This is a genomic window from Scopulibacillus darangshiensis (assembly GCF_004341035.1).
Lineage (GTDB): Bacteria > Bacillota > Bacilli > Bacillales > Sporolactobacillaceae > Scopulibacillus > Scopulibacillus darangshiensis.
In genome coordinates, this window is sequence record NZ_SLXK01000014.1 from 1 (window position 1) to 91,531 (window position 91,531).

Consider the following 91,531-nt stretch of genomic DNA (forward strand, 5'->3'; position numbering starts at 1 on the left):
TGAGTTTTTTGGTATAACCATTTGTTTCCCACCTGCATAGCAGGTGGTTTATTGTTTCGCACGCTATCGCGTGCTCAACGGACTAAAGTCGTAATGATAGGGGTCTGACCCCTCGGGGTCAGACCCCCTTTTTTTTAATCTCTCAACATATAACGATACAAGCAATATCTAGTATTCATAAAATATCCTATCAACTAAAGATAGGAGATGTTAATAGTGTTCGGATTTTCAGTGATCCAGCTTGCGAGAAAAATGGGGCATAAACTTGATCGGGAATTGCGGCGGGAACTTGTCCATCTTTATCATCCCTTTCGGCAAGTTCCCTGCTTTTTGCATCGGCCGCTCGATAATATAGCAAAGCGGACGAAAAAACTCCCAGTGATTATCGAATTTGAAAAAAGCGATGATGCCTTTGTCTGCGGTTTGGCCGACATTAAGAAGCTTGAAAGCAAAATAGTACATGAATTTCAATCTATCTCTTGTTGCGCTGCCAAACTATCAATTAAAAAGCTTGAAACGCTTCTTGGAAACTGTAAACACATTAAAAAGATCTATTATGACCGAGAGATGAGTGTTTTGCTTGATGCAGCAAGCCCCTCAATCCATGCGAAAGCGGTGAATGACACAGGTTTGACCGGTAAGGATGTGACGATTGCGGTCGTTGACACAGGCATTTATCCCCACAAAGATCTTGAAGGCAGAATTGTAGCATTCCAGGACTTTGTGAATAAAAAGAAAGACCCTTATGATGACAATGGCCACGGCACACATTGTGCTGGGGACGCGGCAGGAAGCGGCACCGCATCCAAAGGGAAATATAAAGGCCCCGCGCCAGAAGCTAACCTAGTTGGTGTCAAGGTGTTAAGTAAAGTGGGTTCCGGCTCTCTTTCCACTGTCATCGCAGGGGTAAACTGGTGTATAGAAAATAAGGAAAAGCACAGCATTGACATCGTTTCCATGTCGCTCGGAAGCCAAGCATCCCAGTCGGCTGAAGAAGATCCTGTGGTTAAAATTGTTGAAAAGGCATGGGATAACGGCATTGTTGTCTGTGTTGCCGCCGGCAACAGCGGCCCTGATCCCAAAACAATCGGCAGCCCGGGTACTAGTCCCAAAGTTATTACCGTTGGAGCGATAAATGATCAGGACACAACCGACCGGGCGGACGATGCTATTGCCGATTTCTCAAGCCGCGGACCAACCATTGACGGCATAGTGAAACCCGACATCTTAACGCCTGGCGTAAATATCATTTCCCTCCGCTCACCAGGTTCCCTTTTGGATAAAACCAATAAATCGAGCCGTGTCGGCAAAGATTACTTTTCCTTATCAGGCACCTCAATGGCAACACCAATCTGTGCAGGAGCTACAGCATTAATCATTCAAAACAACCCCGACTTATCGCCGGATCAAATCAAAGAGCAGCTTTTGTCAGGAGCCGAGGATCTTGGATTACCGCCTAATACCCAGGGAAAAGGGTATTTGAATATAGAGAAGGCTTTGAAACAATAAGGGAATGTTTCCCTGGGAGATACGGGGTCTGACCCTTTGGGGTCAGACCCCTATTAACGTGGAGCCCAAAGCATTACTGACACACCGATCAAACAAATACCCGCTCCAATCCAGTCATACATATCAGGTATCTCTTTATCAATTACCCAACCCCATAATACGGACAGAACGATAAATACACCACCATACGCGGCATAAACTCTGCCGAATGACGGAAATGATTGAAAGGTTGCAATAACCCCATATAAAGCTAACACGACACCACCAATTATCCCCAAATAAAATGGTTTGCCTTCTCTTAAGCAAAGCCAAATAAGATAACCACCGCCTATTTCTGCTAACCCCGCAACAACAAATAGTAAAATCACTTTAATAACCTTCACCCTCTCCCTTCCCGGAGTCAGATGATCCAGACAATATCATTCCTTGACTTAAGTCAAATTTAAGTATTTCACTTAAATTATAAAGCATAAAGGGGGATGATGTTAAACATAGGATTATCTCTCGCTTGTCATTTCGCAGTGTTAAATCTATACCAACAATCCATTGGCTAACAATCACAGCAAATAAATCAAAAAAAGGTGATGCGATTTGGACTCTATTACTAATTGGAAAAAGTACACACTGTAATTATGCCTATGCAAACCTTAAATTCTATGATACTATACTTTGGTTGATAACGGCCCGACTTTTGTGAGAGTCAAAAGTCAATATAAATAGAAAAATAGAGGTGATGGTTTTTTGAGCTTTATGACAATTAAACACGACTGGCTTTCAAATGTAAGAGCCGACTTTTTATCAGGATTAACGGTTGCCTTTGCACTTATCCCAGAAGCAATCGGTTTCTCCATTATTGCTGGTGTTGACCCTATGGTTGGGCTATATGCTTCTGTTTGTATTGCCATTGTCATTGCTTTTGCGGGAGGACGTCCGGCAATGATTTCGGCGGCAACAGGTTCAACAGCAGTCCTTATGGTTTCCCTGGTCCATGATCATGGCGTAGAGTATTTATTTGCGGCCACGATCTTAACGGGAATGATTCAATTTTTGTTTGGGATCTTGAAAATTGGACGCCTGCTATCTTTCCTTCCCCAAACTGTTTTGACAGGCTTTGTAAATGCATTAGCCATTGTCATTTTTATGGCGCAACTCCCTCAGTTTGTTAATGCTAATTGGATCATGTATGCGATGGTGGCAGGTACGTTAGTGATGATTTACTTATTTCCTTTTATTACTAAAACTGTTCCGTCCGCTTTAGTTGCTATTATTATTATGACCATTATTAGCTTTACCCTTCACTTGGATTTGAAAACCGTAGGAGATATGGGCCATATTAGCGATTCCCTCCCTATTTTTCACATCCCGTCGGTTCCTTTATCATTAGATACCTTCTTAATTGTTTTTCCTACGGCACTTGCCATTTCAATTGTTGGTCTAACCGAGTCATTAGTTACAGCAACAATTGTTGATGAATTTACAGGATCAACATCCAATAAAAATCGAGAGGCAAGAGGGCAAGGGATTGCAAATATTGTCTCCGGGTTATTTGGAGGAATGGCGGGTTGCGGTATGATTGGACAATCTGTTATTAACGTCCAGTCTGGGGGAAGAAAACGGCTCTCCACACTTACGGCAGGTGTTTTCCTATTAGTCCTTATTATTCTATTAGGTAATGTTGTGAAACAAGTGCCAATGGCGGCTTTGGTTGGCGTGATGATTACAGTTTCTATCGGCACTTTTGACTGGCATTCTGTTCGCCATTTAAAAAAGTATCCGTTATCTGAAGCGGTTATCATGATATTAACTGTTGTAGTCGTTGTCTATACAAAGAATTTAGCCATTGGAGTCGTTTTAGGAGTCGCTTTAAGTGCCATTGTATTTGGGTGGAAGATGGCCCATATTAAAACCACATCAAGAATAGAGGGAAACAAGAAAATTTATGTGATTTCAGGGCAAATGTTTTTTGGGACAACAAGCCACTTTATATCAGAATTTGATTATGAAAAAGACCCTGAAAAAATAGAGATTGATTTCACACATTCCCATATCTGGGATCATTCCAGTGTCACGGCAATTGCGAAGGTCATCCAAAAATATGAAAGTTACAATAAAAAAGTGAGTCTTATAGGAATTAATGACGAGAGTACAAAAATTGTTAATCGAATCGGTCTGGATTCAGCAAGTGGTCATTAAGTGAGTATAATCAGTGATAAAAGGAAATCTAAATTGGGGAAATCCAACTTTAGATTTCCTTTTGTTTTAAAGCTTACCAAGTGTTCTTTGCCTTATCTAATTCTTGAAAGTTGATAGGCATTTTTTGAAGCGATGGAGGACATAGAGTGTTGTATTTTTTAATCTTCTCATTGATTGCTTTAATATTCTCTTCGTCTTCTGCAGAATGGATCAAAGAAGATATCTCTTTTTGCAATTTTAGCCATGGGGGCAGAAAGCCCGCATCCTTTGCCTTCTCCATGAAATTTTGCAACAAATCCTTTTCCATATAGCTTTTGGGCAATGGCTTGCCCTTACCTTTGCCGTTATAATTATCTTTTTCACCAGCTGCTTCCAAAATTTCGCCAATCAAATCATTGTATTTTCTATCTCCCACTAATATTCTCTCCCCTTTATTTTAAAGTGGATAAAAAAACGGTCGAGTCGAGTTGGCTTTTTGCTGCGATATTCTTCTTTTAATTCTTTTAATACGTCTTCTCTCTGTTGGGATAATCGTGCATATGCTTTACGACGGTACTTATATTCCATCATCATATTCAGCTCCCTCGGAGTAATTGAAAACGCTTCCAATTTAAAAATAACACAATCTAAACAAATATAAAATAGGAGTCAGACCCCTTTTTTTAGATAAAAACTCGCTCCGTCTACAGCTTCAATCGCATTTAGTGATTTTAGATCTTTCATAAGCTGAAATAAGGCTTGATCCTTTTTCTTAGCCTCGATCATGCAATCAATTTGCGGTACTGAGCTGTTGATGCCTTTCAAAAAGTCTAAAAACATACTAGGATCAACAAAATCAGCATGGCTGCGATATTGTTTGTCACTTTTCGGACTTGAGATATGCATTTTAATTGGCAGTTTAGAAACTTCCCAAGTTCCAACAACTCTATTCCAATGGCTTTTCCAGTCGGGATCTGAATGGTTGGCTAAATGGTGATGATAATCGAATACAAATGGCAGTCCCAATTTATTGCAAAGGTAAAGGCAGTCCATCATATCAAACGACTTATCATCATTTTCTATCATAATCATGTCTTGGATCGACCGTGGGACAATGGCCCAATTTAAAACAAATTGTTCAAGCGCTTTTGCTTTATTTTGATAAGCGCCGCCGACATGCAAGACTGCCCTATGTTTTGGTTCAATGCCGATCCCTTTTAATAAATGATAATGATATGTCAAAACTTTAAGGGCGTTTAACAGCACCTCTTTTTTTGGTGAATTTACAACCACAAAGTGATCGGGGTGAAAATCAATACGCATCCCCTTTTTCTTAGCGATACCCCCAAGTTCCAAGAGTGGTTCTGAAATTGATTCAAGATAGCGCCAACCTGCCAGATCCTCGTGTGTGGCTAGGGGGACGAGGCGGGAGCTTAATCGAAAAAACGATATATCGTTTGCTGCGTTATGTTTTAATAGCCTGATACAATTATGGATATTGGACTCTGCAATTCGCTCTAACTTTGTTATCGCCGCTTCCCTATCATCAATTTGTTTAAATCTTGTATATGTCATGGTCTGTGACGGCGAACTGTTTGGCACATTAACACTCATTGCGACATACCCAAGCCTTACCAATGTCCTCATAAGCCTTTTCACCTCATAAGGCAGTTTTCCCTATGAGAACAAAACTAGCCATTAATTATCGTTTAAGAATTAAACCATATACTCTTCATCATAATACATGCCATCCACTTTTAGAGCCATGTGGCTTAAATCCCATGCTGAGATATAAATTCCGGGCCAGTACATTCGTTGTGACAACGCAAAGATTCACCTGTTCCAGTCCTGATAAATCCCGTGCATGCTCCAAAACGTGCTCAAGCAGCTTTCGGCCAATGCCTTTTCCAGCTTGATCCTGAACGACATACATCCCCCAAATTGAGCCTTTATGAATCATTTTGTTATGACCATCACGCATAAATCCGGCCATTACAAGGAGAGGACGTATAATAGTTTGACACTTTTAAAAATTCATTGATTTCTAGACACCATTGTTTTATAATCTCATTAATTGCAATAGTAAGTTAAAACTGTGAATATAACTAACAAAAGAAGGCAAATTCGATTTAAGTCAACACTATGTAGGGTTTGGTGTGATTTAGTCTTTACAAACTTATGGAGGGTGATGTATGGAGAAGTCGTTGTCAGGATTAAAAGCCGCCGTTCTATTAATGATTTCGTTTTTCATTGTTCTTTTCGGAATTATTTTAACCAAGGCTCCGACTCCCATTGTATTGATGGCGGCCGGGGCGGTAGTGATTGCGCTGTCACTAATATGGGGAGTCAAGTGGGAAGATATAGAGAAGGATCTTTTGGATAGCCTTCGATCCATGTTTATCCCGATTTTAATTTTATTGTCAGTCGGGATGTTAATCGGAGCCTGGATGATATCCGGAACCATTCCTGTTATGATTTATTACGGTTTACTTATATTAAAGCCTTCATTTTTCCTTATTGTAACGGCTATTGTTTGTTCCATAATGTCAGTTATGGCGGGCACGTCTTGGGGTACGATCGGAACGTTGGGGGTAGCATTTATGGCTGTTTCGGCGGGATTAGGCATTCCGCCTGCATACACGGCCGGGGCCATTGTTGTGGGGGCTATGTTCGGTGACAAAATGTCGCCACTTTCTGACACGACCGTGATGGCCTCTGGTGTGATAAATGTCAAGATCGTCGATCATATCAAACATATGCTTTACACAACGATACCCGGCTACCTTATTTCTTTGCTTCTTTACAGTGTTCTTGGTTTCCAGTTTGGCAGTCAAACCCTTAATACTGAAAAAGTCGCTGTAATTTTATCCACATTGGGGCAAACATTTAATTTGAACCCTGTTATCATGTTGCCGCCTATCGTCGTGTTGTTCTTAATATTTAGAAGAAAACCAGTCCTTCCGGTATTTGGTGTCGGTATTTTTATGGGGTGTTTATTGGCTCTATTATTCCAGGACCGCAGCATGTTGCAGATTGCGGAAGCTTTAAACAGCGGGTATACGGATTCGACTAACATTCCGATGGTAGATGATATGCTGCATCAAGGCGGTCTATCGGGCATGCTCGATACAATGGTTTTGTTGATTGCCGCTGCCATTTTCGGTTCCCCTCTTCGGACAGCCGGAGTCTTTCAGACCATCGTGGAAACGGTGACAAGGTTCGCTAGACAGGCTAAAACAATGATGACCTCGGCTCTTTCCTTGCACGCCATCTTTTTCATGGTCACTGGAAGCTATTATGTGACGTTTGCCGTTTTGGGGCCGATCCTGGCTCCGTTATATGACAGACATAAATTGGACAGGAAAAATTTATCGCGAACCATGGAGGACACTGGCACCACTTTTGCCCCCATAATCCCTTGGGGTGTTACTGGTGCGTATATTGCCGGAACCCTTAATACGCCAACGGTTGATTACATTCTCTTTGCCCCGATGACGTACCTGGGAATCGTATTTGCTGTCATCTATATTTTTACAGGAATCGGGATAGCTAAAACAGAAACGACGAGTAAAGCGGCAATAAAGAAAAGCGAAACGACCACTGGTGTTTAACAAAAGCATGGAAGGAGATTAATATGTTACAATTTGACGCATTATATCAACCCTATACAGCGAAAAGACGATCTACATATGCACGGAATGGCATGGTTGCTACATCCCAGCCCCTTGCGGCTCAAGCGGGACTGGACATTATGAAAACAGGCGGTAACGCGATTGATGCCGCGATTGCCACGGCAGCATGCTTAACGGTTGTAGAGCCGACTTCAAATGGCATCGGCGGAGATGCTTTTGCCCTTATATGGGCGGAGGGAGAATTGCATGGGTTAAACGCAAGCGGCCCTGCTCCGAGGAACATCTCGATCGACCAATTAAAAAAAGCGGGGTATGAAACCATGCCAAAGTACGGTTGGCCGACAGTGACCGTACCAGGCGCCCCTTCCGGATGGGCAGCGCTCTCAAAGCGCTTCGGGCGATTGCCGCTGACTGAAGTACTGAAGCCAGCGATTGATTATGCTGAAAAAGGCTTCCCGATTTCACCGATTCTCGGCAAGTATTGGAAACATGAATATAACACGTTTCGAACATTAAAAGGTTCGGAATTTGATAGCTGGTTTAAAACATTTGCGCCGCACGGCCGGGCACCGGAAGTCGGAGAGGTATGGACGTCCCCTGATCATGCCGCTACACTCAGATCCATAGCCGAAACAAACGGAGAATCGTTTTATCGTGGAGAATTGGCCGATAAAATTGCCCGATTTTCTCAACAATATGGCGGTTATTTAACGGGGGATGATCTTGCGAGCTATCAACCGGAGTGGGTGGATCCAATCAGCGTCAATTACCGTGGCTATGATGTATGGGAAATCCCTCCGAACGGACAGGGACTGGTAGCTTTGCAAGCTTTAAATGTCTTGAAAGACTTTGATTTTCCAGCCAAAGATGCCGTTGAAACGTACCATAAGCAAATTGAGGCCATAAAACTTGCCTTTGCTGACGGGAACAAGTATATTACTGACCTTAAATATATGAGTGTGAAAGTGGATGACCTGCTATCGGAAAGTTATGCCCGTCACCGGAGACATTTGATCGGCGAGAAAGCGATGATACCGTCAGCAGGGAAACCGCCGAATGGCGGAACCGTATATTTAGCCACTGCCGACGGCGAAGGAAACATGGTGTCATTTATCCAAAGTAATTACGAGGGGTTCGGCTCTGGGCTCGTCGTTCCTGAAACAGGGATTAGTCTCCACAACCGCGGGTACGATTTTTCGTTGGACCCCTCACATGATAATGCTTTAGAGCCTGGGAAACGGCCGTTCCATACAATCATCCCCGGATTTTTAACAAAGGAAGATGAGGCCATCGGCCCATTTAGTGTGATGGGGGGCGGCATGCAGCCGCAAGGACACCTTCAGCTCATAATGAATACGATTGATTTCCATTTAAACCCGCAGGCGGCTTTAGATGCCCCTAGATGGAGATGGATGGAAAATAAAAAAGTTAAGGTGGAACACAACTTCCCTCACCATCTCGTTGAGGCACTTATTAATTTGGGACATGACATTGAAATTGGTTTGGATCCTGCCCGTTTTGGCCGGGGCCAAATCATTTGGCGCGACCCCGCATCAGGAGTCCTTGTCGGCGGAACGGAGGCGCGTACCGATGGTTCCGTGGCTGCATGGTAAATTATTTAGCAGTGTATCGTTTTTTTTGAAGAAAGACAAACAGAGGCAGCCCTATGACAAAGGCTGCCTTAAATGGGGTTAAGGGACCGGGCTAGTCCTGGTCCTTTAAAATTCCCCGTCCCCCTTACCTTCTTCATATTTTCCACAAACTTTTTTCGTTATATCTCTCGAACTCCAATAATAAACTAAAGTCAAACCAAAAAGTATACAAGTTAGGGTGATTCCATGGAATATAAGGTTATTGTGCCTTTAATCATTATATTAATTATTCCGATCTGCATTTCAATAAAGGTACTTACTCAACGAAAAGAGCTTTCCAATATGGCAGGAATGACAATTACCATGGCTCAAGGGATGAATATTGGTTTAACGACGGGTATTATTTTGGGTATTAGTCACCCAAATAGTATTTTTATTACAACCGTGATCAGCATGTTGCTTGGGCTTACTATAGGTGTGATATCCGGTTTGCCATTTAATACAATTGCAGTATTAGACGGTCTTTTATCCGGCGTTATGGGCGGCATGATGGGAGCGATGATAGGTGCGATGGTCTCCCCAGAGTATTCCGGGGCATTGCTTAGAATAATGATTGTCATTTATCTCAGCACATCGCTCACCATTTTCTTAACATTAAGGAGGCCAAAAAGACAGTCCTATCAATTCAATCGGATCATGCTTATCTGCTTGTTCGTCGCAGTCTTTTATCTATTTAATGTGTCACATATCTTTGCCAATGAATTAGTTAATACATCGAGTCAGATGAATCCAATGGGTTCAATGGATCATTCAGTTACTGTTATGAACAATAAAGAATTAATGAAAAGGAAGGAAAAAACATTAGTCATAAAAGCGGAATAATTTTCCTATCTGCCAAACAAAATTATCCTGAAAAGACAACAGGCTATTAAACTTGATTTTAAAAATATAGGGAATGTTGAACATGACCTGCAAATTGTGAATACAAATAGCGGCGCTTTTCAAATGTTAAAAATGCCAACAAAAAATCAGTTGGTTATTTTAGATAATTCATTGGATTTACTGTTCCAAGGTGCGGCGGTCTTAAAAGGAAAAAACACTAAAATGATGATTGGTCTAAGATCACTTCTTTTTAACAGCTAGTAAAATCCCCAGTAACAAAACAATAAAAATAAGGGTGTAGACCGCAAAAGGTGTCTCATATAGGGCTGTATCATAAGATATTGAACCACCCGATTTTGCAAACCATGCTGCTTCTTTAATAGCAGAAGCGACGTGGGCCAGCATTAAGACAACAGCAAGCGTCGATATTGCTCCGCCTATTAATAGTATGCTGACAAGCTTTTGATTCATTCCATATGCGAGGCTCGGTGTCAAGGGTATTGTCCATGACATGAAAATCGGACTCACCGGCAAGAGATAATGTCTTTAATGTATTGCCATTATCTTTGCTTTTAATAATGCCAACGGGATTTTGCAAGTCGGAACCTTCTCCCGGATGCCCGCTTGAATAAAATCCATCGTCTGCCATGGAAAAGCCCATGTAATCGTTTGGTTCGCTCTTCGCAACCTCCCAGTGTGTGTCTTCAAATACCCTCAATCCGTCGTGGGAAGGGACAAATAATTGTTTTCCATTAGAGGAAAAATCCAAACCGTGGATATGCATAAAGGAGACATTGGATTCTTTGTTCGCCAATGCAACCCCGCCGGCAACAATAGTGATAACCACCCATATAGCAGTACCAAATCTAGCCCCCTTCAATAAATGATTGAGCTTTGCTGCCTTTTCCCGTTCTTCCCGTTTCCGAATATTTAATGTTTTCATTTTCCCCTTTAGAATAATCCATATAAAGATAAATAAAATAAGCAATATTGCTGCACCGATCACTATATAAAGTGATATGTTGCCAAAGCCCAAATTTTTACCAGCATGGTCCGCGGAAGAACCGTGGGCAAATGCTTTTAATGGATATAAAAATAGAATAAATAAAATCGTAATAAACCCTATTTTTAAAATGGTCATTATTCAATTCCCTTCTTCTATTGACATTTAAGAAAGTAAATCCTAGCGTTGCAATTATGATAAGTAAGATAATTGCCCTTAAAACAAGCCGTCTCCTTTTGCTGCTCATCAGTCAATCCTCCCTTCGCCTATTTCCCTATCCATTGTAAGGTATGAATGTGTATTTTTTTTGAAGAACACCAAATAAGGCAGCTCGGACTCTAAGCTGCCTTATTCGGTAAAACTCATATGAAACTTTTCCGCTGCTTTCTTTTTTATTTCTCTTTATTGAAACAAGAAAATCCTTTATTCCGATTAGGTTTTTCACAAACCAAACTTTAATTTGTGCTTTCAATGACAAGAAAGAGACCGTTATAATATGATGTCACGTTATTAACATGAAACTCGGATTCTTGAACAAACTTAAGCGTATCCCTATTTAAATGGCAGCCATCGCAAAGGTGTTTCCATACAGGGGTTAATATATTTTGAAGGCTAGACAAAGTGGTATTGCCCATACGAACATGCTCAAAAAGAAGGAATTTCCCTTCTGGTTTTAAAACACGGCGAATGTCATTAAGTGCCTGGCGAGGATTGGGTATCGTACAGAAAACTAAGGTTCCGACAACAGTATCAAAAGTATTTTCCTTAAATGGAAGCACTTCCGCACTTTCCTGTCTAATATCGATCGGAACCCTTGTTTGGTTTATTTTAGGCAAGGATTCCTTTATCATGTTTGGGTTGGGTTCAATAGCTGTTATATGGGATGCATTTTTATAAAAAGGGAAATTTGCTCCCGTTCCTGAACCTATCTCGAGAACGTGCCCTTCGGCTTTCGATATTAAGCCCCTTCTGATATTCTCTAACTTTTTCTTTTCAAGTGGCGCCATCAATTTATCATATAGTTTAGGAAACCATTTGGACAATTTTTTATACCTCTTTTTTAAGATATTTCAACTTTAGAATCTGCCCCCTTATTTTTATCTCCCTCCATCGATATTATTGAACTTTTTGATTGGTCACTTTTAAAAATTTCTAGTTCTTCTCTTAGATTTTCGTTTTGTTCAGTTAAATCGGCTATCCTTATATGCAGCGCTTGCAAGTCAGGCTGGAATTGTTGATTTTGTACTTCTGATTGAGCGGGGTCGCCTTTATCTTTATTGTTTTTATGTTTGCTTAACATCACTTTCATGCAAACCATCATCATCAGCGGACAGACAAATAACAAAAGTAACGTCCATTCCATCAATCCTCCTCCTTTCTCTTCCTAAAGTATACACATTAAATGTGGTGAAAGTTTAAAGACAGAAGAATTAGTTATATTTTTTAATAGCATTAATTTAAGGGGCTCTAAATGATATTGTATAAAAAGAGCATACAAAAGGCGGGCAAAATTACCCGCCTATAGACTAAGACTTTAACTTGACACGTTGCAGACGCAGGGCATTTAGGACAACGGATACAGAGCTAAAGGCCATAGCCGCCCCGGCTAGCCAAGGTGCTAATAAGCCTATTGCCGCAATCGGAACACCGACACTGTTGTAAGCAAAGGCCCAGAACAAGTTTTGCTTAATGTTTGCAATCGTTTTTTTGCTCATCATAATAGCGTCGGCAATACTGTTCAAGTCACCGCGTATCAGCGTTATATCCGCAGCTTCCATAGCAACATCAGTTCCCGTACCAATCGCCATGCCGATGTCAGCCGTCGCAAGAGCTGGGGCATCATTAATTCCGTCACCTACCATTGCCACCTTATGACCACTTTCTTGCAGTTTTTTGACTTCTTCAGCTTTTCCTTCAGGAAGCACTTCAGCAATGGTATGTTCGATACCGGCCTGTTTTGCAATCGCTTCGGCCGTTTGTTTGTTATCACCAGTAATCATGACAACATCTAATCCCATTTCTTTCAAACGGGCAATCGCAGCTTTGGATGTTTCTTTAATCGTATCAGCCACAGCCACAAGTCCGGCAAACTGATGATCAACCGCAACAAGCATCGCTGTTTTGCCCGTCTTTTCAAATGAGACCATCTGATCTAAAGTAGTTTCAGGTACATCGATATTTTCATGGCTCATGAGGCGGCGCGTGCCGACATGCAATAGACGGCCATCAACCTTCGCCTGTACCCCGTGGCCAGGAATGGCTTCAAAGAATTCTGCAACGCCTAGTTCAATGCCTAGGTCCTGAATGCCCTCTACAATGGCTTCGGCAAGCGGATGTTCAGATTGCTTTTCAGCAGCGCCAACAAGTGTTAAAAGATCAGCTTCATTCCAATCGGTAGAGACATCAGTCAATTTCGGCGTACCGTTTGTCACTGTCCCTGTTTTATCCAAAATGATGGTGTCAAGCCTGTGTGTTTGCTCAAGGTGCTCACCGCCTTTAAACAATATCCCGAATTCCGCTGAACGTCCTGAGCCTGCCATAATGGAAGTCGGTGTGGCTAGCCCCAGGGCACATGGGCAAGCAATAACGAGAACAGCAATGAATTTTTCGAGCGCATCTGCAAAGTCACCTGGCGCGACAAGTGTATACCAAATTATGAAAGTAACAAGGGCGATCCCCACAACTATAGGAACAAATATGCCTGAAATGCTGTCGGCAAGCCGCTGGATCGGTGCCTTTGAACCTTGAGCTTCTTCAACAACCTTAATAATTTGTGCAAGCGCCGTATCTTTGCCCACTTTAGTCGCCTTTATTTTCAAAAAGCCATTTTTATTAATCGTAGAGCCGATCACACTGTCACCTACAGCCTTATCGACCGGAATGCTTTCCCCCGTCAGCATCGATTCATCAAGTGCCGACCCGCCTTCGACAATCTCGCCATCTACGGGGACTTTCTCACCCGGCTTCACTTGAACAATGTCACCTTCAAGGACTTCTGTTACCGGAATCACCATTTCTTTGCCGCCCCGGACAACCGTTGCATCTTTTGCTTGGAGACCCATCAATTTTTTGATGGCTTCGGATGAACGGCCTTTCGCCCGAACTTCGAACAATTTACCAAGCAATATAAGTGTGATTAATACGGCACTCGTCTCAAAGTATAGGTCAACCATATGGCCATTGCCGCCAAGGGACTGAATACTTAAATACAAACTGTAAAAATAGGCCGCTGATGTCCCCATGGCTACTAGGACATCCATGTTGGCGCTCTTGTTTCTAAGAGCCTTATAGGCCCCGACATAAAACTGTCCGCCAATGATAAATTGAACAGGTGTAGCAAGTAGAAGCTGGAACCACGGATTCATGAAGATGCTCGGCAGCCAAATGAACGACATGAATTCAAAGTGGCTGACCATCGACCATAACAGCGGCAAAGAAAGAATAAGTGAAGCAATAAATTTTGCTGTTTGTTTTTTGATGGCCTTCTCACGATGGTCGGCGGAACCCACCTCTTTATCAGATTTTGTCTCTAATTGATAACCAAGTTTCTTGATTGCTTCCTTCATATCGGGAATAGAAACCTCATTCGGGTCATACTCGACCGTTGCCGATTCTAACGCAAAGTTAACATTAGCTGAAGATACGCCTTCTAATTTGTTAAGCTTTTTCTCGATCTTGTTGGCACAGGCTGCACAGGTCATGCCTGTTACATTAAATTCCGTTTTATCTTTAACGACTTCATAGCCGAGCGAGTGAATTTTTTCTTCAAATGCCTTTAAGTTGGTAACACTTGGATCATAAGAAACCTTTGATTTTTCAAGTGCAAAATTGACATTTGCATCCGATACACCTTCAACCTTCTTTAGACCCTTTTCAATTCTATTAGCACACGCCGCACAAGTCATGCCTTGAATTTGCAAGTTCACTTCTTTTGGTGTTCCCATACTAGTTAACCTCCTGTTAACATACCCCACATGGGTATATACATTTGATAAAAGGAGACCGTGCTATAGGTTAGCACGATCTTCTTTCTTTTATGCCACATCATAACCTTGCTCTTCTATAACATCGGTTATTTCCTTTAAGCTCACTTTGTCTTGATCAAATCTCAGATCCACTTTGCCATTTTCCAAATGGACTTTTACTGATGCCACGCCGTCAAGCTTTCCTACATTTCCTTCTATCGAGTTGACACAATGGCCGCAAGACATGCCTTGAACATTTAACGTTTGGTCTATCATGTGAATGACCTCCTCTTTATGAATAACATTATATTACCATACCCCCCTATGGTAGTGTCAAGAGAAATAAAAAAGTATTGGGTTCTCCCCAATACCTCAGTTGCTATTTTGAATATTGCTGGATGATTTCAAGCAGCTCGTCGATCATGCTGTCATCATCGCCATTTTTTATAGAATGCGCCACACACATCTTTGTATGCCGTTCCATAACTGAGTAACCAACTTTTTTTATTGCCGATTGTATGGCTGAAAGCTGAATTAAAATATCCATGCAGTAGCGGTCGTTCTCAACCATATTTTGAATGCCCCGCACTTGTCCTTCAATTCGCTTAAGACGGTTAATGACTTGTTCCTTTTCTTTATTTGTTCTAGGTTCAAGCGGCTTTTTATCAGTGTGTTCCTTCGGTTCCATTGACAGTACCCCTTCGTACAAGTGTCTTTTATTAAGTATATAGGCTTTATATGAAATGATACAACTTTTATTAATGATTTTTTATCCTAAAGGACCTTGAAAGGGTTAGAAATTATGTTAAAATTAATTCAAAATGAATATATGATTATTTGTTCATATATTGAAGGTAGAGGTGGTAAATATGGGACATGATCACGGCCATGACCATACACATGGTGCAAACAAAAAGGCTTTAATGATTAGTTTTATTATAACAGCGGTTTATATGATAATTGAAGTGGTCGGGGGAATTATAACCAATAGTTTGGCTTTATTATCCGATGCCGGGCACATGCTGAGTGATGCTGTGTCATTAGGCGTTGGACTCGCCGCTTTTACAATTGGAGAAAAAGCTGCAAATGACAGCAAAACTTATGGGTATAAGCGCTTTGAGATTCTAGCTGCGCTTTTCAATGGTGTCACATTAATTTTAATTTCGTTATACATTCTTGTCGAGGTATATCAGCGCTTTATCGATCCGCCTAAAGTTGCTTCAACTGGGATGATGATTGTTGCCATTATAGGGCTCATCATGAACATTCTTGTGGCTTGGATATTAATGAGAGGTGACACGGAGGAAAATTTAAATTTGCGGGCTGCTTTTCTGCACGTTATCGGGGACTTATTAGGTTCTGTCGGCGCCATCATCGCTGCCCTTCTCATCATGTTCTTCGGATTTGGCTGGGCGGATCCACTCGCCAGTGTGATCGTTGCGGTATTAGTTCTAATCAGCGGCTGGAGGGTAGCCAAAGATTCGATTCATGTTCTAATGGAAGGTGTGCCGCGGAATGTTGATTTTGCTGACATTATTAAGACGGTTAAAGACATTCCCGGAATCAAAAGTATTCATGATTTACATGTATGGAGCATAACGAGCGGCAAGAATGCCCTGTCCTGCCACGCTGTCATTAAGGGCTCTTCAACATTCACAGAATGTCAGCTCATTTTAAGAGAAATTGAACACAGACTCCAGCATAAAAATATCGGACATGTGACCGTTCAGCTGGAAGATGACGGTCATCCCCATGATGATACCATAACATGTCAGAATGATGATGGGGATGCACATGGTCACCATCATCATTAAGGATAGATCTGTAAATCTCAATAAAACATCCTGAGCCAATTATGGCTCAGGATGTTTTACGTTAAAAGGAGTAAAAGACTACTTCTTTTGTTTCAATAACCTCATGCTGTTTAAAATAACGACCAACGCAGCACCGGTATCACTTAAAACAGCAATCCATAAGGTAAGAAAACCTGGGAAAATTAAAACTAGCGCAGCTAGTTTAGTAATTAAAGAAAACCAGATATTTTGTTTAATCACCTGTAACGCCTTATGACTTAGCGTCATCGTATAGGGTAATTTCTCCAAGTTATCTGCCATGAGAACGATATCGGCTGTTTCCATTGCTGTATCCGTCCCAGCACCTCCCATGGCTATGCCAAGGTCGGCCGTTGCTAGTGCAGGGGCATCATTAATGCCATCCCCAACCATAGCGACCTTTTTACCTTCATTTTGAAGTTGTTTGACAACTGTTACTTTATCTTCAGGCATTAATTCTGCAATATAGCGATCAACACCAGCATTGGCTGCTATCTTCCGTGCTGTCCCTTCATTATCGCCGGTTAGCATCACTATTTCTTCAATGCCGGTTTGTTTTAATTTGTTAATAGCATTGACCGTAATCGGTCGTATGGCATCCGCAACTGCGATGAATCCTAAGACTTTTTCCTTTGTTCCAACAAGGACGAGCGTATTCCCTTCATCCTGAAACGTTTGGATGCTCTCTTTTACATGGTCTAGAGGCACATTTAGTTCATTAAATAGCTTCGGATTTCCGGCAAAATAAGTGATGGTGCCAATCGTTGCTTGTGCCCCCCTGCCAACAATAGCTTTAAAGTCTCTGCCATTAAGAACTGGGATATCCCTCTCTAATGAATAGTCACAAATCGCCTGAGCAATTGGGTGTTTTGATTGTTCCTCAATCGTTCTTACAATCCCGAGCAATTCAGCTACAGAAACATTAGCCATTGGTATGACTTCTGAAACTTTTGGTTTTCCTTCTGTAAGGGTTCCTGTTTTATCAAAGGCAATGGCTTTAATCGCACCTGCTGTTTCTAAAAAGGTCCCACCTTTGATTAGAACACCGTTCTTTGCCGCATTACCAATTGCTGAAACAATGGCAACTGGTGTTGAAATAACCAGCGCACAAGGGCAAGCGACGACTAATAATTCAAGACCTTTATATAACCATTCACCCCATGTTCCGAATCCCATTAAAGGCGGAATAACCATAACAGCAAAGGCTAAAATGAACACAATCGGGGTGTAGACTGCCGCAAACCGATCAACAAAAGCTTGGGTAGATGCTTTCTTTTCCTGAGCTTCTTCTACTAAGTGTATAATCTTTGCGATAGTTGTATCTTCCACAAGCTTGGTTACACTAATTTCTAATGATCCATTTTCATTCACTGTACCGGCGTAAACAGCATCACCCTTTTCTTTGTCTACCGGTATGGACTCACCGGTGATAGGCGCTTGATTTACGCTTGTGGCCCCCGATAAAATCGTACCATCAAGAGGGATCTTTTCACCTGGCCTTACAACAATGGTATCGCCAATTGTTATTTCTTCTACAGGTCTAAGAATGAGCTCCTTTCCTTGTTTAACTAATGCCTCCGAAGGCGCAAGGTTCATTAAATTTCGTATGGAATCCCTTGTTTTATCGATAGAACGGTTTTGAAGCAGGTTTCCTACAGCGAAAAGGAAAACAACAAGCGCCCCCTCCATCCATTGCCCAATTGCTGCAGCACCTATTGCAGCCAGAACCATCAAAACATTCATGTCTAAGGAGCGGCTTTTTATCGCATAATAGGCGCTTTTCGCTGGTTTGGTACCTCCGATAATGATAGCCGCTGCATAAAATACAATGCTAAGCAGAGCCGAGAAATCCATGAAATGGACGGCGTAGCCTAGAACTAATAGAATACCAGAGGCAATTGTGGCTGTATTATTTGATCCTTTCGCTTGTTTCGACTGGCCGTCCTGTTTCTGACTATCGAGAAATGCCCTATAGCCGGCTTTATTCACTTCTTTTATCACTTGATCGTCCGTTATGTCATGGACAATTTGCATCTTCCCTGTCGAAAAATTTACTTTAACCGTCTGAACTTCCGGGAGTTTTTGCATATGTTTTTCAAGCGTCATGGCACAGGCAGCACAATCCATTCCTTCAATAGTGAACACTTGACCATTCTTGTTAGGCTTCGTCAATGGTTCAGCTTTAAATCCAACTTGAGCCACCCGTTTCTGAACATCTTGAATAAAGGATAGATCATTGATCACAGATTGATCCACTGTTAAGCTCATTTTTGCGGTGCTATAATTAACATTCACTTTTTGAATGTCATCACACTTACTAAGGTTCTTATTAAGTGTCTGGGCACATGAAGGGCAATCCATCCCTTCGACACGAAAGTCTAACGATGTACCTTGTTGGTCAGGACTTGCAGTTTCGATGTCAGAGCAAGAGCAATCCGAACAACCATTTTTTTGATGACTAGTCATGTACGAGGCTCCTTTCTTTTGAAGATAGACACACATCGTTCATATCACAATCTCTGACATCTGATTCAACTGTAAATAATACATCGTCAAACATTTGCAGAAGCTGTTTGACTTGAGCATTTCTTAGGCTGTAGTAGACATACTTCCCTTCTTGCCTGCCCCTAATAATACCGCAGCCTTTAAGACAGGCTAGATGCTGAGATATGTTAGATTGGTTGCCATTTATCTCTTTCACGATTTGTGAGACCGGTTTTTCTCCATTTTTCAAACAATCCAGGATTTGAATTCTCGTTTTATCGGCAAAACCTCTCAAGAATTTGGTTTTTGTTTCAATATTTATTTGGTTCATACAATCACCCCACAAATTAGTCTACACTAATATATGACTTATGATTGATATTAGCAACAACTAATATGAAGGTCAAGTTGTGAATCCCTTTAGACATCCTTATGTATTTGATGGGGTAAGATCATCGCAGATAATGTTTTCTTCATGAGGGTGAGATTGGTCCTCAATTTGGATTGTCGTATGACCTATTGTCAGATCCTTTAACTTCTCTTCCACCTTTCTTAAGATCCCTTGGCTATCCGATACTGACATGCTCCCTTCTAGTACAAGATGGCAGGATAAGGCGGTTTTTCCGCTCGTTATACTCCAGACATGAAGATCATGAACATTTTCAACACCTGATACAGATTGAATCGCATCAGTTACCTCTTCAATATTCACATTTTCAGGGGTTCCTTCCATGAGAATGCCGATTGTTTGTGTCACAATTCGCCAGGCACTAAAAGCAATTAATAAAGCGATACCCACACTTAAGATTGGATCGATATAATACCAGCCGGTAAAGTAAAGAATAATGCCGCCGACAATAACGCCTGCCGATGCAGCAGCATCACCTAATATATGGAGAACTGCACTTTTGACATTAAGGTTTTCTTCCTTTCTCATGCCTAAGCCTAAGTATAAATTAACAATCAAGCCGACACCGGCCCCAATAAACATCCATGTTGAATGAATGGGATGAGGCGTTTGAAACCGTTGATAGGCCTCCCATAAAATAACGAGGGTAATCACTATGAGTGTCACACCGTTTATAAAGGCTGCAAGAATGCCGGAACGGTGATAACCAAAGGTCCGCTTTTCATCCGCAGGCTTATCAGCTTGCTTTAATGCAAACCAGGATAAACCAATGGCCCCCAAGTCGGTCACGACGTGTCCCGCATCTGACAACAGGGCTAAACTATTGGATATGATCCCCCCTATTATTTCTGCAGCTAAAATTAATATAGTTAGTAAAAATGCCTTTTTCATTTTACCTGCTGGCGCATGTGAATGAAAAACATCGTTATGATTGTGCTTATGATCATTCCCTTTTAATTGCTCTTCTTCATTGGCATTCATGTGTTTACCCCCTTATGTATAACCCCCTGGGTAGTTCAATTATTAGTTTGCCGAAGAAAAGCAAAAACATGCATGACAAGAGTTCAACGACTCACCACCTATAACAGCTTGCTGGGGCCAAACAAGCAAAAAAGCGCCGCCAAGACGCTTTTTAGATAACTCAATATAAAGATGTTGTATTTACCTTTTCTAGGCGGATGTTCACCTCACCATTCTCAACACAGCCGAATAAACTGTGCTATAAAGGTTTATGGATCAAAGCGATCAGGGTCTGATGCAATATTAATATGGTCTATCGCTTTATTTTCTTTTCCGCTTATTGTTCCAAAGCCTTGGTTTTCTTTCTTTTTGGAACTCCAGTAGCCTTGTTGATTTTTCCCTGAAAAAACACCAGATGACCGTGTGATTTGGCCAATTTTAAGGTCTTTAAAATGAATATGCTCCATGCAGTCAGCCTCCCAATAAAAATCTTTATATAAATGTATTTGATAAACAAGATCTTTATCACAAAGCATTGAAAGGAATTGATTCTCTTGAATCCGTTCTCTAATCAAGATGGAATAAAATCATATCTTGAAGGCTTAGGCATTCCCTTTTTGACTAATATGCCACTCAATAATCCTGGTATGCAAAAACAAATGCAGGATATTATGAATCAATCCATGTCTGGCTTTGGCGGGATGGGGAACCCGGCAGCTCAAGCTCAAGAGCCCCCATCAAACCAGCCGGATTATCAGGTGTTTGAAACAAATAATGGTGTTATTGTGCGTCTTCCGGTGATTATTGATGACGACACTAGACCGCGCCTGTATATGGATTCACATCACCTTTATGTTAAAGAGTTTCCTGACCAAAACGAAGAATTGACCATTCAACTTCCCGCACCTATAAATCCGAAAGAGGCAAATGTGTCTTATAAAAATGGCATATTAGAAGCTCAATTAATGAAACGTACGTCTCCATCGGTAACAGAGATAAATTTTGATTAGCTGATCCAATGAGTGCATCCATCGCTTTTTTTAACCTCTATACGCTTTTCCCCATCTTTGTCCTTATATTCTTATTAACAGGATCATATAATCCAAGAAGACGATTTGTACAACCCTATCCAGAAAACGACAGATTAGGGGGTCGGACTTCGCATGTTTGGTTTTAAGAAGAGACGAGAAGAGAAAATACGGGAACAGAAAGCCATATATCGGTTGGAAAGAAAGATGGACATATTCCAAGATATTTTACTAAAAATGACGCAAGAAGGCTTCTCTTGTGACATTACTATTGAGAAAATAGATGTCAATGATCCCGTAATCGATAACCTTACCTTCCGTCTTGACACATTAGACGTGAAGGATCTAAGCGGTGCATTAAACTTGGGGAACAACTTTGGCGTTGGCGCTAACCCAAACAACAATAAAAAAGGAAGTCATAAAGAAGATGGGGCAAGATCAAAGCAGCCTAAAGACAGGAAACCTGATCGCTCCCCTTCCCATAAGACGTCTGTAACTGCCAAAAAAGAGCCTAACAGTACCAAGACTGCCCCTGCTAGACATACAACGTCACCAAAGACAAAAGTCCATTCTAAAGCAAAGGGAACAGATCCAAAAAGGATAAGCCAACAGTCGCCAAAAACACCTGAACCCCATGGTATGACAACTGAGCTCAATAAGGAAAAGCGCGGATATACTGTAAAGTTCAACAACCATCCAAATAAAAAGTGATCTTCTTCCTCGAGGCCGGGTAAGAAGATCACTTCTTTTCCTTATAAGATAATTATTTATTCCTCAACCACTGTTGCTTGTGACATATCATTAACTACATTGTCTATATTATCGTTATCGGAAACGCTATTATTGGCCATTTTAAACTTATTTATTCCCGATGCTGTTCCAAAGCCCTTATTTTCCTTATAATGAGACCGCCAATTTTCTTGATAATTCTCACCGACACTTACAGATGTTGCAACTGAAGCAATACCGACATTAATCGAGTCAAATTTTATCGTGTCTATTACGTTTGATGCCGTCCGTTTCCCCGGTGCATCCGTTTGATTGACATCATTAATGACCGTGTCAATGCTATCATTGTCCATAACCATACTAACTGTTTTATAAAATGTTGACCCGCTTCCGGAACCAAAGCCTTGGTTGCTTTTATTTGATGAGTGCCAACCATGAGCTGAATTGTTTCCAATAAATATCCCGGAGTTGGTTCCAATCGTTGACACAGATAAATTGTTAAAGTGGATCGATTCTTCACACTCTCTACTCACGGTGACCCTCCTTTATAATCCTTGAGCTTGACTGCTAGGGATACCGTCATTATCCATTATAGGTGTATCTACTACATCATTATCTATCATGTTGTTAAATATGCCGGAATTAACGCTTACACCATAAAGCCACCCGTTTGCATAGTTAAATTTACCATGGGCGGACCAGCCCACTTGATTGTTTTCGCCAATAGCTATGGAGCAATCCGTCGTCATATTATTTGAATTAATCGCGCCAAAGGTTATATTTACTGACATAACTGCCCTCCACATTTATGGCCTCTTATACTTAGTATATAGATACGACTTATTGTCCTGTGACCATTTTTGTGAACAAGATTGAATAGAAGTTTTGCTTAAAGGTTTATTGCGAAGATAATTTGACTTGGATGTCCAAATCAAGGGGGCGAAAGAAATGGAATAACAGGGGGATAAGTATAAAACCTTAAGAAGTGCCCTCTTCTCCGTTATCCCCTTTCCCTGCTCCAGACTTTTTCCATATTGTTAAATCTTCCATATCATTATCGAAGACCGCATTGATGATACTAATGGAACTGTTAGAATTGCCGAACTCTCTTCCAAATCCCATGTTGTTTTTGGAATTCGAACTCCAGAGGGGCTGGTTATTTGAACCCGAAAACACACCTGCACAATTGCTCAGCACGTTTATGTTGATGGCATTGATTTGAACATAAACGTCAGAATCCTTACCCACTTTGATCAAACCTGTGCGGTTGGTACTGGATTGAATCCCTCTGGTTGGACTGCAGGTGTGTCGATAACGTCACCGTCATATATTATATTTAAAACATTAATGGTATTAGTAAGTCCGACTTGAAAGCCATTTCCCATATTCCACTTGCCTTGAAAATTCCATTCAGGTTGGTTGTTTTGTCCGGATGATATACTTGATTCGCTGCTCATCGAATTTATATTGACCTGGCCGCATAATACAATAGCTGGCATTCGAACTTCCCCCTTGAATTCTCTTGCCATATCCTATTCATCAAAGGAAAAAACGGAACAACCGACCATGCTTATTAAATACTTGTTTGATCATACCTGGGAGGTTGACACTGGATTGAATCCCTCCGGTTGAACAGCAGGCGCATCGGTAACGTCACCATCATATATAATATTTAATACATTAATGGTGCTAGGAAGTCCGGCTTGAAAGCCATTTCCCATATTCCACTTGCCTTGAAAATTCCATTGAGCTTGGTTATTTTGTCCAGAAGTCATACTTGCGTCGCTGCTCATTGAATTTATATTGACCTGGCCGCACATTACAATAGATGGCATTCGAACTCCCCCTTAAATTCCCTTGTCATATCCTATTCAGAAAAAAGAAAAAATGGAACAACCCAAACCTTGCTTATTAAATACCTGTCTAATAATATACCTAATACTGAGATCCTTTTTGGACTGGAAGGTAGCGTTCACAGCTAATTTAAATTATAATAATGATAAAAAATGCGAGATGGTGCCATTGGTTTTCAGATCAAAATTTTTGGGTAGCCGATTATTAAAAACGTGTTTATCGGCTTTTGTGACCGCATACATATGCTATTTTCTAAATTGGCCGCCTTTATTTGCCGTGATAACGTCGATCGTATCGATTGAAAACACATCGGTAGATTCATTGAAGAAAGGATTGATAAGATTTCCGGCATCTGCCATTGGAGCAGGTGCCGCTATGCTCTTTGACGCCCTTTTGGGGAAATCTCCGATAAGCTATGCGGGAGCCGCTTCAATCACCCTTATCGCTTGTTACCGATTGAAATTATATGATGGCCTTGTTGTTGCGGTTTTAACCGCGGTGGCCATGATTTCAGTCACCTCCCATTATTATTTAGATTCATTTTTTATTCGCTTGGGAACGACTTTTACAGGGATTGCCGTGGCTTCCTTGATTAATTATTTTATTTTGCCGCCTAATTATAAAACAACGATTGCATCGTCCACAGATACAGCTTTCGGGCAAATCGGCGCTTTGATTAGGCAGTATTTCTCTAATGACTTACCTTCTAAGGCGAAGTTGGAGCAAGGGTACATAACCCTTCAACGGAAATTAGACCACATTTTGCTGCTTGTTCAAAATCAAAGATCCGAATGGCTTCACCATAAACATCATTTGGAAAATATCCAATCGTTAAAGACATACCAAAATGAGCTTCGCCAATTACAAAAGGCTATGTATCATTTAGGTAATTTGTTATACACGGACCACTATACAACAGCCTTTGCCCAGGAGGACTATGTCAAAATAGCACGGCTGGGTAAAGCCGTTGCGGAACGTTATAGAGAAAAACAATTTGATGTACATGGTTACTATTACACGACATTGCGGGAGGTCACATGTTTATTTAATCTTTTGAAAGATGAGCGTCATGATAGCAATGACACAACTTCCTATCATCTTCCATTAAAAATTACCCTTCTTTACGAATTGCTTTCTTTGCAGGATGTACTAGAAGAATTGAGGGACATGAAGAAGGCTTCGGATGTGAACTAAGTGAACATAGGAATATCAAAATAGAAAGCCAGGCAGAGCCGTATAAATCACCCGTTTTGATGCCCGGCTTCCCTATGTTATACCTTCTGCGCGTTTGTAAATTGCGGCAAATAATCTTTATGAGCGTCAAGCATCTCATCCAAAATTTGCTTTGCCATATGGTCGGATGGCACCAGAGGGTTAATAGTCATAGCGAGCAACGCTTCATAATAATCCCCTGACACTGCAGCTTGTGCAGCAACCCGCTCAAAAGATTTAATCTGCTGCACTAATCCGCGTACTGGAACAGGAAGGTCACCGACGGAAATTGGCAGAGGTCCTTCTTTTGTGATGACACAGTTAATTTCTGCTGCAGAGTCATCAGGGATGCTGGCGATCGCCCCGTTATTTCTAATATTGACTGTCTGAATATCCCGTCTATCAGTATAAATTGAATGAATCAGGCTGCAAGCGGCATCACTGTAATAAGCACCGCCTCGTTTTTCCAACTGAGGTGGCTTAATCTTCAAGTCAGGATCTTTATACAGCTCAAACAATTCCGCTTCCAATTTTTTAACCACCTCAGCTCTTGTGCCCTCACTTTTGGCCGATGCTATCTCATCTTCAAGCATCTTGGCCGTTTGATAGTAATATCGATGGTAAGGGCATGGCAGAACACCTAGTGCTTTGACAAATCCCGGCTCCCAATTAAAATCAGGAATATTTTTGACTGTCTCCCCTGCAGTTTCTCCCGAGGATATCATATCCAGTACTTTATCGGTTATTCTCTTTCCATCAAGGTAAACATTTAATCCATAGACCATATGATTAAGACCGGCAAAATCGACATGAAGGCGTTCTGCCTCTACATTAAGCAGCTTCGCTAGATTCATTCTCATGCCAATGGGGAGATTACATAGGCCAACAACCTTTTTGATGTTGCTGTAACGGAGCACCGCCTCGGTAATTAATCCTGCAGGGTTTGAGAAGTTAATCAGCCACGCGTCAGGGCATAATGACTCAATATCGCTGCAAATGTCTAAGATCACTGGGACGGTCCTTAGTGCTTTGAATAACCCGCCGGGTCCATTGGTTTCCTGACCGATTACACCATATTTTAATGGGATTCTTTCATCTATTGCTCTTGCTTCGAGTAAACCTACCCTTATTTGTGTGGTCACAAAATCAGCGTTTCTGAGTGCTTTTTTTCTATCCAAAGTTAAATAGATTTCCATTGGCACCTGGGCCTCATCGACCATTCGCTTAGCAAGCGCCCCAACTGTTTCAAGCTTGTCTTTGCCCTCGGGTATATCAACAAGCCAAAGCTCCGATACAGGCAGTTCGTTGTATCTTTTAATAAAGCCTTCGACTAATTCTGGTGTGTAGCTCGATCCGCCGCCTATTGTTACAATTTTTATGCCCTTCATCGCTTCATACCTCCTGAAACCGCCAATTTTTCATATAAATCAACAAATTCATGGGCCAAATCTCTTATTGTCAATGCATTCATTAAATGATCCTGTGCATGGATCAGCAGAAGAGAAACGCCTACCTTTTCACCTTCTGCCTCTTTTTGTATTAACGATGTCTGGATCTTGTGGGCCTCGGAAATTTCTTCGGCGGCATCCCTAAGCTTACCTCTCGCATCCGAAATTCCGCCATTCTTTGCAAGCGAGACAGCCTCCATAGCCAAACTTCTGGCATTGCCTCCGTGCAAGATGATATGAAAAACAACCTCTTCTGAACTCATCATGTTTCTCTCCCTTCCACCTATTTATCTATAATCACTTGGTTGTTACGCTTAGATTGAATGGTTAAGATCCTTTTCACTTTTTATCTGTTCAAACCCTTTTTCTTCATTAAATTTTTGCTTGTCGTAAAGTCGCATGAAGGGATAGTAGATGATCAAAGCCACCGCGAGATTTACGATTTGAATCACAATACCTGAGACCTTACCTCCTGTTGCCAAAAACCCGCTGATGAACATAGGTGTTGTCCATGGTATTAATACCCCGTTTGGTTTGGCAACTAGACCCAAGTCCATAGAGAAATAAGTGACCAATAATACGACAACTGGTGTGAGTATAAAAGGGATAATCATGAGAGGATTCATGACAATAGGCGTACCGAAAATCGTTGGCTCATTTATATTGAAAAGGCTTGGACCAACAGCAAGCCTTCCTAATTGTTTCATTTGCTTGCTTCGTGCTTTGAATAACATTAACAGCACAAGGGCAATGGTTAGCCCTGACCCGCCAGTCGTCATAAATATTGAATAAAATGGCGCTGAAATGATGTTTGGCAGGTCGGCGCTATGGTCAGCCATGAAAACCTGTCTATTTTCATCCATCAGGGCAAATAAAACTGGCGCCATCAGACTGTCAATAATAATGGCATCGCCATGGAGACCAAGCGACCATAAAATTTGAATCGCCAAGATGGCTATTAGCATCCCCCACAGACTCCCGCCTATAAAGCTTAATGGTGTTGTAATAACAAGATTAATGACATGGTGGATATCCTGGAGCGATGTCGCTTCGAGTATCACTCTAATGATCCAGATAAAAGTAATAACGATAAATGCTGGAATGAGAGCTACAAATGATTTTGCCACTGCAGGCGGCACACCCTGGGGCATATTGATAACAAGCTTCCTTTGGATGACCCACCGGTAAATTTCTGTCGAAACAATCGCTATGATCATAGCGACAAACAATCCTTTGCTTCCCATCAGACTGATCGGGAGGACACCGCCTACTTCAAAAGCCTTTTGTGTCCCTTCAGGGGTAAACATGGTCATATGTGGTGTGGCAAGCAGAAAGGATGCCAATGAAATCGCTCCGGCCGAGAGCGCGTCAACCTTATATCTTTCCGCAAGTCTATAAGCAACACCAAAGCCAATGATTATCGACATAATATCGAACGTAGCTCCGACAGGATAAGTGAGCTTCGTTAACCACTCCTTCCCAAATAGGCCTGACATAAATGCCTCGTAGTGAGGAATGGGTAAATTACCGATGATAAGAAAAAAGGAACCGACGATAATAAGTGGCATCGCAAGTATAATGCCATCCCGAACGGACTGCAGATGTTTTTGTTCCTGGATCTTGCCCGCTACTGGCAACACATACTTTTCTAAAAAACCAATCATCGAAACCACACCTCCTATTTTTGGAAACCCAAAGCAAAGTCGAGAACGTTTTTGCCATTAACCATACCGTAATCCGCCGGACTAATCACATCAACTGGAATTCCCTTTTCGCCAGCTTCCGCTTTAAGCTGTGCCAATTTGTACCGCACCTGTGGTCCTAGCAATAAGACATCGGCCTCATCTATATGGTTTTTAACCTCATCCAGTGAAACAGCCTCTATCGTTGCTATCACACCATCTTCTTCTGCTGCTTGTCTCATTTTGGTTACGAGTAAGCTTGTTGACATCCCTGCTGCACAAACTAGAAGTATATTCATTTTTAATATCCCCCTTAAAATGTTGAGATGCTTGAAGGCGCCTTCAAAACTCTTATTGCAAGTGTCATGCCAATATCTGCACTCCTTGTCATATCAAACGTATAGCGCCTACTGTGTTATTTCAGTCTTAGTGTGTTTTGTTAAACAGTAAAACAAACACTAGTGTGTTGCGAGTGTTTGTTCATAGTCAAAAAAGTTAATAATATAACAGATTTCATCATCACTTACTGTGATACGATAGATTTCCTCCAAACGCTGCACTGCACGTTTAATGACCCTATAAAGGTGTTGATTCATTGTTATACATTGATCTTTTTCACTAAATGGTACAGGCACGTATCCCGCAGCAAGCCTGTCGATCATACAGCACATGTGAAGCACAATACCTATTAATTGATTTGAGGCAATATTGCTTTGTAGAGATGCCTGTATATCATGAAGGCATCTCCTCACATCCTTTATCACCATTTTCCCATCAACAAAGCTAAGATGCTGTTCAATCGTTTGTGCCATTTTAAAATAGGTTTCTTCCTTATCAATAGCAGACTGCAGCTTTTTAATCGCTTTCAAATTTAAGATATCCTCGATGCTGTATTGCGGAACATCCTCATCGAAAGCAAAGTTGCTGACAATGCCTAATAAGGTCCGGTTCTTCTTGATGCTCTTCAATATGCTGTCGGAATCCACCGATCCTCCAATATTCATCGGGACGATCTCAAGCCAGTCAGGGTTATACTGCAAATGATTTTCCAGCAGCCCTTTTATCGCCAAAGCACTGCCCTTACCTGTTGTACAAGCTGTTACAATCACCCACTTCTCCAATGAACCGTCTCCTGTACCTTCTTCTGAACGATCATGGGAGAACAGTGAGGCGGTATGGATAAGATCCTCATAAAGTTCTTTTAAAGAATAACCGAGCATTGCTTTTCTTGCTGCTTCAATGACATGAAGGCTGCTCACCATTGGCACGATCATAATCGGCACTCCTGTATCCTTTTGCAGCTTGTCTTTGAAGCTGACGAGCGACCCCATATCTACTAACAGCAGTACTCCCGCGTCAGCAGATGCCTCATTTTCGATATAGCCATGAATGGCTTCATATATGATAGCCGGACTGGTTTGCAGAGGCATATCAATCGCCTTTGCATACGCCACACCGAGCAGCTGATGAGCGACTTCGACCATTGAAGAAGCTGTATTGTTGCCATGCATGGCAACAATGATTGAAACCCCATCATCATCTGAATCAATAACGTCATTGTCCAATACAAAAAACATGGTCAAAAATCCCGCTTCATCAATAGGAAGATCAACAAGCAATTTTTCCTCGATCATTTTAATACAGTCTAAGGCCAGGCTGAATTCTCTTTTATAAGCTTTCCTGACTTTGTTCAATTGCGGGTTGAAAATTGTTTTTCCGCTTTCGATCCGTTTAAGCGATGTTTGAATATGAAGCGCCATGCCTAAATAAACTTTTTTGCTAAGAAAGCCATTCAGTTTGGACTCAGCATAGCGAATGATCTCCTCAGTTATTTTTGCGACCGGGGGATCTATGATTTTCGACAATTCGCCTTTGTTCATTCTTTGGTGGATCCCTTTAATATACTGTGTAAAATAATGTTCAATATCGATTTCCATCAGCAGATCAACTTCTTCGTTATTCACACCTCTGGCTTTCAATTCACTGTACCGGCTGGCAATTTGTTCATATACCGAATGATCGCTAATATCATCGTTATCTTTAAATGACAGCGTTTCCTTATCCGGCAGAAAAACGTAATACTGATGATCATTAATTTGAATGCTGCATTTCGCATGTTTTGCTTCATAAAGACCTTCTTTTATATAATGAAGCAGATCAGTGCTGTTAATTTGCAAGCCTTCCTTTTTGCCAGTGACAAAATCCGCATAAGCTTTGGCACAAGTTAATTGAATATCAGTTTTGAGCTGTCCGATATTATTTGGGCAGTCATAGTATAATAATGAGCGGATTGTATTTGCGGAAACGAAAAGCTTCTTTTCGAGGCGAACCGTTTCTTCCTTTAAAAACTGAATAATAAGGTAATAACGCTCCTCAATCGACCGCTCCTTTAACGATGGAAGGTAAATCGTCATAGGTATCCGGCGGGTAAACGTATGCAGCAGGTTTGATTGCGGGTTTTCAGTTGTGGCAGCGATAATTAATACCTGTGCCATTCGATCGGCATCTGTTTCTCCCAGGCGGCGGAACATCCCCTTATCAATAAATGTAAATAGCATTTCTTGCCCTTCCGCAGGGAGACGATGGACTTCATCAAGAAAAAGAATGCCTTGGTCTGCTTTCTCTATCAGCCCTCTGCTATCAACCGCTCCAGTGAAAGCCCCTTTTTTGACACCGAATAATTGACTTAATAATAACTGCGGATTGTTTGCATAATCAGCACAATTAAATGTTACAAAAGCTGCCCGGCGACTCATTCTCTTGATTTCAAGGGCGTATTCATGCAGCAAACCGGCAAACATTGACTTGCCAACCCCGGTTTCCCCATACAGTAAAATATGCATGCCCTTTGGCGGATAGAGTATCGCGGCTTTCCCTTGTTCAACCGCAAGTGACAAACTTGCATTTCTTTCTGCAAGCTCATCAAGTTTCGGTACTCTTTTTTCAGAGGAACCTTGATCTGGTAAAGAATACAAAACCGGCCGGCCATTGTTTTTTATAACCCGCCCTTTTTTCCATAGCTTGTTTAAATCACTGCTGACATTTGCTCTATTCAGACTTAACAATTCAGCGATCTCCTTGGCACTGACACCTTTTTCATTTGCCACCTCTTGCAGCTTTGCTAACACCTTTTCCATTCTTGTCATCCTCGATCACCCCATGAGTGATTTTTGCTTTTACCTGTATATAAGTCTATACCAAAATGTATTGATGATCATCCATAAATTTTTTTTACATAGTAAAGTAAAGGATGCCTCGCTGGGAGACATCCTTCTGCATGGAAACATTTCATATGAATTGTATCTATTAAAGTGATTTCAGTGCTGCTTCGATTCGTTGTTCACCTGACAATACTTCAAACGTCTTCTTATACGTATTATCCATATCTAAGGCGGTGACGATGATGGCAGCGACATCCGCCCTTGGGATGCCTACGCTGCGGTCGCCTTCAATTTTTCCGGCAGCATTGATTTTTCCCTTGCCCGGGTCATCCAATAGTTTTCCAGGTCTTATAATCGTGTATATAAGGTTGGATGAACGGAGCTTATCATCTGCGTCACCTTTCGCTTTATAATAATGGCGCATTGACTCCGGTCCATTTTCTGGGGTATCGGCATTCATTGAGCTGACCATAATAAACCGGCTGATGCCTTCTTTTTCTGCAGCTTCTATGATTTTCATCGCACCTTGACGATCAACAAGCTCGGTTTTTTCCGGACCAGTGTGACCACCTGAACCAGCTGTAAAAACGATGGCATCAACACCTTTTAGAGCATGACCGAAGTCTTTCTCAAGGTCAGCAATCACAACCTCGCCGCCAAGCTTCTCTAGCTCATTTCTCTGTTCCTCATTACGAATCATAGCTTTAGGATGGTGATTGCTCTTACTCAGGAGCTGAACCACCTGTTTGCCAATTTTCCCATGCGATCCGACGATTAAAATATTCACTGTAAAACCTCCCTGAAGGTTTGTGTGGACTTAACCTACCTATCTACTATTCCTTGTTGCGCTTTGTTTTAAACAAAATTGTCTATAATAGCTAAAAAGGTTACAGATAGGAGAAGGATTATGCCTGAAACAGAGGACATAAGGAAAGTTTTAGACCGCCTGGCAAATTGGGATCAACCGATAAACTTTCATCAGCCTGTTGAAATGACACCTGATATTACGGCTTACTTGAATTATTACGGTTTTAATATAGATAACATTGACTTTCATTTCGGGAAAATTGATATCGATGAAACAAAAATTATGGTTCAAATTTTTTCGCCAAAACAAAACAAGGGGACAGTTTTCTTATTGCATGGCTATTTGGATCATGTCGGATATTTAAATCATATTATTCAATACTTAAATGACCATCATTACAATGTCATCAGTTATGACTTGCAAGGCCATGGACTTTCTGAAGGAGAAAAAGCGTCCGTTGATGCGTTTTCGGATTATGTCTTAACTTTGGAAAAGTTGATGAGAAAGACAAAAAAGGAAATGCCTTTACCTATGTATATTATTGGTCATAGCACAGGCGGTGCCATAGCGATCAATTATGCTTTGAAACACAACGACCATCATTTTGAAAAGCTTGTCCTTGCAGCACCGCTTATAAGGTCCAACTATTGGTACCTATCGAAATTGGGTTTCTATCTTATGAAACCATTTCCCTTTATTGATGACATCAGAAGGAATTTTCGGGAAAACTCTTCAAATGAAAAGTATCTCACCTTCTCTAAAAAGGATCCGTTGCAGTCAAAGACAATTCCTTTGGAATGGCTTGGCGCATTAATAAATTGGAATGAGAAAATTAAAACATACCCGCCAACTGATATACAGACATGTATCATACAAGGCGATAAGGATGAGACCGTAGAGTGGAAATATAATCTTGAATTTGTCAAAAAAAAGTTCCACCATCTAGAGGTATGCCATATCGAGAATGGTCGGCATCAATTGTTTAATGAAAAAAAGAGCATTCGCGAAAAGGTTTTTACAAATATCACCAAATTTTTTAATAATTAACCTCACACAATCATGCCCCTGTCATTCCCAGGGCATGATTGTCCTGAAAGGCGAGCATCAAACCCATAAGTTGATCGTTAACACCAAATTGGAACCTATATTTCTATAAGAGTGTCTATAACTTTAACAATCACTTTACAAAATACTAGTCTTATATTAAAAAAGGAGATTTAGAATGAGGTTGAAAATTAAATCAAAACGTGAGGAGTGAGGAGCTTGATAAAAAAACGGGGAATGTTGATTCTGAATGCAGCGATCGCTCTTACTACTGTAACAGCTTTAACGTTTGCTTCTTTCGCTGATGCTAGCAGTACCGAACGCCATGAAAAAAAGAGCCGCAGCCATCATCATGGCATGGCCAAAAATGTCATTCTTTTTGTAGGAGATGGCATGGGGCCAGGGCATCGCAATGCCATCCGTCTGGCTGCAGCAGGAGCCGATGGCGAACTTGCCATGAATGATATGCCATATAGCGGCATGGTACATACCAGCTCTACCAGCCTTGTGACGGATTCCGCAGCGGCGGCAACAGCAATGGCAGCTGGAATCAAAACCTATAATGGTGCCATTAGTGTAGACCCAGATAAACAGCCGGTGAAGACGGTTTTGGAATTAGCGGAAAAAGCGGGAAAAGCAACTGGGGTTGTCACAACAAGCCAGGTCACGGACGCAACACCGGCTGCCTTTGGCGCTCATGTCGCCGACCGGTCCTCACAAAGTGACATTGCCAAGCAATATCTCGAAAACAGTGACATTGATGTTATTCTAGGCGGCGGTGAAGATTATTGGTATCCGAAAGGAAGCGCTGGAAAATATCCTGATCATCCAGCTAAGGACCCGGAAGAAGAAAGCAAAGGAACGGAAGGGAATCTAGTAAAAAAAGCTCGAAAGTTAGGATATAATTATGTGACGAACCAAAAGGAATTAGAAAAAGCTAAAGGTGATAAACTCTTAGGTCTCTTCGCAAACGAGGAAATGTTCGAGCAAAGACCTGAAGGTGAAGGAGATCTATATAAACCTGTTGTCCCTTTGCCTGAGATGACCAAAAAGGCAATCGATACGCTCTCACGCAATAATAAAGGTTTCTTCCTCATGGTAGAAGAAGAAGGCATCGATGAAATGTCACATGAAAACAATGCGAAACAAATGATAAAGGCTGGCAAGCAATTGGACAAGTCAGTAGAGGTTGCCAAAAAGTTTGCAAAAAAACATCCTGACACACTTGTACTAGTAACCGCAGACCATGGCTGCGGGGGCATATCAATAGAGGACGTGTCCAATAAAGATGAGTCCGGCGAAGGCATTTCCAAGGAGGACGGGCCAATTAAAGCAGCCCACTTGGATCAACAATTTACAATAGACTGGACCACATCGGGCCATTCAGCTGTTGATGTCCCGTTAACAGCGATGGGGCCGGGAGCACAGCTGTTTGCGGGTGTCTATGAAAATACTCATATACACGATGCCCTGATTAAAGCCATGCGGCTGAAGCAATGATATACTGCATATCCCTTTTGTGATAAGCAAAAGGGATATTTTCACCTTATTTTTAACCTCGAATTAAAGCAGCTTATAAATAAAGAAAACTCGCCGATTGGCGAGCCTTTGGCGAAGACAGAGGCATAGTTGCACTTATGTGCGTCAGAAAGTTATACTTTCTGATTAACTAAAAAACAACCTATTTTCTTATGTTAAAGTGCGCATTCAATTGTCCTCGAATCATTTTGTTGACATCTTCTCTTGTTTGCTTGCCTTTAGCTTTCTTTATCATGTCTTTTCTGATTTCAAAGGTTTGCACACCTTCTTCTATTTTGTCGGCTATATCTCCCAATATTTCTATATCCGAAAATGAATATTTGCGAGTGCCGCGTTCGGTTCGTTCTGGAAAAATGAGATTTCTTTCTTCATAATAGCGAATTTGCCTTTGAGACAGTCCGGTGATTTCACTTACAATACCAATTGTGATCACTTTCTTTTCTTTATACGATAGCTTTCCATCTGACATAACTTTCTCCCCCATTTAAGGGTGGACCCCTTATCTCAATTTTAAGGTAATACCGTTAAAAACGGAAAGGTTAGTTAACTCGTTTTTCTTTGTTTGGTGTTTTGAAAAACCTCCGGATATCCATAGCTTCCATGTTCACTTAAATCCAAGCCAAGGGTTTCCTCTTCTTTTGTAACCCGAAGGCCATTCATTAATTTTTTCATGGCAAACAGTATGGCAAAAGATACTGTAAAAGCATATACACCGGATATGACGACTTCCATTACCTGAACGCCGAGTTGAGTTAGTCCTCCCCCATAAAACAAGCCTGGCAATCCAACTGTCGCAAGCTTCGGCGTTGCAAATAGCCCTGTAGATAATGTTCCCCAAATCCCGGGAACCCCATGAACGGAAATGGCATAAATCGGATCATCAATTCTTCGTTTTTCAACAAACCTCATACTGCAGAATACAAGGATTCCGGCAACGAAACCAATAACAACAGCAGCCCATGTTTCAACAAAGGCGCATGAAGCCGTGATTGCCACAAGTCCGGCAAGTGCCCCATTAAGCAATGTAGGTACGTCAGTTTTTCCTAACACGATCCAGGAAATGATTGAAGCGGCAACAACGCCCGCTGCAGCTGCTAAGTTGGTATTTATAGACACAAACCCAAAAAAGCCGTTATCGACCGAAATTGTACTGCCTGCATTAAAACCGAACCATCCGATCCATAATATCAGGACACCCAGGGCGGTAAAGACTTGATTATGCCCGTAAATATGATTCGCTGAGCCGTCCTTGTTGAACCTTCCGATCCTCGGCTTAAGGAGAATCGTCGCGGCAAATGCCGCCACGGCCCCGGTTAGGTGGACAACAGTTGAACCGGCGAAGTCTTGGCCGCCATGGTCGGCAAGCCACCCTCCTCCCCAAATCCAGTGAGCAATAACGGGGTAAACAAGTGCAGAAAACAGAATAGAGAAAACGAGATATACCGAAAGCTTCGCACGCTCAGCGAAACCGCCAAACGCAACAGTTAAAGATATCGCTGCGAACGCAAGCTGGAATAGAAAATATACAGAGGTTGAAAGCCCTAATCCTTTCATTACATAACCGGAATAGAAAAAGTCCGACAAACCCACAAAGAGATTGCCATTTTTGCCGAAGATGAATCCGAAACCAATTGCCCAGAACACAAGCGCTGCAATACTGAATGTAAAAATCGTTTTCCCCGCAATATGACCGGCATTTTTCATCCGCGTTGATCCAGCCTCGAGCAAGATAAAACCGCCGAGCATGAAAATAACTAAAATCGCCGAAAGCATAACCCATACACTGTTCATAAGATATGTGACATCCATGGTAAGGCCCCCCTAAAAAAGGATAACTTTTGATTTTGATAACTATTAACCTGGGTTTATAGTAAACTAGGGGAACAGAAAAGGCATGGTTGTTGTCAGATAATTTAACATAGAAATAATAATTTCTTTATAAACAATTCCATTGTATTTTTCAGTCACAAAAAATATAATGACAGGATAGATTAATTTATTAGGCACAGGCAGGAATGGGTGATCACTTTGAAAGCTTTTATACTAGGCATTTTAGCTTCATTTTTCTTTGCTTTCACATTTATTCTGAACCGCTCAATGGAAATATCCGGGGGCAGCTGGCTATGGAGCGCATCCTTGCGTTTTATTTTTATGGTTCCTTTCCTTTTTATTATTGTTTCTTTCAGAAGAAACATCATGCCGCTTCTCAAAGGCATGGTTAAAAACCCGTTACCTTGGGTCATATGGAGTTTCTTTGGATTTGTACTCTTCTATGCCCCCATTACCTTTGCTGCGGCTTACGGACCGGGTTGGCTGACCGCAGGAACATGGCAATTGACGATTATTGCCGGCATGCTGCTCAGCCCATTATTCTATGAATGGCGCCAAACCGCAGACGGACTTATTAAAACAAGACAGTCCCTTGCTCTGAAGCCTTTGGCTGCCTCTTCTATAATCATCATTGGCGTTGCCCTAATGCAAGGGAATAATATTCATGGCCTGTCTTGGCATCTTATCGTGACTAGTATGCTCCCTGTCATTGTTGCCGCGTTTTCTTATCCACTTGGCAACCGAAAAATGATGGAGGCGTGTAATGGAGAGTTTGACACTTACCAAAGAGTGCTTGGCATGACATTAGGCAGCCTGCCATTTTGGATCATAATGGCCATCATAGGGTGGGTCAAAACTGGACCTCCCAGCTCAGGGCAATTAACTCAAACCTTTATTGTTGCTATCTGCTCAGGAGTCATAGCTACGGTCCTCTTTTTTATGGCAACAGATATGGTCAGAACAGAGCCTCATAAGCTGGCAGCGGTGGAAGCCACGCAATCCGGTGAAGTCATTTTCACATTATTAGGCGAAATAGTGCTTTTATCTGGAAATATACCTTCATTATTGTCATTGACCGGTTTATTTTTGATCATAGCGGGGATGATTGTTAATAGTTTTGTCTCCAGTCAGCCAAATTCGACGCAAAAAAGGAAGAAATCCAGAACCGCTTAAAACAGGCGTCATATGTCTGAATTTGGTATAATAAAAGTTCGTTTAACTATATCTTCTTAAAATTTGAGGGAAGTCTATGCATGATCATTTACAGATCACTTTTATCCCGACTATCGACGGTGACCGGAAGTTTTTTATCTGGCTGACTGACGAAGACGGGAAACCAAAAAAGAGAAAAAGCGGCGGCCTTTATAACGTTCTCCGATCCGATACGGAATGGCGTGAGGCCTTTCACTTAGAGCCCCCAATTAAATCTGAAGCAACATTCCAGGTGAACTCAGAAATGATAACAACACCTGGGTTGTTATTTTCTATGAATCAGCTGTTTCGGGTCTTTAGGCACCCATCATTTAATAAAGAAATAAAATTCTCTTTTATATACGGTGAAACCGTCCCTTTCTTTAGGGAAATTGCTGGCGCATTGAAAATCTCATTGGAAAACGGACAATTCTATCCAGCCATGTACAATGTGGAGAAAGAGGGTGAAACCTACTTCTTCAGCCAATGGCTTCCCGTTTGCAGCCTTTACGAACAATCAGGATTAATGGCGGGTTGGCTAAAACAACTGCCGCCTGTTGCCCTTTCGGCAGAGATCTTATCCGAGATTAAAGTGATGCAATGGCTGCATCTGCTTATCAGCTATTGGACAGATGCCATCATTCGGCAAACAGCCGGACCCGCTTTTGACAGTGTGATTGACGAATGGCAAGAACAGCAAATAGCTGGTTATGATAGCGGCGCCGATTGGTTTCACCAGCTTATTTCAACCGAACCCGGTTTTGTTCAGGTCTCACACAATGTGGGAGAAATCAACGCACTTCAAGCGCTTGAAAGTACGATTAACAGCTGGACAGCAGCCATTTCGAAAGATCAGCCAAGCTATTTAATTGAGTCACTAAAAGACTTTAAACAGAGCTTTATGCGCCCGCATATTACGCCTGAGGAACTGTCATTCCGCTTTAACCCGGAGAATCTTGAGGATCCCTTTGAGCGGGATAGTCCGTGGCATGTTGATTTGGTTGTTAACGGCCAGCAAAATGGCAGATCAGGTGTCTTCAGCCTTGATGACATCCTTTCAGGAAACCCCAGAAATTTAATGTGGTTTTTTGAAAAATTGGAAGATGTACGCGGGGCAATGCCGGGATCCATCGCAAGAGAACTCTATGTTAACAGTGGTGAATCAATGGTTCTATCCACAGAGGATGTTTATGAATTTTATCGGAACGAAAGCTTTTTGAATGACAATCTGATTGTGTTAAGCTTTCCATCATGGATGGAAGTTCGAAAATCTGATGAAGGGATCGATATGGACTTGGAGATAGATACCAAGTCTTCAATGTTTAGCCTGTCATCCATAATTAACTACAACTGGCGAATTTCTGTCGGGGATTTGTCACTTTCCGCTGAAGAATTTAAACAATTGGTGAAGCAGCAGCGCCCTTTCATTAAGCGGGGAAATGAATGGATACAGTTGCCATTTGAACAAATGCTTGCAGCATACGGATCTTTGGATGAAACAGAATTACTCGTCGGCAGTAAACCGCGTGTACTGGACGCACTGCGATTAACAGCTGCCCGCCGCCGCAAACGAAAAAAAGATGTTAACCTAAAAATCGGAGCATCGCTTGAAAATTACTTGACCGCCCTCTTTAAAAAGCCGACAAAAAATTTAACAGTCCCTTTATCCTTTAAAGGGGAGCTCCGTCCCTACCAGAAAACAGGATTTACTTGGCTTGCGCACTTGGAGGAAAAAGGTGTCGGCGGGTGTCTGGCTGATGATATGGGGCTTGGAAAAACTATCCAGACAATCGCATATCTTGCCCGGATTCTTGACCAAAAAAAAGGACCGGCATTAATCATTTGTCCAACATCCTTGATGGGAAATTGGATGAGGGAAATCAACAGCTTTGCACCTAATCTGCGCGTGTACAGCCACCACGGGACCGCACGATACTCTTCCGATCATTTTCAAGAGGCATTGGAACGGTTTGATATTATTATCACAAGTTACACACTTTTCACAAGAGAGATAGAGCACCTTTCCAAATATGTGTGGTCAAGCGCTGTTTTAGATGAAGCCCAGGCGATCAAAAATCCACAAACGAAAAAAAGTAGAGCTGTCCGCCAGATCAACGCCCGCCACAGGGTTGTTTTAACGGGAACACCCATTGAAAATCGTTTGGAAGAACTATGGTCTATCATGGAATTTCTTAATCCCGGCTATCTCGGTTCGTTAAAAGGTTTCCGGGAAAAATTCGCCCGTCCGATCGAAAAGAATAATGATCAAGCGAAGGCAAAGCTTTTGACACAAATGATCCAGCCGTTCCTTCTGCGCCGGGAGAAAACCGACAAACGCATCATCAAAGATTTACCGGAAAAGCAGGAAACCAAAGAATTATGTTATTTAAGCAAAGCGCAAGCCACTCTGTATCAATCTGTTGTGGATCAATTGGTGCAAAAGGTTTCTCAATCAGAGGGCATGAAAAGAAAAGGCATGATTTTGTCAACGCTGACCAAGTTAAAACAAGTCTGTGATCACCCGTCATTGGTCGCTGATGACACCCAAGGCGAGGATTCTGGCAAAATGACGCGGTTATTTGAAATTGTTGATGCCCTATTTGAGAAAAATGAAAAAGTACTCGTATTTACCCAATATGTGAAAATGGGAAAGCTGCTTATCGAGCGCGTGGCAAAACGCCACTCTGATGCTAAGGTGTTTTTCTTGCATGGCAGCCTGACACCTGAAAAACGTGAAAAAATGATCCGCGCTTTCCGATCTAACGAGAATGAAAAGACATTGTTCGTTCTTTCATTAAAGGCAGGCGGACTCGGCCTCAACTTAACTGAAGCCAATCATGTCATTCATTATGATCGCTGGTGGAACCCGGCTGTTGAAGATCAGGCGACAGACCGCGCTTACCGAATTGGCCAGCACCGCAACGTCCAAGTCCACAAGCTAATATGTGAAGGAACCTTGGAGCAGCGGATTGATGAACTAATCGAGAAAAAGAAGGGATTAAGCAAACAAATTCTTGGCAAAGGAGAAGGATGGATTACTGAATTGACTGATAAGGAAATCTATGAATTAATCCGCTTAAGGGAGAAGGTGATGTCGTGATGGGTGTTGATTCTATAATTTATGATGGGGAACTTGTTGACTGGCTGAAGGCTTTCTTCAGCTATACTGAAAGAAGGCGCCTTGGCCGGGGGCAAACACTTTATCAGGAGGATGCGGTCATCGATTTTCACTTAACCGAAGAAGGGTTTAAAGCACATATCCATGGCAGCCGATTTAAACCATACCTCGTAAAAGCGACATTTGATGACACCCTTCCTAATCCCGCGGATGTTCAGCTTGATTGTTCATGCCCAGATAGTGCAGAACCCTGTAAACATGCCATCTGCGCAGTCATCCATTGGGTTGTTGTGATGGATAACCAAAGATCCAATAAGTGGAATTTAAAGGACATTAATAGATTGAACTCGTTTTCCAGAAGGAGAACCGCGGATGCCCCTGGGAATATTACAGCTCTAGGTAAGCTGCAGGGGCTCGCTTCGGAGGGGCCACCCGCTGCGGATCAATTTAGTGATGCCGTCTTTTGGCATGTCCATCCTGATTTAAATGATTTGATGAAAGGTATTTATACGGTGGTTAAAAGGGATCTTGAGAGGATGTAACAAAAGAGTTACTCCGAAGTCGGCATTAATTAATCCACTTTACCAATATTGATTTTCCCATAAGCCTTTGCTTCTCATAAAGTTTATACTTTCTGATTAACTAAGAAAGGCACTGACCCTAATCGGGCCAGTGCCTTTCTTCATTCAGCCTATTTTCCGCAAATTCTCTATAGGTTTTGCCAGGCTTTTATAATATGGGAATTTAGCGACATCAGCATTACCGCCGCTTATAATAATCCCCGCCTTTTTGCCCTTTAATGCAAGCTTTCCGCAAAGGACGGCAGCTAATGCTGCGGCGCCGGCGCCTTCGACAAACGCCTTTTCCCTCTCAAGCATCATAACCATAGCTAAGGCAATTTCCGCATCCGTTACAGTTACCATGTCATCGACAAAATGTTGAATGATAGGATAAGTGATCATGCCAGTTTCTTTAACAGCTATCCCGTCCGCGATGCTGTTAACCCTGGATAACCGTGCGCTGCCCTTTCCGGTAAAACGATTAAAGGTTGCTGCTGCTCCTGATGATTGGACCCCTACAACCCGAACTCCTGGATAAATGCTTTTTATCAAAGCGGCTATCCCGGAAATTAATCCGCCGCCGCCGACTGGGACGACGATCGTGCCCAAATCAGGGGCTTGCTGCATCATTTCTAAAGCGAGGGTTCCCTGACCGGCCATGACATCAAAATCATCAAACGCATGAACGAACGCCCGGTCATTTTCCTCTTGATCGCGCATCGCAGCCTCATAAGCCTCTTGATAGGACTCACCTATTAAAACGGCTTCGGCGCCATATGATTGAGTGGCATTAACTTTGGCAAGCGGTGTTTTTTCAGGCATATAAATCTTTGCCTTCACACCCCTTTTCGCTGCACTTAAGGCGACGCCCTGAGCATGATTTCCCGCGGAAGCAGCAATAATTCCTCTAGCCGCTTCTTCATCGGTTAATGACATGACCTTATTTAAGGCACCCCTAAGCTTAAAAGAGCCTGTGCGCTGCAGATTTTCCATCTTAAAATAAAGATTCGCCCCAGTTAATTGATTAAAGGTGGCAGATTGCCGCATAGGCGTCCGGTGAATAACCGGCAAAATATTCTCCATTGCATTGATCACTTGGTTCGCTTGTAAGAAATCCCCAACACCTTCACCATCCCGTCGTTAATTGTTTTTGTTCATAATGAGAAATTTGATTTTCGAATGTCAACGTCATCGAAATTTCATCCAAGCCGTTTAACAGCATTTCTTTGTGATACGGATCAATCTGAAATTCTCTTTTAAAGTCCTTGTGTTCTACCGTTTGATTTTCAAGGCTGATATGAAGATTAAAGCCCGGGCTTTTCGCCTTCTGAATAAGCTCCTCCACATCCTTTTCATTTAAAACGATAGGCAGCAGACCGTTTTTAAAACAGTTATTATAAAATATATCTGCAAAGCTCGGTGCAATGATAACTTTAAAGCCAAAGTCGGAAAGTGCCCATGGCGCATGCTCCCGAGATGATCCGCAGCCAAAATTATGTCCCGAAACCAGAATGGAAGCTTCCTGATATTGGTCGGCATTTAATAAAAATTCGGCGCGCTTTTGTCCATTTTCATCAAAACGCCAATGGTAAAACAGACATTCACCGAACCCTTGCCTTTCAATCCGCTTTAAAAATTGCTTCGGAATGATTTGGTCAGTATCAACATTTGTTCGCTCAAGAGGATAGACCAGCCCCTTATATTCACGAAATGGTTCCATAGCGTGTCCCTCCCCTATTGATAAACCTTGCCGAACTGTCTGACATCAACAAATTTGCCGGCAACCGCAGCCGCCGCGGCCATCGCAGGACTGACAAGATGAGTGCGTGCCCCGCTTCCCTGTCTCCCTTCGAAGTTTCGGTTTGAGGTCGACGCACAGCGCCCGCCTGCAGGGACAACATCATTATTCATCGCGAGACACATGCTGCAGCCGGATTCCCGCCATTCAAAGCCGGCATCTGTAAAAATTTTGTCTAATCCAAGAGCCTCGGCCTGCTCCTTTACCGTATTAGAACCAGGGACAACCAATGCTCTTACGCCATCGTGGACACGCTGACCTATGATCACTTCAGCGGCAGCCTTTAAATCACTTAATCTAGAATTTGTACATGAACCGATAAAAACATGGTCGACAGCGATATCTTTAATAGCCGTTCCTTCTTTAAGTCCCATATAATCTAGTGCTTGCTCTATCGCTTCACGATCTTCTTTTTTGTCGTAATGATCAGGAATCGGTACGCAATCGCTGACAGAAGCACCCATTGAGGGATTCGTTCCCCATGTCACTTGTGGTTCGACATCGTCGGCATTGATCTCAATCGTACGGTCATATTCCGCCCCAGGATCCGTCGCTAACGTCTTCCAGCGTTCTATAGCAGCATCAAAGCTATCGGCGTCAGGTGCATATTTTCTTCCCTTTAAATAGTCAAAAGTCGTCTTATCGGGGCTGATCAATCCTGCTCTTGCCCCCGCTTCAATTGACATATTGCAAACCGTCATCCGTTCCTCCATCGACAATTGCCGGATTGCTTCTCCCGTATACTCTACGACCGAGCCTGTTCCGACATCGACACCAAATTTGGCAATGACAGCAAGGATGAGATCCTTAGCTGTCACGCCTAGTCCAAGCTCTCCGTTAACCTTAATCTGAAGGGTCTTTGGACGTTTTTGCCACAATGTCTGTGTCGCTAGCGTGTGTTCAACCTCGCTCGTGCCAATACCGAAGGCCAGAGCACCGAAGGCACCATGGGTCGATGTATGACTGTCACCGCAAACAATTGTTTTGCCTGGTTGTGTCAAACCAAGTTGTGGACCGATCACATGAACAATCCCTTGATCAGGATGGTCGATATCCGCTAATGGAATGCCGAATTCATCACAGTTCTTCTGTAATGTTGTCATTTGTTTTGCCGCTATATCATCGGTGATCAGTCGGCCCTTTGTCGTTGGAACATTATGATCGACTGTTGCATAGGTCAAATCGGGTCTTCTAACTTTCCGGTTTTTTATCCTCAAACCTTCAAACGCCTGCGGCGATGTCACCTCATGGACAAGATGAAGATCAATATAAAGCAGATCAGGCTTACCCTCTTCCCTATGAACAATATGCTGTTCCCATATTTTGTCGATTATTGTTTTTGGTTGCATCATAATCCTCCTCTAAGCATAAGCCGCCAAAATACCTGATATCGCATGATTTTCGTTAATATGCTCAACAACCTTCTGGATCATTTCATCAGTGCCGACACAATGACCTGATGGTATATTAAGGTCAGCCGTATGGCACCCCTCATTAAGAACGGCACTGACCGCATTCTCCACTGCCAAGGCCTCTTTCTCCATCTGGAATGAATGCCTTAACATCATTGCTGCGGATAACATCATTGCCAAAGGATTAGCTTTATTCTCCCCGGCAATATCCGGCGCTGAGCCATGAACAGGTTCATACAATCCGACATTGTCGCTTCTTAGGCTGGCGGAAGGGAGCATTCCTAATGATCCAGCGATAATGGAGGCTTCATCACTTAAAATATCTCCAAACATATTTTCTGTGACGATCACGTCAAAATCCTCTGGACTTTGAATCAACTTCATAGCCGCTGAATCCACAAGCATGTGTTCAACCTTCACATCGGGATACCCGGCGGATACGGCATCAACAACCTCCCGCCACATTCGGCTCGATTCCAAAACGTTTGCCTTATCCACAGATGTCAATTTTTTGCTCCTCGCTTGAGCAAATTGAAATGCCTTTTCTACTATTCTGTGAACCTCTTCCTTATCATATAGCAGGGTATCGACGGCAATCTCTTTGTTTTTTCCTCTTCTTTCACTTGGCTCGCCAAAATAAATGCCGCCGGTTAATTCTCTCACAATGAGAAGATCCACATTTTCAATAATTTCCTTTTTTAAAGGCGATGCATTAATAAGCTGGCTGTAAGCTGTCACTGGCCGTAAATTGGCAAAAAGTCCAAGTGCCTTTCGAATTGCCAATAATCCCTTTTCCGGGCGGATATTTGGGGAAACATCAGCCCATTTCGGACCGCCGACAGCCCCCAAAAGAATCGCATCGCTCTCCTTGCAAACATCTAATGTTGCCTTAGGAAGAGGCGTTCCGGCGGCATCTATTGCCGCACCGCCGATTAGTCCTTCCGTATATTTAAAGTCATGACCAAAACAATCAGACACGGCTTTTAACACTCTTACAGCACCGTCCATCACTTCACGGCCAATCCCATCCCCTGGTAATACAGCGATTCTTTTCACCATTTTGCATGCCTCCTTATGATAGATGACTTTTTGCGAGTGTGACTTGTTCATTAACAATGACTCGGTTAACAGCATTCAAATAAGCCTTTGCCGAAGCCTCCAGCACATCCTGTGCAGAGCCTCTTCCTCCAGATTCTACGCCGGCATAGATGATGTTGACATACACGTCCGCCAGTGCATCTCTTCCGCCGCCGATGGAGTTCAGCTTATAATCTTTTAACTCAATCGGTCCTTCAATCATTCTGCTTAACGTATTGTAGATGGCCTCGACACTTCCCGATCCGGTAGCTGCTTCTTCTAAATAAGTGCCATCCGGTGTTACAACAGCGGCCGTCGCTGTTGTAATATTCAATGTGCCATATTGCACCTGAAAATGCTTTAATTGATACTTCTTTAACTCCAGTGCCTCAGTTTGCTTATCCGTGAGTATCGCAAAAAGATCGTCTTCGGTAATCTCCTTCTTTTTATCCGCCAGTTCTTTAAAAGCTTCAAATGCTTCATTCAATCTCTCTTTCGAGAGTTCAAACCCAAGCTTCGCTACCTTATCTTTAAAAGCATGGCGGCCGGAATGCTTGCCTAGAACGAGGTTATTGGAACTGACGCCAATGAGTTCTGGCGTGATGATTTCATATGTTGTCGCCTCTTTCAGTACCCCATCTTGGTGAATCCCTGATTCGTGGGCAAAAGCATTGGCTCCGACAACTGCTTTATTGCCTGGAACGGTCATGCCTGTCAGCTTGCTGATCAACTGGCTCGATCGTTTGACCTCATCAAGTTTTAATGTTGTCATGGCTTGGTAAAAATTTTGCCGGATATGAAGGGCGACTGCGATTTCTTCGAGTGCCGCATTTCCCGCTCGTTCGCCAATACCATTAATTGTCCCTTCGATCTGGCCGGCACCTGCTTCAATAGCAGCGAGTGAATTGGCGGTAGCCATGCCAAGATCATCGTGGCAGTGTGCTGATAGAACCACCCGGTGAATATTCGGAACATGCTCCTGAACGAATCGGAACAACTCACCATACTCCTCAGGACTGCGGTAACCAACGGTATCAGGTAAATTGATGACTGAAGCTCCTGCATCAATGACCTTTGTAATAATTTCTGCCAGGTACCATTTATCGGACCGGCAGGAATCTTCAGCTGACCATTGGACATGTGAAAATTTACTTTTTGCATATTTTACCGCTTCGACCGCCGATTCGATCACTTCATTTGGTGTCTTCTTTAATTTGTGTGTCATGTGGATCGGCGATGTCGCGATAAAAACATGGAGCCGCGGTTCTTCGGAATTCTTCAAGGCTTCCCACGCTGCGTCTATATCCTTTTTATTAGTACGGGCAAGACCCGTAACAGAGCTGTTTTTGACTGTTTCTGCGATTGATTTTACCGCTTGAAAGTCACCTTTTGAGGAAGCGGGAAAACCCGCTTCCATAATATCAACACCAAGCCTTTCAAGCTGTTTGGCAATCTCAAGCTTTTCAAGAGCATTCAGATTGACACCTGCAGACTGCTCTCCGTCTCGCAGAGTTGTATCGAAGATGTTAACTTTCCGCATGAACGCCCACTCCCTTTTGTTTTGTCTGTTTCTTGACAAAAGGCATCAGCTCGCGCAACTCCTCACCAACAACTTCGATTTGTTGTTTTTTCTCACGTTCATTGATGGCGTTAAATTGCGGACGATTAGTCTGGTTTTCCAAGACCCAACCTTGTGCAAATTTTCCAGTTTGAATATCAGACAAAATCTCAGCCATACGCTTTTTCGTCTCTTCGTTAACAACACGGGGACCGGAAGTGAAATCTCCCCATTGGGCTGTATCGGAAATCGAGTGGCGCATATTGGCAAGACCTCCTTCGTAGATAAGGTCTACGATAAGCTTCATCTCATGCAAACATTCAAAGTAGGCGACTTCCGGCTGATAACCAGCTTCGGTAAGTGTTTCAAACCCAGCTTTAATGAGTGATGTTAAACCGCCGCACAATACCGCTTGTTCTCCAAAGAGGTCGGTTTCGGTTTCCTCCTGAAAAGTTGTTTCAAGCACGCCAGCCCTTGAACCGCCGATTCCCTTAGAATAGGCCAAAGCTAATTGTTTTGCCTCACCTGTAACATCTTGGAATACGCCGATTAATGCCGGCACCCCAGCTCCTTCAGTAAATGTTCTGCGAACGAGATGTCCTGGCCCTTTAGGTGCAACAAGAAAAACATCGACATTTTCAGGAGGGACAATTTGATTGAAATGGACATTAAAACCATGAGCGAATACTAAGGCTTTCCCTGCGTTCAATGCCGGTTCGATTTCATCTTGATAAACCTGGGTCTGACGTTCATCAGGAAGAAGAACCATGATGACATCGGCTTCCTCACTTGCCTCGCGGACAGGTTTTACATCAAAGCCATCTTGTTCAGCTTGTTCCCATGATTTACCTTTTCGCAGTCCAACCACAACATCAAAACCATTATCACGCAAGTTCATTGAATGAGCATGACCTTGCGAGCCGTAACCGATCACCGCTATTTTCTTGCCTCTCAATACCTCTTCTTGAATGTCTTTGTCATAATATACCTTTGCCATTATTAATCTACTCCTTTTTATTTGAATTTAATTGATCACTAATGTTATAGACTTTCTTTACTTTAGCAGCGAATACGCTGTAAGATTCGTTACAGGCTTTTGTGACCCTCTAAGGAATGCCGTTAAACCTGTTCTGGACAATTCTTTAATGCCATAAGGCCTTAGCAATTCGATGATGGCGTCGATTTTGTCTGTGTAGCCGGTCACTTGTATTGTCATGCTTTCCCTGCTGACATCAAGGATCGACGCTCGAAACGGCTCTATAATTTCTCTGATTTCACTTCGCGTTTGCGCATGGCCAAGAACCTTTATAAGAGCCAGCTCTCTTGCAACAATCGCTTGGTCTGTAATATCCGCTACCTTAATCACGTCAATTTGCTTGTTTAGCTGCTTCATAAGCTGTTCAATCTGGGCATCATCCTCTACATTGACAACAACAGTCATCTTTGAAATACCTGGGTTTTCTGATTTTCCTATAGTGATACTTTCGATATTATACCGGCGTTTTGCCAATGTCCCTGTGATCCGGTTTAGGACTCCGCTTTGATTCATCACGGTTGCTGTGACAATTCGTTTCATGGCTTCACCCCTATCATTTCGTGCAGCCCTTTACCCGGACAAATCATCGGGTAGACATTGGCTTCCTTTTTAACCCGGCAATCGATTAGAACAGGTTCGCGGTCAGGTATAACCTCCGAGAGGACAGCGCTCGCCTCAGCTTCATTATTAACACGCACACCGCGGATCCCATAGCTTTCTGCTAGTTTGACAAAATCAGGCTGAACAGGAATTAACGAATGAGAGTATCTTTCCTCATAAAAGGTTTCCTGCCACTGCCGAACCATACCCAAGGCCTCGTTATTGAGTAAAACAATCTTTATCGGCAGGTTCAGCTCTTTAACTACAGCAAGTTCTTGCAATGTCATTTGAAAACCGCCGTCACCAAGGATGGCTACAACCGTCTCTTGAGGTTCTGCCAATTGTGCGCCAATGGCTGATGGAAAACCGAAACCCATTGTCCCTAGTCCACCGGATGTTACCCAGCGATGTGGTCCGTTGAAATGATAGTATTGAGCGGCCCACATTTGATGCTGACCGACATCTGTCGTCACAATAGCTTTGCCATCTGTGTGCTCGTGGATAAGCTTGATTAACCGCTGAGGCAGGAGCTCTTCATTGCTTACTTCGTTATACCAGAGCGGGTAATTGGCTTTGTTGTCATTCAACACGCGGCACCAATCGTTCGTACAAGCATCGGTCCCATCTTCCTCTAAAAGTTTTGTCAACGCCTGAGCTGCATCGGCAACAACTGGGATTTGCGTTTTCACATTTTTACCGATCTCCGCCGGATCGATGTCAATGTGCGCCACCGTTGCCTTCGGCGCAAAGTGAGGGAGATGGCCGGTTAAGCGATCATCAAACCGCGCACCGATATTTATAAGCAAATCACAATCGTATAACGCCATATTCGCTGCATAAGTGCCATGCATCCCAGCCATGCCTAAGGATAGTTCATGGTCTGCAGGGAAGCTACCGAGCCCAAGCAGTGTATTGGCAACCGGTATATGGCGGCTAACTGCAAAGTCATAAAGCAGATCACAAGCGTTGGCGTGCAGAATCCCTGCTCCAGCCAAAATGACGGGTTTGTTTGCCAAGGCGATGGCTTCCGAAAGTTTTTTGATTTGTAATGGATTCGGACTAAAGTTTGGCTGGTAGCCCGGCAGATGAATATCTGCTCGGTCCCTGACGATTGCTTTAGTTATACAAATATCTTTCGGTATATCAACGACAACAGGTCCAGTCCTTCCTGTCGTTGCAATGTGAAAGGCTTCCTTCACAATTCTTGGCAAGTCTTGTAAATCGCGCACCTGATAGTTATGCTTGGTAATCGGTGTCGTAATCCCCATGACATCGGCCTCCTGGAAAGCATCGCTTCCAATCACCTGTTGTGCGACCTGACCTGTAAAAATCACTAGCGGCAATGAATCAATCATGGCATCCGCAATACCTGTAATCAGGTTCGTCGCACCCGGTCCTGATGTCGCAATGACGACACCGGGTTTACCTGATACCCTGGCATAGCCTTCAGCTGCATGGATCGCGCCTTGCTCATGCCGGGCTAAAACATGTTTTAACGGCTTATCATATAGTGAATCATAGATAGGCAAAACCGCCCCTCCCGGATAGCCGAATAACACTTCGACCCCCTCATTTATGATGGATTGGATGAGGAGATCAGCCCCGTTCACCTCTTCTGTCGACAGCCCGCCGTCAACCTTGACTTTCATCGTCACCATTATCCCTCCTACCTTTTTATTGAAAGTTCAAAAGGTCCGGTAAAGTCGAATCCCTTCTTTAAGCGGCTTCTTCGGTCCTTTTGCCCTCTCTTTGAACAAGAAGAAAAATTTACTAAAAATAAAAGACCTTTTTCTCCCCATGTTTGGCATGACTTTTGCTATACCAACAATGAAGGGATGAAAAGGTCTCTTTTCATGGTACCACCCAACTTTATGACATCCTTACGAACGTCACCTCATCAACCATATAATACAGGTTGACTTTTTGTAACGAGTACTTTTCTTAAGCACTCGGCTAATCCTACTCGCTTTTTTCGCTTTCAGATCAGCACTCAGAGGCGATGTCGTTATAAGCTGCATTACCGGTTTCCACCATTGCCGGCTCTCTATGAATACTAGACCTCATAACTTTATCCTCGTCATTGATTTGTTCTATTAAATTTTCAAGACACCGCCTGTATTGGCTGAAGTGACCAGTTTAGCGTATCTTGCTAAATAACCCGATTTTATTTTTGGTTCTGGCTGGATCCAATTATTTCTTCTTTGATTGATTTCTTCATCCGTTAATAAAAGATTAATGGAACGGTTTGTCAGATCAATCAGAATTTGATCGCCGTTTTCTATCAATCCAATAGGGCCTCCTTCAGCTGCCTCCGGCGATATGTGCCCTACTGCAATCCCCCGGGTTGCTCCGGAAAAACGGCCGTCGGTGATAAGTGCCACCTTTGTGCCTAATCCTCTTCCCATAATGGATGATGTCGGGGCGAGCATTTCCGGCATCCCCGGACCGCCTTTTGGCCCTTCGTAGCGGATAACGACAACATGGCCCTCTTGAACAGTGCCGTCATCGATCCCCTTCTGTGCGTCGTCCTGGGATTCAAATACAATAGCCTCGCCCAGGAACGTTTTAATTGAAGGATCGACAGCGCCAACTTTTATGACACCGCCATCCGGGGCTAAATTCCCGGTTAAAATGGAAAGGCCGCCTACAGGGCTATATGGATTGTCCTTTGTACGGATCACATGACTATTCTTTATCACGGAATCTTTTACATTTTCATGGATCGTCTTTCCTGTAATGGTGATCCGGTCACGGTGAATAGCACCCTCTATTTTGCATAGTTCATTGATAATAGCACTTATTCCCCCAGCATCATGAACATCCTGCATGGAATAATCTGATGCTGGCATTATTTTTGCCAAATATGGGACGCGTTCCGCTACTTTATTTATTCTGGCTAGGTCAAAGTCAATTCCCGCCTCATGCGCAATTGCCAATGTATGAAGGACAGTATTCGTTGAACCGCCCATCGCCATATCTAAGGCAAATGAATCTTCAATCGCTTCCTCAGTGATAATATCCCGAGGACGCACATCGTTTTCTATCTGATCCATAAGATGCCCTGCCGCTTCACGGATCAAACGATGCCGTTCATCAGATGTCGCCACAATTGACGCATTACCCGGAGGTGTCAGGCCAAGGATTTCCATCAGTGAATTCATCGAGTTGGCTGTAAACATTCCTGAACAAGATCCACATGTCGGACACGCGCTTGATTCAAGTTCCAATAGCTCCGCTTGACTCATTTTACCTGCTTTATGAGCCCCGACCCCTTCGAAAACTGATGTTAGTGAAAGTGCCTTGCCTTCTTTGGAACGTCCCGCTTCCATCGGGCCTCCAGTTACAAAGACAGAAGGGACATTGGTTCTTGCAGAAGCCATCAGCATTCCCGGTGTAATTTTGTCACAGTTCGGAATGAAGAAAACCCCGTCAAACCAATGGGCGTTAATAACCGTTTCGGCGGCATCTGCTATCACTTCCCTGCTGGGGAGGGAATACCTCATGCCGATATGCCCCATCGCGATGCCATCATCAACACCAATTGTATTAAATTCGAAAGGAACACCTCCCGCTTCCCAAATAGCCTCTTTTACCACTTCGGCAAACTTATTTAAGTGCTTGTGGCCGGGGATAATATCGATATATGAGTTACAGACGCCAATAAAAGGTTTATGAAGATCTTGGGTCTTAACCCCTGCCGCATGGAGTAGGCTTCTGTGAGGGGCACGGTCAATGCCCTTCTTTATCATGTCACTTCGCATTTCATCACTTCCTTTTCTTTCTAGCCTGCTTGCGTATTATGGTGATAAACCTTGGTACCATCCTCTGTTACAACCTGCCGGAATGCTTGCAGCAATTGATTGGTTATCGGTCCTGGAATGCCGGTGTTAATCAGCCGGCCATCAACCTTAACCACTGCGATCACTTCGGCTGCTGTCCCGGTTAAGAAAACTTCATCGGCAACATAGACATCATGTCTAGTGAAAACCTCTTCGCGAATATCCAGCCCTTCTTTTTCAGCAAGCTCGATGATCACGTTCCTAGTGATGCCTTCTAATGCCCCAACATAGCTTGGCGGTGTTTTAATGACGCCATTTTGTATAATAAAGATGTTGTCGGCTGATCCTTCTGCAACGTACCCTTGCTCATTCATCATAAGGGCTTCGCTGACACCCGAGAGATGAGCTTCTATTTTTACTAGAATATTATTTAAGTAGTTGAGAGACTTGACCTTTGGACTGAGTACGTCTGAGCGATTTCTTCGGCTGGCAACCGAGACGACATCTATGCCAGTTTCATAAAGCTTTTTTGGAAACAGGGACAATGGCTCAGCAATAACGATAACCGAAGGCTCCTTGCATGTATAAGGATCAAGTCCTAAATTCCCTGTGCCTCTTGACACAACGACACGAATATAAGCATTTTGGTAATTATTTTTCCTTAAAGTATCAACTATAATCTCGCTCAGTTCCTGCTTTGAATATGGGATCTTCAGCATAATGGAATGGGCTGAATCATACAGCCGCTTTAAATGTTCATCAAGGCGAAACACATTGCCTTCATACATTCTAATGCCTTCGAACACCCCATCTCCGTATAAGAAACCATGATCGTAAACAGATATCACAGCATCTTCTTCAGGTACAAAACGTCCGTTAAGAAAAATCCACTTGCCGCTCATACGTCTCACTCCTCTCTGTTCATATTTTTTAGTTTTCTTTTAATAATTTAATAATTGTTCCCCATCTTACGCCTTATATACCAAGTGGTCAACACTATTTTTTTGCCATTTTCACACTATTTCAATTGTTTGATCTATTTGTAATCGCTTACATTCCCTCTGTTGTCCACTTTTTTACCCATCAAATTTTGAATTGTAAACTTTTTTAAAGCGTTTTCAGGAGTTTTTGATAATCGTTTCACTTTCTACTTAAAAAGATTTTTCTTGTAAAGATTAATGAGCAACGCTATAATGTCCACTATACAAAAACAATTGTATTAAATAAGAGAACAGAACAAGGCGGTGATGAGATGGATCAGGTATCCGTAGGTTTATTAGGATTTGGGACAGTCGGCAGCGGGGTTGTGCATTTGCTGCTGCAAGAACAGGAGCAGCTGGGCGAACGGGCTGGATGCCCTATTCATTTGGAAAAAGTTTTAGTCAGGGATAAAGAAAAACTAAGAAAAATAAAATTGGACGATGATCGTTTTACAGTAGATGCAAGCGATGTTTTGGATAATCCAAATATTGATATTGTAATTGAAGTGATGGGGGGCATCGAAGAAACCCGCCAGCATATCCATCGCGCCTTAAGAAATAAAAAGCATGTCATTACAGCGAATAAGGACCTTATGGCTGTCTACGGCAGTGAGTTATTGGAAGCTGCCTCAGACAATGGTTGTGATTTGTATTATGAAGCTAGCGTCGCTGGCGGCATTCCTATTCTTCGCAGCTTAACCGATGGTTTAGCCGCAGACCGCATTCAAAAGATGATGGGTATCGTTAACGGAACAACAAATTATATCCTTAGCAAGATGAACAGGGAACCTGTCACATATGAGGAAGTATTAAAAGAAGCTCAAGCATTGGGATTTGCAGAAGCTGATCCAACATCCGATGTAGAGGGCCTCGATGCCGCTAGAAAAATGGTGATTCTAAGCCACCTGGCCTACTCGGTTCCAGTTAATTTAGAGGATGTGTCAATTGAAGGCATTACAGAAGTAGCGCAAAAAGATATCTTGTACAGCAAGAAACTGGGTTATGCGATCAAACTGATTGGTATTGCAGAATTGGATAATCAAATGATCGATATTAGTGTTCAACCAACGTTATTGCCGGAAAGGCATCCGTTAGCCTCGGTGGAAAACGAGTACAATGCTGTTTATGTTTATGGGGAATCCGTTGGAGAAACGATGTTTTACGGACCCGGCGCCGGGGAACTGCCAACAGCGATTGCTGTCGTCTCCGACCTTATTTCTGTTGTCAAAAATATGTATCATGGCACATGCGGGGACCATATTTTCCTTCCACGCCGTGAAAAGATATGCAAGCCCGACGAGGCGATCAAAACACAATACTTTATCAGACTGCATCTAAAGGATGAACCAGGTGCCTTTTCAAAAATGACGGATTTATTTAAAAAACAAGGCGTGAGTTTGGAAAAGTTAATTCAAGAACCTTTGGATGACCACCAATCAGCTGAGGTCGCCATCATAACACACGAGACGAATAAGAAAATGTTCGAGGAAACGTATCATCTGCTAAAAGATTTAGATGTCATCGAGGATATCAAAAGCTACTATCGCGTTGAGGGGATGAAATAAATGATGTGGCAAGGTCTTATTCAAGCTTTTAAAGAGGATTTACCTATTAATCAAAACACACCAGAGCTAAGCCTTATGGAAGGAAATACACCGTTGATTCCGCTTGAAAACCTGTCCAATCAATGGGATGTGGAACTCTACGTAAAATATGAGGGAGCAAATCCCACCGGCAGCTTCAAGGATAGGGGCATGGTTCTTGCGGTAGCTAAAGCGAAAGAAGAAGGCAGCCGCGGGGTCATTTGCGCTTCCACGGGCAACACATCCGCTTCTGCCGCTGCATATAGCGCCAGAGCTGATCTTGATTGCCTGATCGTCATCCCTAAGGGAAAAATAGCTTTAGGCAAGCTTGCCCAATCCGTCATGTATGGTGCAAAGATTTTTGAAATCGATGGGAACTTTGATCAGGCTTTGACCATGGTGAGACATACAGCCAAGCATTCAGAATACGCGCTGGTTAATTCCGTTAACCCATACCGTCTGGAAGGACAAAAAACAGCGGCTTTTGAGATTTGTTCACAATTGGGTGCTGCCCCCGACATCCTGGCTATTCCCGTTGGCAATGCCGGAAATATTTCCGCTTATTGGAAGGGATTCAAAGAATATCACCAAAAGCTCGGGACAGCTTTGCCTGAGATGCGCGGATTTGAGGCGGAAGGTGCGGCAGCTATTGTGAAAAACCAGGTGATCGAAAATCCTGAGACTATTGCTACAGCGATCAGAATTGGAAACCCTGCCAGCTGGAAGCTCGCTGTCAGCGCGGCACATGATTCCGGCGGAAAAGTAGACAGTGTGACAGATGCAGATATTCTTGAAAGCTATAGATTATTAGCACGGCAAGAAGGCGTGTTTGCCGAACCCGCATCCTGTGCCTCACTTGCCGGTATAAAGAAACAGCTGCAAACTGGAGAAATTAAAAAGGGTGCAAAAATTGTCGCTGTTCTGACTGGTAACGGCTTGAAAGATCCGACGACTGCAATGGATTCACTGACCGCCAAACCCGTCGAATTACAGGCTGATGACGGTCAATTGCTAAAACACCTTGAAAAGGAGTTGGCAAAGAAATGAGCCTTCAGCCTTTCAAAATTAAAATTCCCGGCAGTACATCTAACCTTGGCCCGGGATTCGACTCGGTTGGCCTTGCTGTAAACCGTTTTCTGCATGTCGAGGTTCAACCCTCGGAAGAATGGCACATTGAATGTCATCATCCCGATGGAAAATTGCCGGGCACAAAAGACAATCTTGTTTTACAAACCGCCGAGTCTATCTGCAAAAAATATAATGTTGATTTACCGTCATTAAATATTTTTATGAGCAGTGACATTCCATTGGCTAGAGGATTGGGAAGCAGTGCCGCAGCTATTGTTGCAGGAATAGAGATTGCCGATGCTGTCGGGGACTTAGCGCTCACTTTGGAGGAGAAAGCCCATTTGGCCAGCACCATTGAAGGCCATCCAGACAATGCTACAGCGTCTTACTATGGCGGATTAACAATTTCCCATCATACAAATGAAACGACCGAAACATTAGCTTGCCGAGCTCCAGAAGTCGAGATCATAGCTATGATTCCTGATTCGGAACTGCCGACGAAAAAAGCCAGAGGTATTTTGCCAAAAGATTTGCCATTTGAAACCGCTATTAAAGGCAGCAGCATCTCTAATATGTTAGTTGCAGCCTTATTGTTAAAGGATTGGGAGCTTGCCGGGCGGATGATGGAAAAGGATCTGTTCCACCACCCTTATCGTAAAGAGCTCGTTCCTGATTTATCCCGGGTCACCGCTTTCTGCAGCAATAATGGCGCTATTGGAGCTGCCTTGAGCGGGGCAGGACCAACTATTATTTGCTTTGCCAAAAAAGATGACGGAGAACGCATTACCCGTTTACTTGCTGATGAATTCCCGAATTACCAATACCAGTACCTATCACCAGCAGTAACCGGTGCGATCCGATATTCAGAACCAATTCAAAACATGTCTTAAACCGGAATTGATCCATTAACTTTACCTGACAATTAAGAAGAATACATGTCAAACCTCCTTTCTGTTCAAACTATCGGAAAAGGAGGTTTTATAATGAAATCGTTTCTGGAATTTCGGATATTTTGGGGATTTATTATCTTTTTCGCAGGATTGTTAGGCTGTCTTTATATCTTGAAATTTGTCTTTTATTATTTTGTCAGATAAGGGGTTATTTTTATGAAACCGTTCCCAAAAAGAAGAATTTAATATATAATGGCACACGAGTGAAAAGTTCTCACTAGAAATGAGGCGGTTTTATGAAAACAGAATACATGATGGGAGTAGATATTGGTACAACAAGCACCAAAGCGGTTTTATTCACAAGTGACGGTAAGGTGGCAGCGGGACAATCGGCCGGTTATCCGCTAGCAAGCCCAACACCATCCACCGCTGAACAAGACCCTGATGACATCTATAGAGCGGTTAAAATTGCTATTAGTCATACGATGGCGGAAAGCAGTATTAACCCTAAGGATTTGATGTTTATCTCCTTCAGCTCGGCCATGCACAGTGTTATTGCTGTTGATAGCATGGACAAGCCGCTTACCAAAAGCATTACCTGGGCGGATAACCGCAGTGAGCCATATTCAGAGAGAATCAAACATGACATGAATGGCCACGATATTTATTTGCGAACGGGCACACCCATTCATCCTATGTCCCCATTGACAAAAATTTTGTGGCTTCATGGCGAGAAACGAGAGATTTTTAACCGGACAGCTAAGTTTATAGGTATTAAAGAATATGTTTTCCATAAATTTTTTGGCGAATATATTGTCGATTATTCGATCGCTTCCGCAACGGGGCTATTCAATTTGGAAAACTTGGATTGGGACGATCAAGCCCTTGATGCGGCTCACATCTCCCCTGACCGTCTCTCAAGGCCAGTACCGACCACCCACACTATTCATGGATTGCCGGTGCCGCTTGCTCGGGAACTGGGTATTGCCGCCGCGACACCGTTTGTTGTCGGAGCAAGTGATGGCGTGCTGTCGAACCTCGGTGTGAATGCCATTAAGCCTGGGGTCCTGGCGGTCACAATTGGTACAAGCGGCGCGATTCGGACAGTCAATGAGAAGCCCCTGACCGATCCAAAAGGCAGGACGTTTTGTTATGCTCTAACAGAAAAGCATTGGGTCATCGGCGGGCCGGTTAATAACGGGGGGATGATTTTCCGCTGGGTTCGCGATCAACTTGGCTCAAAGGAAATCACTCAAGCTAACGAAGCAGAGAAAGATCCCTACGATCTCCTGACTGAAGCTGCTGAAAAAGTTGCACCAGGTGCTGAAGGGCTGCTCTTCCACCCTTACATGGCCGGTGAACGCGCGCCGTTATGGAACGCAAATGCCAGAGGCTCGTTCTTCGGTCTAGCGCTTCACCATACCCGCGAACACCTTATCCGGGCCGTGCTGGAAGGTGTGATATTCAATCTGTACAGTGTCCAGCTTGCCTTGCAGGAATTGATTGGCGTGCCGAAAAGCATCCAGGCTACAGGCGGTTTTGCCCGCTCAGCGCTTTGGAGGCAAATCATGGCCGATATCTTTGATCAAGAGGTCACGGTCCCAGAAAGCTTTGAAAGCTCCTGTTTGGGTGCCGCTGTTCTTGGCATGTATGCGGTTGGAACGATCGAATCCCTTGACGTTGTCCAGCACATGGTCGGTGCCACCTATAAGCATCAGCCTAATCCAGAGAATGTGAAAATTTATGAGGAACTCATGCCAATTTTCTTATCGATTTCACGAAAGCTAGGCATTGATTACGATCGGATCGCAGCATTTCAGAAGAAGCATTTGGAGGATATTTAGAAATTTAAAAAACCTCCTTGATAACACAATTAACCAGGATGGGACTTGTATCAAGGAGGGGAGGTAACAGTTATTTATTTAAAATCGCCAATCCTCTTTATTGAGGGACGACGTTAAACGCTTTAAGCGCAGCCATAAATTCATTAAACTGCGGGATATCCATTTGCTGTGCGGCATCTGACAGGGCTGTCGCAGGATCAGGATGCACCTCTGCCATCACAGCATCTGCCCCAATGGCAATAGCTGCTTTTGCAGCAGGGAGCAATAAATCTTTTCTTCCGGTAGAGTGGGTGACATCCACGGCGACCGGCAAATGGGTTTCCTTCTTCAAAATCGGCACACTTGAAATATCCAAGGTGTTTCGGGTTGCCTTTTCATAGGTGCGAATACCTCTTTCACAAAGGATTATTTTACTATTCCCTTGGGATATAATGTATTCTGCTGCAAAAATGAATTCCTCAATCGTCGCGGACATTCCGCGTTTTAACAGGACAGGCCTATCGACTGAACCCGCAGCTTTTAAAAGGTCAAAGTTTTGCATATTGCGAGCGCCAATTTGGATGACATCTAGGTAATCAAGCGCCACCTCAATATCATTAGGATGAGTAATTTCACTGACTACTGCCAGATCAAGCTCATCTGCCACCCGCTTCAAAATTTTCAACCCTTCTATCCCAAGACCTTGAAAGTCATATGGGGATGTCCGCGGTTTGAACGCACCGCCGCGCATTAATTTTAAACCATGGCCTTTTATAGCCTGGGCAACCTCTTTCACTTGATCATAACTTTCAACGGCGCATGGCCCCATGACAAAATGAGGCTTGCCATCACCAATTTTTTCTCCTTTAATTTCCACTACAGTATCTTCAGGCTGCTTTTTGCGGGAAACAAGCAATGTTTTTTGATTGTCCACTTTTTGCAGCTCAAGACTTGCCTTAAAGATTTGTTTGAATAAATGTTGAAGGGTAGCTGTGGAAAATGGCCCTTCGTTGTTGTCCCTAACCGTATCCAGCAATTGCCGCTCGCGAACCGGGTCATAACGGTTTGTACCTTGTTCTTCTTTTACTTTTCCAATGTTCTCGACAATTTTCCCTCGGCGATTAAGCAACTCTAACAGCTCAAGGTCGATTGCGTCGATTTGTGACCTAAGACCTTCCAGGCTTTGATTCGACATAAATGGCCCTCCCCCATAATATTTAAATTCACTTTAACGAATTAAAACATAAACGCATAAAATCGAAAAAGTTATTTTTGGTTATAGTTAAAAACATTATACAACTTTTGCTATTTTGTCAATACCTTTTTAAAAAAATGGGCACGATTTAAAAAAGTCTTTTCACACTTAAACCAGAATGTTCACTAATGAAAACCCTTACAATTAATCTGATTTTTTTATCTTTTTAAAATAAAGGCTTTACAAGATGAGGTCACACATGGTAAAACTTTTAATAATACTTTTAAACGCGATGACAGGATCCAGTAGTGTTTAGCTTCCCTTTTCAGAGAGCTGATGGTTGGTGGGAATCAGCACAAGGTTAGACACGAATTTCGTTCCATGAGCTTCTTTTCCAAAAGTTTGACGTGCCGTCATACGATTAAGAAAAGACGGGTAAAGCCGTTAACCGTTTCGAGAGGTGGAAAGTTTCTTTTCCGCAATTTTGGGTGGTACCGCGAGCAATTCGTCCCTGCTTTTTATTAAGCAGGGACTTTTTTCGTTCATGATAACTTATGTCCAGCCGGAAAGTTTATTCTTTCTGATTAACTTAAAAATAAGGTGAAAGGGTTGGTGCTAAAAATGTTAGTTAAAAATCAATTATTATCATTAAAGGCTTATGAGCCTGGAAAAACAGTTGAAGAAATAAAAAATACGTATGGTCTTAAAAACATTGTTAAGCTGGCTTCAAACGAGAATCCTTATGGCTGCTCGAAAAAAGTATCGGAAGCGCTTGCTAATTTTTCGGCGGAATATGCTCTTTATCCCGATGGAGCTGCCGGCCGCCTTAGAGAACGTGTCGCAAAACATGTAGATGTTGATCCAAAAGCCCTTATTTTCGGAAGCGGTCTTGATGAGGTCATTCAAATCATTAGCCGATCTCTTCTGACACCCCAATCAAATATAGTCATGGCTGCACCTTCCTTTTCACAATACAAGCTGCATGCAGTCATTGAAGGTGCCGAAGTTAGAGAGGTGCCAACTGTTGACGGATATCATGACTTAGAAAGCATGCTTAAGCGAGTCGATCCGAATACCAAAATCGTGTGGCTATGCAATCCAAACAATCCAACCGGAACCTATGTCAATGGCACTTCATTGAAATCCTTTCTGCAACGTGTCCCTCAAGACACATTAGTTGTTTTGGATGAGGCCTATTATGAATATGTTACTGCCAGTGACTACCCTAACACTTTGCCGCTATTAGCGGAATATGACAACCTTATGATTCTGCGTACTTTTTCTAAAGCATACGGTCTTGCCGGATTTCGGGTGGGATACGGTATCGGCAGTCCAGACCTCATTCAGCTGCTGGAAGTTACCCGGCTGCCGTTCAACACAAACCGATTGGGCCAGACCGCCGCTGTTGCCGCGTTAGATGATGAAGCATTTTTGCAGCACTGTGTAAGGAAAAATAAAAATGGTTTAGATGCGTTTACTGCTTTTTGCAACAAAAACCATCTCGGCTTCTACCCTTCACAGGCGAATTTTATCTTTTTAAAAACGGATCAGGCTAATTCCTTATTTGAACTGCTTTTGCAAAAAGGCTTTATTATCCGGCCGTTCCCGAACGGCGTCCGGATCACCATTGGGAAAGAAGAGGATAATCGACAATTACTTTTAAGTCTTCAAGATATTCTAGATCACGAGAGCCGTCATTTGCTGTCATCTTGACCTTTTCATAAAAAAGGGCTAATTTTTTTCCCCAGCAGCCATAAGCATGTAAGCGCTGCCGGATAAAAACAGACATTTTTTAGTGCTTTACAAAACACCACTCGGTTGATAGAATACTTAAAAATCATAGAATTGCACTAATCATTCAATTCAAGTGAATAATAGAACAGTGATGACGAAGATGGTGTGAGGGATAAGCTTCAGAGAGCCGGAGAAGCTGAGAACCGGTGCTGGTCCCCCATTGATCCGAGCACTTCTGAACTGGCCAATCGAAGCGAGTAGATTGGTCCGGCCGTAGCCGTTAAAGTCTCAAAAATGAGGCTGCCATTGATTTATGGCAGCAAATGAGGGTGGCACCGCGTGTAACGACGTCCCTCATAGCATGCTTAAAGTATGTTATGAGGGACGTTTTTTTAATTTTTTTATAATCAGAATGTTAATGAGAGGGTGGGAGTATGCTATTAAATCAAGAATTTTTATTTACCCCCGGTCCTACGCCAATTCCGGACCGGGTAACACGTGCTATGAATCAACCGATGATTGGCCATCGATCCCAAGCTTTTTCACAATTACTTGAGGAGACGTCCACGCGTCTTAAGCCTGTTTTTGGCTCAACAGAACCCGTCTATTTAGTTGCAGGCAGCGGGACATCAGCCCTGGAGACGGCAGTCACTAATGTTGTCACTGAAGGTGATGATGTGATCGTCATCGTTGCCGGTGCCTTTGGTGACCGTTTCGCAAATGTATGTGAAGCCTATGGCGCCAATGTCCACCGATTGGACATCGAGTGGGGAAGTGCCTGTACACCTGATAGACTTGAAGATTTTATCAAGCAGCTTAATACGGAGATCAAGGCCGTCTTTGCCACCTATTGTGAGACATCAACAGGTGTCCTCAATCCTATCAAGGAACTTGGCAAAGTCACGAAGCAATTAACAGACGCACTCTTCATTGTCGATGGTGTCAGCTGCATTGGTGCTGTACCGGTTGATATGAAAAGCTGGCACATTGATGTGCTTGTAGCTGGTTCTCAAAAGGCACTCATGCTTCCGCCCGGACTTGCGTTTATTGCCATCAATGATGATGTGAAAACAGTTATAAAAAACTGCCGGACAAAACGATTTTATTTTGATCTTAACAGCTATATTAATTCTTACGAAACGCAGAAATCAACGCCGTTTACTCCGGCGGTATCCCTTATTAACGGCGCACTGGAAGTTTGTAAGATGATTGAGGAAGAGGGCATGGAACAGGTGATCAGCCGCCATCAATTATTGAAGCGGATGGTTCGCGAGGGACTGAAGGCGATAGAATTGCCATTGCTTGTTAAGGATGAAGACGCATCCCCTACCGTCACTGCAGTTAAGCCGGAAAATAGTTCCGCCAATGAACTAAAGAAACTTCTCCAGCAGCGTTATTCTATTATATTAGGCGGCGGGCAAAAGAAATTAAAAGGTGAGATTTTCAGAATTGGCCATATGGGTTACAGCACACCTTTTGATATTTTAAAAGTATTAGGTGCAATCGAAATGGCGGTCAGTCAAGTTGAAGGCCGTGATGTCTTAGGAAAAGCAACAGGAAAAGCTGAGGAGGTTTGGAGTCATGAATTATAAAGTACTTGTAACAGATCAGGTAAGTGACAGCGGGTTAAAACAACTCTATGATCACCCGGGATTTATCGTTGATAAGCAAACTGGACTTGAGCCGCATGAGTTGAAAAAAGTGATTAAAGATTACGATGCCTTAATTGTTCGAAGCCAAACAAATGTCACCGAGGAAATCCTTGAGGCAGCCGAGCGGTTGAGAATTGTTGCCCGCGCGGGTGTCGGTGTCGATAATATTAATGTCGATGCCGCCACAAAAAAAGGCATTATCGTCATCAACGCTCCGGGAGCGAACACGATTGCTGCAACGGAGCACACATTGGCTATGATGCTGTCATTAGCTAGACAAATCCCCCTCGCCCATCAATCAACATCCGGTGGAAAATGGGAACGGAAAGCCTTTAAAGGTGTTGAACTCTATCAAAAAACACTAGGAATCATAGGCATGGGCCGTATCGGCACAGAGGTTGCGAAGCGAGCAAAAGGCTTTCAGATGTCCATCCTGGGCTTCGACCCCTACTTAACGGAAGATCGGGCTAAGAAACTTGGGATCACGAAGGCAAGTCTTGATGACATTGCCCAGAATTCGGATTTTATTACGGTCCATACCCCTTTAACACATAATACCAAAGCACTTGTTAATAAAGAATATTTGCAGAAGGTAAAAGAAGGGGTGCGGATTATCAATTGCGCCCGCGGCGGCATCATTGATGAAGCGGCCCTCATTGAAGCGATTAAGGAAGGACGCGTTGCGGGTGCAGCCCTTGATGTCTACGAACAGGAGCCTCCGGCTAACCCTGACCTGCTTGAATCGTCCAAGGTAATTGTAACACCGCATCTTGGAGCATCCACACAGGAAGCACAGGAAAAAGTTGCCCAAGAGGTGAGCGCAGAAATTATCGAGATTTTTGAAAAACAATCGGTCCATCACGCGGTCAATCTGCCGCAGGTATCTGGCCATGCGCAGCAAAGAATGAAGCCATACCTTCAAGTCGGCGAACAAATGGCACAGCTTCTTATTCAATTATTTAAGCAAGCACCGGAACGGATTGAAATTGAATATTGCGGTGACCTTTTGGAGGAAGATACGGGTTTGCTGACAAGAACGTTGATCAAAGGCATCCTCTCCTACCATTTAAGTGATTCTGTTAATATTATCAATGTCCTGCATTTATTGAAGGATCAAGGTCTCGTATATAATGTACAAAAAAATGCTAAGCGCAAAGGCTTTTCTAATTATATGGAACTCACTTTAATCAATGGCGGTGAAAGTGTCAATATTGGCGCCACTGTATTGAATGGTTATGGTCCTCGGATCGTCACCATCAACGGCTACCGGGTTGACTTGAAGCCTGAAGCCGACCTATTGTATATCAAGCACCATGATTTGCCGGGGGTTATCGGTCAGGTTGGTTCAATTCTCGGAAACTATCATATTAATATAGGCACCATGCAAGTTGGCAGAACATCCATTGGCGGCGAAGCCATCATGCTATTGACGCTTGATAAAAAGGCGAATGATGAGGTCATTGACACACTGCTTCTGCTTTCTGGTCTGCAAGAAGCGCAGATGCTGAATTTGGAAAGCCAATATGCTATGAGCGACGAAGTGGGACAGGTCAACATCTATCAATAATGAGTGAAAGGGAGATGGTTTTATACCATCTCCCTTTTTATTTGGCGGCGGGCACGATTAGCCAATCTTAATTCCCATAGTAGCTTTTTTAGGTCAGTTTTCCTTTAAATCAGTGATTAGTCCCCGAACATCCAGGACATGGTCTAAAATATAGTCAGCATTTTGGGCTTCAAAGTCAGCTCTTGCCGCTTTTCCGGATAGGCCAGTCAAAACAGCAGCAAAGCGGCAGCCGATTTCCTTAGCGGCATATAAATCGGCAAGCGAATCACCGACAATAAGGACTCTTTCAGCATTTTTTAGCGGCAATGTCTTGGTAATACAGTCAATTACCGGGGTCTGTTTTCCCAGTAACGAAGCGATAAAGGAAAACGGATTAGGCTTTGCAAGCGGCATGTGTTCCGGATAATCCCTTTCAGCATGCAACACATCATCCGCCGTCACAATACGATCCTTGTCAAAGTAATCTAACCAGCCCAAGTGTTTGAAAGGTTCGATTGTTTCAAGTTCAGGCCGTCCGGTTCCAATCCCAATAGATACCCCTTCATCTTTTAGCGATTGAAATAATCGCCCGATTGCTTCAGGCTCACCTATTGTCTTTTCATCATTTAAAAATCCCGGTTTCCCATTCTGTACGGATGTTTTGCCTGTCGAAGCCACAATATTTTCATCACCGACATACCACTCTTGTGATGCATGCTCACAGATATCCCAAAGGCTGCTCTGTCTTTTAAAAATCGTTGTCTTAACACCCAACTTTTGTTCTGCAACATGATTTAAGAACGTAAGCAACTCTTCCTTCTCTGCATTAGTTTGCTTGAAATCCTCAATAAAAGCGCCATAGTCAATTCTCAGCTGATATTTTGCAAAAATAGCTTTCATAGCGGACAATGTTTCCCGGTTAATATCCTGTGCCAGCCAGTCATTGATCAATGACTGCTCGACATCCCTGATTTGGGACAAAAGATGGATGAGCTGATGACTAAAAGCAAGGTAAATCATATCCCAATTCGCATTAAGGCCCCTTGCCTTCATCAACTTAAGAACGAGATCATTTTGAAATACTTGCTCCCTTATTTGGCTGATGTCATCATCCTGAAGATCAGTCTTGAATGCTTTTGGATTCAATCCAAGGTAATTGTTGCTATATAGCAGCTCCCAAACTGTTAATGCCGAAGCATCAAAATAACGCTCCTCACTAAGCAGCACACCGTCAACATCAAAAAGAACCGTTTCAATCATTTTCCGATACTCCCCCCTTTACTTTTATCCTTTAGTCTAGCATAGTTTTGCAAATCTTTCTTTCACCTCATTTTTAATACTTATTTTCCACCGAGCCCTTTGCCGCCTTTAGCCAAAATCGTCCAGTTTTGCCCAAAGTTATTCGTCGAAAAGATATCATTTTTCATTGTTGAGACAACGAGTTGTTTTGAATCTTTTGGATTTTGGGCGATGTATGAAATCGGATCTTGTTCAACCGATGACAATTCAATCGTCAGGTTTGAGCCAGGGTTATTAGGATCAATCCTCAACATTTTTGATTTCTCGGCAAAAGTCCCAGCCAGCAGCTCGCCGCCAAATCCGAAAGATAACGCTGTGACATTCTCATCAGGAAAAATATTTTTAAATGTTTTGCCGCTGTCCGTCGAATAGAAGACACCGAGACCCGTCCCGATCGCGACCACATTCTTTTTCTTGGGATCGACCGCGACGGCTGTCACCTTACCCTGTAAACCTTTTGCCTGAGCTTTAGTCCATGACTTGCCATCATCAAGTGTATAGTACAAACCAGGAGCATTCATTTTTGAATTCTTTTCAGGGTTGACCACATAAATGCCGTGCGAATAGTAGCTTGCCGCCATCAGATGGAAATCTGTTTCGCCCGCGAGTCCAAGGGTGCTTATTTTTTTACCGCTATTCGTCACTTTAACAAGACCGAGCGGATTTGCAAGCTTGGATCCCTCCCCCGGATGGCCGCTGCTGTAAAAGCCGTCATCGACCATGGAAAAGCCCATATAATCATTTTTATCACCAGCTAAATGCTTCCATCCATTTTTTTCATAGACGGCAACCCCGTCATGGACAGGAAGATAGAGATCCCCATTCGGCGTAAACGCCATGCCATGCAAATGTTCAAACTCTATCGTGCTTTTGCCTGATTCACGCTGCAGGAAAAACAGCATGACCGCCACAAGAATAATGAAAATCGGAATAATAACAAAGAGACCTCCGAATCCTTTTTTGCCTCCCTGTTTGGTTTCCACTGCACTCATATTTAAAATCTCCTTTAACTTGCTATTGAAAAAACCTCTTTTGCCATTGTTTCACTATCATTTAGACTTCAACCATTTTTATCATAGACCACCTTAGACGCCATTTTCAATGGAATATGTCCTTTGTCAAAATCCTGCCATAAAATGCTACCTATTTCATTAATGTCAGGATCTCAATATTATTTAGTTTCAAAGCAAAAAACTTGCCAAGCGGCAAGTTTTTCTAACGATGGATAGGTTTTTGTTCTAAATTTTGCAGCATTTCTTGTCTCGTTTCCGGTGAAACCGTCGAGCAGCCGGATTGACATGTTTTATTGAGTGAACACCCGGCACATTGTCCTTGCTTGCTCTTCTTTATAAAACGAATTAACGTCCAAATCGCGTATCCGAAAATAATAACGCCAATAATAATACTGAAAATCATCTAACCTCTCCCCTCTTAGTGGAGCCCGAGCCATTGCCCGCCTTGGTACACAACCAAGGATAGCAAATATGCTACAACTAAGGCGTAACCAATTGAGAATGCTGTCCATTTCTTTGAACCTGCTTCTTTTTGAATGACCGCAACCGTTGAAAGACACGGCACATATAACAAAATAAAGACCATGAAGCTATAGGCCTGAAGCGGTGTGTAGAAGTGTGAAATGATGCCCGTCAGTGTTTGCCCGTCCGGCACAAAATAAAGGACGTTCATTGTTGAGACAACAACTTCCTTTGCCAAGAACCCTGTGACCAGGGCGCCTGCCGCCTGCCAAGTCCCGAATCCGATCGGGGCAAGCAGCGGCGCAATATAGCCGCAAATAACCGCCATAAAGCTTTCATCAATCGGAACATCGAAGCCGTGCGGCCCGGCATATGATAAAAACCAAATCGCAACTGTTCCGCCAAAGATGAATGTCCCAGCTTTTCTGACAAAGCCCTTGCCTTTGTCCCATGTGCTCCTTAAAAGGGTTCTGGCCTGCGGGATCCGATAGGGCGGCAATTCAATGACGAAGACTGATCCTTCACTTTTTATAAAAAAGGTGAAAATTTTGGCTAACACGAGTGCCACAATAATTCCCAAAACATATAATGAAAGGACGATCAACGCCTGATGTTTTTCAAAGAAAGCTGCGACAAATAAGCTGTAAACCGATAAGCGTGCCGAGCAGGACATTAAAGGGGTTAAAAGTGTCGTCAAGAGCCGCTCTTTTGGCTGTTCAATCGTTCGCGCCGCCATGATCCCCGGCACATTGCAGCCAAAGCCAATGATCAGCGGGATAAAGGCTTTGCCGTTCAAACCGACCGATTCCATCACCCGGTCCATTACCATGGCCACCCGCGCCATATAACCTGAATCCTCAATCAGCGAGATGAAGAAAAAGAGAATAAAGATTTGCGGCACAAAGACTAAGACACCGCCAACACCGGCAACGATTCCATCAAGGATGACGCTTTGTATGAAAGGGGTCGCATGGACATTTGTTAATCCTGCCTTTAGCCAATCTGTCAGCGGACCTGATATGAATGCGTCAAGACCGTCTGATAACGGGGTTCCTAACCAATTGAATGTCAAGGTAAAGACTAGGAACATTAACAATAAGAAAATCGGAATGCCAAGAAATTTATTTGTCACAACAGCGTCAATCGTCTGCGTAAATGTCCGGCCGCTTGTCTGTCCCTTTTCAACAGACTCCGCAACTACTTCCGATATGAACTGCTGCCTTTTCGCATATAAATACTGTTTAATTGATTTTGTGTCTTTTTCTATAATTATCTGTGATTCAAGCTCAGTGCATATCTTGTTAAGCTGTTCCTTGTCAATAAGGGATGTCAGATTTTCACGGACAACTTTATTCCCTTCAAGGAACTGAAGCGAGAGCCATCTCTTGTTAAGTCTCACATCTTCTGGCATGAGCGACACAAGCTGATCGATGCTTTCCTCAACCTTTTCCCCATAATCGATATGTAAAGGTTCAGCATCTTCTTCCCGTGGTGTAAGCTGTTTCGAAAGGAATTGGCATTTTTTCCCAGTTCGTGCCACAATGGGAATAACGCTTGCTCCAAGCTTCTTTCCCAACGCCTTCTCATCAATATGGATTCCCCGGCTTTTGGCAACATCAATCATGTTCAGACCGATCACAACCGGCTTTCCAAACTCTAATAATTGTATCGTTAAATGCAAATTCCTCTCTAATTGAGAAGCATCCACTATATTTAACGCAACTGAGAATGATTCATTAAGCAGAAACTGCGTTGCAATCCCTTCATCTTTCGAAAGCGGATTTAAAGAATAGATTCCTGGCAAATCAATGAGACGCCCGGCTGACTCCTTAAGGATCCCCACTTTCTTCTCAACGGTGACGCCGCTCCAGTTTCCAACGTATTCATAAGAACCTGTCAGAATATTAAAAAGGGATGTTTTTCCCGTGTTTGGGTTACCGAATAGTGCGACTTCCATCAGGATTGTTCCACCTGTATGCACATTGCTTCTTTTCTGCGAATGCCAATGCACTGCCCGCATGCTTCAAGCATACATGGCCCGCCGAATGGCAAAGCATATTTATAACAAACCTCTTTCCCTTCCAAAACGCCAAAATCAAGCAGTCTGCTTTGGACGAGTGCGGTAACTTTTGAAACATCAGTAATTTTCCCTTTATCACCAGGTTTTAGCTCTGTTAGTATCATTGTCATTTCCCCCGAAGATAATGATAATCATTATCACTATCATAATTGAAAATGACTTGCTTTGTAAAGTGTTTTTTCTAAAGACATCATTAACAATTTTATCAATATGAACAGAAGGGTCCGAATAAAGATAAATGAAAAGGCTGATTCTAACCCTATAAAATACTTGACATCTTGGAGGAACAGCTATGGCACCAGTCATTGGGTTAACCGCTGATATCGAATCAAAGAAGGTATATGTAAAAGAAGATTATCTGACAGCCATTATCAATGCCGGGGGAACACCGATCATCTTTCCCCATACAACGGATCCGGTCATGATTCAAGGGTTGATGGATAAAGTGGATGGCTTATTGTTAACCGGCGGCGCTGACATCGACCCTTCCCTTTATGGCGAAGAGCCTTTGCTTGGGCTTGGCCAGCTGACACCCAATAGAGATCAATTTGAGATGCAATTAGTCAAAACCGCTTTTCAAAAACAATGCCCGATTCTCGCGATTTGCCGGGGAAATAGCATGCTGAACATCGCTCGCGGCGGAAGCTCGTATCAGGACATCAACAGCCAATTGAGCAATTTGGTTCAGCACAAGCAACTGGCACCGCGGGATCACCTATCTCACGGCATTCAGATTGAACAAGGCTCCCGCTTAAATCAGGTTCTAGGTGCAGATAGAATTAAGGTGAATAGCTTTCATCATCAGGCTATAAAAGAGGTTGCTCCGGGATTTCGGGTTTCTGCTGTGGCAAGTGATGGCGTTATCGAGGGGATTGAGAGTGTGAACGAACCTTTTGTGATCGGTGTCCAATGGCATCCTGGAAGTCTGATACAAGAGGATCATTACGCGCAGAAGCTGTTTCTTGCTTTTATTCAGGCATGTATGGGTTAAGCCTCCCCACCAAAATAACAGGAGTGAGCCGCAACGGCCCTCTCCCTTATCATGTTAGTCACCATCAAATATGTCGAAAACCCCGCCGAGCACACTGCCTTCACCTTGACTTCTGCCAATAGGATTTTGCGGCATGGCACTGAAGACACGGCTTGCCAAGCGGCTGAACGGCAGTGACTGCACCCATACCGTCCCTGGTCCGCGAAGAGTGGCAAAGAACAACCCCTCACCGCCGAACAGCGCGGTTTTGATGCCTTTTACGAATTCAATTTCATATGATACACCTCTTGTCATCCCAACCAAACAGCCGGTATCGACTCTAAGCATCTCACCTTCTGAAAGGGTGACTTCTTTCATCGTCCCGCCTGCATGAATAAAAGCCATCCCGTCACCTTCAAGCTTCTCCATAATGAAGCCTTCACCGCCGAAGAAACCAGTGCCAAGCTTTCTTTGAAATTCGATGCCGACTGTTACACCTTTTGCTGCACAAAGAAAGGCGTCCTTCTGACAAATGATTTCCCCGCCATTCAAGCTCAAATCGAGCGGAATGATTTTCCCAGGATAAGGCGCCGCAAATGACACATGCTTTTTCCCTGAGGCACTGTTGGTAAATGCCGTCATAAATAAGCTTTCACCCGTCAATAATCGCTTCCCTGCTCCGAATAGTTTCCCCATAAAGCCTTTCTGGCCGCTGCCGTCGCCAAAGATCGTTTCCATTGATACCCCGTCTTCCATCATCATCAAGCTGCCTGCTTCAGCGATCGTTGTTTCTTCGGGATCAAGCTCGATTTCAACAAATTGCATGTCATCACCATAAATTTTATAATCTATTTCGTGATTGTTCATAATTACCTCCTAGTCACAAGAAGAGTTTTATACTAAAATTATAGATGCCATTGAAAAAACTTTCCAGTATTTTTTGATTACCTTGCATCTTATTTGAACTTTTCATAGGTGAATTTAGTCTTTACTTATAAAATCATAAAAAATTAAGGAGTACAACATGAATTGGTTTGATAACACAGTCTATCACGCAATAAACGGTTTATCGGGAAATGTCCCTTGGGTTGACGACGTTTTCGCTTTCATTTCTGAATATGCTTTGGAAATCTACGCTTTATTATTTATTGTCTTTTGGTTTACCTTGCCGAGGTCCAAGCCTGAATCACGGCACACGCTCGTCCTTGCTGTTTTCTCAGGTATTATTGCCTTAGTTATTAATTTTATCATCGCACATATCTGGGCACGGCCGCGGCCGTTCGTCTCATTGCCTGACGGATCCTTTAACCAGCTGATCCCGCACGCTGCTGATGCCTCATTCCCAAGCGACCACACATCAGGCAGCTTCGGTTTTGCCGCTGCAGCCTGGGGACGCAATAAGTGGATCAGCCGAACGTTCACAACCCTTGCTATTCTCGTTATGTTTTCCAGGGTGTACACAGGCGTCCATTGGCCGACCGACGTCCTCGCAAGCGTTGTCGTCGGAACCATCGCCGGTATGCTAGTTAAGAGATTTTCAAAGTTCTTCTACCCGCTGACCAACTTCGGCCTGAAGCTCTTCCGCTTGCAGCCGAAAAGAGACAACCGTCATGTGTCACAGCGGTTGAATAAATAATTTTCCAGGGCTGCCATATATTTATGGCAGCTTTTTTTAACAAAACTCCCTCGCCAAAACCGTATCACCCCTTGCAAATTTTCCATTCTCAACATGAAGCTTGATCAGTTTCACACCAGACAACTGTTTTTTACTTATCATTATCCCATATGAATGATATTTATGTTGTATTTTTTCCGCAATTTCGTAAAATGGAAATAGAACACAAGGAGGATGAATTACTATGCAAAAAAACATGACGAAGTGCCCTACTTTTAAATCTGAAATGGGGATCGCGCTTTTCTTATAATAAATAGCTAAATCTCCGTTTCAGGTTCTCTGTCTATGTATAAAGAGTAACCAAAAACGGAGGAACAATAAATAAATGGACATTTTATCAAAAAGTAAGTTAAGACCATTAGCGGAACATAATGCTAACATTTTATTTTGGGCAACGATGTTTGGCCGGATCAGCTTTCTAGAGCCGGTTCTCGTATTATTTTATTTTGAACGCGGCTTGAATGCCGGACATATTTTTGCTCTTCTGCTCTGCTTTAGCATTTCCGTATTGATTTTCGAAGTGCCTACAGGGGCCTTCGCCGACCGGTTCGGACCTAAGCTGTCCTTTATTATTGGCAGTGCCATCAATATCGTCTCTAAGGTATTATTGCTTTTCGCCTTTGATCCTTGGCTCTTCTACTTGAGCCGGTTGCTTGACGGGTTGTCCGCAACCTTTTTCTCGGGCTCGGATGAGGCTTTGATCTATGAATCTCTTAAGGAGACGAATCAGCAGGATAAGATGAGTAACATTTGGGGAAAAATCGAATCCGCAGCGTTCATTCCGATGATCGTTAGTTTTGTGCTTGGCGGGGTGCTTGCGAAGGATTTATTAGATTGGCAGTTTATGTTGCTTATCTCTTTTGGTGTTGCTTTTCACCTGATCCAGTTTGTCATTTTATTTCGGATTGAGACGCCGAAAGGGTCTGGCGGCTGCCGGGATCATCCCTTTAAGCATGTTAGCCGGGGCATCAGAATTATAAAAAGACAGCCGGATCTCATCCGTTTATTTCTGAACTTTACAGTTGTGATGATCCCTACGTTTGTTTTCGCCAAATTTGATCAGCCCTATCTGACAGATGCCGGCTTGCCTGTGGCATGGCTTGGTGTGATTTATGCAGCGGGAGCTTTGATCAGCTTAATCCTTTCGAGAAATATCGGGCGGCTGGAAAAACTGTTCCCAAGACCCGTAATTTTGGTCGGGAACGGGCTTTTCGTTGCAGCTGCACTCGCGGCAGGAGCCTTTTTCCTAAACCATCTTATACTCGCGATGCTCGTCCTTACCATTGTGAAAACCTCGACTGCCATTCGTTACCCAGTCTATTCACAGATGACGAATGATTACATTCCGTCAGGAAGCCGGGCAACGACGATCTCGCTGCTGTCTGTTATGGACTCCGTGCTTGATATCGTTATATTCGGTCTGTTGTCGGTGACAGCGGGTCTAGGACTGAGGGCGATTTTCATCGGATGCGCTGTTATTATTCTCATCGGGTCTGTAATTCCTATCAGGGAAAAGGCAGTTATACCGTATAATATTAATGACGAAGGATAAAACGTAAGCGTGTAATGCTATGAGTAGCTTTACACGCTTTTTGTTTGTTCTAAAGATTGCCTTTCCCCGTACAAGGGCATCATTCGCCTGCTTTGCCTTTAGCACATTATTTCCTTTCGCATATGATAAATCAGCCTAAGAAGAGGAGGAAAAATATGCACTGGCTTGCTATTATCGTGCTTGGATTAGCTTCCAGTCTTGATAACCTTGGGATTGGGCTAACATATGGGCTTAGGGGAAAGCGAATTTCAGTCCTATCTAATGGTGTCATTACCGTCATTGCGATGCTGCTGTCCTTTGTATCTCTCTACATCGGGAAATCGGTCAATTGTGTGATTCCGATTACAGCAGCCAATGCTATTGGGGGGGCCATCATCACTCTCATCGGACTTTGGACAATAGGAATGACCATCTATCAAAAGCCCCAATCAAGCTTAACAGAAGTCATGACCCATCCTGATAAGGTTGACAAGGATCATAACGATGTCATTTCAATTAGTGAGGCTGCGGTATTAGGACTCGCGCTATCGCTGAACGCCATTGGCACGGCTTTTGGCGCAGGTGTGACGGGGCTCAATCCGATTTTGACGACCCTTGCGATCGGCGTTTTTTCCTTCTTTTCTATTGAATCCGGGGTTCGCTTCGGCATGCGAATGAATCGAAGCAGTGTTGGGAAATATACTAGCTTGCTTTCAGGTCTATTTCTGATCATTATCGGCATTCGTGAAATACTGATTTAAGAAAAAACAAGCCCAGCTTTCTTTTTGCTGAAAGCTAGGCTTCTTCCCTTTCATTGTACCACATTCCCTGCATAGTTTTTAGACTTTTCTTAAGGGGGCGCAGTACCGGTGGCCCCCTGCTTTTTTTATCGTTCAAAGAAACTATAAAATGGTTCACTGATTTATTATAGGACTCAGAGAGGATGTCTACTAATTGTGGAAACCGTCCGCGACCATATTTACGGACCTCATTAATACCGATTATTGATGGAAAATGAGCATTTTTAGGCATAAAAACCTTAAAAATCATCAAAATGGAAAGGTTATTATAATTTATCCAGAGTTAATAGACAGCCTCTCAGATTCCGTTATTTGCGAAAAATTAGCTCAAACGACCCCTTGAATGACCGAATAACGGAACCACGGTCCGATAAAAATCCTAACAGTATAAGTTAATGCCTCCTTCACTGTGAGGTGCGGGCAATTCCTAAAGCGCCCAATTAATAGGATAAAATATTATCGATAAGACGCCTTAGTTGATTGGCCAGAAGCGCTGTTTTTCTCAAATCTCCGTCCTCAAGTCCCACAGTTCCGGGAAGAATCTGTGATCAAGTACCTTCTTAAGATAGCTGACACCTGAAGATCCGCCGGTGCCGATCTTATGGCCGATGATCCGTTCCACTGTTTTCATATGGCGGAACCGCCACTGTTGCAGCCAATCCTCAATATCAACAAGCTTTTCCGCCAATTGATAGAGATCCCAGTATTTATCGACATCACGATAGACTTCAAGCCAAGCTGCCTCGACTGATTTATCCGCCTCATAAGTTTCCGTGACATCTCTGTTCAAAATATCCGGATTGATGTCAAATCCCGCTTTTGCTAATGCCTGAATGGAAACATCATAGATGCTCGGTGCATGCAAAGCCTCATCCAGGATTTGGTGCACCTCCGGATCCTTTTTATAAATCGCAAGAGCGTGGCGTGTTTTGTAACCCAATGCAAATTCAATCATTCTGTATTGGTATGATTGGAATCCTGAAGCTTGCCCAAGCTTGTCACGGAACTCCATATATTCTGCAGGTGTAAGCGTTGAAAGGACATCCCAAGCCTCAATGATTTGCTTTTGGATTTTGGAAACACGCGCCAGCATTTTAAAGGCGGCGGAAAGCTCGCCTTCTTGAATCGAAACGGTTGCCGCCTTCATCTCATGCAAAATCAGCTTCATCCAAAGTTCACTCACGTGATGGATGATGATAAAAAGCATCTCATCGTGATGCCCCGATAATCTCTTCTGGCTTGATAACAAACTGTCTAGGTGTAGATACTCGCCATATGTCATTTTGCCCCGAAAATCGGTTTCAATCCCTTTTTCCGTCACTGTGCTGTTTAGATCAGACAACTTTTTTTCTGTCATCCGGACTTCCCCCTTTTCACGCGACAACGTCCCGCTCATTCTTAAACTTTTTATATTGTTCTTCCTTCATTATTGTTTTTAAAATACCAACAGCCATCCACACTTCCTCATAGGTGTTGTACAGTGCAATCGGTGCAAGGCGAATGCCGTTCGGCGTACGAAAATCGGGAATGACGCCGTTTTCCTTCAAGGCCTTGCAGATCCGGGCGGCTTCAGGATGCTCTAAATAAATGTGACCGCCGCGCTTATGATCTTCCAGCGGATTGCCAATTGTAAAGCCCATGCCTTCCAATTCGGAGATGACAAGCTCCATCATATAGCGTGTGATATGCAGCGACTTCTTCCTAAGCCTGTCAATGCCTGCCTCGGCGAACATTTCGAGCGAGCCAATTAAAGGGGCGACGCTTAACACATGCGGCGTGCCCATTTGATAAGCCCCGGCATCTTCAGCTGGAGTAAGCTCGTGATCCATATCAAATTGTTTGTCTTTCTGAGAGCTGAACCAGCCCGTCAAACCAGGTGTCCGTGAAAAATGCTTCTTGTTAACGTAGAGACCTGCAACGCCGCCGGGACCGGCATTCAAATATTTGTAGTTGCACCAGAAGGCGAAGTCAACATCCCACTCATTAAAATGGTGAGGGATCGAACCAATTGAATGGCAAAGATCAAAGCCAATAAGAATACCGCGTTTGTGAGCTTCTTCTGTCAGTCTGGCCATATCAAGAATTTGTCCGCTCCGATATAAGACGCTAGGCAGGACAATGAGGGCAATGTCATCTGTCATCGCATGAATAATATCTTCCTCGTTAATCATCCGGCCGTCTCGGCTTTTCACTTGAACAAGATGATCAGCCGGATCATAGCCTTTAAGTTTAACTTGGCTTTGCAGGGCATAAATATCCGTAGGGAACGTTAATTCATCCGCAAGTATTTTTGTCCGTTTTCCTTCCGGGTTGTAGAAGGTAGATACAAGCTGATGTAAATTGACCGTTGTGGAACCGGTTACAACTACTTCCTCAGAAGAAGCGCCAACGAGCGGAGCTAACAGTCCCCCTAATTTCTCTGATAAGTAAAACCACGGATGCTCCCCTTCTGTCCAGCCGTCAATGCCATATTGCTTCCAAGAATCAAGAAGGCTGAGCAATGAGCTTTCAGCCCGCTTTGACAGCAAACCAAGGGAATTGCCGTCGAGATAAATTGTTCCTTTTTTCTTATAAAATTCATCCTTAAAAGAGGCTAAATCGTCTTGTCTATCTAATTCGCAAGCATAATCGTAAGTAGGGTTAAACGCTTCCATCTTCTCAATCCTTTCTTCGCTGTCCTGTACGTTAAATATACACCGTCACCGACATAAGAGTCAATGACACCATGTCATTGACAATGCATCAGCTTTTATCTAGAATAAGCAAAAAGATGGAACCGATTAGGGGATGAGCCATATGACGAAGGAACCGGACCGCCTTCCAGCACGAAAATTAAAATCATTGCAAACAAGAATGAAGCTGCTGGCAGCAGGCAGCGACATTTTTATTAAAGAAGGCTTTCAAAAAGCGACGATTTCTCAAATCATAAAAAAGGCAGAAACAGGCTATGGCACAGCTTATGTTCATTTTAAAAATAAAGATGACATTTTAATCGTGCTTATGGACGATGTCATGAACCGTTTTTACGATATTGCCGAATTCTCTTTTGAACCGAACACGAAAGTTGAAGCTTATGGAATCATTGAAAAACAAGTTAGCGCATTTTTGGAAATGGCGAATGAAGAACGAAAGATTTTAAAGGTTGTGGAGGAAGCCATTGGTGTTTCTGAAGAAGTCCGCAAAAAGTGGCAAACAATTCGCGAGCGGTTCATTGAGCGGATCTCCCGTGATGTCGCGTTTGCTCAAAAGAATGGTCTGGCACGTCGCGATGTGGACTGTACACTCGTCGCCCGCGGCTGGTTCTATGCTAATGAAATGTACTTATGGGACATCGTCAGAAATGACCGCGATCTGTTGGTAAATGACGTTGTCCATAACCTTACCGCAATGTATACCGGCGGGCTTTATATCCAATAAAAACAGGGGCCAGGCCCGGGCTGGCCCCTAAAAAGTTATAAACCAATCATATCCAGAACGCCGGTGACATCAAGGAAGACGATGATGATGGCTATCGGGACAATGTAGCGAATAATTAAAAACCATGCGGCAAACCATTTTCTAGCCTTGCTTGTACCCGCTGTAAATTCCTCTAGTAATCTCTTTCTTGGTATCTTCAATGTGACGAATATCGATATCGCTAAAGCACCAAGCGGCAATAATATATTCGAAACCAGGAAGTCGGCTTGATCAAAGATGATTTTACCGCCAATTTTAAAATCACCAAGGACACCATAAGAAAGCGCTGACGGCACACCGATGATGAAGATAATGATACCGGCGATCCAAGAAACCTTCTTGCGTTTATCCGTATTGCCTTTAGTCAAAGCCGCAACGATAATTTCCAGCATTGAAAAGGCGGATGTCAGCGTTGCGAAAAGGAACAGCAATAAGAAAATGACTAAGAAAAACATGCCAAAAGGCATTTCATTGAATACTGCCGGTAATACAACAAACAGAAGTCCCGGACCTTCAGCAGGTTCAAAACCGAATGAGAAAACCGCAGGGAAAATGGCAAGTCCCGCCAGCAATGAAATGACGACATTCATGATAACGATTAGTGTCGCGGATTTTGGCAGGCTTTCATTCTTTGATAAATAAGAGCTGTATGTGACCATGACCGATATACCAACACTAAGGGCAAAAAATGATTGACCCAGTGCAAATAAAATGGTTTTCGAGTCAAGCCCTGAAAAGTCAGGATAAAGGAAAAATTCAATGCCTTTCCCCACTTCACTTAATGTTAAAGACCTGACAATCAAAATAATAAATGCAATAAAAAGCGCGGGCATCATCACTTGACTTGCCCGTTCAATACCCTTTTTTATCCCTTGGGCAACAACAAAAACGGTTATAAGCATAAACAATAATTGACCGCCTACCGCGACAGCAGGATCAGCAATCAGATCATTGAATAGTTTGCCATAATCATTATTCCCAAGGCCATTAAGTCCGCCGGTAATAGCTTCAAACAGGTAGATTAAGACCCATCCCCCGACAACACTATAAAAAGATAATAAGATAAAGCTTGAGACCACGCCCATTTTCCCGATCCAGTTCCAATTGGTTCCTGGTGCAAAGAATTTATATGCCGAAATGGCATCCTTCTGAGAGCCGCGGCCGATAATAAATTCCGCTAATAAAATTGGCAAACCAATCAAAAGTGTAAAAAGTAAAAAAATAAGAAAGAAGGCGCCGCCCCCGGTCGTCCCCGCAACATACGGGAATTTCCAAATCGCACCTAATCCAATAGCTGACCCTGAGGCTGCAAGAATAAAACCGAGTTTTGATGTCCATTGCTCTCGTTGCTGGCTCATATAGATTCCCCTCTACTCGCTCGTTTGTTAGATTGTATCATGTTCATTTAGGATGGTGTACTTTTGTAAGCGATTACATAAAATTGCTAAAAATTACCGCTAGTCTCCTTTCTGCTGCCTATGTATGATGATAATTACCCCTAACGTTCAATTATCGTTATATTACCACCACCTAAAATAATTTGTCAAACTTCGTTGAATTTAAGGAATTTTTTGGAACCTTCAATAACTTCCTTATCCACAAAAAAAAACCACCCCTAGGTTAATTCAAATTCCGGTGCTTCCAGCTTGTAGCCTAACCCGCGGATGGTTTTAATATAGACTGGCTTTTTCGTGTCCGCTTCGATTTTCTCACGCAGATGGCTGATATGAACATCAACAATTCGGGTTTCCCCAAGGAAATCAAATTCCCAAATCGCATTAAGCAATTGCCCGCGCGATAAAACGCGTTTTTTGTTCTTCGCCAAATAGACGAGCAATTCAAATTCCTTTGGAGTGAGCTCAAGTTCTTCCCCGCGAATCGTTGCTTCGTATTTGTCGGGGTAAATCGCCAGCTCTCCGATTGAAATTTTATCATTATCAAGCAGATTGCAGGCTTCTGATTGAGAAAAACGCCTTAAGATCGTTTTCACACGAGCTGTGACTTCCCTTGGGCTAAATGGCTTCGTTATATAGTCATCGGCACCGAGTTCGAGTCCCAGTACTTTATCGAACTCATCATCTTTCGCGGTCACCATAATAATAGGGAACACCCATTGCTGCTGGCGGATATGGCGGCACACGTCAAGGCCATCCATTCCCGGCAGCATAAGGTCAAGAATCATCAAGTCCGGCTGATCGGCTTCAGCGAGCTTAATCGCCATAAGGCCGTCGGACGCAACAGACACGTCATAACCTGCCTTCGAAAGGTTATATTCAAGCAATGTAGAAATTGATGCTTCATCATCAACAACAATAATTTTTTTCACTTGGTCACCTGCTTTCCGCTTAATGGCTGTTTATTTTATCGTACTATGTTTTTTCGGGTTTAGCCAAACCTTCCCGAAATATAATCCTCTGTCCTTTTATTTGCAGGGCAAGTGAACATCATTGTTGTATCATTATATTCAACGACTTCGCCTTCATAAAAGAAAGCGGTGGAATCAGCGATACGGGAAGCCTGCTGCATATTGTGCGTGACGATAACAATTGTATACTGTTCCTTTAACGTTAGAAGCAGATCTTCAATTTTTGCACTTGATACCGGGTCTAGTGCCGAGGATGGCTCATCCAATAGGAGCACTTTCGGTTTTAAGGCAAGCGCTCTTGCAATGCAAAGCCTTTGCTGCTGTCCGCCTGAAAGTGACAATGCCGATTGATCAAGACGGTCCTTTACCTCATCCCATAGCGCTGCTTGCTTTAAGCTTTCTTCCACAATGCCGTTTAACACCTTTTTCCCGCGGATGCCAGCAAACTTTAGCGATAAGACAATGTTTTCATAAATGGATTTTGGAAAAGGGTTCGGTCTTTGGAATACCATGCCGATTTCCTTTCTCAGTGTGACAACATCAATTTTTCGATTTAATAAGTTGATGCCATCATACATGATTTCCCCGTCACAAGCAGCTCCCGGTATCAAATCATTCATGCGGTTAATCGTTCTTAGGAAAGTAGATTTGCCGCACCCCGACGGACCGATTAATGCTGTAATGGAGCGATCGTGAATCGGCATCGACACATTTTTCACCGCATGGTTATTGCCGTAATAAACATTAACACCATTGATGCCAAGAACAATTGACTGTTTTTCAGATTGATGCTGAGCTGAACGAACTGGCTTTTCCTTAAGTTGTGCTATCATTTAAATCTTCCTCCCTTTGTTTCATTATTTTCCTGTCATCTTTTTCTCTACAATTCTTCCTAGCAACCGGGCAACCAAGTTAAAAGTTAATACCGAAATGACTAACACAGCTGCAGCCCCGGCGGCAACTTCCTTAGCGTCCGGAATGATCCCAACTGAATTGACGGACCAAATATGGACGGACAATGTTTCAGCCGATCTAAAGAGATTTAATGGTGAATTTGCTGATAACGGATTCCAATTTGTAAAATCAAGATTTGGTGATGACAACCCTGCGGTGAAAAGCAATGCTGCCGATTCACCGAATACCCTTCCAGCACACAAGATCACACCTGTCAGAATGCCGGGAAAAGCGGCTGGCAAGAACACTTTTTTTATCGTGTGCCATTGAGTCATCCCTAAAGCCAAACCCGCCGCCCTTTGCTCTTCAGAAACCGAACACAAAGCGTTTTCAGTAACCCGCACAATAACAGGCAAGTTAAATACCGTAAGAGCGACGGCACCTGAAAGGATCGAATACTCCCAGTTAAAATAGTTGACGAAGACAAGAAGACCGAACATCCCGACGACAATGGACGGCAATGACGCGAGTACCTCAACACACGAACGGATAAACGCTGTAAACCGTGTCTGCTTAGCGTATTCAGCTAAATAAATGCCTCCAGCAGTGCCAAGGGGAACAGTCAAAAGCATCGTAATGAACAAGATATAAAATGAATTCCAAAGCTGATTCTTGATTCCGCCGCCTGCTTGAAATGCGCTTGAGTCAGAGGTTAGAAACGACCAGCTGATTTGCGATACACCTTGATAGAGAATGTATCCTAGTAAAGCTGCAAGCGTCCCAACCATAACAACCGCGCAAGCAACGATCAATGAGATCGCCAAACGGTTTAAGAGCCTACTGTTCATGACAGCTTCCTCCTTTTTGACAGGTAACGAATGATAAGGATAAAGACATAAGACATTACGAGTAATATCAGACCGAGCGACCAGAGGACATCGTTCAGAACACTTCCGCTTGTCGTATGCCCCATGCTGAGAGTAATAATGGTTGTCAGAGTGGCCGCAGGATCGACTAAGGAATCCGGAATCCCTCTGGCATTTCCGATCACCATTTGTACTGCTAATGCTTCGCCAAATGCTCTAGCCATGCCGAGCACGACGGCTGTCAACAGTGATGGCAGCGCCGCAGGAATGATAACTTTATAGATCGTTTGCCATTTGGTCGCACCTAAAGCATATGATGCATGCCGCAGATCGTCGGGAACGGACTTAATCGCATCGGCTGCAATGCTCGTCACAGTGGGCAAAATCATGATGCCGACAACAATGGCTCCGGCAAGCAATCCGAAACCTAATCCGCCGGTCTGGGACCTGATAAAAGGTACAATGACAGATAAGCCGATCAAACCGTAGACAACCGAAGGAATGCCAACCAGAATTTCAATGACTGGCTGAAGCGCCTTCTGTCCCCATTTTCTTGCGATTTCGGTCATAAACAACGCACTGGCAATACCAATTGGGGCAGCTACCAATGCGGCAAGCACCGTTACCGCAAACGAACCGAAGATGAAAGGCAAAGCGCCATAAGAAGGATTGCCGTCACGATTCGGCTGCCATTCCGTTCCAGTGATAAAATCTATAATATTAATGCCGTCTACAGTGAAAGCCCGCAGACCTTGAAGTGTTAGGAAAAGCGTGATGGCCATAGTCGCGGCTATAATAAAAAAGGCACTTGTTAAAATAATGATTTTGCCGCGCAGTTCCCCATTTTTCTGAAGTATATTTTTAAAGGAAAAGCCTTCCCTGATCAGTCTTCCGCCCGTTTTGGACGCCAAACTAAGACTATCTTGCTGGCCTTTGAAAGCCATTTTGCACACTCCCTTCCTGCTTTTTATCGTGTAAACGGGACAAAGCGGGGACATATTTTCCCCCTCTTCGTCCCTTTTAGTCTATTAATCAATATCTGTATCTGACTTTTTTGTTGTCTTGCCATTGGCATCGCGTTCCACTTCCATTTTGGATACTGAAATATACCCTTGTGAAGGAACGAGCTCGCCTTGGACTTTGTCACCCATCATATAGTCAAGGAAAGCTTTTTCCAGTTTGCTAGGCGTGCCTTTTGTATACATGTGTTCATATGCCCAAACAGGAAACTTTCCATTTGTGACATTTTCATCTGTCGCTTCGGCACCGTTAATAGCCAGCTTGGTGACGGAATCGTCATTGAAATATGAGAACGCAAGATAGCCGATAGCGCCTGATGTCTCAGAAACGATTTTCTTTACCGTGTTGGAGGAATCCTCAGTGATACCTTCCGCAGGTGTTTCATTGTCCAGCGCGAATTGACCGAATGTCGCTCTTGTACCTGAACCATCTGGACGATTGACGAGTGTGATTTTCTCATCTTTCCCGCCAAGCTCAGACCAGTTTTTCACTTTGCCCGTGAAGACCTTTTTAAGATCCTCTTTTGACAGCTTGGTCACACCAGCCTTGGGACTCACCGCGGCGGTCATGCCGACGACAGCAACTTTATTGTCAACAAGACTGTTGGCGTCAATACCGTCTCCGGATTCAGCAAAGTAATCCGACATACCGATATCAAGGTTCCCTTTAGCCACTTGGCTAAGACCAGTTCCGCTTCCACCGCCTTGAACTTGAATTTGCACCTCAGGATGCTCCTCCATAAATCCTTTTGCTGCTGCGGCTGCTAGCGGCTGTAATGCACTTGAACCGCCGACAACGAGTTTACCGGATAATTTCTCTGTATCTTTTGACCCGGATCCGCCGTCAGCTTCTGAATTCGCCGCACTGCCGCAACCCGTTGCAAGCACCATCAATACCGCAAATGACGCAAGTAACATCAACTTTTTCATTCTCACCATAATCCCCCTTACAGTGCAAAGTTAGTTGTCTTACAGTTATAATAATAACGGGGTTTAATTAACTAGGTATAAAGACAGTGTTAAGGAAATGTAAAGAAAGCTTGCCGATTGGCGAGCGAAGCGATGACAGAGGCTTAGCTGCACTTATACTAAGAGAAAACGAGCAGTTTTCTCGATGTGTAAAGAAGACTCGCCGATTGGCAAGCGAAGCGAAGACAGAGGCGTAGTCGCACTTATACTAAGAGAAAACGAGCAGTTTTCTCGATGTGTAAAGAAGACTTGTTATAGTTTTAGTCGCACTTATACTAAGAGAAAACTTTGATTGTTACGGGGAATTTGCCTCTTTCACGTATCAATGTATTTCAAACCAAAAAAAGAACTAAATATATCGTTCTTAAATGAACTTTTTTTAGTAAATGACGGTCTTTTAGAAGAAAATATATCTAATCTTTATTATTGCCGTTATAAAGCTTTGCGGGGAGTCAGGGGCTGAAGCACTGTTGGACCAAGAACTTTATCAACTCATACAAAAGGCGAAACAGGGAAGCCAGGAAAGCTTTGCTGAACTCGTTAATAGGTACAAAGGCCATGTTTTCCGCCACGCATATGCTATGGTCAACGATCGTATGGAAGCTGAAGATATTTCGCAGGAAGCTTTTGTTAAGGCGTACTATTCCCTTTCAAAACTGAAAAATGAATATGCCTTTGTCTCCTGGCTGACAAGGATTGTCTCCAATCTCTGTTACGACCATATCGAAAAATCAAAGAAAAAAACGGCGATACCAACAGAAGATATAATCAAAGACCACTCATCACCCGTGGAGCAATTGCAGATAAAGTTAAATATTGAGGAGGGTCTGCAAAAGCTTACCGCGGAACATCGGACAGTACTCATTTTGCGAGATATTCAAGGCTTTTCTTATAGTGAAATCGCTGAAATTTTACAGATTCCTCTTGGAACAGTAAAATCACGCATTAATACGGCCCGTCAGGAATTGAAAAACGAGCTGTTAAGAGGTGAAGATCATGAATAACCATGTCACGGAATTTATTTCAGCCTACATGGACGGCGAATTAAGTGAGGAAGAAGCAAGACATGTTGAAGCACATCTTCAGGAATGCCAATCATGCCAGGAGCAATTGGATGATTTGCTGTCTATAAAGGCGCAGATGGCTGCAGCCTATCAATCCATTGACCTCCCCGATGGGATTGCAGAGTCTGTCATGACAGTCATCCACCAAGAGGAGAAGGAACGCACAAGACATCATTCACTTACTAAATGGGCGGTTTTCATTCCAGTGGTGTTAGCAGCCCTGTTTCTGCTCATCCAATTAACACCGGGATTTTATTTTGGCATGTCATTTGCCTCGACCCTTTTTAATATAAGCTTGAGCATTTTTCATGCGGTAACTGTGATCATTTCTTCGCTGCCATATGTATTGAGCATGGTAGTGGTCATCGCAGGGCTTATTATTGCTATTTCAATATGGTCACTCCGCCGTTTACTGGAAACAAGGACGATATTTGATGATTAACAAGCCATTGCTATGCAAGTTGGGATGTGGGATATTGAAACGCAAAAAGAAGATCATCAGCTTTGTTGTACTCATGTTTTTATCATTAATAATGGTTAAACCCGTACTTGCTTTTGACCACAACGTTATTAAAGATGAAGCCACCGTGATTCAAAAGAATCAAACCGTGGACAATGTCGTGACATTTGGTAATAATGCAGTGATAAATGGGACGGTTCGCGATGCAGTTATTGTTATTAACGGCGATTTATCAATTAAGAGCACTGCAAAAATTAAGGGACTGGTTCTTGTCATAGGCGGGAAGATTGATCAGCAGAAAGGTGCATCGATCAATGATGAGGTGTATGCCTTATCGTTTAACAATGGAAAAGGTAACAGCTTCTTAATTGCCGGTCTTTTCTGGCTTGGAAGCTGGACAGTATCATTAGCCTTAAGCATTTTGTTCGTGATTCTATCTTTCTTAGCGGGATTGCTATTAAGAAACAGACTAACCGTCTTTGTTCGCCCGATCCGGCATTCGTTTGGAAAACTAGTCATCGTCGGGGCCATCACAAGCGTCTTGCTGACAGCCGTTAATCTCTTATTATCTATCACAATTATCGGCATACCGGTCGCTATCGCCTTGTTTTTTGTCCCTTTAATTTTCTTCTTTATTGGTTCAGCGGCGGTCAGCAAAATTATCGGCAAACAAATTGCATCAGGGGATGAAACCCCGTTGTGGGCAACCCTTCTATACGGCGCCGCCATTCTTGTCGCTGGCATTAACGTCCCCTTTTTCGGCGCTTTATTGCTATTGGGACTCATCTGGCTGTCAACAGGACTCATGGCATTTTGGCTATTTGATAAAATGAAGCGGAAAAAGGCAGCTTAAAAACCCAAACCCTAAATTCCGGGGTTTGGGTTTTTGGGTTCCTGGGTTCAAGGGACCTTATAATTATGTAACTCTTGCCAGTAATGTTCCGATCATAAGGGCTATAATTGCCACACATATGAACCATGTTTTTCTATATTTCAACGATTTGTTGGAGTTGATTTCTACATATGCCGGTACAGCAATTAGAATAACTTCAAGTACAATAATGAAAGTTAAAATTCCCCAAAGCATGATTCCGCTCAAATACCTACGCTCCCTTCCTCCCCCTATACGATAAATTCGGAGCTCACCATCCCGTTCATGTCCGTCATGATGATAGTTTTTTAATTCTATCTTACACCGCGAATACGATGCATGTTAAAAGTTGGCGTGGGAACATTAAATTAAAAAGAGGCGGGAACATGAAAAAATCCCTATCATTTTTGCTGATCATTTTGTTTATGGCCCCCTGGACTTTTCAAACGGCTAAAGCGGATAATCAAAATATTAAAGCGGCTTTTATTCGAAACGGAGACTTGTGGATAAAAATTAACAATCAGGAGAAGCAGGTTACGAAAGCAAAACAGGTATCGACACCCAAATGGTCCTATGATGGAAAATGGCTTGCTTATTCAGTCATCGATGAAGATGATAGTCTGGGAAATCCGGAGGTTTGGATCTATAGTTTGGTAAAAAAGAGGAACTACCATATAACTGGTGATACAGACCGCTATGAATGGGCACCTGATCAGAATATGCTTGCAGCTCTTAGTCAAGGTGTTTTAAATATTACCGATACATCCAAACTCGATAACCATCGCTTTGAAAATGTGACGACCGGAGTTAATAACTTTGCTTGGCTGCCGGATGGCAGCGGCTTTTTAGCATCTTCAACCGCTGATGCCCTTCCGGACGGCTGGACAAACCCGATTCTTTATATAGTTCCATTGGACACAAAGATGGATCAAAAAAAGGTGAAAAGGCTCTTTACCATTCCAAGCAAGTTGGAAAAGGGACCAATCGACATTTTATCTATAGGCACAACCACCTTCAAATGGTCCGCCGATAAAAAATGGATTGCCTTTGTTGTATCACCAACCGCATCTTGGTCGGCTGACAGTGACATGCTTTGTGTCCTTTCCTCTGATGGAAAGACGTTTGACGTCATTGACGAGATGCTGGCAAATTCAAATTGGTTTAAATGGGCTCCTAATAAAAATTTATTAGGTTATATCGAAGGAAGCGGCCGAATAGCTTTGATGAACAAACAGCTAAACATTAAAGAACTTCCTGCCCTTCAGACAGCATTCACACCTCACGGTTACGCAGACAGGGCATTCACATGGATCAATGACAAGAATATTGTCGTTTCAAGGGTCCAGGAAAGCGAATGGTCGAACGACGAAAAGAAACGCCCGCTGCCGGTGTTGTTTCATGTCAATATTCAGAACCAGGAACAAACCAAATTAACAACTCCGCCTGCATCATGGGGTGATTTTAGCCCGAAATATATTGGAAACGCAGATCTATTGAGCTGGATTAGGTCTGATCGCGAGAAGGCTAACGTCATGCTTGGCAGACCAGGCAGCGGCCAGGGAAATGTATGGATTAAAAATATCGATATAGGTTCGGATTTCTACGAACAATGGTATTGGCAAACTGTCATTGCGATTTATCATGGACAAAGCTAACCAAAGGGGCTTCTTATTCAAGCCCCTGCTCATTCTTAATGATTTGCTGACTGATATGACGGATGACGTCACCGCGGCTGACAACTCCCACAATTTTATCCGCCCGATCGATGACTGGAATCTTTTTGAAATGATGCTTGGATAGAATCGTTAAAACTTGCTCAAAGTCATCATCTGGATAGACATAATGGATCTTACGTTTCGTCATAATCTTATCAACAGAATCATCCATTAGTTCCTTGACCTTATGACCTAAATCTTGCTTTTCGAGTCTGATGACTAGGGAATAGAAATCGTAGATGGTCTGTTCCTTAGGCGTAATAGCACGGAGAACATCGCCGTCGCTGACGACGCCGATGAGTTTCTGCTCATGATCTATGACTGGGACTCCGCCGATTTTATATTCAACAAGTTTTTTCAACAGACTTCTAATGCTCTCATCTTTCGTCACATAAATCACATCATCAATCATAAAATCACGGATCTTCAATGTGATCACTCCCCTGAAATATTTTTATGTCAATCATGGCTCATTTGTTAAACCGTCCAATCTCCAATAAGTTTACACTGAACACTTCAGATTTAAACAGGAGACAATCTCTTATATCCTTATATACCCTTTATCCAGCACTTTGAAATGCTTTTTATAAAAATAATTTGAGCTGTATGAATTAAATTTCCCTGTACCAGATTCTAGCCGAAAATGTAAAAATCCTTACAAAATTCATGGTAAAGCTCTCTTTCCGTTTAAAATAGAAAAAGCAAAGATTTGTCCTAGACAGGATCCGCAACATTTGTGCGAATACTGTTAGGGCTTATGAATAGACAATCGTCCAAACATCAATGATTAAGAGGTGAAAGTATGATTGCCGCTTCCAAAAGAGATGCATACTTTGATAATGCTAAGTTAATACTGATTTTTCTTGTTGTCTTCGGGCATGTGATCAGCCCCTTGAAAAATGATAATCACGTTTTATTTACTTTATACACGTCCATATTCCTTTTTCACATGCCAGGTTTCATTCTTATTTCAGGCTTTTTTGCCAAGAACTTTAGAAAAAAAGGCTATATTTTAAAACTAGCCAAAAAACTCTTGCTGCCCTATTTACTATTCCAAGCAATTTATTCAGTCTTTTACTATTGGAACGGTGATGAGCCAACGCTGACCTTTAACCCGATTTACGCTCATTGGACCCTTTGGTTCTTGGTCAGCATGTTCTGCTGGCATCTCATGCTGTTTGTCTTTGACCGCTTCCGCTGGATAGGGTTAGCCGTGGCTGTGATACTAGGAATGGGCATTGGTTATATTGACTTTAATGGTGGATTCTTAAGTTTATCCAGAACCTTTGTATTCTTCCCGTTCTTTCTACTAGGGTATTTGTTAAAGCCTGCTCACTTTGAGGCGTTCAAAAAAATACCTTCCCGCTTACCCCTCGGGCTCTTAATATTAGCGGGAATCTTTATAACCTTTTGGATCGGATTTCCGCAGGATGCGACCGATTGGCTTCTCGGTTCCCACACTTACGCTGACATGGGCACTCCCGAAGTCACTGACGGGTTGATACGCGCCGGCCAATATATCCTGACAGCAATCGTCCTTGCCGGCTTCCTCGCAACAGTTCCGGCAAAGTCTTTTGCGTTGACAGTCATTGGCCAGCGGACACTGATTATTTATTTGCTGCATGGCTTTATCATAAAAACAATCGAAACGCTGATCCCTGATGATTCATTAGAACCCTTAGCTGATAATTATTTGGTGCTCTTTATTTTCTCATGGGCGGTATGCCTGATATTAGGCAGCTATGTTATCAAAAAATGGACCCGTCCGATTATAGAATTCAGGATTAATTAAGAAAAAACCCCGTAATGCTTTAGTAAAGGCATTACGGGGTTTTGTTTAAAGGCTTTCCTTTACGTGAATAGTAATATATAAGATCAAAATAGTTGACAATCTTGGCTTTTGGCAATATACTTTGTTAATATGCTATACATTTTATAGTCAATTACTTATTGTAAGCAAATAATTTGGAGGGATACAACATGGCAAAATCAAAATGGGCGGTCGACTCAGCACACAGCAGTATTGACTTTTCCGTCAAACACATGATGGTAGCAAAAGTGAAAGGTTCATTTAATTCTTTTGAAGGATCAGCTGAAGCAGATACTGATGATTTAACAACCGCGGACGTCGCTTTCAATATCGATGTTAACAGCATCGATACCCGTAATGCTGATCGCGACGCCCACTTGAAGGCCAGTGACTTCTTTGATGTTGAAAACTACCCGACTATCACATTTAAATCCACTGACATTACCAAAAAAGGTGCAAACGAATACGATATGACCGGTGATTTAACATTGCATGGGACGACACGGCCCGAAACATTTGCATTGACATTCGAGGGCGAAGTCAAAGACCCAATGTCAGGCAAAGAAAAAGCGGGTTTCAGCGGCGAAACCAAAATTAAGCGCAGTGATTTTGGACTGACTTGGAACGCTGCCCTTGAAACCGGCGGTGTCATGCTTGGCGATGAGATCAAAATCTCCATTGAAATCGAGGCTACAAAAGAGGCTTAAATTGTTAAAACAATAAAGTAAAAGGGTGCCCATTATAAACTGGCACCCATGTCAAGGACACTTTAAAAAAAGAGATTATGCAGATAGAAGATGATTCCTATATTGAATAGGGGTCATCTTTTTTAAATTC

Annotated in this window: 87 protein-coding genes and 2 other annotated features; of the genes, 32 read left to right on the forward strand and 55 right to left on the reverse strand. The window is 42.9% G+C overall.

Annotated features, from left to right (window positions below; all coding sequences use genetic code 11):
- Positions 1-216: 216 nt before the first annotated feature.
- Positions 217-1,509 carry a S8 family peptidase gene (locus EV207_RS10850; protein WP_132746186.1) on the forward strand — a complete coding sequence of 431 codons (1,293 nt, stop codon included), beginning with the start codon at positions 217-219 and terminating at the stop codon, positions 1,507-1,509.
- A gap of 53 nt (positions 1,510-1,562) precedes the next feature.
- Here the strand turns inward: EV207_RS10850 and EV207_RS10855 are convergent, their stop codons facing one another.
- Positions 1,563-1,877 carry a YnfA family protein gene (locus EV207_RS10855; protein WP_424511363.1) on the reverse strand — a complete coding sequence of 105 codons (315 nt, stop codon included), beginning with the start codon at positions 1,875-1,877 and terminating at the stop codon, positions 1,563-1,565.
- A 382-nt stretch (positions 1,878-2,259) separates the two neighbouring features.
- On the opposite strand from EV207_RS10855, the gene EV207_RS10860 reads away from it, so the two are divergent.
- Positions 2,260-3,702 carry a SulP family inorganic anion transporter gene (locus EV207_RS10860; RefSeq protein ID WP_132746267.1) on the forward strand — a complete coding sequence of 481 codons (1,443 nt, stop codon included), beginning with the start codon at positions 2,260-2,262 and terminating at the stop codon, positions 3,700-3,702.
- Positions 3,703-3,775: 73 nt separating this feature from the next.
- Here EV207_RS10860 and EV207_RS10865 read toward each other — a convergent pair whose 3' ends face one another.
- The 4 genes from EV207_RS10865 to EV207_RS10875 form a co-directional block, all read right to left on the reverse strand.
- Positions 3,776-4,117: a DnaJ family domain-containing protein gene (locus EV207_RS10865; RefSeq protein ID WP_132746188.1), complete on the reverse strand. Its 342-nt coding sequence runs from the start codon at positions 4,115-4,117 to the stop codon at positions 3,776-3,778.
- On the reverse strand, positions 4,117-4,275 hold the full coding sequence (locus tag EV207_RS23015) for a hypothetical protein (RefSeq protein ID WP_165886909.1): 159 nt from the start codon (positions 4,273-4,275) through the stop codon (positions 4,117-4,119). The genes EV207_RS10865 and EV207_RS23015 overlap by 1 nt, the downstream gene beginning before the upstream one ends.
- Before the next feature lie 75 nt (positions 4,276-4,350).
- Positions 4,351-5,328: a UV DNA damage repair endonuclease UvsE gene (gene uvsE, locus EV207_RS10870; protein ID WP_132746189.1), complete on the reverse strand. Its 978-nt coding sequence runs from the start codon at positions 5,326-5,328 to the stop codon at positions 4,351-4,353.
- An 88-nt stretch (positions 5,329-5,416) separates the two neighbouring features.
- Positions 5,417-5,641, reverse strand: coding sequence for a GNAT family N-acetyltransferase (locus EV207_RS10875; RefSeq protein WP_165886910.1), 225 nt, complete (start codon positions 5,639-5,641; stop codon positions 5,417-5,419).
- A gap of 232 nt (positions 5,642-5,873) precedes the next feature.
- Here EV207_RS10875 and nhaC point away from each other — a divergent pair, with 232 nt between their 5' ends.
- The 3 genes from nhaC to EV207_RS10890 all read left to right on the forward strand — a co-directional run bounded on the left by nhaC (position 5,874) and on the right by EV207_RS10890 (position 9,787).
- Positions 5,874-7,292 (forward strand): Na+/H+ antiporter NhaC, encoded by a 1,419-nt coding sequence (nhaC, locus tag EV207_RS10880; protein WP_132746191.1) that lies wholly within the window; start codon positions 5,874-5,876, stop codon positions 7,290-7,292.
- 23 nt (positions 7,293-7,315) lie between these two features.
- Complete coding sequence (locus tag EV207_RS10885; RefSeq protein WP_132746192.1) at positions 7,316-8,926, forward strand: gamma-glutamyltransferase family protein; 1,611 nt, start codon at positions 7,316-7,318, stop codon at positions 8,924-8,926.
- A gap of 225 nt (positions 8,927-9,151) precedes the next feature.
- Positions 9,152-9,787: a hypothetical protein gene (locus EV207_RS10890; RefSeq protein ID WP_132746193.1), complete on the forward strand. Its 636-nt coding sequence runs from the start codon at positions 9,152-9,154 to the stop codon at positions 9,785-9,787.
- A gap of 376 nt (positions 9,788-10,163) precedes the next feature.
- Here the strand turns inward: EV207_RS10890 and EV207_RS10895 are convergent, their stop codons facing one another.
- The 6 genes from EV207_RS10895 to EV207_RS10920 all read right to left on the reverse strand — a co-directional run bounded on the left by EV207_RS10895 (position 10,164) and on the right by EV207_RS10920 (position 15,443).
- Positions 10,164-10,928 carry a hypothetical protein gene (locus tag EV207_RS10895; RefSeq protein WP_132746194.1) on the reverse strand — a complete coding sequence of 255 codons (765 nt, stop codon included), beginning with the start codon at positions 10,926-10,928 and terminating at the stop codon, positions 10,164-10,166.
- Between the two features lie 317 nt (positions 10,929-11,245).
- Complete coding sequence (locus EV207_RS10900; protein ID WP_132746195.1) at positions 11,246-11,833, reverse strand: class I SAM-dependent methyltransferase; 588 nt, start codon at positions 11,831-11,833, stop codon at positions 11,246-11,248.
- A gap of 17 nt (positions 11,834-11,850) precedes the next feature.
- A complete protein-coding gene (locus EV207_RS10905; protein ID WP_132746196.1) occupies positions 11,851-12,153 on the reverse strand; it encodes a DUF2933 domain-containing protein in 303 nt (100 codons plus the stop codon).
- A gap of 163 nt (positions 12,154-12,316) precedes the next feature.
- On the reverse strand, positions 12,317-14,734 hold the full coding sequence (locus EV207_RS10910; RefSeq protein WP_132746197.1) for a heavy metal translocating P-type ATPase: 2,418 nt from the start codon (positions 14,732-14,734) through the stop codon (positions 12,317-12,319).
- Between the two features lie 90 nt (positions 14,735-14,824).
- Entirely contained in the window at positions 14,825-15,031 is a 207-nt protein-coding gene (gene copZ / locus EV207_RS10915; protein WP_132746198.1) for a copper chaperone CopZ, read from the reverse strand.
- Between the two features lie 103 nt (positions 15,032-15,134).
- On the reverse strand, positions 15,135-15,443 hold the full coding sequence (locus EV207_RS10920; RefSeq protein WP_132746199.1) for a metal-sensitive transcriptional regulator: 309 nt from the start codon (positions 15,441-15,443) through the stop codon (positions 15,135-15,137).
- Positions 15,444-15,624: 181 nt separating this feature from the next.
- Between EV207_RS10920 and EV207_RS10925 the strand changes: the two genes are divergently transcribed.
- A complete protein-coding gene (locus tag EV207_RS10925; RefSeq protein WP_132746200.1) occupies positions 15,625-16,569 on the forward strand; it encodes a cation diffusion facilitator family transporter in 945 nt (314 codons plus the stop codon).
- A gap of 78 nt (positions 16,570-16,647) precedes the next feature.
- Here EV207_RS10925 and EV207_RS10930 read toward each other — a convergent pair whose 3' ends face one another.
- From EV207_RS10930 to EV207_RS10945, 4 genes are all read right to left on the reverse strand, one after another.
- The gene (locus EV207_RS10930; protein ID WP_243647022.1) at positions 16,648-19,053 is read right to left on the reverse strand and encodes a heavy metal translocating P-type ATPase; all 2,406 of its coding nucleotides are present in this window, start codon (positions 19,051-19,053) and stop codon (positions 16,648-16,650) included.
- Positions 19,046-19,402 (reverse strand): ArsR/SmtB family transcription factor, encoded by a 357-nt coding sequence (locus tag EV207_RS10935; RefSeq protein ID WP_132746202.1) that lies wholly within the window; start codon positions 19,400-19,402, stop codon positions 19,046-19,048. The genes EV207_RS10930 and EV207_RS10935 overlap by 8 nt, the downstream gene beginning before the upstream one ends.
- A gap of 99 nt (positions 19,403-19,501) precedes the next feature.
- The gene (locus EV207_RS10940) at positions 19,502-20,461 is read right to left on the reverse strand and encodes a cation diffusion facilitator family transporter (RefSeq protein WP_132746203.1); all 960 of its coding nucleotides are present in this window, start codon (positions 20,459-20,461) and stop codon (positions 19,502-19,504) included.
- Between the two features lie 248 nt (positions 20,462-20,709).
- A complete protein-coding gene (locus tag EV207_RS10945) occupies positions 20,710-20,907 on the reverse strand; it encodes a hypothetical protein (RefSeq protein WP_132746204.1) in 198 nt (65 codons plus the stop codon).
- A gap of 87 nt (positions 20,908-20,994) precedes the next feature.
- Between EV207_RS10945 and EV207_RS10950 the strand changes: the two genes are divergently transcribed.
- Positions 20,995-21,450 carry an Hsp20/alpha crystallin family protein gene (locus EV207_RS10950; RefSeq protein WP_132746205.1) on the forward strand — a complete coding sequence of 152 codons (456 nt, stop codon included), beginning with the start codon at positions 20,995-20,997 and terminating at the stop codon, positions 21,448-21,450.
- Between the two features lie 153 nt (positions 21,451-21,603).
- Positions 21,604-22,179 carry a hypothetical protein gene (locus EV207_RS10955; protein ID WP_132746206.1) on the forward strand — a complete coding sequence of 192 codons (576 nt, stop codon included), beginning with the start codon at positions 21,604-21,606 and terminating at the stop codon, positions 22,177-22,179.
- Between the two features lie 56 nt (positions 22,180-22,235).
- Here EV207_RS10955 and EV207_RS10960 read toward each other — a convergent pair whose 3' ends face one another.
- The 5 genes from EV207_RS10960 to EV207_RS10980 all read right to left on the reverse strand — a co-directional run bounded on the left by EV207_RS10960 (position 22,236) and on the right by EV207_RS10980 (position 24,032).
- Entirely contained in the window at positions 22,236-22,730 is a 495-nt protein-coding gene (locus EV207_RS10960) for a hypothetical protein (RefSeq protein ID WP_132746207.1), read from the reverse strand.
- Positions 22,731-22,742: 12 nt separating this feature from the next.
- The gene (locus EV207_RS10965; protein ID WP_132746208.1) at positions 22,743-23,003 is read right to left on the reverse strand and encodes a hypothetical protein; all 261 of its coding nucleotides are present in this window, start codon (positions 23,001-23,003) and stop codon (positions 22,743-22,745) included.
- Between the two features lie 172 nt (positions 23,004-23,175).
- Positions 23,176-23,445, reverse strand: a complete 270-nt coding sequence (locus tag EV207_RS10970) for a hypothetical protein (RefSeq protein WP_132746209.1) — start codon at positions 23,443-23,445, stop codon at positions 23,176-23,178.
- Between the two features lie 5 nt (positions 23,446-23,450).
- Positions 23,451-23,696 carry a hypothetical protein gene (locus tag EV207_RS10975; RefSeq protein WP_132746210.1) on the reverse strand — a complete coding sequence of 82 codons (246 nt, stop codon included), beginning with the start codon at positions 23,694-23,696 and terminating at the stop codon, positions 23,451-23,453.
- Positions 23,697-23,786: 90 nt separating this feature from the next.
- Complete coding sequence (locus EV207_RS10980; RefSeq protein WP_132746211.1) at positions 23,787-24,032, reverse strand: hypothetical protein; 246 nt, start codon at positions 24,030-24,032, stop codon at positions 23,787-23,789.
- A gap of 118 nt (positions 24,033-24,150) precedes the next feature.
- Between EV207_RS10980 and EV207_RS10985 the strand changes: the two genes are divergently transcribed.
- Positions 24,151-25,245, forward strand: coding sequence for an FUSC family protein (locus EV207_RS10985; protein WP_165886911.1), 1,095 nt, complete (start codon positions 24,151-24,153; stop codon positions 25,243-25,245).
- 77 nt (positions 25,246-25,322) lie between these two features.
- On the opposite strand, the gene EV207_RS10990 is transcribed toward EV207_RS10985, so the two are convergent.
- The 6 genes from EV207_RS10990 to EV207_RS11015 form a co-directional block, all read right to left on the reverse strand.
- Positions 25,323-26,651 carry a 6-phospho-beta-glucosidase gene (locus tag EV207_RS10990; RefSeq protein ID WP_132746213.1) on the reverse strand — a complete coding sequence of 443 codons (1,329 nt, stop codon included), beginning with the start codon at positions 26,649-26,651 and terminating at the stop codon, positions 25,323-25,325.
- Entirely contained in the window at positions 26,648-26,977 is a 330-nt protein-coding gene (locus EV207_RS10995) for a PTS sugar transporter subunit IIA (RefSeq protein ID WP_424511364.1), read from the reverse strand. The genes EV207_RS10990 and EV207_RS10995 overlap by 4 nt, the downstream gene beginning before the upstream one ends.
- A gap of 48 nt (positions 26,978-27,025) precedes the next feature.
- Complete coding sequence (gene celB / locus EV207_RS11000) at positions 27,026-28,375, reverse strand: PTS cellobiose transporter subunit IIC (protein WP_132746214.1); 1,350 nt, start codon at positions 28,373-28,375, stop codon at positions 27,026-27,028.
- A gap of 14 nt (positions 28,376-28,389) precedes the next feature.
- On the reverse strand, positions 28,390-28,692 hold the full coding sequence (locus EV207_RS11005) for a PTS sugar transporter subunit IIB (RefSeq protein WP_132746215.1): 303 nt from the start codon (positions 28,690-28,692) through the stop codon (positions 28,390-28,392).
- A 159-nt stretch (positions 28,693-28,851) separates the two neighbouring features.
- Positions 28,852-31,539, reverse strand: coding sequence for a sigma-54-dependent transcriptional regulator (locus tag EV207_RS11010; protein WP_132746216.1), 2,688 nt, complete (start codon positions 31,537-31,539; stop codon positions 28,852-28,854).
- Positions 31,540-31,699: 160 nt separating this feature from the next.
- Complete coding sequence (locus EV207_RS11015) at positions 31,700-32,341, reverse strand: SDR family oxidoreductase (RefSeq protein WP_132746217.1); 642 nt, start codon at positions 32,339-32,341, stop codon at positions 31,700-31,702.
- 120 nt (positions 32,342-32,461) lie between these two features.
- On the opposite strand from EV207_RS11015, the gene EV207_RS11020 reads away from it, so the two are divergent.
- Both EV207_RS11020 and EV207_RS11025 read left to right on the forward strand, forming a co-directional pair.
- Positions 32,462-33,409 (forward strand): alpha/beta hydrolase, encoded by a 948-nt coding sequence (locus EV207_RS11020; protein ID WP_132746218.1) that lies wholly within the window; start codon positions 32,462-32,464, stop codon positions 33,407-33,409.
- A gap of 219 nt (positions 33,410-33,628) precedes the next feature.
- Positions 33,629-34,906 carry an alkaline phosphatase gene (locus EV207_RS11025; RefSeq protein ID WP_243647025.1) on the forward strand — a complete coding sequence of 426 codons (1,278 nt, stop codon included), beginning with the start codon at positions 33,629-33,631 and terminating at the stop codon, positions 34,904-34,906.
- Positions 34,907-35,087: 181 nt separating this feature from the next.
- Here EV207_RS11025 and EV207_RS11030 read toward each other — a convergent pair whose 3' ends face one another.
- On the reverse strand, positions 35,088-35,414 hold the full coding sequence (locus EV207_RS11030; protein WP_132746219.1) for a MerR family transcriptional regulator: 327 nt from the start codon (positions 35,412-35,414) through the stop codon (positions 35,088-35,090).
- A gap of 74 nt (positions 35,415-35,488) precedes the next feature.
- Positions 35,489-36,754 carry an ammonium transporter gene (locus EV207_RS11035; protein ID WP_132746220.1) on the reverse strand — a complete coding sequence of 422 codons (1,266 nt, stop codon included), beginning with the start codon at positions 36,752-36,754 and terminating at the stop codon, positions 35,489-35,491.
- Positions 36,755-36,973: 219 nt separating this feature from the next.
- Here EV207_RS11035 and EV207_RS11040 point away from each other — a divergent pair, with 219 nt between their 5' ends.
- The 3 genes from EV207_RS11040 (at position 36,974) to EV207_RS11050 (ending at position 41,626) form a co-directional block, all read left to right on the forward strand.
- On the forward strand, positions 36,974-37,948 hold the full coding sequence (locus EV207_RS11040; protein WP_132746221.1) for a DMT family transporter: 975 nt from the start codon (positions 36,974-36,976) through the stop codon (positions 37,946-37,948).
- Positions 37,949-38,024: 76 nt separating this feature from the next.
- Positions 38,025-41,066: a DEAD/DEAH box helicase gene (locus EV207_RS11045; RefSeq protein WP_132746222.1), complete on the forward strand. Its 3,042-nt coding sequence runs from the start codon at positions 38,025-38,027 to the stop codon at positions 41,064-41,066.
- A complete protein-coding gene (locus EV207_RS11050; protein ID WP_243647026.1) occupies positions 41,066-41,626 on the forward strand; it encodes an SWIM zinc finger family protein in 561 nt (186 codons plus the stop codon). Before EV207_RS11045 ends, EV207_RS11050 begins: the two co-directional genes overlap by 1 nt.
- A 144-nt stretch (positions 41,627-41,770) precedes the next feature.
- On the opposite strand, the gene ilvA is transcribed toward EV207_RS11050, so the two are convergent.
- The 10 genes from ilvA to ilvE all read right to left on the reverse strand — a co-directional run bounded on the left by ilvA (position 41,771) and on the right by ilvE (position 53,806).
- Positions 41,771-42,727, reverse strand: coding sequence for a threonine ammonia-lyase (gene ilvA, locus EV207_RS11055; protein WP_132746224.1), 957 nt, complete (start codon positions 42,725-42,727; stop codon positions 41,771-41,773).
- A 43-nt stretch (positions 42,728-42,770) separates the two neighbouring features.
- Positions 42,771-43,364 (reverse strand): 3-isopropylmalate dehydratase small subunit, encoded by a 594-nt coding sequence (gene leuD / locus EV207_RS11060; protein ID WP_132746225.1) that lies wholly within the window; start codon positions 43,362-43,364, stop codon positions 42,771-42,773.
- Positions 43,365-43,378: 14 nt separating this feature from the next.
- A complete protein-coding gene (leuC, locus tag EV207_RS11065; RefSeq protein WP_132746270.1) occupies positions 43,379-44,791 on the reverse strand; it encodes a 3-isopropylmalate dehydratase large subunit in 1,413 nt (470 codons plus the stop codon).
- Positions 44,792-44,803: 12 nt separating this feature from the next.
- Positions 44,804-45,913 carry a 3-isopropylmalate dehydrogenase gene (gene leuB, locus EV207_RS11070; protein ID WP_132746226.1) on the reverse strand — a complete coding sequence of 370 codons (1,110 nt, stop codon included), beginning with the start codon at positions 45,911-45,913 and terminating at the stop codon, positions 44,804-44,806.
- A 13-nt stretch (positions 45,914-45,926) separates the two neighbouring features.
- Complete coding sequence (locus EV207_RS11075; protein ID WP_132746227.1) at positions 45,927-47,471, reverse strand: 2-isopropylmalate synthase; 1,545 nt, start codon at positions 47,469-47,471, stop codon at positions 45,927-45,929.
- The gene (gene ilvC, locus EV207_RS11080; protein ID WP_132746228.1) at positions 47,458-48,486 is read right to left on the reverse strand and encodes a ketol-acid reductoisomerase; all 1,029 of its coding nucleotides are present in this window, start codon (positions 48,484-48,486) and stop codon (positions 47,458-47,460) included. Before ilvC ends, EV207_RS11075 begins: the two co-directional genes overlap by 14 nt.
- A 57-nt stretch (positions 48,487-48,543) precedes the next feature.
- On the reverse strand, positions 48,544-49,065 hold the full coding sequence (ilvN, locus tag EV207_RS11085) for an acetolactate synthase small subunit (protein ID WP_132746229.1): 522 nt from the start codon (positions 49,063-49,065) through the stop codon (positions 48,544-48,546).
- A complete protein-coding gene (gene ilvB / locus EV207_RS11090; protein WP_132746230.1) occupies positions 49,062-50,783 on the reverse strand; it encodes an acetolactate synthase large subunit in 1,722 nt (573 codons plus the stop codon). Before ilvB ends, ilvN begins: the two co-directional genes overlap by 4 nt.
- Before the next feature lie 435 nt (positions 50,784-51,218).
- Entirely contained in the window at positions 51,219-52,886 is a 1,668-nt protein-coding gene (gene ilvD / locus EV207_RS11095; RefSeq protein ID WP_132746231.1) for a dihydroxy-acid dehydratase, read from the reverse strand.
- A gap of 20 nt (positions 52,887-52,906) precedes the next feature.
- Positions 52,907-53,806: a branched-chain-amino-acid transaminase gene (ilvE, locus tag EV207_RS11100; protein WP_132746232.1), complete on the reverse strand. Its 900-nt coding sequence runs from the start codon at positions 53,804-53,806 to the stop codon at positions 52,907-52,909.
- A 350-nt stretch (positions 53,807-54,156) separates the two neighbouring features.
- Here ilvE and EV207_RS11105 point away from each other — a divergent pair, with 350 nt between their 5' ends.
- From EV207_RS11105 to gntK, 4 genes are all read left to right on the forward strand, one after another.
- Positions 54,157-55,449 carry a homoserine dehydrogenase gene (locus EV207_RS11105; RefSeq protein ID WP_132746233.1) on the forward strand — a complete coding sequence of 431 codons (1,293 nt, stop codon included), beginning with the start codon at positions 54,157-54,159 and terminating at the stop codon, positions 55,447-55,449.
- The gene (gene thrC, locus EV207_RS11110) at positions 55,450-56,514 is read left to right on the forward strand and encodes a threonine synthase (RefSeq protein ID WP_132746234.1); all 1,065 of its coding nucleotides are present in this window, start codon (positions 55,450-55,452) and stop codon (positions 56,512-56,514) included.
- Positions 56,511-57,425, forward strand: coding sequence for a homoserine kinase (thrB, locus tag EV207_RS11115; protein ID WP_132746235.1), 915 nt, complete (start codon positions 56,511-56,513; stop codon positions 57,423-57,425). The genes thrC and thrB overlap by 4 nt, the downstream gene beginning before the upstream one ends.
- 311 nt (positions 57,426-57,736) lie before the next feature.
- Positions 57,737-59,269, forward strand: a complete 1,533-nt coding sequence (gene gntK / locus EV207_RS11120) for a gluconokinase (protein ID WP_132746271.1) — start codon at positions 57,737-57,739, stop codon at positions 59,267-59,269.
- Positions 59,270-59,366: 97 nt separating this feature from the next.
- Here the strand turns inward: gntK and EV207_RS11125 are convergent, their stop codons facing one another.
- Complete coding sequence (locus EV207_RS11125; RefSeq protein ID WP_132746236.1) at positions 59,367-60,443, reverse strand: bifunctional 3-deoxy-7-phosphoheptulonate synthase/chorismate mutase; 1,077 nt, start codon at positions 60,441-60,443, stop codon at positions 59,367-59,369.
- Positions 60,444-60,726: 283 nt separating this feature from the next.
- Positions 60,727-60,959 (forward strand) — a binding site (T-box leader).
- A 105-nt stretch (positions 60,960-61,064) separates the two neighbouring features.
- Here EV207_RS11125 and hisC point away from each other — a divergent pair.
- From hisC to serA, 3 genes are all read left to right on the forward strand, one after another.
- Positions 61,065-62,156 carry a histidinol-phosphate transaminase gene (gene hisC / locus EV207_RS11135; protein WP_132746272.1) on the forward strand — a complete coding sequence of 364 codons (1,092 nt, stop codon included), beginning with the start codon at positions 61,065-61,067 and terminating at the stop codon, positions 62,154-62,156.
- Between the two features lie 163 nt (positions 62,157-62,319).
- Positions 62,320-62,535: a binding site (T-box leader), on the forward strand.
- Between the two features lie 76 nt (positions 62,536-62,611).
- Positions 62,612-63,769, forward strand: coding sequence for a pyridoxal-phosphate-dependent aminotransferase family protein (locus EV207_RS11140; protein WP_132746238.1), 1,158 nt, complete (start codon positions 62,612-62,614; stop codon positions 63,767-63,769).
- Positions 63,759-65,396 (forward strand): phosphoglycerate dehydrogenase, encoded by a 1,638-nt coding sequence (serA, locus tag EV207_RS11145; protein WP_132746239.1) that lies wholly within the window; start codon positions 63,759-63,761, stop codon positions 65,394-65,396. The genes EV207_RS11140 and serA overlap by 11 nt, the downstream gene beginning before the upstream one ends.
- A 93-nt stretch (positions 65,397-65,489) precedes the next feature.
- Here the strand turns inward: serA and EV207_RS11150 are convergent, their stop codons facing one another.
- From EV207_RS11150 to EV207_RS11170, 5 genes are all read right to left on the reverse strand, one after another.
- On the reverse strand, positions 65,490-66,635 hold the full coding sequence (locus EV207_RS11150) for an HAD family hydrolase (RefSeq protein ID WP_132746240.1): 1,146 nt from the start codon (positions 66,633-66,635) through the stop codon (positions 65,490-65,492).
- A gap of 80 nt (positions 66,636-66,715) precedes the next feature.
- Complete coding sequence (locus EV207_RS11155) at positions 66,716-67,666, reverse strand: F510_1955 family glycosylhydrolase (protein WP_132746241.1); 951 nt, start codon at positions 67,664-67,666, stop codon at positions 66,716-66,718.
- 223 nt (positions 67,667-67,889) lie between these two features.
- Positions 67,890-68,090, reverse strand: a complete 201-nt coding sequence (locus EV207_RS11160; RefSeq protein ID WP_132746242.1) for a FeoB-associated Cys-rich membrane protein — start codon at positions 68,088-68,090, stop codon at positions 67,890-67,892.
- A 15-nt stretch (positions 68,091-68,105) separates the two neighbouring features.
- On the reverse strand, positions 68,106-70,106 hold the full coding sequence (gene feoB, locus EV207_RS11165) for a ferrous iron transport protein B (RefSeq protein WP_132746243.1): 2,001 nt from the start codon (positions 70,104-70,106) through the stop codon (positions 68,106-68,108).
- Complete coding sequence (locus EV207_RS11170; RefSeq protein ID WP_132746244.1) at positions 70,106-70,333, reverse strand: FeoA family protein; 228 nt, start codon at positions 70,331-70,333, stop codon at positions 70,106-70,108. Before EV207_RS11170 ends, feoB begins: the two co-directional genes overlap by 1 nt.
- Before the next feature lie 188 nt (positions 70,334-70,521).
- On the opposite strand from EV207_RS11170, the gene EV207_RS11175 reads away from it, so the two are divergent.
- Complete coding sequence (locus EV207_RS11175) at positions 70,522-71,220, forward strand: gamma-glutamyl-gamma-aminobutyrate hydrolase family protein (RefSeq protein WP_132746245.1); 699 nt, start codon at positions 70,522-70,524, stop codon at positions 71,218-71,220.
- Positions 71,221-71,274: 54 nt separating this feature from the next.
- Here EV207_RS11175 and EV207_RS11180 read toward each other — a convergent pair whose 3' ends face one another.
- Positions 71,275-72,066, reverse strand: a complete 792-nt coding sequence (locus tag EV207_RS11180; protein WP_132746246.1) for a TIGR00266 family protein — start codon at positions 72,064-72,066, stop codon at positions 71,275-71,277.
- A gap of 157 nt (positions 72,067-72,223) precedes the next feature.
- Here EV207_RS11180 and EV207_RS11185 point away from each other — a divergent pair, with 157 nt between their 5' ends.
- The 3 genes from EV207_RS11185 to EV207_RS11195 all read left to right on the forward strand — a co-directional run bounded on the left by EV207_RS11185 (position 72,224) and on the right by EV207_RS11195 (position 75,166).
- Positions 72,224-72,835, forward strand: a complete 612-nt coding sequence (locus tag EV207_RS11185) for an undecaprenyl-diphosphatase (protein ID WP_132746247.1) — start codon at positions 72,224-72,226, stop codon at positions 72,833-72,835.
- 364 nt (positions 72,836-73,199) lie between these two features.
- On the forward strand, positions 73,200-74,426 hold the full coding sequence (locus EV207_RS11190) for an MFS transporter (RefSeq protein ID WP_132746248.1): 1,227 nt from the start codon (positions 73,200-73,202) through the stop codon (positions 74,424-74,426).
- Between the two features lie 122 nt (positions 74,427-74,548).
- Positions 74,549-75,166: a manganese efflux pump gene (locus EV207_RS11195; protein ID WP_279389188.1), complete on the forward strand. Its 618-nt coding sequence runs from the start codon at positions 74,549-74,551 to the stop codon at positions 75,164-75,166.
- A gap of 541 nt (positions 75,167-75,707) precedes the next feature.
- Here the strand turns inward: EV207_RS11195 and kynA are convergent.
- Both kynA and kynU read right to left on the reverse strand, forming a co-directional pair.
- Complete coding sequence (kynA, locus tag EV207_RS11200; RefSeq protein WP_132746250.1) at positions 75,708-76,562, reverse strand: tryptophan 2,3-dioxygenase; 855 nt, start codon at positions 76,560-76,562, stop codon at positions 75,708-75,710.
- 16 nt (positions 76,563-76,578) lie between these two features.
- Positions 76,579-77,859, reverse strand: coding sequence for a kynureninase (gene kynU / locus EV207_RS11205; RefSeq protein ID WP_132746251.1), 1,281 nt, complete (start codon positions 77,857-77,859; stop codon positions 76,579-76,581).
- A gap of 142 nt (positions 77,860-78,001) precedes the next feature.
- Between kynU and EV207_RS11210 the strand changes: the two genes are divergently transcribed.
- Positions 78,002-78,622, forward strand: coding sequence for a TetR/AcrR family transcriptional regulator (locus tag EV207_RS11210; protein WP_132746252.1), 621 nt, complete (start codon positions 78,002-78,004; stop codon positions 78,620-78,622).
- A gap of 35 nt (positions 78,623-78,657) precedes the next feature.
- On the opposite strand, the gene EV207_RS11215 is transcribed toward EV207_RS11210, so the two are convergent.
- The 6 genes from EV207_RS11215 to EV207_RS11240 form a co-directional block, all read right to left on the reverse strand.
- Positions 78,658-80,019, reverse strand: coding sequence for a sodium-dependent transporter (locus EV207_RS11215; RefSeq protein ID WP_132746253.1), 1,362 nt, complete (start codon positions 80,017-80,019; stop codon positions 78,658-78,660).
- Between the two features lie 257 nt (positions 80,020-80,276).
- Positions 80,277-80,987 carry a response regulator transcription factor gene (locus EV207_RS11220; RefSeq protein ID WP_132746254.1) on the reverse strand — a complete coding sequence of 237 codons (711 nt, stop codon included), beginning with the start codon at positions 80,985-80,987 and terminating at the stop codon, positions 80,277-80,279.
- A 59-nt stretch (positions 80,988-81,046) separates the two neighbouring features.
- Positions 81,047-81,859 (reverse strand): phosphate ABC transporter ATP-binding protein PstB, encoded by an 813-nt coding sequence (pstB, locus tag EV207_RS11225; RefSeq protein WP_132746255.1) that lies wholly within the window; start codon positions 81,857-81,859, stop codon positions 81,047-81,049.
- 24 nt (positions 81,860-81,883) lie between these two features.
- Entirely contained in the window at positions 81,884-82,768 is an 885-nt protein-coding gene (pstA, locus tag EV207_RS11230; protein WP_132746256.1) for a phosphate ABC transporter permease PstA, read from the reverse strand.
- The gene (gene pstC, locus EV207_RS11235; protein WP_132746257.1) at positions 82,765-83,730 is read right to left on the reverse strand and encodes a phosphate ABC transporter permease subunit PstC; all 966 of its coding nucleotides are present in this window, start codon (positions 83,728-83,730) and stop codon (positions 82,765-82,767) included. Before pstC ends, pstA begins: the two co-directional genes overlap by 4 nt.
- Positions 83,731-83,814: 84 nt before the next feature.
- Positions 83,815-84,741 carry a phosphate ABC transporter substrate-binding protein gene (locus tag EV207_RS11240; protein ID WP_424511365.1) on the reverse strand — a complete coding sequence of 309 codons (927 nt, stop codon included), beginning with the start codon at positions 84,739-84,741 and terminating at the stop codon, positions 83,815-83,817.
- Between the two features lie 503 nt (positions 84,742-85,244).
- On the opposite strand from EV207_RS11240, the gene EV207_RS11245 reads away from it, so the two are divergent.
- The 3 genes from EV207_RS11245 to EV207_RS11255 are packed head-to-tail and all read left to right on the forward strand — an operon-like array spanning position 85,245 to position 87,151.
- Complete coding sequence (locus tag EV207_RS11245; RefSeq protein WP_243647023.1) at positions 85,245-85,778, forward strand: RNA polymerase sigma factor; 534 nt, start codon at positions 85,245-85,247, stop codon at positions 85,776-85,778.
- The gene (locus EV207_RS11250) at positions 85,771-86,280 is read left to right on the forward strand and encodes an anti-sigma factor family protein (protein WP_132746260.1); all 510 of its coding nucleotides are present in this window, start codon (positions 85,771-85,773) and stop codon (positions 86,278-86,280) included. The genes EV207_RS11245 and EV207_RS11250 overlap by 8 nt, the downstream gene beginning before the upstream one ends.
- Before the next feature lie 34 nt (positions 86,281-86,314).
- Positions 86,315-87,151, forward strand: coding sequence for a hypothetical protein (locus EV207_RS11255; RefSeq protein WP_132746261.1), 837 nt, complete (start codon positions 86,315-86,317; stop codon positions 87,149-87,151).
- 63 nt (positions 87,152-87,214) lie between these two features.
- On the opposite strand, the gene EV207_RS11260 is transcribed toward EV207_RS11255, so the two are convergent.
- Positions 87,215-87,397: a hypothetical protein gene (locus EV207_RS11260; protein ID WP_132746262.1), complete on the reverse strand. Its 183-nt coding sequence runs from the start codon at positions 87,395-87,397 to the stop codon at positions 87,215-87,217.
- Positions 87,398-87,555: 158 nt separating this feature from the next.
- Here EV207_RS11260 and EV207_RS11265 point away from each other — a divergent pair, with 158 nt between their 5' ends.
- Entirely contained in the window at positions 87,556-88,824 is a 1,269-nt protein-coding gene (locus EV207_RS11265) for a TolB family protein (RefSeq protein WP_132746263.1), read from the forward strand.
- A 13-nt stretch (positions 88,825-88,837) separates the two neighbouring features.
- On the opposite strand, the gene EV207_RS11270 is transcribed toward EV207_RS11265, so the two are convergent.
- Positions 88,838-89,314: a CBS domain-containing protein gene (locus EV207_RS11270; protein ID WP_132746264.1), complete on the reverse strand. Its 477-nt coding sequence runs from the start codon at positions 89,312-89,314 to the stop codon at positions 88,838-88,840.
- A 372-nt stretch (positions 89,315-89,686) separates the two neighbouring features.
- Between EV207_RS11270 and EV207_RS11275 the strand changes: the two genes are divergently transcribed.
- Positions 89,687-90,676 (forward strand): acyltransferase family protein, encoded by a 990-nt coding sequence (locus EV207_RS11275; protein ID WP_243647024.1) that lies wholly within the window; start codon positions 89,687-89,689, stop codon positions 90,674-90,676.
- A gap of 188 nt (positions 90,677-90,864) precedes the next feature.
- Positions 90,865-91,401, forward strand: coding sequence for a YceI family protein (locus tag EV207_RS11280; RefSeq protein WP_132746265.1), 537 nt, complete (start codon positions 90,865-90,867; stop codon positions 91,399-91,401).
- Positions 91,402-91,531 lie beyond the last annotated feature (130 nt).

Excerpts from the sequence above, each read along its gene's own strand:
- serA (WP_132746239.1), top strand. The coding sequence starts at position 63,759 with ATGAATTATAAAGTACTTGTAACAGATCAGGTAAGTGACAGCGGGTTA.
- EV207_RS11215 (WP_132746253.1), bottom strand. The coding sequence starts at position 80,019 with ATGAGCCAGCAACGAGAGCAATGGACATCAAAACTCGGTTTTATTCTT.
- pstC (WP_132746257.1), bottom strand. The coding sequence starts at position 83,730 with ATGGCTTTCAAAGGCCAGCAAGATAGTCTTAGTTTGGCGTCCAAAACG.
- leuB (WP_132746226.1), bottom strand. The coding sequence starts at position 45,913 with ATGGTGAAAAGAATCGCTGTATTACCAGGGGATGGGATTGGCCGTGAA.
- ilvE (WP_132746232.1), bottom strand. The coding sequence starts at position 53,806 with ATGAGCGGCAAGTGGATTTTTCTTAACGGACGTTTTGTACCTGAAGAA.
- EV207_RS11030 (WP_132746219.1), bottom strand. The coding sequence starts at position 35,414 with ATGTCAGATGGAAAGCTATCGTATAAAGAAAAGAAAGTGATCACAATT.
- feoB (WP_132746243.1), bottom strand. The coding sequence starts at position 70,106 with ATGGAAGTCGCACTATTCGGTAACCCAAACACGGGAAAAACATCCCTT.
- EV207_RS11105 (WP_132746233.1), top strand. The coding sequence starts at position 54,157 with ATGGATCAGGTATCCGTAGGTTTATTAGGATTTGGGACAGTCGGCAGC.
- EV207_RS10920 (WP_132746199.1), bottom strand. The coding sequence starts at position 15,443 with ATGGAACCGAAGGAACACACTGATAAAAAGCCGCTTGAACCTAGAACA.
- EV207_RS11005 (WP_132746215.1), bottom strand. The coding sequence starts at position 28,692 with ATGAATATACTTCTAGTTTGTGCAGCAGGGATGTCAACAAGCTTACTC.
- nhaC (WP_132746191.1), top strand. The coding sequence starts at position 5,874 with ATGGAGAAGTCGTTGTCAGGATTAAAAGCCGCCGTTCTATTAATGATT.
- EV207_RS10930 (WP_243647022.1), bottom strand. The coding sequence starts at position 19,053 with ATGACTAGTCATCAAAAAAATGGTTGTTCGGATTGCTCTTGCTCTGAC.
- EV207_RS11175 (WP_132746245.1), top strand. The coding sequence starts at position 70,522 with ATGGCACCAGTCATTGGGTTAACCGCTGATATCGAATCAAAGAAGGTA.
- hisC (WP_132746272.1), top strand. The coding sequence starts at position 61,065 with ATGTTAGTTAAAAATCAATTATTATCATTAAAGGCTTATGAGCCTGGA.
- ilvD (WP_132746231.1), bottom strand. The coding sequence starts at position 52,886 with ATGCGAAGTGACATGATAAAGAAGGGCATTGACCGTGCCCCTCACAGA.
- EV207_RS10965 (WP_132746208.1), bottom strand. The coding sequence starts at position 23,003 with ATGTGGAGGGCAGTTATGTCAGTAAATATAACCTTTGGCGCGATTAAT.
- EV207_RS11275 (WP_243647024.1), top strand. The coding sequence starts at position 89,687 with ATGATTGCCGCTTCCAAAAGAGATGCATACTTTGATAATGCTAAGTTA.
- EV207_RS11150 (WP_132746240.1), bottom strand. The coding sequence starts at position 66,635 with ATGATTGAAACGGTTCTTTTTGATGTTGACGGTGTGCTGCTTAGTGAG.
- EV207_RS11210 (WP_132746252.1), top strand. The coding sequence starts at position 78,002 with ATGACGAAGGAACCGGACCGCCTTCCAGCACGAAAATTAAAATCATTG.
- thrC (WP_132746234.1), top strand. The coding sequence starts at position 55,450 with ATGATGTGGCAAGGTCTTATTCAAGCTTTTAAAGAGGATTTACCTATT.
- EV207_RS23015 (WP_165886909.1), bottom strand. The coding sequence starts at position 4,275 with ATGATGATGGAATATAAGTACCGTCGTAAAGCATATGCACGATTATCC.
- leuC (WP_132746270.1), bottom strand. The coding sequence starts at position 44,791 with ATGCAACCAAAAACAATAATCGACAAAATATGGGAACAGCATATTGTT.
- EV207_RS10990 (WP_132746213.1), bottom strand. The coding sequence starts at position 26,651 with ATGAAGGGCATAAAAATTGTAACAATAGGCGGCGGATCGAGCTACACA.
- EV207_RS11250 (WP_132746260.1), top strand. The coding sequence starts at position 85,771 with ATGAATAACCATGTCACGGAATTTATTTCAGCCTACATGGACGGCGAA.
- EV207_RS10940 (WP_132746203.1), bottom strand. The coding sequence starts at position 20,461 with ATGAATGCCAATGAAGAAGAGCAATTAAAAGGGAATGATCATAAGCAC.
- EV207_RS10995 (WP_424511364.1), bottom strand. The coding sequence starts at position 26,977 with ATGATGAGTTCAGAAGAGGTTGTTTTTCATATCATCTTGCACGGAGGC.
- EV207_RS10935 (WP_132746202.1), bottom strand. The coding sequence starts at position 19,402 with ATGAACCAAATAAATATTGAAACAAAAACCAAATTCTTGAGAGGTTTT.
- EV207_RS11180 (WP_132746246.1), bottom strand. The coding sequence starts at position 72,066 with ATGAACAATCACGAAATAGATTATAAAATTTATGGTGATGACATGCAA.
- EV207_RS11195 (WP_279389188.1), top strand. The coding sequence starts at position 74,549 with ATGATAAATCAGCCTAAGAAGAGGAGGAAAAATATGCACTGGCTTGCT.
- EV207_RS10955 (WP_132746206.1), top strand. The coding sequence starts at position 21,604 with ATGTTTGGTTTTAAGAAGAGACGAGAAGAGAAAATACGGGAACAGAAA.
- EV207_RS11035 (WP_132746220.1), bottom strand. The coding sequence starts at position 36,754 with ATGGATGTCACATATCTTATGAACAGTGTATGGGTTATGCTTTCGGCG.
- EV207_RS11155 (WP_132746241.1), bottom strand. The coding sequence starts at position 67,666 with ATGAGTGCAGTGGAAACCAAACAGGGAGGCAAAAAAGGATTCGGAGGT.
- ilvN (WP_132746229.1), bottom strand. The coding sequence starts at position 49,065 with ATGAAACGAATTGTCACAGCAACCGTGATGAATCAAAGCGGAGTCCTA.
- copZ (WP_132746198.1), bottom strand. The coding sequence starts at position 15,031 with ATGATAGACCAAACGTTAAATGTTCAAGGCATGTCTTGCGGCCATTGT.
- EV207_RS11050 (WP_243647026.1), top strand. The coding sequence starts at position 41,066 with ATGGGTGTTGATTCTATAATTTATGATGGGGAACTTGTTGACTGGCTG.
- EV207_RS11265 (WP_132746263.1), top strand. The coding sequence starts at position 87,556 with ATGAAAAAATCCCTATCATTTTTGCTGATCATTTTGTTTATGGCCCCC.
- thrB (WP_132746235.1), top strand. The coding sequence starts at position 56,511 with ATGAGCCTTCAGCCTTTCAAAATTAAAATTCCCGGCAGTACATCTAAC.
- EV207_RS11045 (WP_132746222.1), top strand. The coding sequence starts at position 38,025 with ATGCATGATCATTTACAGATCACTTTTATCCCGACTATCGACGGTGAC.
- EV207_RS11140 (WP_132746238.1), top strand. The coding sequence starts at position 62,612 with ATGCTATTAAATCAAGAATTTTTATTTACCCCCGGTCCTACGCCAATT.
- EV207_RS10895 (WP_132746194.1), bottom strand. The coding sequence starts at position 10,928 with ATGACCATTTTAAAAATAGGGTTTATTACGATTTTATTTATTCTATTT.
- EV207_RS10885 (WP_132746192.1), top strand. The coding sequence starts at position 7,316 with ATGTTACAATTTGACGCATTATATCAACCCTATACAGCGAAAAGACGA.
- EV207_RS11010 (WP_132746216.1), bottom strand. The coding sequence starts at position 31,539 with ATGACAAGAATGGAAAAGGTGTTAGCAAAGCTGCAAGAGGTGGCAAAT.
- EV207_RS11075 (WP_132746227.1), bottom strand. The coding sequence starts at position 47,471 with ATGCGGAAAGTTAACATCTTCGATACAACTCTGCGAGACGGAGAGCAG.
- EV207_RS11190 (WP_132746248.1), top strand. The coding sequence starts at position 73,200 with ATGGACATTTTATCAAAAAGTAAGTTAAGACCATTAGCGGAACATAAT.
- ilvC (WP_132746228.1), bottom strand. The coding sequence starts at position 48,486 with ATGGCAAAGGTATATTATGACAAAGACATTCAAGAAGAGGTATTGAGA.
- leuD (WP_132746225.1), bottom strand. The coding sequence starts at position 43,364 with ATGGAACCATTTCGTGAATATAAGGGGCTGGTCTATCCTCTTGAGCGA.
- kynU (WP_132746251.1), bottom strand. The coding sequence starts at position 77,859 with ATGGAAGCGTTTAACCCTACTTACGATTATGCTTGCGAATTAGATAGA.
- EV207_RS10980 (WP_132746211.1), bottom strand. The coding sequence starts at position 24,032 with ATGCCATCTATTGTAATGTGCGGCCAGGTCAATATAAATTCAATGAGC.
- EV207_RS10860 (WP_132746267.1), top strand. The coding sequence starts at position 2,260 with ATGACAATTAAACACGACTGGCTTTCAAATGTAAGAGCCGACTTTTTA.
- EV207_RS10905 (WP_132746196.1), bottom strand. The coding sequence starts at position 12,153 with ATGGAATGGACGTTACTTTTGTTATTTGTCTGTCCGCTGATGATGATG.
- EV207_RS10890 (WP_132746193.1), top strand. The coding sequence starts at position 9,152 with ATGGAATATAAGGTTATTGTGCCTTTAATCATTATATTAATTATTCCG.
- EV207_RS10910 (WP_132746197.1), bottom strand. The coding sequence starts at position 14,734 with ATGGGAACACCAAAAGAAGTGAACTTGCAAATTCAAGGCATGACTTGT.
- EV207_RS11020 (WP_132746218.1), top strand. The coding sequence starts at position 32,462 with ATGCCTGAAACAGAGGACATAAGGAAAGTTTTAGACCGCCTGGCAAAT.
- ilvA (WP_132746224.1), bottom strand. The coding sequence starts at position 42,727 with ATGGAGAATATTTTGCCGGTTATTCACCGGACGCCTATGCGGCAATCT.
- EV207_RS10925 (WP_132746200.1), top strand. The coding sequence starts at position 15,625 with ATGGGACATGATCACGGCCATGACCATACACATGGTGCAAACAAAAAG.
- EV207_RS10945 (WP_132746204.1), bottom strand. The coding sequence starts at position 20,907 with ATGGAGCATATTCATTTTAAAGACCTTAAAATTGGCCAAATCACACGG.
- EV207_RS10975 (WP_132746210.1), bottom strand. The coding sequence starts at position 23,696 with ATGCCAGCTATTGTATTATGCGGCCAGGTCAATATAAATTCGATGAGC.
- EV207_RS11280 (WP_132746265.1), top strand. The coding sequence starts at position 90,865 with ATGGCAAAATCAAAATGGGCGGTCGACTCAGCACACAGCAGTATTGAC.
- kynA (WP_132746250.1), bottom strand. The coding sequence starts at position 76,562 with ATGACAGAAAAAAAGTTGTCTGATCTAAACAGCACAGTGACGGAAAAA.
- EV207_RS10875 (WP_165886910.1), bottom strand. The coding sequence starts at position 5,641 with ATGATTCATAAAGGCTCAATTTGGGGGATGTATGTCGTTCAGGATCAA.
- EV207_RS11125 (WP_132746236.1), bottom strand. The coding sequence starts at position 60,443 with ATGTCGAATCAAAGCCTGGAAGGTCTTAGGTCACAAATCGACGCAATC.
- celB (WP_132746214.1), bottom strand. The coding sequence starts at position 28,375 with ATGATTGGTTTTTTAGAAAAGTATGTGTTGCCAGTAGCGGGCAAGATC.
- gntK (WP_132746271.1), top strand. The coding sequence starts at position 57,737 with ATGATGGGAGTAGATATTGGTACAACAAGCACCAAAGCGGTTTTATTC.
- uvsE (WP_132746189.1), bottom strand. The coding sequence starts at position 5,328 with ATGAGGACATTGGTAAGGCTTGGGTATGTCGCAATGAGTGTTAATGTG.
- ilvB (WP_132746230.1), bottom strand. The coding sequence starts at position 50,783 with ATGGTGACGATGAAAGTCAAGGTTGACGGCGGGCTGTCGACAGAAGAG.
- EV207_RS11160 (WP_132746242.1), bottom strand. The coding sequence starts at position 68,090 with ATGATTTTCAGTATTATTATTGGCGTTATTATTTTCGGATACGCGATT.
- pstB (WP_132746255.1), bottom strand. The coding sequence starts at position 81,859 with ATGATAGCACAACTTAAGGAAAAGCCAGTTCGTTCAGCTCAGCATCAA.
- EV207_RS11170 (WP_132746244.1), bottom strand. The coding sequence starts at position 70,333 with ATGATACTAACAGAGCTAAAACCTGGTGATAAAGGGAAAATTACTGAT.
- EV207_RS11185 (WP_132746247.1), top strand. The coding sequence starts at position 72,224 with ATGAATTGGTTTGATAACACAGTCTATCACGCAATAAACGGTTTATCG.
- pstA (WP_132746256.1), bottom strand. The coding sequence starts at position 82,768 with ATGAACAGTAGGCTCTTAAACCGTTTGGCGATCTCATTGATCGTTGCT.